The organism is Stenotrophomonas sp. STM01 (assembly GCF_014852135.1).
Classification (GTDB): Bacteria; Pseudomonadota; Gammaproteobacteria; order Xanthomonadales; family Xanthomonadaceae; genus Stenotrophomonas; species Stenotrophomonas capsici.
Map to the genome: position 1 here is coordinate 230,687 of NZ_JACVBA010000001.1, position 114,898 is coordinate 345,584.

The following is a 114,898-nucleotide window of genomic DNA, read 5'->3' on the forward strand; positions in this document are numbered from 1 at the left end:
GTCCGGCGGCATCACCTGGCGCACGTCGTGCACCAGCCGCTGCGGGGTGAAGCGGTCTTCCTCGGCGCGGTCGGTGATATGCGACAGGATCTGCTCGCGCAGCGGCAGCAGCGCGTCGGCGTTGGCCACCTTGCCTTCGATGCGGTCGGCCAGCAGGGTCAGCGATCGGCCGATGTCGCCGATCACCTCCACCTGCGGGAAGTACACCTGCTCCACCTCCGCCGGCAGGTAGCCGACGTGGATGACGGTCGGGCCACCCGGGCGCATCACGAACGGCGGCTTCTCGGTGACTTCATGGCCGATGGTGACGATCACGTCGGCCTGGTCGATGGCCATGTGCACGTAGTCGCGCTCGGTCAGCGCGGCGGTGCCCATGTACAGCCCCGAGCCGCCGGCCACCGAGCCCTTGCCCATCTGGGTGGTGAAGAACGGGATGCCCGCGCGCAGCACGAACGCCGACAACGCCTCGCTGGAGCGCGGCCGTGACGCGCCGGCCCCCATCATCAGCAACGGCCGCTTGGCGGCGCGGATGATCCCGGCGGCCCGATCCAGCGCTTCCGGGCTGGCGATGGGAAGCTCCAGCGGATGCGGCGGGATCAGCGCGACCTCGTCCCCTTCCATCGCCGCGATGTCTTCCGGCAGCTCCAGCAGCACCGGACCGGGGCGGTCCTGCTGCGCGGTGCGGAATGCTTCGCGGACGATGGTCGGGATGGTGCGCGCCGAGACGATCTGCCGCGCCGACTTGGTGAGCGGCTTCATCGTGCTGACGATGTCCACGATCTGGAAGCGCGCCTGCTTGCTGGCCACGATGCCCTTCTGCCCGGTGATCATGATCACCGGCCACGCGCCCAGCAGTGCATAGGCCGCACCGGTGGTGAAGTTCAGCGCCCCCGGGCCCAGCGTGGCCAGGCACACGCCCGGCTTGCCGGTCAGGCGGCCGTAGGTGGCGGCCATGAACACCGCCGCCTGTTCGTGGCGGGTGATGACCAGTTCGATGCGCGAGTGCCGCAGCGACTCGACCACATCGAGGTTCTCCTCGCCGGGAATGCCAAAAATACGCTCGACGCCTTCGTTCTCGAGTGCGGCGACGAGCAGATCAGAACCCTTGGACATGATGGAACGTCCTTCTCACTGGACTGGTAATGGGATGAAGCGCGGTGCGCGGGCATGCGGCTCAGGCGCGGTCGAACCACACCGTCTGCGCGTTGACGAATTCACGGATGCCGAAGTGCGACAGCTCGCGGCCGAAGCCGCTGTTCTTGATGCCGCCGATGGGCACGCGCGGGTCGGAAACCGAGAATCCGTTGATGAACACGCCACCGGTCTGCAGCCGGCGCGCAAGCTGCGCAGCACGCGCATGGTCACCACTCCACAGGTTGCCGCTCAGGCCAAACTGGCTCTGGTTGGCCAGCTCCACGGCATGATCGGCGTCACGCGCACGGATGATGGGCGCCACCGGCCCGAAGGTCTCCTCGTCGAACGCCTGCATGCCCGGCGCGACGCCAGCCAGCACGGTCGGCGCGTAGAAGCTGCCCGGGCGATCAAGCTGGTGGCCGCCGAGCAGCAACTGCGCACCGGCCTTCACCGAGGCCTGCACCTGCGCATGCAACTGGTCGAGCAGGTCCTGGCGGGCGATCGGCCCAAGCCGGTTGGCCGGGTCGCGTCCGTCACCCACGGTCAATGCCTTGACCTGTTCGCTGAACAACACCACGAAGCGGTCATGGATGGCATCCTCGACGATGATGCGCTTGCCGGCGATGCACACCTGCCCGGCGTTCTGGAAGCGCGAGGTCACCGCCGCGGCAACCGCCTTCTCCAGGTCGGCGTCGGCCAGCACGATGAACGGGTCCGAGCCCCCCAGTTCCAGCACTACCTTCTTCAACACCTGCCCGGCCTGGGCAGCGATGCTGCGCCCGGCCGCGACGCTGCCGGTCAATGTCACCGCGGCGATGCGGTCATCGGCGATGGCCTTGCTGGTCTGCTCCCGGTTGAGGTTGGCGCCGATGAAGGTGCCGTCCGGCAGCCCCGCCTCGCGCCAGGCGGCATCGAGCAGCTTGGCGGTACCGACGATGTTCTCGGCGGGCTTGAGCAGGAAGCCATTGCCCGCCAGCAGGATCGGCACGGCGGCGCGCATCACCTGCCAGTACGGGAAGTTCCATGGCATCACGCCCAGCACCACGCCCAGCGGCAGGAACGACACGTATGCCTCACCGCTCAGCACCTCGGCCGGCTCGTCCCGCAGCCATTGTGGGCCGTGGTCGGCGTACCACTCGCATTGCAGCGCGCATTTCTCAATCTCGGCCAGCGATTCGGCCAGGACCTTGCCCATCTCCGCGGTAGCCAACGCCGCCAACGGCTCGCGGTCACGGCGCAGGATCGCCGCCATGCGGCGCAGGGCCTCGGCCCGCTGCGCCGGTGTCTGCGCGCTCCAGGCCGCAAAGCCGGCGCGGCTGCGGTCCAACAGCACGTCCAGTTGGGCATCGCTGATGAAGGGATGGCTGGCGATCAGTTCGCCGGTGGCGGGGTCGCGGGAAATCGCGGCGGCGCTGCTTGGTACGGGGACGGCGGACATCAGGTTCTCCTGTCGTGTCGACAACGGACCAGCGGTCCGTTTCCTGGAACGCAATCTGGACCCTACCACCCACCGACAACAAGGCGTGTGACCATCCTAGGAGTGGCACTCCCCCCTTTGTTGCTGCGCGGGTTCGTTCCGTTGTCGAAGGCCTGGGATTGCCAGGTGGCTGCTTCTTTCGCGCACGGAGGTGTTGCCGGCTTCGCGGCTGAAGCCGCTCCCATCGGGGCGCATCCAACGCCCCGCGCAACAGCCCCTCCCTTTGGCGCAGCCAAGGGGAGGATTGGGGACGGGTCGCGCTTCGCACGGGACGGAAACACCGCCGGCTTCGCGGCCGGAGCCGCGCCTACCGGGCGCTTCCAGCGCGCCGCGCAACGGCCCCCTCCATTTGGCGAAGCCAAGGGGGGGGTTGGGGAGGGGTCGCGCTTCACCTGGCACAGAAACGTCACCGGCTTCGCGGCCGGAGCCGCGCCTGCATCCGGTACTCAGGTCCGCGGCAGGTAGGTCACCAATGACAGGTCGTGCCGGCTTTCCGGAATCAACGCCACGTACTGCAGGTCCAGCAGGCCGCGGGTGGGATGGTTCAGGCGCTTGGCGCCCTCATCGAAACGCCGCACATCGTGCTCGGGCCACCACGCCCGGAACTCGGCGCTGTGCGCGGCGATGTCCTCGGCCAGCGCCAGGAACGGCGCCTTGTCCTGCGCCTGCGCCATGGCTGCGCGGAAGCTGGCCAGCAGCCCGCGCGTCATCTCTTCCCAGTTCAGGATCAACTGCCGGTACGGCGGGTACAGGAACATCAACCGCAGCGTATTGCGCTCGTGTGGCGCCAGTTGCGCATAGTCCACGAACAGCTCTGCGATGGCCGGGTTCCACGCCAGGATGTCGAAGCGGGTATTGCGCACATAGGCCGGGATCGGCTGCATCGCCAAGACCAGCTGGCGGAGCCCTTCGGTGACCGTTTCATCGGGCGATTCCAGCGGCACGCCGTAACCGGACAGTGCGAACGCATAGGCACGCTCGTCGTCACTGAGCTGCAGCACCCGCGCCAGCCGCTCCAGCACCTCGGGCGAGGCCCGCACGTCGCGCCCCTGCTCGATCCAGGTGTACCAACTGACGCTGACACCCACCGCGAGCGCCACTTCCTCGCGCTTGAGCCCGGGCGTGCGCCGGCGCCCCACCGGCAGCCCCAGCGTGCCGGGATCCACGCGTGCCCGGCAGGCCTTCAGGAAGCCGCCAAGTTCCCTGCGTTCTTCTTCGCTGCGCATCATCGCCCTGCCCCACGGCCGGCGACGGCAAGGCGGGCCCCACGACGGGACCCGCCCACGGTCCGGACGGCGGCCCAGGCCGCCGCGGGAGCCGGATCAGGCATCGCTGCGCTTGGCACCGGCCTGCAGGCCGGACTTGAGGCTGGCCTCGATGAATTCATCCAGGTCGCCATCGAGCACCTTCTGGGTGTCGGTGCGCTCGATGCCGGTACGCAGGTCCTTGATACGACTCTGGTCGAGCACGTAGTTGCGGATCTGGCTGCCCCAGCCGATGTCCGACTTGGTGGCTTCCACCGCATCGCGCTCGGCGTTGCGCTTCTGCACTTCCAGCTCGTACAGGCGAGCGGCCAGCATCTTCATCGCGCGGTCGCGGTTGGCATGCTGGCTGCGTTCGGTCTGGCAGGCCACCACCACGCCAGTCGGGACGTGGGTGATACGCACCGCCGACTCGGTCTTGTTGACGTGCTGGCCACCGGCACCGGAGGAACGGTACACGTCGGTCTTCAGGTCGGCCGGGTTGATGTTCACTTCGATGCTGTCGTCCACTTCCGGAGACACGAACACCGAGGTGAAGCTGGTGTGGCGGCGGTTGTCCGAGTCGAACGGCGACTTGCGCACCAGGCGATGCACGCCGGTCTCGGTCTTCAGCCAGCCGTAGGCGAAGTCGCCTTCCACGCGGAACGTGGCCGACTTGATGCCCGCCACTTCACCGCCGGACACTTCCAGCAGCTCGGCCTTCCAGCCGCGCGATTCGCACCAGCGCAGGTACATGCGCAGCATCATTTCGGCCCAGTCCTGGGCTTCGGTGCCGCCGGCACCGGCCTGGATGTCGACGAACGCGTTGCAGGCGTCCATCTCGCCGGAGAACATGCGCTGGAATTCCAGCTTCTCGATGTGGACCTGGTGCTTGTCCAGGTCGGCGACCACCGCCAGCGCGGTGTCCTCGTCCTGCTCGCTCTCGGCCAGCTCCAGCAGCTCGTTGGCCTCGGTCATGCCGTCCAGCACCACGGCGATGCCGCCGACGGTCTTGTCCAGCATCGAACGCTCCCGGCCCAGCGACTGGGCGTACTCGGGGTTGTTCCAGATGTCGGGGTTTTCGAGTTCGCGGGTTACTTCTTCAAGACGCTCTTTCTTGGCGTCGTAGTCAAAGATACCCCCTGAGCGAGACCACGCGATCGGTCAGATCGGCGATTCGCTGGCGGATGGGATTCAATTCGATCATGGTCGGTCGATGAAAAAGGCAGACAAGCCGGGAATTCTAGCATCCAAGCGGCCCGCCAGCCCTCCCCCGGCCCGTGTGAAGGATTCTCGCTGAATACACAACGCCGGACCCGTTAGAATCCCGTCCGACCCGCCCCCGCGGGGAACGGAAACCACACTTACTTGAAGGACCCACGCTTGAACACACGTCATGCCCGCCTGTTCGCAGCGATCTCTATGACAGTTGCGCTTGCCGCCTGTCAAAAGCTGGGGGGCGTCGCCGGCGGCGACAGCAACCCCAAGCTGACCGTCGGCGAGAGCGTCGCCGGTGAGATCACCTCCCGCAGCACCCTGAACTACAACGACGGCAGCCGCCACCAGGCCTACACCGTCACCCTGAAGAACGGCGAGGCGGTGTCGCTGGAGCTGGGCGGTTCGCTCAACGGCCAGTTGGCCGTGTTCGACGGCCAGACCATGCTCGCCAACGCCAGCAGCAATTCGGACATGGAAGAAGGCGACTCCGGTAGCTCGGTCAGCCTGGCCTTCCGCGCACCGAAGGACGGCACCTACCTGGTCGCGGTCAACAGTGCCGGCTCCAACAGCTTCGGCCCGTTCAAGCTCAAGAGCAGCAAGATCGTCCCCTACGACGGCAAGCCGCTGGGCGCGGACAGCCAGGCCATCGACTGGCTGATGGGCGACAAGCAGGAGTACAAGCTGCAGGTCGACAAGGCCGGCCTGTACTCGATCACCCTGGAATCGAGTGCCTTCGACGCCTACCTGCGCCTGAACGGTCGCAACGTCGAGCTGGAGGACGACGACAACGGCGGCCGCCTGAACGCCCGTATCCGCACCTTCCTGGAGCCCGGGGAGTACACCATCGACGCCTCCTCGGTGAACGACAAGACCGGCTCGTTCAAGCTGAGCGTGGCCATGACCGCGACCGACGGCAACCTGGTCACCCGTGACGGCACCGCCCTGACCATCGGCCAGACCGCGCAGTCGATGATGGATTCGCGTGCCCGCCGCACCTTCGTGCTGACCGTGGACAAACCGCGCCAGGTGCAGTTCGATGCCATCGCCGATGGCTTCGACTCGGTGCTGCACATCACCGGCCCCGGCGTGGACGAAGAGAACGATGACGGCGGCAACGGCACCAACGCGCGCCTGACCCTGAACCTGCGTCCGGGCCGTTACATCGTCGCGGTCACCAGCCTGGGCAGCCAGCAGGGCGTGTTCGAGCTGGAAACCACCGACCTGAGCGGTGACGCCATCGACGTGGCCGGCCCGAGCAACCGCAAGGATGCCGCCGAAGAGGCCGCCAGCGCCGCAGCCGATGCTGCCGCCGTCGCCGAGCCGGTCATCCAGTAACGCGCCGTGCCGCCGGGGTCCCTGCCCCGGCGGTCCCGCCCCATGGCCGCTGCCGGCGGCCATGGGCTGGAGGCCAGCCATTCCCCTGTTCCACCCCTGTACCAATCCATAAGGAAATCGAAGTGAAGCGACTCACAGCAGGACTGCTGTCCCTCGCCATCGCGGCCGCCGTGAATTCCCCCGTTCAGGCCGCCGGTCCCGCCCGTTCCCTCACCCTCAACGGTGAAGCCGACGGCGAAATCACCTCCTCGACCCCGGTCAACTACAGCGACGGCACCCGCAGCCAGCTGTACACGCTGCAGCTGGCCGCCGGCCAGGCCGTCTCGCTGAAGCTGGATGGCCCGCTGAACGGCTCGCTGGCGGTGTTCCTGCGTGACAGCCTGATCAGCCGCACCGAAGCCGGCGAGAACGGCGGCACCACGCTGAGCATGCGCGCCGACAAGGCCGGCCAGTACCTGGTCGCCGTCAGCGGCTCGGACGCCCGTGCGTTCGGCCCGTACCAGCTGTCGGCCGAGCCGATCGCCACCTACGACGGCAAGCCGTTGACCGCCGGCCGCCGCATCACCGACTGGCTGCGCGGCGGCGACAAGACCTTCACCCTGGAAGTCGAACAGGCTGGCCTGTACACCATCGACCTGGAGTCGGACGAGTTCGACGCACGCCTGACCCTGAGCGGCAACGGCGTGAGCATGGAAGACGACGACGGCGGCAACCAGCTCAACTCGCGCCTGCTGGCGCCGTTGAAGCCCGGCACCTACACCCTGACCGCCGCCGGCTTCAGCGAAGCCTCCGGCGCGTTCTACCTGGGCGTGCAGCGCGCCGACATGCCCGAAGGCCTGGTCTTCGAGGACGGCAGCGCGTTGCCGGTGGACGGCTCGACCAGCAGTTTCGTCACCGGCGATGTCACCCGCAGCTTCGTGATGACCCTGCCGGAAACCCGCCGCGTCCAGTTCGATGCCACCAGCCGTGACTTCGACACCCTGCTGACCGTGCAGGGCGGCGACCTGGTGCTGAGCGACGACGACGGTGCCGGCAATGGCACCAACTCGCGCCTGACCCAGGTGCTCGATGCCGGCCAGTACAACGTCTCGGTGCGTTCGGTGAACGGCCGTGGCGGCGTGTTCCAGCTCGCCACCACCACCACCGCCGCACCGGAAGGCTCCGCCCGCCCGGAACTCAAGCTCGGCCGCGAAGTGCAGGGCCAGCTGCGCCCGGGCAACCGCGACCTGTACACACTGGAGATCCCGCGCAAGGGTACCTACGTGATCAGCATGACCGGCATTGGCGGCCTGGACGGCATGCTCACGCTGATGCGCAACGGCGAGGAAGTCGCCCAGCAGGACGACAGCGACAGCAGCCTGGACCCGTCGCTGGAAGTGGAGCTGGATGCCGGCCGTTACGTGCTGCTCGCGCACAGCTACGACTCCAACGCCACCGGCGGTTACCGCCTGCTGGCGCGCCGCAAGTAACCACCGCGGCAGGATACGAACGGGGCCGGCATTGCCGGCCCCGTTCTTTTGTCGCCATCGACGGTGCTCAGCGCACCTCGAACTCGCCCACCAGCACCGTGGATTCGGTTTCGCTCAACCGCATCGTCACCGCCTTGTCCTGTTGCCCCGGCGTGCCCCAATGCGTGCTCAGGCGCAGCATCAACGTCGCCCAACCGGTCACCAGCTGTTCGCGGCTGCCGAAGTAGTTGGCTTCCACCTTGTAGATGCCGGGCTTGGCATCGCGCAACGAGAACTGCTCGGGCCCGTAGCCCCCGGTGAAGTCCTGCGACATCTGCCCGCCCTGGCGGGTCAGGCGATTGCCGTAGTACGCGCGCTCGCCATTGGGGTCGGTCACCCACAGGTCCATGTCGCTGTTGTCGCTGTCCCAGGCCAGCACCACGCGCAGGTCCAGCGGCATCGCCTTGCGCAGGCGTGGGTCGATCATCTGCACGTCCAGCGGGGTGCGGCTGCGGGCGACCAGGTTGGTCAGCTCATCCAGCGCGATCAACGCCACGCCGTCGAAACGCGAGTCCCATTCGCGCTGCACCACCTCGTACAGCGGCTGCAATGCCGCCTGTGCCTGCCCACTGGCCTCCAGCGCCAGGCCGAGGTCACGGAAGCTCTGCGGCTCGTCCTCGGCCATCACCCGCACCTGTTCAAACACCGGCACCGCCAATGCCGGTTCGCCGGCCTGCATCAGGCGGTAGCCCAGCACGCGCAGCAGGTGGCGGTTGTCCAGGTCCATCTCCGCCAGGTTGGACAGCACCCGCAGCGCCAGCGGCTTCTGCCCGGCGGCGAGCAGCAGGTCGGTCACGTCGAGGAAGAACGCACTGCTGTCGGCATTGGCGGCGCGTTCGGCCAGGTAGCGCGCGTACAGCGTGCTGGACGGCCCGTTGCGCAAGCGTTTGGCCGCTTCCGAATCCGGCACCCAGGCGGCCAGCCGGATCTCCAGCGCGCCGTCGTTGGCAGCGGCCGCCGGTGCCGCGTTGGCCGAGGCAGCACTCACCACGACCCTGTCCAGGCTGGCGCCATCGGCGACTTCGGCGGCCAGGTCCGTCGGCGGTGAAGGCGGAGGCGGAGGCAGCATTGATGGCCTCGCGGGCGCCATGGCCGCTACTGGCGCAGGGGCTTCGGCATACGCCGCCCGCTGGCGCGCATCCGGCCTAGCCGCCTTCGGCGGTGCATCCTTCGGCCAACGCCGGTTCCACCATTGCTCGCGCTCCTTCCACTGCGCGGCGACCGCATCCAGGTGCGAGCTACGCGCAGCATCGCGGTCGGCCACCTGCCGGGCGAAACGTTGGTCGTACTCCGCCCGCATCGGTGCCGGGGGCCGGATCGCAAAGCGCAGGTAGTCTTCCAGGGAATCCAGCACGATCAGCGAGGTCCCCTCGCTCACCAACGAGAAAGCCTGGGACAAACGCTGCATCGCCTCACGGTTGCGGCGAGGGTCCGTCCCCAGCTGCTGCAACCGCGCCTGCGCCCACAACCCGGCCAACAACGCTCCATCGGCCTTGTCCGTTGCCAGTGGCACGTTCTGCCAATCACCTTCACCCACCCGCAGCTTCAATGCCGGGGTGTCGTCATCGCTGCGCGCCAGGATCCACAACCACCCCTGGCCGATGCTGCGACGGTCCAGCACCACTTCGCGCAGGCCCACCGGATCGGCCAGCGCCACGTCCACCGGCATGGACAACAGCTCAGCGGCAACCGCGGCGACATCACCGCCCTCCAGCAACAGCAGGCGACCACGATTGCCTTCGGCCCAGCCGCGCAGGCGAGCACTGTCGGTACGCGCGCCCGCGCTGCTGATCGCAAACAGGCGCTGGTTCGCGGACAGGCTGGGCTGGGCATCGCCGCCCCAATTCAACAACCCGTCACTGAACAACAGGTACTCCCCCACGCCCGGATCGGCGCGCCACCCCGCCAGCCCGCTGGCACCGTCCTGCGGCTCCTGTTCCAGCGTCTTGCGCAGCGCGCTCCAATCACCACCGCGAACCACGAAGCGGCGCGCGGGAGCGGCGGTATCACGCAGCACGGTCAACTGCACCTCGCCCTCACCCATGGCGGCGAAATAGCGATCAAGCAGCGCGAACTCCCGCGCCCGGTCGCGATGCACCGCAGAGCCAGAGGCATCCCACAGCAGCCCGACTTGGCCGGGCAGGCGACGCGCACCCGGGCGCGCCACCGGCACCTGCGCCAGCAGGTACTGCTGGCCGTCGTACGCGGCCACCTGCATGCGTGCCGTCGCCTGCATCGGCAGCTGCCACTGCAGTTCGGCGGGCAGTTGCCGGCCGCTGCCCTGCCAGGCCAGTTCACGGCCGTTGAAACGGAACCCATCGGCGCCGCCCTGCGGCACGGACGATGCCTGCAGGTGCAGGCGTACCTGCCCTGCCCCCGCCGCGAACTGCAATGGCAGGCGCCATTGCCAGGCCTCACCACGTACCGGCATCGCATCCCGGAGCGTCAACTGCACGCGCCGGGTACCGCCGGCGGGCAGCGGATAGACCCGCAGCCGGAACTGGTTGCCGGCCGTCTGTTCCAGCAGGGCGGGGTCCACCTTCTGGCGGATCACCTGCTCGAACACCTGCCGGCCGCGTTCCTTCGGCACCGGCACCGCCGCCCGCAGCTCCCCGTCGATGTCCAGCGCAAAGCCGGTGACCTGCTGACCATCGGCCAGCGGGAACTGCAACTCCCCTTCCATCACCCGCCGGTTGGGGTTGCGGAACTCAAGCTCGATGCGGGTCTGCGCCACCCCGGCCTGCACTTCCCCCTCGATGCTCGCGCGCAGCAGCTGGATCGGCTGCTCGGCCTTGGCCACGCTGATCAGCGGCGGGGCACGCCACGCCTGCTGTGCATCTGCAGGCCCAGCCAGCACGCCCAGCCACGCCACCCAACCCAAACACCATTGCCAAGATTTCGGGACCATCTCGATGCTCCATCCAGGGACCGGGAGATTGAACGTGCAGACACCAGCTTCGGGGTTACCCGCAGAAGGTAACCGTACGCGGGGATGAAATCCCAGCCCGGCGGCACTGCGGACGCGGACCGGCCAGTTGCCCTGCGCCTCGGAATCATGGGCGATGCAGGGACAGGCAAAAAAAAGGGCACCCGGGCGATTCCAACGCCCGGAAGCCCCTTCCACGAAGTCACCGCTCAGCGATGCAGCGCGTCGATGATCAGCCCCGTCGCGATCTCCACCAGCAGGTACTCGGTATCGGACTGACGCACCCAACGTTCCCCGCGGCCCGGATCACGCAGGTGGTAATGGTCGTAATCCTCCACCCAGTAGCGGCGGTCGACTTCCGCCCAGGCCAGGCGATCGCCACGACGCCATGCCTTCTTCTGCCAGCCCGGCGGCGGTGCATCACGGTTGTGCGGCCCGCCCGCATGGGGGGGCGGGCCGTTGCCGCGCGCATGATGGGGCGGATCCGCCCAGGCAGGGGCAACAGCCAACACCCCCGCAGCGGTCAATGCCATGCCCAGCAAACGTCCAGCTTTCATGAGGAAACCTCCTGTCCAGGCCGCGCCACGCGGCGTCACGGCGCGGACTATAGATCAGCCCATGTGAACGATTCCCGGTGCTTGCCGGGGTGGATTTCGCCGGCCAAACCCAGGCACGACGGAGGGTGATCCGTGTCAGCATCCAGGCCCGTCCGCCTTCGTCCTACTGGATAACATCCGTGCAGCAATCAGCCCGGATGGAACAGGTGCAGCGCGTAGAGGAAGAAGCCGGCACCCAGAACGCCATGCAGGGAAAGACCCCAGCGGCCTTGCATGAGCGTTGCCGGGTTCCTGTCCCGTACCAGGCATGCCAGCAAGGCGGAGTGCGCCAGCAGTAGAGCAACGGGCCAAAGTGACAGGTAGAGCAGAATGACGACGCCGTCGGGCCCGGAACCATCGCTTTGATGGACAGGCACATGCGTCACCGCAACGATCAACCAGGCCGCCACCGCCAGCATGCTGAGGACGAGACTGATGCCGTAGTAAAGAAACATGATGCGGAGGTCCTGTTTTCCGTGGAGATGATTCAGCGTCCTGCCGAATTGCCGCAGGGAACCCATCGCGATCCGCAGCCCTTTGGCATGCACCACGATGCCAGCCCGCTCAACACCCAACGCGCGGAAGTCAGCGGTGCCGTGCTGATGGGCGTATGACGCATGGACCGGGCCTCATCCCTTGCCTGGGGGGCTCTGGATATCCTCGGCATCGATGAAAGCCCAAGCCGCCTCAACCTTCCTGAAGCGCAGCGCCTTCTTCACTACGAACGTTCTGGGCTCTGCGGAGGTCGCGCTTCCGTTCAGGCTGAGAACTCCCTGAAAGCTGCCGGTAACCACGCACTCCACCAGGTCATCCAATCTCGCGGAGCAGTCGTAGTCCAGCGCCCTTGCATCAACCACCTCCACCCATGCGGACAACACCGGCAGCGCATTCTCCGTTCGCCTGGAGAGGTCGAATCCCACTGCCTTCGCGATATCCCCCCGGAGCGGACCGTTGACCGCGTCCTGTGCAGTGGCCGACAGGGAGAAACAACAGAAGAAGATCGTTGCAGCGACGGAGATTCTCATTGCACATCCAGTGAAGCGGCTTTTACCGGATTCTAGACGCAATCGCCCAGCCCCCAGCGATTCACCCGCTATGCGTGCCTTGGCAACCGATCACCCGATACCCGCTGCATCAGCTGCGCGGCTTCTCGAAACCACCGAGGGCCGTTGCTTCAAAGAAGGCGCTTCCAGCTTCCGCTGGCAAAAAAGTCAGGGCGTTTCCCGGTTCACACGCACCTCAGGACGAGACCACGATGCTGGCATCCGCTCGCATGGCTGCCGCCGAGGCCTTCCCCCGTGTTTTCCACTGTCATCGGTTCACTCTGCGCCCTCGCGGTTGCCTTGGCGTATCCCCCCATGCCTCCTCCCACGGATTCACTGAAGCTGGACATCTGGTATCGCTGCATAACACCGGATGGCTTTGCCCGCATCATCAGAAAGCCTGCTCCCGGCTGCCATACTGCAAAACCCTTCATCAGATCACCCAAAGAACGCGAAGCACCTCAGCCTCCCGACGCCCATGAAGGCCAAGCAGGCTCGAGCCCAACAGGTAGTTGAATCGCCTAGGCTTTCATGGCCGTTGGTTGGCCGCTGCTGATATCTGCTTCCCACCGAAGCCAACCATTCAGATGCCTATCAGAATCAGGACGGCTCATATCGAGATCCAAACGAGGCATTACTCCTTAAAGGGCTCTGTCTCGCATCCCCGTGGCTTTCACTCACTCCTGACCAGGATATCCAGCCACGGAAAATCAGCGAGCAAGCTGGAGATCAAGCTAGACCTTATGGATCATGATGTTCGCGATGAGTAGATTCTTTTTCCAGCTATCGCTAACGGATCTGCGAAGTCAGCAGCCTCTGGCGATTTGCGATCCCGGCACCGACGTAATGCCAGCCCCGATAGACTGAGCCGAGGCGCGGTCAGGCTAGATGCCATCGGCAGTCGAGAGGACACGCAGAGGGCGGTATGATCCGGGAACGACGAAACAGCGCCAATTCATACATACCCGCAATAAATTGCAATTATCAGGTGCCCGAATGAGTATTGGACAAGTTTCGACGATTTGCCTAAGCCTATTCCTACTTTCAGGATGCGGTGTGACGCAAGATTTCGACGCTTGCAAATATCGAGGAAACTCCCGCACTGAGCGAGTATGCGTCATTCCCTATATTTACTTGATGGCACACCCGGAGAAGTTTGATGGTCGAGATGTGGCGTTCTCTGCATGGGCTCGCACCGCTGGCGACGTCACCCTCGTTTTTCCAACAAGAGAAGCAATGGAAGATGGTGAATCCGTCTCGTCCATCGTCATATACGGGAACGAAACAGCATCCGATCTCAATCAAAGGAATCTTGATTCGAGGGTCGTGGTGAAGGGGAAGTTCTACCTCGCTGAGGGGAAGGTGGATCCTCTAGACGTTGAGCGACTTGGAGTTCTTCGAAATGCAGAAGTCCTTCCTTAGGCCTGGCACTGGCAATTTCAGTAGATGCCGAAACAGTGCCACCTCAGTTCGCGCCCTTGTTAGCGAAGCAGGAAGACGCAATTCGACCTTTTTCTATTCTGCGATGAAGTAGGGGGCTTACGGGCCAAGACTGTGCGTCTCGCATGGAAGCGGACCGGTAGCGACCAAGAGCGGACGTCCAATGCCTGAGTTAAGCCGACTGGCGAAGCCGGTTCGGCTTGAATGAATTGTTAGGGCACATCCCGGCCCCAGGGTGTCGCCCGTCCGATGTTGCAGATGGCACCTGGCCACTGATTCAAGTGGCCGGTCTCAGTTGTGGTGAAAATCCCCTCGATGCGGGCGTAGCGGTCGTTCAATGCTTCAGGAATAGTAGCGCCGCTAACCCACAGCCCATTGGGCGTAATGGCCTGCACGTAGTCCTCGCGATGGAGATAGATCGCGGAGTGCTCCAAGGACCGATGCAAGAAGCCAATAACCGCAACGGATCGACCTTCATAGCGCTCCGGATCAGCAAGTAGCGCCACCAAGGAAACATTGATTGGCTCGACTACCTCAGTGGAGCAAGGGTCAGAGCTACGAGCGGCAGGTATGGAAGATGGCGGTGACTCTGCCGAGCAACCGGCGATCAATAGCGCCAAGGTTGGGAATATCTTCCACATGGGCCCAAACTACCTAATGGACGGACCCGCGAGTCCGGTTATGCGACTTATCCCCAAAGCACCGTATGACGGGCTTTCCCCTTGATACGGCTCGATCTTAGGGCCGCCGGGTCCGGCTATCAAGTCAGCCTACAATCAGACCCAGAGGAGGGCTCATTGACCACCGCAAGCTCGCACCTGTAGAAGGTCTGATGCCGGCTATGGGTCGAAATTTTCCACTCTGAACCATCCACCCTTCACCCGAAACATTCATTTCGAAGCACCACGACGCTGCACTGGCAGGCGTAAATCGTCATGGTCGGCCGCCAGCATGCAACTCATCGAACAGGGCGAAGGGGCAGCCCTCCTTTCAGCGCCCCAAGCACGGCCAGTATCAGCTCCTCTGCATTCGTCGAGATTCAAACCGTCTGTCCCACGCCGCCAGCGTGGAACACCTCGTTACCGACGCTGCGAACCGGCAACGGAACGCGCCGCCTTGATCACACGCCCGCGATCATCGGATGAAGGGACCCTTACACCATCACAGCGCCACGGGCTGCTGCTGGGTAACGCAATGCACCATGCCACCATTGCGGTACAGGTTACGCACGTCGATGCCCACGACAGTACGGTCCGGATACAGGCGCTGGAGGATGCTTCTGGCGACTGCGTCATTGAGGTCCTTGTACTCCGGAACCAATACCACGGTGTTGCCGACGTAGTAGTTCACGTAGGACCCCTTGTAGCCGAGCTTGTAGCCATAGCCGGTGACCACGTCGCGGAGGGTCAGCGGCAGTTGCACGAAGCGGTAAGGTGCCTCGTCGATATCGGTGGCGCGGTACAAGGTGGCAACGTCAGCGTCCGACAACCCCCATTCGCGCAGATCGGCGGGACTCATGGTGACGATGGTATCGCGCGTCCCGAAGCGGGCGAAACCGTCGACGTGCATGTCGGTGATGTCCTCCTTTCCACCTGGAGCGCCTTCCAGCCAGATGAACTTGGCCACGCCCAGCTGGTCGCGCAGCACCTGCTCGAACTCGGACTGGCTCAGCGCTGCGTTACGGTTGGGCTCGCGCGTGGAACTACGCGTGGCCAGCAACACCCCGCGCCCGTCCACCTCAATCGCACCGCCCTCCAACACCACATCGTTCAGGTCCACGCTGGGAAGTCCATACGTGCGCGCCACTGCGCCGGGCACGCGGTCGTCCTTCCGGTACGGCGCGTCGTAGCCCCAGCCGTTGAAGCCCCAGTCAGTGACGGTGAGCTTGTCGTCGCGGTCGTAGACGAAAATGGGGCCGTTGTCGCGCACCCATACGTCGTCGGTGGGGCGAACCAGGAAGTCGACCCTGGCCAACGACACGCCCGCGGCCTGGAGCGCATTGCGCACGCGGGCCTTCTCGGCATTGTCGTAGACGACGATGTGCACGTTCTCGCTGGTCACCAATGCCCGCGTCATCGCCACCCAGGTGGGTTCGATCCGGTCGCGGTAGGCACGGCCATAGGTGTAATCATGCGGCCACTGCAACCAGGTCCCTTCGTGGGGGGATGTTTCGTCAGGCATGTAACCGGACTGGGCACGGACGGTGCCCGGGAGTGTGCAGGCAGCGGCGAGGAGGAGGCTGGTCATCAGCGAGAACCATGGGGTACGGGTCGTGGCGGAAGTGGACATGCGGAGCACTCGGTGGTGGGCTGCGAACGGCGGAGTGCCGTTGGACGGGGCCTACCTTAAAGAGCCAACCTGATATCCAGCTGACGGTCCCGATCCCGGCTACTACAGGCGCAGTTCGACGCGGGCCCCGCCGCCATCCCGGTTCTCGAGGCGTAGTTCACCGCCATGCAGTTGCGCGATGTGTCGCACGATGGACAGCCCGAGGCCACTGCCGGGACTGTTGGGACCCGACATGAAGGGCTCGCCGACGCGTTCGAGCAGTGCCTCGGGAAAACCCGGGCCGCGGTCCTCGACAACGACGGAGCTGCCCGCCACGGTCACGCGAACACCCTCATTCGTCCCGGCTTTCGCCGCATGCACCAGCGCGTTTTCGATCAGGTTGCGGACTGCGATCTGGACCAGATTGACGTCAGCGTTCACTACGGACTCGGTCGCGTGGAGGTCCACCTGCGCATCCTCCGGAAGTACGGATTCAACCAGCAGGTCCAGACGCACCGGCTCCTTCGACACCGGCGTATCAACGGCATCCAGGCGGGCCAGCACCAGCAGCTTGTCCACCAGCCGGGTCGTCTGGCCAGCCACCCGTTCGACTTTCTCGAGTACCTGCGTGGGCGTTTCCCGCCCATCCCTGGCGGTCCCGCACAATGCCTGCAATCGCGCAACCGGCGTACGTAGTTCGTGTGCCGCGGCCGAAAGGAAGCGTTCCTGCTGCTCGAAGGACGCGATCGCCGGACGCATCGAACGCCGCGAAAGGAAGTAGCCAACCAGTATCCCGAACGCGGCAAAACCGATCGCGATCAACAGTGTCGAGCGCACAAAGGCGGACTGCGCGGCATCACGCGCGGCAGGGTCACCCAACGCCAGGATGATGGCCGCAGGGCGATCACGCTCATCGTAGGTTTCCTTGGCATACAACAGAAATGGGCGACCACGTTGATCCCGGCCTTCGTGAACCGTATCGGTACCGTCGCGCGTCGCCATATCGGCAATGGCCGTGACGTCGGCCAGTTCGAACCGAGGGCGATCCGGACGCAGCAGCACCATCGCAGGTGCACCCTGGCTCACCACCCAGACGTCTGCGCCACCATCAAGCACACCCGCCTCCTTGCGCAGCACCTCGTCATGGAACCTGCCATTGGCATCGAACCAGGTCAGCCCATACACGGCGGTCGCGCGGAGCCGCAGCGTGGAGGTGATATCGAGCTCGGTCAGCCGGGCATGCGTCAGGATCGCGACCACGCACAAGGCGATCACACAGAACAACCAGGCCAGGCTCCAGATCGCCGTCAGACGCAGATGCAACCGACGCAACAGCCGCTCACGCGCGCGCGACATCGGGAGTTTCCAGCACGTAGCCCGTTCCACGCACGGTGCGCAGCAACGGGGGATTGCCGAGCTTGCGGCGCAGGGCCGCGATCAGCACCTCCTCGGCATTGGATGCCGGTTGCTGGTCTTCGCCCCAGCAGGCCGCGAGAAGGTCCTGCCGCGATACCACCTGCCCTGCCCGCTCGGCCAGCACCTGCAGCAACGCGAATTCCTTGGGTCGTAACGGCAAAGCGATGCCGCCCCGCCGCATCACGCGCCGGGCCAGATCAATTTCAAGATCGCCGATATGGATCGTGCTGGGGCGGATCATGCCGCCACGACGGCCGATTGCACTGACGCGCGCGACCAGTTCGTCCATCGCAAATGGCTTGACCAGGTAATCGTCGGCACCGCCGGCGAAGCCCTCCACCCGGTCCTTGATCGAGTCACGTGCAGTGAGGAACAGCACAGGCGCAACAATACCGCTCTGGCGCCAGCGCAGCAGCGCGCCCAAGGCGTCACCGTCTGGCACGCTGCGATCAAGAAGCAGAACATCGTAGGCATAGGACTGCACGAAAGATTCCGCCTCTGCCAGGTCGCCTGCTTCGTCCACCGCATGGCCCTGCGCGCGCAGCCTGCCCGCCACGGACTCGCGCAAATCGGATTGATCTTCCAGGACGAGCAGGCGCATGCAGGCAGGATACTGCCACCGATACGCGAATCCCAGCGCGGCTTCGGCGTTGGGATACAGGCATCTCAACGGGACATGCTGCTCCGCTGAAACATCCTGAATGAGCCTGCAGCGTGGGCCGCAAGACCGGAGTCAGGGCAACCGGCAACGCTACTCCAGCGCGCCGCTAGCGGGCACGCCAACGGCAACGCGTTGACGCGCTTATCGGCCCGCGGACCGCTCGCGCTTGCCGTCGTCGTGCGGCGCCGTTGCACGGCTTTGCGCGAACTCCGGGAAGGTTTCGGCCAGCGATGCCTTGTCCGGCAGGATGTAGAACACCCCGCCCCGCTCGAACGTCGTGCGGACGATCTGTTCGTAGAATTCGGGCGAGAGGTTGATGCAGCCGTGGGTGACCCGATTGTCGTCCGGGGAAGGCGAAGCCAGACGCTCGGCGCGCCGTTCGGCCGGCACACCGGTGGCCGTGGGATGGATGGAAACCGCGGAGTCGTAGTCCACCCACAGGACTCGCCCGGCGTCGATCGAGGGGCCGAAGCCACCCACAAAGCGACCGGCGGGCGTGGTGCGATCCCGGCCCGGGATCTCACGAAGCGCGAGGCCGGCGACGCCGGGCGCGGTGTGATCGCCGGTCGCCGAACCGAACAGGGCTGGTGCTGCACCACGAAGACGGCCATCGCCGCCGAACACGAGGACCTGTGCAGCGGCCTTGTCCATGATCGCGAACGGATAGCCCTGGTTGTCCTTGCTGGCGACAACCCAGCCTGCGAGTTCAATCACCGTGTCGGACACGTTCTGGCCCGGCGGCAGCTGGTCGACCGCGGCAACCGGCGGTGCCACGTCATCCTTGGCGCTGGCCACGCCGATGCTCACGAACGCCAGCGCCATTGCCACGGAAATGGCTCGGATTGCAGGGTATGCGTGCGTACGGATGGGACGATTCCTTGGAATGGGGATTGCGCGATGGAAAGGAAACCAGTGGCCAGCAACGGCCACCGGATCCTGGATTCAGATGTTCGCCATCAATCGCGTGCGGAAAAGGGATCAGCCCCGCGGCGTACGGCGCGGGGCCCTTTCGAGCTGCTGGACGCGGCCTTCGATTTGATCCAGCCGTTGGTTTGCCTGCTGCGCGGACTGATTGGCCGATTCGGCACTCTGCGCAGCGCCCTGCACCTTCGCATCAAGTTGGTCCAGGCGCGAGTTGATCCCTGCAAACTCCTCTTTGTAGGTTGCACAGGACGCAAGACTCCCGGCTACGAGAATCGCCACACCAAGCCTGCGTGCCATCACCAGCTGTTGTTTGGTCAGAAACATTCCACTCCCTCCTTCGTCTGGGGAGTCTGGAATATAGCGGCGTTTTTTGCGCAGCCCGCAACCTGCTTTCAGCTGACGTTGGCGTACATCGATGCGTCGTGAAAGTGCGTGAATCGGCAGCGTTCCTGCTTGAAACCCTCATTCATCACGATAGATCGCTGCCGTTGAACGCGTATCGTCCGTCTGAAGGTGACTCGCGCATCCACCGAAAGTGAACCGGGCGCATGAATATTGATGCCGCTGTGCATCGACTGGCCCTCGTGACTTCGTCGATTCATCCCCATTCATCACAACGGACCGCCACGCCTTGCGCGTGAGCGCCGTCGGCAGCACCGATGGTGTTGCCCCGCACAATGCCCCCTGCGGACGTTCGCAACGTCCGAGGTGAACCCGCCTTGGGGGAATGAACCGCCACGTCTAGTAGAACTGGCACGCCCAGCGCCAATCGCCGGACGGAGTGCGGAAGAAGTAGCCACGGCCGTTGTCGGCCCACATCCAGCCGACCTTCTCTTCCGAAGCGACCTGGAACACGTAATCCTGCAGACCTACGCCATGCTGGATTTCCGTGGGATAGCCACCGAACTTGGTGCCCCCGTACCGCGAGAAGGCGTTGAAGAAGGCGTTGCTCGCCGCTTCGTCGTCATTCACCGGCCCCAGGTCGACCAACTCCCACGCATCTTCCCAGCCCGGCGCGTCATCGTCGACGCGATTCCAGGCAATGGGAAAAGGACGGAACGGCCCGGTATCGGCCTGGAGGGGGACCAGCCCCTCCAGGCGGGTGTACTCGCGGATGAGCCAGCCCTCCCCGTGCGGACGGTCAAACGGGTACTCGTGCCGATTCAGGAACAGCACCAGAAGTGCGATGCCCGCAAGCGCCTCGGGGACCACCGGGAGCTCGGATACCCGTACCTGCAGGAGGGGGAACATCGGCTCGCCCTGCCATTGCGGAACCGTCTCGCCGGGCAGGCCGACCGCCCGGCAGAACCAGGAGGTGGTCGGATCTTCCGGGGGCCTGAAGCCGCCGACCCGTGCGACTGCCGCAGGACGGAGCCTGGACCGAAGGTCTTTGAGAACGTGTGCTGCGTGGGGCGTCATGGGCACGGCCAACCGTGTTGATCTGGCCCCGGGAGGCCGGTGATGTGACGAGCCTCTGGCGCACCCGGAGTGCGCCTGCTCACGTGATGGGGCCTGATCCCAGGGACGCCTCCTGGCCTGGCCAACAAGCCCGTGCACGCATCCATCGAGTGGCCCCGTTCCGGCGTCAGGACTGGCGCACCGTCACGGGTTCACCGGCCCGGCAACCCTGCGACCGGCGCTTTCGCGCCCTCGCCCACTGTTTGCCGCACCGACGGCAGGTAACGACGGCTGCAGGGCACTACCTGCCCGTCGTCCATCTGCAGTTCCGCTTCGCCGCCGTCGAGTGATCTGATCGACACCAGGTGCTTGATCTGCACCATCCAGCTGCGGTGCACCCGGATGAAGCGTCCGCCGGCCAGGCGCTCCTCCAGGCCGGCCATGGTGATGCGCAGCGGATAGTCATGCCCCTTCACCCGCAGGTTGACGTAGTTGCCGGCGGCCTGTGCCCACTCGATGTCCTCGGTGGCGATCAGGAAGTCGCGGCCGAGCTTGCGTACCAGCAGCCGTTCCGGCCGCTCGATGGGCTCCACCGGTGGACCTTCGTCCGGCTCGGCCAGCAGTTGTGCCTCGCCCTGCAGCCGGCGCAGCAGGAAGCGATAGCCTTCGATGAAACCGACGATCACCACCAGCGTGCGGATGTCCTTGAGGTATTCATAGAGCAGTTCCTGGCCCCAGCTGTGGACCCGGTACTGCTCGCCCATCAGCCGGTAGACCAGCATGCGCAGGCCGAACATCGCCAGCACGTGCAGCAGCGACGCCGGCACGCTGGCCAACAGGTACCCCGGCAATCGTTGCCGCCAGTTGTCCCGATGCAGCGGGAAGCGCGAGGTCAACCAGACGATGGCCGGCACCAGCACGAACAGCCAGACCACGCCGCTGGAAAACTCCCAGACCCACGGTTCCCACGCCGCCATCGGCGGCCGGCCAGAGCGATTGGCATCCATCCATGTCGTGATCGCATTGCCGCTGCAGTTGAGCAGGACCACCAGCAACCAGAACACCACTTCCACCCGGCGTCGCCATGGACGGAAGCGGGTGAAGGCATCGAGAGCAGGTCGTTGTTCCATCCGCGCATTCTAGGGGAGCTGGCGCGACACGCTGCCGCGGCTCGTCCCCTCGTTGCCACCACCCGTCCCAAATCCCCTTCCATCAATCACTTGGCCTGCGCCGACGGACGCAGGCAGTGCTCTGATACACGCCACTTCCAACGGGACTGGACCATGCAACGCCGCCACGATCTGGATTGGCTCAGGGTAATCGCCTTTGGACTGCTGGTGCTCTACCACGTGGGCATGTACTACGTGAGCTGGGGGTGGCACGTCAAAAGTCCGTTCGCCAATGAAGGCCCCGAGCCGTTCATGCTGCTGAGCAGTCCCTGGCGCATGTCGCTGCTGTTCCTGATCTCTGGTGTGGCCACCGCCTACATGCTGCGCGGCCCGGCCAGCGGGTTCTTCCGCCGCCGCTCGCGCCAACTGCTGCTGCCCCTGCTGTTCGGGATGCTGGTGATCGTTCCACCGCAGGCCTATCTACAAGTGGTCGAACAGCTGCCAGGCGGCTACGGCGAGTCGTACCTGGCCTTCTACGGCAAGTACCTGAGCGGGTACCACGGGTTCTGCGGGACCGACGGGGACTGCCTGCGGCTGCCCACCTGGAACCACCTGTGGTTCCTGCCCTATCTGTGGAGCTATACGGTGCTGGCGTGGCTGGCGTGGCGACTGCTGCCGGCGACGGCGCTGCAGCGCCTGCGTGCGGCGCTGGGCCGGGCAATGTCGGGGTGGGGGGCGCTGTTGCTGCCGGTTGCCGTGCTCGCGGCGGCCCGCCTGCTGATGGTCGAGCGCTTCGAGCAGACCCACGCGCTGATCGATGACTGGTACAGCCACGCACAGTACTTCAGCGTGTTCCTGATCGGATTCCTGGCCGCGTTCGACAGCCGCTTCTGGGAAGCGCTGCAGCGCCTGCGGTGGGTGTCGTTGCTGGTGGCCGCCGCCTGCTATGCCGCCTTCGTCCATGCGTGGTACTTCGCCGGATATGACGATGCGCACCCCATTCCCGAAGCGCTGCGACTGTGGTTGCGACTGGCCTGGGCGGCCGATCAATGGTGCGCGATCGCCGCCCTGCTCGGCTTCGCCTACCGTTGGCGCCATGCCGACAGCCGCGCCCTGCGCTACCTCACCATGGCGGTGTTCCCGGTCTACATCCTGCACCAGACCGTGATCGTGGTACTGGCCCATGCACTGAAGCCACTGAAGATTGCCCCCGCGCTTGAGGCCATGCTGCTGGTTGGAGCCACCTTCGCCCTGTGCTTCGCCGGCTATGCCTTGATACGCCGCGGCCGCATCCTGCGCCCGCTGTTCGGCCTGCACCCGCTCAATGGCAGCGCGGCATCAGCGGCGGCGGTACCCGACCGCCCGTAGAAGCCGAACGTCGCAGGAGCGGCCTTGGCGGCGAAGCTGAGACGCCTGCAGTAGCAAAGGCTCCGTATGACCGGAATTGCCCGGCTTCGCGCCTGAAGGCGTGCCTACGGGGACGGCGCTTCTGCCGGGGTGCAATGCTCGATGATCAACTGGATTGCCTGACCACCACGGTAGTCGTCACCGACCAACCGGTAGGCGATATGCACACGGCTACCGGGGTCAGCGCCCTTCCAGCCGCTGAAATGGATCGCACTGATCTTCGCGTTGCCCCCTGGCGCGCGCAGCACCAGCTTCAGGTGCCGCTCTTTCAGCACGCGCCACTCCAGCACGTCGAACGCGCCATCGAACAGCGGCTCGGCGAAACCCTGGCCCCACGGCCCGGCCAGACGCAACGCTTCGGCATGGGTGAAGTCCAGCTCCGATGCCGACAGCTCGCCGTCGCTGAGCAGCTGTTGCTGCAGGGCGGCGGGGTCAATCGTGGCCAGCACCTGCTGTTCGAACGCGGCCTTGAAGGCATCCAGCCGCTCGCGCGGCAGGCTCAGGCCAGCGGCCATCGCATGGCCGCCGAACTTCTCCATCAAGCCCGGATGAGTGGCGTTGATCGCCGCCAGTGCATCGCGGATATGGAAACCGGGAATCGAGCGCGCGGAGCCACGCAATGCTGCACTGCCCGGTTCGGACGGTGCGAATGCGATCACCGGCCGGTGCAGCCGATCCTTCATCTTCGAGGCCACCAGCCCAACCACGCCCGGATGCCATTCGGCATCGAACAGGCAGGCGGCAACCGGGCGTTGCCCGTCGTCGGCCAGCAGGGCGCGCGAGACGGCCAACTCGGCGTCGTCGGTCATCAGCTGCTGCACGGCGCGGCGTTCGGCGTTGATCTCTTCCAGCAACGCCGCGATCTCACGGGCCTGCGCCGGGTCTTCGGTCAACAGCAGCTCGATGCCCAGCGCCATGTCTTCCAGGCGCCCGGCCGCATTGAGGCGCGGCCCCAGTGCAAAACCGATGTCACTGCCGGTCAGTCGACGCGCATCGCGACCACTGGCCTCGATCAGCGCACGCAGGCCCACGCAGCCCTTGCCGGCGCGCAGCCGGCGCAGGCCCGCGCCCACCAGCGCACGGTTGTTCTCGTCCAGCGCGACCAGGTCGGCCACGGTGCCGACGGCGACCAGGTCCAGCAGCGTCAGCAGGTCCGGCTCGGGCTGCCCGGCAAAGGCCCCTTGCCCGCGCAGATGGCGACGCAACGCCATCAGCACGTAGAAGATCACCCCGACACCGGCCAGTGATTTGCTCGGGAACGCATCGCCATCCACGTTCGGATCGACGATGGCATCGGCCGGCGGCAGCTTCTCGCCCGGCAGATGGTGGTCGGTGACCAGCACCTGCCAGCCCAGCGCCTTGGCGGCGTTGACGCCGGCATGGCAGGCAATGCCATGGTCCACCGTGACCAGCAGATCCGGCTGCAACGCGGCCAGCTCCTCGACCAACGACGGTGACAGGCCGTAGCCATGCACCATGCGGTTGGGCACGGCGTGCACCACGTCGCACGCACCCAGCAGGCGCAGGCCACGCACGCCCACCGCACACGCGGTGGCGCCATCGCAATCGAAATCACCGACGACCAGGATGCGCTTGTTGCCGGCGATCGCCGCGGCCAGCAGTTCCACTGCCGCCTGCATCCCGCCCAGCAACTCCGGTGCGTGCAGCTGGCCCAGCTTCGGCTGCGCCTGCTCCGCCGAACGGGCACCACGCGCCGCGTAGATCCGCTGCAGCAGGGGCAGCGTCTGTGCATCCCATTGCCCGGCGTCGAGCACGTCGCGCCGGACGATCTTCACGGCATCACTCATCGGCCAACGTCGCCACCGGCTTCTTCCAGAAGCGCCACCGTTGCCCGCGATGGATGCGGTAATGCGTGCCGTCCTCGAAATCCAGGCGCAGCTCCTGCAGCTCACCGCGGTTGATCGCCTCCAGCAACGGCGTGATCGCATCACGCGTGAGCTGCTCCAGCGAACGCAACTGGCGCAGGTCGACCAACGCATCGACGGTCTGTTCCCCGCCCACGCGCACGCCGGCCATCTTGGCCAGGCCCTGCAACAGCGCGTCGCGGCTGCGCACCTGCGCATGCGCGGTCTGTACCGACGCCGGCAGCCGGCCGGCACCCCAGAACCACAATGAGTTCACCGCGCGCTTGCCCTGCGCGATGCGCTGCTCATTCCAGGAATGCTGGTGCAGCACCACCTGCGCTTCGGTCAGCAGGGCCCGCCATTGGCGGCCGGCCTCGCCCTCGGGCAGGTGCAGGAACAGGTCATCGCCCAGCGCGACGTCCGGGTCGACGAAGTCCGGCAGCGGCGTGTCCTCGGGCAGGCGCAGGTACCAGCGCGACGGCGTGGGGGCGTCCAGCTGGAAGCCGAACCCGGCGAACAACGGCTGCAGCGCGGGCAACAGTATGTCCGCATCGGGCTGCTCCAGGCGCAGCGTCTCGGCCGATGCCATCAGCCGTGCGCCCTGCATGTCCGGCGCCACGTTGGCCGGGTCGGCGCGCAGCCACAACGCACCGGCGGCATCGCCGGCATCGGCGTGGCGGCTCAATGCCGCCGCCGACCAGGTGTCGGCGGCGATGTCGAAATGCCGGCGCAGCTGCGCCGACTCTCCTGCATCGGCGAGCCCATGTTCGGCCCGCCCGAGCGCGGCGGCCACCGGTGCCGGCAATGCGCCGGCCGGGAAACGGCTGCGCGCAGGCAGCAGCAGCGTGGCCTTGGCCATCGTCAGTCGAGGTACTCGACGCTGACGATCTCGTACTCGCGCTGGCCGGCCGGCGCATCGATGGCGATGCTGTCGCCTTCGTTCTTGCCGATCAGCGCACGCGCCACCGGCGAGGAAATGGCGATCAGGCCCAGCTTGATATCCGCTTCCAGGTCACCCACGATCTGGTAACGCTTTTCCTCGTCGGACTCCACGTCGGCCAGCGTCACCGTGGCACCGAACACCACCTTGCTGCCGGCGTTGAGCTTGGTGATGTCGATGATCTCGGCATGCGACAGCTCGCCCTCCAGCTGCTTGATGCGGCCTTCGATGAAGCCCTGCTCCTCGCGCGCGGCGTGGTACTCGGCGTTCTCCTTCAGGTCACCGTGCTCGCGCGCCTCGGCGATGGCCGCAATGACCTTCGGGCGCTTGTCCGACTTCAGGTGATCCAGTTCCTCGCGCAGGCGCTGTGCGCCTTTCAGGGTAATCGGGGCTCTCATGCATTCAACTCCTTGTGCAGTTCCTGCAGCGACCAGACCGGGCCGGTGCCGCGGAATTCCAACGATTGCACCAATGCCTTGGCACCTGCAACCGTCGTCGAATAGGTGATGCGGTTCTGCAGCGCCTCGCGACGGATCGAGAACGAGTCGTTGATCGCGGCACGGCCTTCGGTCGTGTTGACGATGTAGACGATCTCGCCGTTCTTGATGCTGTCCACGATGTGCGGACGACCTTCCACCACCTTGTTGACCACCTCGCAGGTGTAGCCCTGCTGCTGCAGCCACGCCGCGGTGCCACGGGTGGCAACCAGCGAGTAGCCACGCTCGACCAGGCCCTGCACCGCCGGCATCACGCGCTGCTTGTCGGCATCGCGCACCGAGATGAAGGCCTTGCCCAGCGGCGGGGTCTTGATGCCACCGGCTTCCTGCGCACGCGCGAAGGCGGCGCTGAAGCTGCGGCCCACGCCCATCACTTCGCCGGTGGAACGCATCTCCGGCCCGAGGATCGGATCCACGCCCTGGAACTTGGCGAACGGGAAGATGGCTTCCTTCACCGAGTAGTAGTCCGGCACCACTTCCTCGGTCGCGCCCTGCTCGGCCAGCGTCTTGCCGGCCATGCAGCGGGCGGCGATCTTGGCCAGCGCCATGCCGGTGGCCTTGGACACGAACGGCACGGTGCGCGAGGCACGCGGGTTCACTTCCAGCAGGAACACCACGTCGTTGCCGTCGGCGTCGGTCTGGATCGCGAACTGGGTGTTCATCAGGCCGACCACCTTCAGCGCCTTGGCCAGCTCGGTGACCTGGCGACGCAGTTCGGCCTGGGTCTGGGCCGACAGCGAGTACGGCGGCAGCGAGCAGGACGAGTCACCGGAGTGCACGCCGGCTTCCTCGATGTGCTCCATCACGCCGCCGATCAGGACGTTGCCGTCCTTGTCGCAGATGATGTCCACGTCGGCCTCGACGGCCGCGTCCAGGAAGTGGTCCAGCAGCACCGGCGAGTCGTTGGAGACCTTGACCGCGTCGCGCATGTAGCGCGCCAGGTCGGATTCGCCGTACACGATTTCCATCGCGCGGCCGCCCAGCACGTAGCTCGGGCGCACCACCAGCGGGAAGCCGATCTCGCGGGCCAGCGCCAGCGCCTCGTCGGCGGTGCGCGCGGTGCGGTTCGGCGGCTGCTTCAGGCCCAGGTCCTGGACCAGCTTCTGGAAGCGCTCGCGGTCCTCGGCCAGGTCGATGGAGTCCGGCGAAGTACCGATCACCGGCACGCCGTTGGCTTCCAGCGCTCGTGCCAGCTTCAGCGGGGTCTGGCCGCCGTACTGCACGATCACGCCCTTGGGCTGCTCCAGTTCGACGATCTCCAGCACGTCTTCCAGCGTCAGCGGCTCGAAGTACAGGCGGTCGGAGGTGTCGTAGTCGGTGGAGACGGTTTCCGGGTTGCAGTTGACCATGATGGTTTCATAGCCGTCCTCGCGCAGGGCGAGCGCGGCGTGCACGCAGCAGTAGTCGAACTCGATGCCCTGGCCGATGCGGTTCGGGCCACCGCCCAGGATCATGATCTTGTCGCGGTTGGTCGGCGCGGCCTCGCACTCGTCCTCGTAGGTCGAGTACAGGTAGGCGGTGCTGGTGGCGAACTCGGCCGCGCACGAGTCCACGCGCTTGTACACCGGGCGCACCTTGTGCGCGCGGCGCAGTGCACGGATGGCGGCTTCGTTGGTGCCGGTCAGCTGGGCCAGGCGGGCGTCGGAGAAGCCGGCACGCTTGAGCACGCGCAGGCGCGCGGCGTCGAGCGCGTCGATGCCCTCGGCCTGCACCTGCTTCTCGTCGGCGATGATTTCCTCGATCTGGTCCAGGAACCACGGATCGATGTGCGACAAGCCGTAGACGTCCTCCACGCTCATGCCGGTGCGCAGTGCATCACCGACGTAGAACAGGCGCTCCGGTCCCGGGGCCTTGAGCTCGCGCTTGAGCGTTGCGATGTCGTCTTCGCTGGCCAGGTCCAGGCCGGTCGGGTCCAGCCCGATCTTGCCGGTTTCCAGGCCACGCAGCGCCTTCTGCAGCGACTCCTTGAAGGTGCGGCCCATCGCCATCACCTCGCCCACCGACTTCATCTGGGTGGTCAGGCGCGCGTCGGCCGCCGGGAACTTCTCGAAGGCAAAACGCGGGATCTTGGTGACCACGTAGTCGATGGACGGTTCGAACGAGGCCGGGGTCAGGCCACCGGTGATCTCGTTCTTCAGTTCGTCCAGCGTGTAGCCCACGGCAAGCTTGGCGGCGACCTTGGCGATCGGGAATCCGGTGGCCTTGGAAGCCAGCGCCGAGGAACGCGACACGCGCGGGTTCATCTCGATCACGACCACGCGGCCGGTGGTCGGGCTGATGCCGAACTGCACGTTCGAGCCGCCGGTGTCCACGCCGATCTTGCGCAGCACGGCGATGGAGGCATCGCGCAGGCGCTGGTATTCCTTGTCGGTCAGGGTCTGCGCCGGGGCCACGGTGATCGAGTCACCGGTGTGCACGCCCATCGGGTCCAGGTTCTCGATCGAGCAGACGATGATGCAGTTGTCCGCGGTGTCGCGGACCACTTCCATCTCGAACTCCTTCCAGCCCAGCACCGATTCTTCCACCAGCACTTCGGTGGTCGGCGACAGCTCCAGGCCGCGGTTGACGATCTCGATCAGCTCTTCGCGGTTGTAGGCGATGCCGCCGCCGCTGCCACCCAGGGTGAAGGACGGGCGGATGATGGTCGGGTAGCCGACGCGGGTCTGGATCTCCAGCGCCTCTTCCAGCGTGTGGGCGACGGCGGCCTTCGGGCACTCCAGGCCGATCTCCTGCATGGCCACGCGGAACAGCTCGCGGTCCTCGGCCATGCGGATGGCATCGCGCTTGGCGCCGATCAGCTCGACGTTGTACTTCTCCAGCACGCCGTGGTCGGCCAGGTCCAGCGCGCAGTTCAGCGCGGTCTGGCCGCCCATGGTCGGCAACAGCGCGTCCGGGCGCTCCTTCTCGATGATCTTCTCGACGGTCTGCCAGTTGATCGGCTCGATGTAGACGGCGTCGGCCATCTCCGGGTCGGTCATGATCGTGGCCGGGTTCGAGTTGACCAGCACCACGCGGTAACCCTCGTCACGCAGCGCCTTGCAGGCCTGTGCGCCGGAGTAGTCGAACTCGCAAGCCTGGCCGATGACGATCGGGCCGGCGCCGATGATGAGGATGGTCTTGAGGTCGGAACGCTTTGGCATTGTCTTCTCTAAGTCAGTACAGCGTGTCTGGGGGAAGTGATCGCACGCTGTCGATCAGGAAATCTGTTCCGGGTCCAGCGCGATCTTGCACTCGCGCTGCAGGGCATCGACGATCCGCTGGCTGAAGTCAGCGGGCGGCTCGTTGTCGTTGAAGGCCTGCATGAAACGCTGGAAGGCCGGCTTGCCCATGAAATCGGCAATCTTGCGCTTGGTGGCCTCGTCCACGCCCGGGTCGGCCGGTTCCTTGCCGGCGGCGGCCGCGGCGGCGGTGGCGCGGAACGTCCGCGCCATGTCGGTGCCGGCCGGCGTGGCCAGGAACTGCTTCCACTCGGCCACCAGCTGCGCACCGTCGTCGCCGAAGGCGTCGGCGATGCCCTGCTGGAACTGTTCGCCCATCAGCCGGGACACCTGGGTGGAGGCGCAGGCCATGCCGGCCGCATCCTGGTCCTGCATGCCCGGCAGCTGTGCCAGCAACGGGCCGATGGCACTGCCTGCGAGGTTGCTCATGCCCAGCGCCTGCATGATCTCGCCCACGTCCTTGCGCTCAGCAGGTGCCGCCACCGCGGAGGTGGCCAGCAGCAGGCCGGCGATCAGCGCGATGGCGCGCATCAGGCCTTGGCCTCTTCCATCAGGGTGATGAAGCGGTCGAACAGCGGCGCCACGTCGTGCGGGCCCGGCGAGGCTTCCGGGTGGCCCTGGAAGGAGAACGCCGGCGCATCGGTCAGGGCGATGCCCTGGATGGTCTGGTCGAACAGCGAGCGGTGGGTGACCCGCACGTTGGCCGGCAGCACGCTCTCATCGATGGCGAAGCCGTGGTTCTGCGAGGTGATCATCACCCGGCCGCTGTCGATGTCCTGCACCGGGTGATTGGCACCGTGGTGGCCGTGGCCCATCTTCATGGTCTTGGCACCGGAGGCCAGGCCCAGCAGCTGGTGGCCCAGGCAGATGCCGAAGGTCGGCACCTTCGCGGCGACGAACGTCTTGATCGCGGCGATGGCGTAGTCGCACGGTTCCGGGTCGCCCGGGCCGTTGGACAGGAACACGCCATCGGGATTCATCGCCAGCACCTCGGCGGCCGGGGTCTGCGCCGGCACCACGGTGAGCTCGCAGCCGCGCTCGGCCAGCATGCGCAGGATGTTGGTCTTCACGCCGAAGTCGTACGCCACCACCTTGAACTTCGGCGCGGCGCGCACGAACTCATTGCGGTCCAGGTCCAGCTGGCCGTCGGCCCAGCCATAGGGCTTGTCGGTGCTGACCACCTTGGCCAGGTCCATGCCCTTCAGGCCCGGGAACTTGCGGGCGGCTTCCAGCGCCTTCTCCACATCGATGTCGCCGGCCATCAGCGCTCCGTTCTGGGCGCCGCGCTCGCGCAGGATGCGGGTCAACTTGCGGGTATCGATGCCGGCGATGGCCACCACGCCGCGCTGGATCAGCCAGTCCTGCAGCGACACCTGGTTGCGCCAGCTGCTCGGGCGGCGCGGCACGTCGCGGACGATCAGGCCGGCGGCCCACACCTTGCTGGCCTCGTCGTCCTGGTCGTTCATACCGGTGTTGCCGATATGCGGATACGTCAGGGTGATCATCTGCCGGGCGTAGGACGGATCGGTCAGCATCTCCTGATAACCGGTCATGGCGGTGTTGAACACCACCTCACCCACGGACAGGCCGGGCGCGCCTACGGATTCGCCCTCGAATACGGTGCCGTCTTCGAGCACGAGGATTGCGGCTTGGGTCACGGGAATCTCACTTTGGCTACCGGGGGACTCCGAAGCCACGCCTGCGTCGCCGGCAAAAACCGGTTGCAAAAAAGCGCGGACGGCGGTCTGTAACCGGTCCGGCTGACGTGTTTCGGCGAGCGGGAATTGTAAGGCCAAGGGGGCGCCAGCGCCAGCGCCCCGTGATGCCATTCCCAAGGGTTTCAGCCGTAACAGAAAGCCAACGAACGCACGTACTGCGGCGTATTCAGCTTGCCCCCCCCGCCCCGCCGGCTCAGCCCAGCAGGTCGCGGACCCGGTACCGGCCGGCCGCGCGGCCGGCCAGCTGCCGGGCGGCATGCAGCGCGCCACGGGCGAAGATGTCGCGGTTGGTGGCCCGGTGCACCAGCTCCACCCGCTCGCCGAGCCCGGTGAACTGGACGAAATGCTCGCCGATGATGTCCCCGGCGCGCAGGCTGGTGTAGCGCGGCTCGGCCCCGCCCTGCACGGCCGACTCGCCCAGCGTCAGCGCGGTGCCGGACGGAGCGTCCTTCTTGTGCACGTGGTGCGACTCGACGATGTCGCAGTCCCAGCCGGGCAGCGCCTGCGCGGCCCGCTCGACCAGCTCGGCCAGCACTGCCACGCCCAGGCTGAAGTTGGTTGCCCATACCAGCGCGATGCGCCCTGCCGCGCTGTTCAGCGCTGCCTGCTGCGCGTCGCTGATGCCGGTGGTGCCGGACACCAGGCCGACGCCACGTTCGGCGCACAACGCCAGTACCGGGTCAAAGCCTTCCGGCAGGCTGAAGTCGATGGCCACGTCGAACGCCGGCACGCCGGCCAGCTCACTGGCCGCGAAGTACGGGATGCCCTCGACCACGCGCTGGGTCGGCGGCTTGCGCACCACGGCGGCGACAACCTGCAGGGATGCATCCTCGGCAGCCAGACGCAGCAGGGCCTGGCCCATGCGCCCGGAGGCGCCGTGTATCAACAGACGGATCGGAGTGTTGTTCATGGCGGGGAAACTAACGCCTGCGACCGACCTGCGACAAGCCGCACGCCTGCATCAATGATTCGCACCGGCGTGCACCACCGCCACGCTGCGCGTCACCAGCACCTTCCAGCGGTTGCGTTCGATCGTGTCGCGCCCACGGCTGACCATCCGCATGCCGGGGATCTCCAGCACCGAGGACAACTCGACCTTGGCCGTGCTGCCGTCCTCGGAGAGCGTGATGCTCTTGATGGTCTGCTGGTGGCGCAGCGGGATGCGCCCCAGCTGCGCCTGCAACTGGCGCATCATGTCCATCGTCCGGGCCAGCTCGGCGCAGTATTCCTTCTTGCCGAGCGAACGCTCGGACTGCGCGTTCTCGGTCTTCATGACCACTGACTGCTGGTAGTCCTCGGCCAGCAGTTCGCACAGCGCTTTGTCGTCTGCGATTGCCATGGCCTCGTCGGCGCGCTCGTAGAACGCCCGCACCTGCCTTTCACTGAGCGAATTACCGCCCCACTGGTAAATCCCCACCACCGCCGCGATCACCACGGCCAGCGATACCAGAAACTTCATCCAAGCCCCCTTGGTCTGCATCCTGCAAGACCGCTGATTGTATAGCGCCTGCTACCCTGCGCGCACTTCGAACCAACGGTCTGCAACACCCATGAACATCTCCGAGCAACGGGTCCTGATCACCGGCGCCGGCCGCGGCCTGGGGGCCGCGCTGGCGCGCGCGTTCGCGGCCGAAGGGGCAAGCGTCGTCCTCAACTATTGCCACAGCCAGGCCGCCGCCGGGGCACTGGCCGGGGAGCTGGGCCCACGCGCGCTGGCCCTGCGCGCCGATGTCCGCGATCGCGCCCAGGTGGATGCCATGGTCGCCACCGCCGCCGCCCATTTCGGCCAGCCCATCGATGTCGTGGTCAACAACGCGCTGGTCGATTTCGCGTTCAATGGTGATGCCCGTGCCAAGGCGGACACGATCCGCTGGCAGGATTTCCACCGCCAGTTCGAAGGCAGCGTGCAGGGCGCGCTGAACACCGCGCAGGCCACCCTGCCCGGCATGCGGGCACGGGGCTTCGGACGCATCATCAACGTCGGCACCAACCTGTTCCAGAACCCGGTCGTGCCCTATCACGACTACACCGCCGCCAAGGCCGCCCTGCTCTCGCTGACCCGCACCCTGGCAGGCGACCTCGGGCCGGACGGCATCACCGTCAACATGGTGTCCGGCGGCCTGCTGCGCACCACCGACGCCAGCGCGGCCACCCCAGAGGCGGTGTTCGACTACATCGCCGCGAACACCCCGCTGCGCGAGGTGACCACGCCGGAACAGTTCGCCGACGCCGCGCTGTTCTTCGCCTCACCGTGGGCACGCGCGGTGACCGGGCAGAACCTGGTCGTCGATGGCGGATTGGTCCGCGATTGACCTGGAACCACGAACGCCGGGCAGGCCCGGCGTTCGGTTCAATGCTGCTTGGGCGCCTTGGTGTCGCAGCTGCTGCAACCACCGCAGGCACCGCCGCCATTGGCGGGCGGGGGCGCAAGCCGCCGCCCCCACTCCTGCAGCCGCTGCGAACGCGCCGGCTTCACCAGCCACAGCGCCAGTGCACCGCGCAGGCGCCGCACCACACCGGGGAACTGCTTCTTCAGCACGACCCAGGCGCTGACCAGCACGGCCAGCGCGATGATCAGGTACTGCAGCAGCATGCCCTTGTCCATCAGCCTGCCCCCAGCGCCTTGGCCACCTGGTAGGTCACCAGCGCGGCCAGGTACGCCGCCGCGAACAGGTACACCGTGGCAAACGCCATCTGCTTCCAGGAATTGGTCTCGCGGCGGATGGTGGCCAGCGTCGAGATGCACATCGGCGCGTAGATGAACCACACCATCAGCGACAGGCCGGTCGCCAGCGTCCAGCCGTCGCTGATCACCGGGGTCAGCGCCTGGATGGCGGCATCGTCATCGGCCGCGGACAGCGCATAGATGGTGGCCAGCGAGGACACCGCCACTTCGCGCGCGCCCATGCCCGGGATCAGCGCGATGCAGATCTGCCAGTTGAAGCCCAGCGGCGCGAAGATCACCGCCATCGCATGGCCGATCTGGCCGGCGAAGCTGTAGTCGATGGCCGGCATGGTCGCGTTCTCCGGCGCGCCGGGGAAGGACAGCAGGAACCACAGCAGGATGGTCAGCGCCAGGATGATGCCGCCCACGCGCTTGAGGAAGATCATCGCGCGCTCGTACAGGCCCACCGCCAGGTCACGCGGGTTGGGCAGACGGTAGGACGGCAGCTCCAGCATCAGCGGGTGCTCGCTCTTGTCGCGGCGGAACTTCTTCATCGTCCAGGACATCATCAGCGCACTGAGGATGCCCGCCACGTACAGGGCAAACAGCACCAGCCCCTGCTGGTTGAACACGCCCCACACCGTCTTGGCCGGGATGAACGCGCCGATCAGCAGCGCATACACCGGCAGGCGCGCCGAACAGGTCATCAACGGCGCGACCAGGATGGTGGCCAGGCGGTCACGCGGGTCCTGGATCGAGCGGGTCGACATGATGCCCGGCACCGCGCAGGCGAAGCTGGACAGCAACGGGATGAACGAGCGCCCGGACAGGCCGGCCGACGCCATCATCCGGTCCAGCAGGAAGGCAGCGCGCGGCAGGTAGCCGGACTCCTCCAGCGCCAGGATGAAGAAGAACAGGATCAGGATCTGCGGCAGGAACACGATCACTCCGCCCACGCCGGCGATGATGCCGTCCACCAGCAGGCTGCTCAGCGGCCCTTCCGGCAGATTGGCCGCGGCGAACTCACCCAGCCAGCCGAAGCCGGCCTCGATGCCGTCCATCAGCGGGGTCGCCCAGGCGTACACCGCCTGGAAGATCAGGAACATCACCACCGCCAGCGTCAGCAGCCCGTACACCGGGTGCAGCAGCCAGCGGTCGAGCGTGTCGTCGACCTTGCCGGTGCGGCTGGGCATGCGCACCGCCGCTTCCAGGATGGCGCGCACCTGGGCGTGGTGCTCGCCGGCTTCCACTGGTTGCTGCAGGGGCTGCGAAGCCAGCTGCGGCACCAGCCCGTCGATGCGCTCGACCAGGGCCTTGGCCCCGTTGCGCTGCACCGCGACGGTTTCCACCACCGGCACGCCCAGTGCCTTTTCCAGCGCCGGCACGTCGATCTCGATGCCGCGACGGCGCGCCGCATCCACCATGTTCAGGGCCACGATCATCGGCTTGCCCAGCTCACGCACCTCCAGCGCGAAGCGCAGGTGCAGGCGCAGGTTGGTCGCGTCGATCACGCAGATCAGCGCGTCCGGCGCGGCCTCGCCGGGGTAGAAACCACGGCACAGGTCACGGGTGATCGCCTCGTCCAGGCTGGCCGGATGCAGGCTGTAGGCGCCGGGCAGGTCCAGCACCGCGTACTCGCGGCCGGACGGGCCGCGCATGCGGCCTTCCTTGCGTTCGACGGTGACGCCGGTGTAATTGGCCACCTTCTGGCGGCTACCGGTCAGCTGGTTGAACAAGGCGGTCTTGCCGCTGTTCGGGTTGCCGACCAGCGCCAGCCGTGCCACTGCCCCACTCATGCCGATACTCCTTCAGTACGCACGCGCACCCGGGCCGCTTCGCTGCGGCGCAGGGCAAAACGGGTGAAACCCACCTGGAACAGCAGCGGCTCGCCGCCGACCGGGCCCCGCGCCACCAGGCGCACCTCCTCGCCGTTCACGAAGCCCAGCTCACGCAGGCGGCGCGCAATGGCGTCATTGGGATGCAGGTCCTGTACGTCTTCAACCTTGGCGGAGGCATGCAGCGGCAACTCGGACAACGTCACTGAATGGGCCCTTCTAAGGAGTTGATAAGAATGGTTATCAATTCTAGCATCGCCGCGTCGCGTCATGGCGTCCCAGTCCTGCACCGCTATGATTCGCGCACTTACCGTTCAACTCAGGCTTTCCCGATGAGCGATGCATTGCTCGTACACCGCCAGGGCGCCGTCGCGACCCTGCAACTGAACCGCCCGGAACTGCACAACGCATTCGACGCCGCGCTGATCCAGACCCTGACCACCGCATTGGAAGCCGTCGGCAATGACCCGACGGTGCGCACCGTGGTCCTTTCGGGGGCCGGCGCCTCCTTCTCGGCCGGCGCCAACCTGCAATGGATGCGCGCGATGGCCAGCGCCAGCCAGGACGAGAACCGCCAGGACTCGCTGGCCCTGGCCCGGCTGATGCGCACCCTGGACGAGCTGCCCAAGCCGACCATCGCCCGCGTCCACGGTGCCGCGTTCGGTGGTGGCGTCGGCCTGGTGGCCTGCTGTGACATCGCCATCGCTGCCGAAGGTGCCCGTTTCGGCCTGACCGAAAGCCGCCTGGGGCTGCTGCCGGCGGTGATCTCGCCCTATGTGATCGCGGCCATCGGCCCGCGCCAGGCGCGCCGCTGGTTCGCCACCGGCGAGCACTTCGATGCGGCCACCGCCGCGCAGATCGGCCTGGTCCACCAGGTGGTCGCGGCCGAGGCCCTGGACGCGGCCGTGGACGCCCAGCTGTCGCTGCTGGCCAAGGCCGGCCCGGTCGCCGCGGCCTCGGCCAAGGTCCTGGTCCGTGAAGTAGCCGCCGCCGGCGGTGACCGCGATGCCCTGGACCGTGCCAACGCCGGCCTGATCGCCGCGCTGCGCGCCTCCGATGAAGGCCGCGAAGGCCTGACCGCCTTCCTCGAGAAGCGCCCGCCCGCCTGGGCCTCCCCGTGACCGCAGGTATCGCAACGCCATGAACGATTTCGTCCGCATCGTGGAAGTAGGCCCGCGCGATGGCCTGCAGAATGAAAAGCAGCAGGTCGCCACCGCCGACAAGATCGCGCTGATCGACCGGCTCTCGGCCACCGGCCTGCGCAGCATCGAGGCCACCAGCTTCGTCAGCCCCAAATGGGTGCCGCAGCTGGCTGACGCCGCCGAGGTGTTTGCCGGCATCCAGCGCCGCCCCGGCGTGAACTACCCGGTACTGGTACCCAACGAACAAGGCTACGAGCGCGCGCTGGCGGTCGGGGTCCAGGAAGTGGCGGTGTTCACCGCCGCCTCCGAGCAATTCAACCTGAAGAACACCAATGCCGGCATCGACGAATCGCTGCGTCGCTTCGAGCCGGTGCTGGCCCGCGCCAAGGCCGATGGCATCAAGGTCCGCGGCTATGTCTCCACCGTGCTCGGCTGCCCCTACCAGGGCGAGGTGCCGCTGGCCGACGTGGTGCGCGTGGCGCGCAGCCTGCATGCGATGGGCTGCTACGAGATCTCGCTGGGCGACACCATCGGCGTGGGCACCCCGCTGAAGGCGCGGGCGATGCTGCAGGCGGTTGCCGCCGAACTGCCGGTCGACGCCCTGGCCATCCATTTTCACGACACCTATGGGCAGGCGCTGGCTAATATCGCCACATGCTTGGACGTGGGGGTCCGGGTGGTGGATTCGGCGGTCGCGGGCACCGGGGGGTGCCCCTATGCGCGTGGCGCCAGTGGTAATGTCGCCAGCGAGGACGTCGTCTACATGTTGCACGGTATGGGGATGAGCACCGGCGTCGATCTGCCGGCGCTTGCCGCCACGGGGAACTGGCTCGCCGAACGGCTGGGCCGGCAGACAGGCAGCAAGACAGGAAAGGCTTTGACAGTGTCATGACCGGAACCGGCCAGCGCATAGTCCACGCGGAGGGGGAACACCCCGCCGCCCACGTCGATGCGCTCGCCGGGCTGGACCAGGCCCTGCACCAGCCGCTGCCGCTTGCCCTGCAACAGGTACTGGTCGCCGCCCGCGCCGCACTCAGCGAGGCAATGACCGAGCGGCACGCCGCCCAGCGCCGCTACGAGGCGCTGTTCGATGCAGTGCCTGACCCGGTCAGCATCCTCAGCGCCACCGGAGTCGTACTGGACCTCAACAAGGCCGGCATCGAGGCCTACGGCCGGACCCGCGAGGAAATCGTCGGCCAGCCCATCGAACTGCTCAACCCCGACCTGCCCGCCGACCACCTGGAGCCGGTCTGGGAAACCCTCCACCGCGGCGAGACCTACGTGGTGGAAGTCACCAACATGCGCGGCGACGGCAGCCGCTTCCCGGTGGAAGTGCATTCGGCGGTGTTCGAGCATGACGGCCAGCAGTGCATCGTCGCCGTCGCCCGCGACCTGAGCCGGCGCTGGCAGGCCGAAACGCGCTACCGCCTGCTGCTGGAGTCCATCGACAAGGGAGTGATGCTGTTCGACCGCAGCTTCAACATCCTCTCGGCCAACCCCGCCGCGCACCGCATCCTGCAACTGACCAACCACCTGCCGGCCCGCGCACCGGTGGATGCCGATGAGTGGATCACCGTCGACGAGCGCGGCCGCCGCCTGGGCATGGAGCAATGGCCGGTCGCACGCGCGTTCCGCGACGGACGCATCATCCCCAGCACCATCGTCGGCCTGTACCACCGGCCGCACGGCCGCATGATCTGGATCTCGATGACCACCGTGCCGGTGTTCTCGTCCAACTGCGACCTGCCCGACCATGTGTTCTCGCTGTTCAGCGACATCACCGAACTCAAGCGCGACCATGCCTTGTTCGATCGCGCCCAGGCCCTGGCCCACATCGGCGGCTGGGAATGGGACCGCGGCCAGAAGCGCCTGTACCTGACCGGCGAAGCCCAGCGCATCCTCGGCCAGGCCCAGCCGCCGGAGGACCTGGATACCCTGCTCGGCTGCCTGAACCTGGGGTCGCGCCAGTTGCTGCGCGAGGCCATGGACCGGGTGGTCGAGCAGCGTGCCGGCTTCGAGCTGGAGCTGCAGGGGCAGCGCGCGAACGGGCACAGCTTCTGGATCCGCATGATCGGCGAGGTCGAGCCCGGCGACCTGGCCTCCAGCCGCATCGCCGGCACCCTGCAGGACATCACCGAATCCAAGCAGGCCGAGGAAACGCTCAAGAACCAGGCCCGCACCGATCCACTGACCGGCATCATGAACCGCGATGCCGCGCTCACCGACCTGGAAGCGCGCCTGAGCAACCCCTCCCACGCCGGCGTGGCGGTGCTGTACATCGACCTGGACCGCTTCAAGACCGTCAACGACGTGCTGGGCCACAATGCCGGGGACCAGTTGCTGATCGAGGCGACCCGCCGCATCAGCCAGGCCATCGGCACCGAGGGCCTGCTGGCCCGCTTCGGTGGCGACGAATTCGTGGTCACCTGCGATGCCCGCGACCAGCCACAGCGCCCCGAGCAACTGGCCCAGGCCATCACCGACGCCTTCGTGCCGCCCTTCCAGTTCGGCAAGGATGAGTTCGCGGTCACCACCAGCATCGGCATCGCCCGCGCGCCGCAGCATGGGCAACGCCCGCAGCAGCTGATCCAGAACGCGGACCTGGCCATGTATGAGTGCAAGCGCCGCGACCGCAATGGCTGGCAGGCGTTCTCGCCGGAGCTGGCCCGGCGCCAGCGCGACCGCCTGCAGATCGAACGGCGCCTGCGCAAGGCCTTGGAACGCGACGAGTTCCGGCTGGTGTACCAGCCACAGGTGGACCTGCGCAGCGGCGAACTGGTCGCCTGCGAAGCGCTGATCCGCTGGCACGACCGGCAACTGGGCGAGCTGCGCCCGGATATCTTCATCAGCCATGCCGAGAACACCGGCGACATCGTCCGGATCGGCGACTGGGTGTTGCACCAGGCCTGCCAGCAGATCCGCGAATGGCGCGACCAGGGGCTGGGGTTGGTGCGGGTGGCGATCAACGTCTCCTACCGCCAGTTCAGCGGCGACCGGCTGGCGCACCAGGTCCAGTCCGCACTGCAGGCGTTCGACCTGCCCGGCAGCGCGCTGGAGCTGGAGTTCACCGAACGGGTCCTGATCGAGGACGCCCCGGCCACCCTGCGCACCTTCGCCGAGCTGCGCGGGATGGGGGTGATCCTGACCATCGACGACTTCGGCGAGGGCTACAGCGCCCTGAACTACCTGCGCAACCTGCCCATCCATGGCCTCAAGCTCAGCCAGCTGTTCATCGGTGGGGTGCCACGCAACCGTTCCGACGTGGCGGTCTGCGAGGCGGTCTGCGGCATTGCCCGCAGCCTGGGCCTGGGCCTGGTGGCCGAGGGCATCGAGTCCGAGGCCCAGCGCCAGTTCCTGCTGGAGCTGGGCGTGCCGGTCGGCCAGGGCTTCCTGTTCTCCCCGGGGCTGTCCCCCGGGGAACTGGCCCTGCGCCTGCGCTGAAGCGGCGAGCCGGCCTGCCCCTCTGGGCGGAGCAGGCGCATCCGCTAGAATCGGTGGTCCATTTTTCCGCAGGATCGTTCCAATGCAGCTGTCCTCCGTGCGTGCTGTCATCACCGGTGGTGTTTCCGGCCTCGGCCTCGGCGTCGCCCAGTTCCTGGTCGCCAACGGCAGCAAGGTCGCCCTGTTCGACCTCAATGACGAGAAGGGTGCGGCCGCCGTCGCCGAGCTGGGCGCCGACAACGCCCGTTACTTCACCACCAACGTCACCGACGAGGCCGGCGTGGCCGCCAACCTGGCTGCCGCCAGGGACTTCCTGGGCGGGCTGAACGTGGTGATGAACTGCGCCGGCATCCTTGGCGCCGGCCGCGTGCTGGGCCGCGAGGCCCCGATGCCGCTGGCCAATTTCCAGACCACGGTGATGGTCAACCTGGTCGGCAGCTTCAACGTGGCCAAGGCCGCGGCCGACCTGATGCAGCACAACGAGGCCTCGGCCGATGGCGAGCGCGGGGTGATCATCAACACCGCCTCGGTGGCCGCCTATGAAGGCCAGATCGGCCAGGCCGCGTACTCCGCCTCCAAGGGCGGCGTGGTCGGCATGACCCTGCCGATGGCCCGCGAGCTGTCGCGCTTCGGCATCCGCGTGCTGACCATCGCCCCGGGCGTGTTCTGGACCCCGATGGTCGATGGCATGCCGCCGAACGTGCAGGAATCGCTGGCCGCCTCCATCCCGTTCCCGTCGCGGCTGGGCCAGCCGGCCGACTTTGCCAGCCTGGTCGGCCACATCATTGGCAATACCTACCTCAACGGTGAGACTATTCGCCTTGACGGTGCCGTGCGTCTGGCACCGAAGTGATCCCCCCGCGGGCGCCCCCAGGGCGCCCGCCTCCGTTTACCCCAACCGACTTTCCAAGCATGAAAGCCAGCGATATCAAGAAAGGCAACGTCGTCGAATACAACAACGGCGTCTATCAGATCCGCGACATCGAGCGCAGCTCGCCGCAGGGCCGCGGCGGCAACGTCCGCTTCCGTTTCATCATGTACAGCGTGCCGGGCGGCAACAAGCTCGATGCCAGCTTCGACGCCGATGACAACCTGAGCGAAGTCGAGCTGCTGCGCCGCCAATCCACCTATTCCTACATGGACGGCGACGCCTTCGTGTTCCTGGATGACGAGGACTACACCCCGTACACGCTGGATGCGGACGTGATCGGCGACGACGCCGGTTACATCACCGAAGGCCTGACCGGCATCTACGTGCAGGTGATCGACGACCAGCCGGTGGCGATCCAGATGCCGCAGCACGTGACCCTGGAAGTGGTCGAGACCCCGCCGGAGCTGAAGGGTGGCACCGCGACCAAGCGTCCGAAGCCGGCCAAGCTGAGCACCGGCATCGAGATCATGGTCCCGGAATACATCACCAACGGTGAGCGCATCCTGGTCAACACCACCACCGGTGAGTTCGGCGGCCGCGCAGACTGATCCGCAGCCGGGTGCACCCAGCTTCGCGCCGGAAGGCACTCCTGCCCCGGCAGGAGCGGCCTCGGCCGCGAAGCTGATGCCGGCCTCGACCTGCATCAGGGCCCGTCATCCGGACATCACCGGATGACAGGGCATTCCGGGATCAGCGCACCACCGGGAAGTACAGCGATACCGCCGCACCCCCCAACGCCGACCGGCCGATCGTCGCGGTGCCCCCGGACTGCGAAGCAAACCCGTACACCTGGCTCAGCCCCAGCCCGCTGCCGTCACCCACGCTCTTGGTGGTGAAGAACGGCTCGAACACGCTGCCCTGGATCTCGGCCTGGATGCCCGGCCCGCTGTCGCCGACGGTGATGCAGACGAAATCCTCTTCCTCGCCCTTGCCCCCGGGCAGCACGGCGGTTTCCTGGCGGGCTTCCAGCACCACCCGGCCCACCCCGTGCATCGCGTCACGGCTGTTGCTCAACAGGTTGAGCAGCGCGGCCTCCAGTTGGCCGGTATCCACCGCGATCGGCGGCAGGCCCTGCGCCACCTGGATGTTCAGCTGGATGGTCTCCCCGCACACGCGGCGATACAGCTCCAGCGACGACTGCAGCAGGTGGCCGACGTCACTGACCTCCGGCACCAGCGTCTGCCCGCGGCCAAAGGCCAGCATCTGCCGGGTCAGCTGCGTGCCCCGCTCCACCGCACGGTGGGCGATGTCCAGGATGCGGCGCGCACTCTCGTCACCGGTACGGCGAGCGGCGAGCATGTCCAGGCTGTTGGCGATCACCGACAACAGGTTGTTGAAGTCATGCGACAGCCCCAGGGTCAGCTTGCCGACCGCGTCCAGCCGCTGTGCGCGCAGCGCGATCTCCTGCGCCTCGTTGACCCGCTTCTGGGTCTGGAAGAAATCGCTCAGGTCGCGCACCACCATCAGCACGCGCGGCGTCGTGTCCCCGCTGCCTTCCACCCGCTCCAGCAGCAAGCCGGCACGGAAGCGCGTGGCGTCCTTGCGCATCATCGCCAGGCCCTGGTTCTCGAAGCTGTGCAGCAATGCCTTGGTCAGGGCCGCGCGGTCCGAGCCACGGTCCACTTCGGCGCTGCTGAACAGACAGGCAAAGTTACGCCCAACCAGTTCATCGGAACGGTAGCCGAAGACCCCCAGCACACCGGCATTGCAATCCAGGATCCGCCCGTGGTGGTCCATCTGCAGGACCGCGCATGAGCGCAGTCGCATCACATCCTCGGCCAGCTGCGTCGCCCCATCGGGCAGCTGCACATCATTCATTGCCATGCTCAACCGCACCCTCCACAAGTCGTCCTCTCCCCCGCTCCCCGGTCAGTACGACTGGCAAGGAGGACGACGTACCGTACCGCAAACGCAAGCGTTGGCGCAGGTAGTCCAGATTCGATTCAATGCCGGCCATCTGCGCCTGTTGCCCGGCAGGCAGCAACGCCAAGGCTTCCGCGCGCAGCGCCGACCATTGCGCGATGGCTTCCGGTGCGCCCGCCGCCACCGCCCCACGGGCAAGATCGCGCTCGGCGGGGGTCGGGATGCCATATCCACCCAGCGGCAGCCCGCCCGGTGCCACCAGCAGGCCAGCGCGCTGCATCAGGGCCAGGAACTCGGCATGCTGCCGCGCCGCGTCCTTCCCCCCCAGCAATTCACGCTTGAGGCGGTCACGGGCCAGCAGCTCCTGGCGCCGCCATCCGGCCTGTTCCAGCAGGAGCAACGCCGCCAGCGATTGCCCGTCGGCCCGCTCCATCCACGGCCGCCGCTGCCCGGCCGGCAACGCCAGCCAGTGCGCGACATCGGCCACCGGCAACCCCAAGGCCTCCCGCGCCAAGGCGAACACCAGCGCGTAGTGACCGGCGGCCGATTCGAAGTAATAGCCCCCGCGCACCGCTTCGGCGGTGTCCTGCGGGGCGGCCGCCAACAGGTGCTGGCGCTGCAGCTTCGCGCGCAGGCCGGTCGGGGTGATGGATTGCAGGTCGGCCTGGCCCAGCCGCGGGGCACCGTCGCGCAGCAGCTTCCAGGTTTCCACCGCGCAGTTGTTGCTGATGAAGAAGTAGCGGCCGTCATAGCTCCAGTGCAACTGCGCGGCCTGCTGCAGCAGCCCGGTGATTTCCTGCCGGTCCAGCGCCAGTGGCACCGACGAGACGCCACGCAGCTCGACCTTGGTGTATTCGTCGATCACCCGGTTCAGTGGCAGCACGAACAGGCGCGACGGGTAGGAACCGGTCAAGCCGCGCCAGTTGGAGATCTGGACATCACCGACGAAGGCACGGAAGGACAGCACCAGGTGATGTTGCAGGTCCATCCGGCAGGCAGGGCCAGGTGGCCGCCCCGGCGCGCACACCACCAATCGCAACATGCTGTGGCCCCAGCGGCTCATCAGCACGTCGTTGCCCTCGGCCAGCAGGTAGTCCACCTGGTAGACACGCGCAGGATCCAGTTCGACCAGCTCGGCGGACCCCTCCTGTTCGCCGGCCTTCATCAGCGGAACGGCTGGGGCGCAGGTTGCGGCGGCTTCCGCCGGGAGATCGCCCAGTTGCGCGGCATACCAGGCCGCCAGCGCCGGGCGGCGGCAGCCGAACTGCGGGTCAAGCAGGTAGTGCTCGAAGTTGACCGCGAAGAACTCGACCGGGTTGTCCCGCTCGTAGGCATCCGGGCTGCGTAGCGTGAAGCGGTTGCGTCCCCGGCCCGGCCAGAGCGGGCGCTCCTGCCACCCCGCCAGGTCGCGGAAGCGGGCCTGCTTCGACCAGCCACCGTCGGGTGCGCGATCCAACGCATGTGCCAGCTCGTGGACCAGCGCGGCGCGCACCACGGCCCAATCAGGCTCATGACCACCGTCCAGCGCATCAAGCAGACGCCGGTCCAGGCCGAGCACATCGCCGTGGGCGCGCCCTTGCACGTGTTCAGGCAGATCCTCGCGCCAGCGCAACCGCAACGGGCGGGTTGCACGTGCACGCAGCGCAGGCGGCGCGCGCTGCAGGACATCCTCGACCAGTTGTTGGCTGTCGCGCCGTTCGGACGGCGACAAGCCCGGGCCGTCCACGCTGATGCGCAGTGCGGCCTGGCCCTGGCCGGCGGCCAACAGGCCGGCCAGCAGGACTACCAGCCACCGCGCACGCGGCAGCCGGCCGGTGCCGGTCACAGCGCCAGGATCTTCCGCGCCAGTTCCATGTCGCTGGCTTCACGGGCGGCGGCATCACGCTCGCGCAGGTGGATCAGGGCCGCTTCCAGCCATGCCCCACGGATGGCGCCATTGCTGGCGACAAAGCCGGCGGCGTCTTCGCGCGCATCCAGCACCACCTTGTCGTCGCCGGACGAGCTGCCCGACGAGTTGGAGGACGCGCCCGAGGCCGATCCGGCCGATGTTCCGGCAAAGCTGGAGGCGAACACCGACAGCGGCAGGGCAAGCAGGGCGCAGAACAGGATCGGGCGGATCATCGTCAGGTCGGTCTTGGCGATTGGAGGGCGCACAGAGTAACTGGCAAACCCTTACTGGTCGAACAACTTGCCCGGGTTCATCAGGCCGTTCGGGTCGAACGCCCGCTTGACCCCACGCATCAGCGCGATCTCGGCCGCGCCACGGGTGCTGCCCAGGTAGGCCTTCTTGACCAGCCCGATCCCGTGTTCAGCCGAAATGCTGCCGTCGAAACGGTGCAGCACCTCGGCCAGCAGCTTGGTGACATGCTCGCACTGGATCAGGAACTCGGCATCGCTGGTGTCGTCGGGCTTGAGCACATTGATGTGCAGGTTGCCATCGCCGATATGGCCGAACCAGACCACGTCGAAATGCGGGTAGGCACCGTTGATCAGCGCCTGCGACTCGGCCAGGAACGCCGGCATCGCCGAGATCCGCACCGATACGTCGTTCTTGTACGGCTTGTAGCGCGCGACCGCCTCGGTGATGCCTTCGCGCAAGCGCCACAGCTGCTGGGCCTGGGCTTCGCTGGCGCTGATCACGCCATCCAGCACCCAACCCTGCTCCATGCAGTGCTCGAACGCCGCCATCGCCGCCGCTTCGCCGGCCTCGTCGGCCGAGGCGTACTCGGTGACCACGTAGTACGGGTGGATCTCCCCGAACGGGTACTGCGCCCCGTGCGCGGTGACGTGCTGCACGGCGCGGTCGGTGAAGAACTCAAAGGCCTCCAGCTGCAGGCGCTCACGGAACGCCGAGAACACCTGCATCAGCACGTCGAACGACGGCAGCGCCAGCAGCATCACGTTGGTGGCCGGCGGCGGGTCGGTCAGCTTGACCGTGGCCTCGACCACGATGCCCAGCGTGCCTTCCGAGCCGATCACCAGCTGGCGGAAGTCGTAGCCGCTGGAGTTCTTGATCAGGCCCTTGTTGAGCTCCAGCAGTTCGCCGTTGCCGGCCACCACCTTGAGCCCGGCGATCCATTCGCGGGTGTTGCCGTAGCGGATCACGCGGATGCCGCCGGCATTGGTGGCGATGTTGCCGCCGATCGAGCAGGAGCCGCGCGCGGCGAAATCCACCGGGTAGATCAGCCCGTGCTCCCTGGCCGCGTTGTGCAACGCCTCCAGCGGCATGCCGGCCTGCACGGTCAGGGTGCGGTCCACGGCATTGAAGTCCAGCGCCTTGTTCATGCGTTCCAGGCTGAGCACCAGCTCGCCGTTGGCCGCCACCGCGCCACCGGACAAGCCGGTGCGGCCGCCGGACGGCACCACCGCCACGCCGTGCTGGTTGGCCCAGCGCACCACCGCCTGCACTTCCTCGACCGTCCCCGGCAAGGCGATGGCCAGCGGGTTCGGGGTCCAGCGGCGGGTCCAGTCACGCCCGTAATGCTCCAGGTCGGCCGGATCGGTCTTCAGACGCAGGCTCGGGCAGGACTGCTGGAGGCTTTGCAGGCGTGGATCGGTCATGGCGGTGTTTCGGCGACGTGAAAGCCGCCAAGCGTGACAGTCCGGCCGCGCCTCGTCCAGTCACCTTGGCAGCCCGCTGCCAAGCGCAGGTAAATTCATCTGAAACCTTTTCTCCATCAATGCCTTGCCGCGTTGCGCAGCGCACCAAAGCGGCTTCGGATCTGGCATAGTTGGCGGCCCTTCCCCCTGTGCCGTCGTACCCGACATGTCGCCCAAGAAGACCTCGTTCCCGAAGCAGGACATCCGCGTTTTGTTGCTCGAGGGGGTCAGCCAGACCGCCGTGGACACGTTCAAGGCGGCCGGGTACTCGCAGATCGAATTCCATACCAAGTCGCTGCCGGACGAGGAGCTGAAGGCCCGCATCGCCGAGGCCCACATCGTCGGCATCCGCTCGCGCACCCATCTCTCGGCCGAGGTGCTGTCCCACGCCAAGCGCCTGATCGCGGTGGGCTGCTTCTGCATCGGCACCAACCAGGTGGACCTGGAAGCGGCCGAGCTGGCCGGCATCCCGGTGTTCAACGCGCCCTACTCCAACACCCGCTCGGTCGCCGAGCTGGTCATCGCCGAAGCCATCCTGCTGACCCGTGGCATCCCGCAGAAGAACGCCGAATGCCACCGCGGCGGCTGGTCCAAGTCGGCCGACGGCAGCCATGAGGTACGCGGCAAGACCCTGGGCATCATCGGCTACGGCCACATCGGCACCCAGGTCGGCGTGCTGGCCGAGGCGTTCGGCATGAACGTGATCTTCCACGACATCGAGACCAAGCTGTCGCTGGGCAACGCGCACCCGGCCATCAGCCTGGACAGCCTGCTGGAGCGTTCGGACATCGTCACCCTGCACGTGCCGGAGAACGGCTCCACCCAGTGGATGATCGGTGCCCCGCAGCTGGCGAAGATGAAGAAGGGCGCGCACCTGATCAATGCCGCGCGCGGCACCGTGGTCGACATCGACGCGCTGGACGCGGCGCTGCGCTCGGGCCACCTGGGTGGCGCGGCGGTAGATGTGTTCCCGGTCGAGCCCAAGGGCAACGGCGACCGCTTCGAGTCGCCGCTCACCGCGCATGACAACGTGATCCTGACCCCGCACGTGGGCGGCTCGACGCTGGAGGCACAGGAGAACATCGGCATCGAGGTCGCCGCCAAGCTGGTGCGCTACAGCGACAACGGCTCCACCCTGTCGGCGGTCAACTTCCCCGAGGTGACCCTGCCCGAACACGACGAGAGCCTGCGCCTGCTGCACATCCACCGCAACGTGCCGGGTGTGCTGTCCAAGATCAACGAGATCTTCTCGCGCCACAACCTCAACATCGACGGCCAGTTCCTGCGCACCGACCCCAAGGTCGGCTACGTGGTGATCGACATCGGCGCGACCGAGGAGCAGGCCACCGTGATCCGCGACGAGCTGGCTGGCATCCCCGGCACCCTGCGTACGCGCATCCTCTACTGACCGCGGCAGTTGCACCTGTTTCGCGCCTGAAGGCACTTCTGCCGCTTCGTCCAGGAGCGACAGGAGTACCGCGAAGCTGGCAATCAACCCGCGCGCCATCGGATCTCATTCCGGCTTCGCGCCTGAAGACGCTCCTACCGGGGCGTTGGCTGCGTCAACCAGCGCTGCGCCATGCGCCGCAGGGACGCATCGTCCTGCCCGGCGACCTCATGCACCGTGCACCAAGCCAGGTCCAGCGACTCCTCGCTGACCGCGAAGCGCTCGTCCGCCCCCGCCTGCACCACGTAGCGGACGTCGTAATGCCAATGCCCGGAGACCTCGCCCCGCGCCGGGATCCAGTGCCTGTCCAGGTCATAGATCGCCGTTGACCCCAAGCTCAGGCCGGGCAGGCCCGATTCTTCCTGCGCCTCGCGCAGCGCCACGGCCGCCAGGTCGTGGTCGCCATCGGCGTGCCCGCCCAGTTGCAGCCACCGTGCAAGCTTGCGGTGATGAGTCAGCAGCACCCGTTAGCCGTCGGCGCTGACCAGCCAGGCACTGCCGGTGAAGTGCCCGGCCAGCCGCTCCCGGCAGAAAGGATCCGGCTCCTGGTCGGCCAACAGCGCCAGGAACGATTGCACCACCTCCGCCTGCTGCGGGACGGTCCGCGCATATTCCTGCAGCGCCTGGCGCAGCGCCTGATCCTGTTCATGCATGACTGTAAGCACATTCGTCGGGTTGATGCCGGCGGCCATTATCGCTGTCGATGTTGCACCTGCGCTTGTCGAGTTTCATCGCCTTTGGCAAGGTAGGCGCGTTGCCGAATGTTCAGCTTTCGGCGCACTCTACCGGACCCGCCCTTCCAGTCGGCGGGCCAGCACTCAGTACGGGAACCAGCGGAATGCTCAAAACACTGTTGAGGGTCAAACCGGTCGAACCGGCCGCACATGTCGATGCGGGCGAGCCGATCGAGGGCAGCCTCCAAGGCGAAGCCACGCTCAAGCGCACCCTCACAGCCAAGCACCTGATCATGCTCGGCATCGGAGCGGTCATCGGCGCGGGCATCTTCGTGTTGACCGGCCAGGCGGCCGCCAACCACGCCGGCCCGGCGATCATGCTGTCCTTCGTCATCGCCGGCCTGGCCTGTGCCCTGGCCGGCCTGTGCTACGCCGAGTTCGCGGCGATGATGCCGGTCTCCGGCAGCGCCTACTCCTACTCCTATGCCACCCTTGGCGAGGGCATGGCCTGGTTCATCGGCTGGTGCCTGGTGCTGGAGTACCTGTTCGCCTCGGCCTCGGTCGCGGTCGGCTGGTCGGCCTACCTGATCAGCTTCATCACCACCACCCTGCACATGCCGTTCCCCGACGCGCTCAGTGCCGCGCCGCTGGCCTGGACGGGCAGCGAGTTCGTCAGCTCCGGCAAGCTGTTCAACCTGCCGGCCGTGCTGATCGTGGCGGCCGTGACCGGCCTGCTTTACGTCGGCGTGACCCAGTCCACCTTCGTCAACGCCATCATCGTGGCGATCAAGATCACCGTGATCTGCCTGTTCATCGGCTTCGGCATCCAATACATCGATCCCGCCAACTGGCAGCCCTTCATCCCGCAGAACACCGGCACCTTCGGCGAGTTCGGCTGGAGCGGCGTGTTCCGCGCGGCCACCATCGTGTTCTTCGCCTACATCGGCTTCGACGCGGTCTCCACCGCCGCCGGCGAGACCAAGGACCCGCAGAAGAACATGCCGATCGGCCTGCTCGGCTCGCTGGCGGTCTGCACCATCGTCTACATCGTGGTCTGCGCCGTGCTGACCGGCATGTTGAACTACACCCTGCTGGGGACCGACAAGCCGGTGGCCACCGCGCTGGAGGCCTATCCCAAGCTGATGTGGCTGAAGACCTTCGTCGAGATCGGCGCCATCGCCGGCCTGTCCTCGGTGGTGCTGGTGATGATGATGGGCCAGTCCCGCATCGCCTACACCATTTCCCGCGACGGCCTGCTGCCCAAGGCGTTCGGCCGGGTCCACCCGCGTTTCCGTACGCCCTATGTCAGCACCGTGGTGGTCGGCGTGCTGGCTTCGGCGCTGGCCGGCCTGATCCCGCTCAACGTGCTGGGCGAGCTGGTGTCGATGGGCACCCTGCTGGCCTTCGCCACGGTCTGCATCGGCGTGCTGGTCCTGCGCTACACCAAGCCGGACATCACCCGTCCGTTCAAGGTGCCGGTGCCGTGGCTGATCTGCCCGCTCGGCGCCATCGCCTGCGTCGCCCTGTTCCTGCAGGCATTCGTGGTGCATTGGCACCTGTTCGTCGGTTGGACCGTGCTGGGCCTGCTGATCTACTTCGGCTACGGCATGCGCCACAGCAAACTCAACGACAACGCCTGATTCCCTTCATGCCGGCGCCTTGTGCGCCGGCGTTTCCCTGCGCTTCCCCGCTGCGCAACGACGAGCGAAGACCCGAAACATGTTCAAGCAACTCTGGGCGACCAAACACCCGCACGCCGCGCACGAAGAGGCCAATGGCCTGAGCCTGAAGCGCACCCTCGGCCCGTGGGGCCTCACCGCGCTGGGCATCGGCGCGGTGATCGGCGGCGGCATCTTCGTCATCACCGGCCAGGCCGCGGCCAACCACGCCGGCCCGGCGATCATGCTGTCCTTCGTGCTGGCGGCGGTGTGCTGCGCGTTCTGCGCCATGGCCTACGCCGAGTTCGCCTCGATGGTGCCGGTCTCCGGCAGCGCCTACACCTATACCTACGCCACCTTCGGCGAGCTCTCGGCCTGGTTCATCGGCTGGATGCTGGTGCTCGAATACGGCGTGTCCGCCTCGGCGGTGGCGGTGAGCTGGACCGGCTACTTCCTCAGCCTGCTCAGCCATTTCGACATCTACCTGCCGTCCGCGCTGGTCAGCGCGCCACTGGACGCCCAGCTGCGCCCGACCGGCGCCATCGCCAACATCCCCGCCGCCGTGCTGGTGCTGCTGCTGACCTGGCTGTGCTACGTGGGCATCAGCAAGTCCTCGGCGATGAACATGGCCATGGTCATCCTCAAGACCGGCCTGATCCTGCTGGTCATCTTCGCCGGCTGGAAGTACGTGGACCCGTCCAACTGGACCCCGTTCATCCCCGCCAACGAGGGCCCGGGCAAGTACGGCTTCGACGGCGTGCTGCGCGGCGCGGCGATGGTGTTCTTTGCCTACATCGGCTTCGAGGCGGTCTCGGTGGCCGCCCAGGAATCGCACCGCCCGCAGCGCGACCTGCCGATCGGCATGCTGCTGTCGCTGGTGATCTGCACCGTGCTGTACATCGCCATGGCGGCGGTGATGACCGGCCTGGTCCCGTACAAGCTGCTGGGCACCGCCGAGCCGGTGGTGACCGCGGTGGCCGCGCATCCGCAACTGGACTGGCTGCGCATCATCGTTGAGGTCGGTGCCTTGATCGGCCTGTCCTCGGTGGTGCTGGTGATGGTGATCGGCCAGCCGCGCATCTTCATGATCATGGGCCGCGACGGCCTGCTGCCGCCGGTGTTCACCAAGATCCACCCGAAGTACCGCACCCCGCACATCAACACGGTGATCACCGGCATCGGCATCGCCCTGCTCGCCGCGCTGTTCCCGCTGGACATCCTCGGCGAGCTGACCTCGATGGGCACCCTGATCGCCTTCGCCGCGGTCTGCGCCGGGGTGCTGGTCCTGCGCCGCACCCAGCCAGACCTGCCGCGCCCGTTCCGCATCCCGATGGCCTGGCTGATCTGCAGCCTCGGCGTGCTCAGCTGCATCGCCCTGTTGACCGCGATGACCCTGCACAACTGGATGTTGATGGGCTTGTGGACCGCCACCGGCTTCATCATCTACTTCGCCTACGGCATGCGCCACAGCAAGCTGCGCGGCCGCAACGGCTGACCCGGCGGCGGCGCCGACGGCCCTCGAAGCCCGGGTGGAAACACCCGGGCTTTTCCTTGCCCGACACCACGCGCCGCCCGGGCACGCCAAACACACCCGGGATCAGCCGGAACGCAGTCGCGCCGGCGTACGGGATCGTGGGCACAGGGCACCTGCCAGGCCACGGGCCCATCGCGCCGCAGCCCCTAAGAGCGCCCCCGGCTTAGTAGAATGCGCTCCATGAACGCGCCTTCCGTCCCCTACGACAGCGAGCGGCTGAGCCAACTGGCCCAGTTGCTGATCGACAACATCCGCGAACTGGCCCAGGCCGGCTGGACGCCTGCCACCAGCAGCAACTTCTCGCACCGGCTGGACGACCAGCACGCCGCCATCACCGTGTCCGGCAAGGACAAGGGGCGGCTGATCGAAAGCGACATCATGGTCGTGGACCTGGCCGGCAAGGCAGTGGGCCGCCCATTGCGTCCGTCCGCCGAAACCCTGCTGCATACCCAGCTCTATGCCCGCTTCCCGGACGTCGGTTGCGTGCTGCACACCCACTCCCCGACCCAGACCATCGCCTCGCGCCTGTTCGGCGGCCAGGGCCACATCCGCCTGGAAGGCTATGAGCTGCTCAAGGCGCTGCATGGCAACTCCACCCATGAGACCGCCGTCGACCTGAAGGTGTTCCCCAACACCCAGGACATGGACGTGCTGGCCGCCCAGGTCGAGGCTGAACTGGACAAGGGCCCGATGTGGGGCTACCTGATCGATGGCCACGGCCTGTATGCCTGGGGCCGCGACATGGCCGAAGCCCGTCGCCACCTGGAAGCCTTCGAGTTCCTGCTGCATTGCGAACTTGAACTGCGCAAGCTGCGCGCCATTTCCTGATTACCCCTCCGCATGGGCCCGCGCCGGCCCGTGCGGGTATGCTCCCCTCCCCCACCCGAGGAGTCCCTGGCCATGAGCCGACTGCGCATCTTCAACGACACCGCCCCGGACACCCCGCTGCTGGACAGCCGCGACGGCGCGGTCATTGCCGCCGAACTGAAGCACATCGGCGTCACCTTCGAGCGCTGGCAGGCCAAGCACCCGGTTGCCCCGGGCGCGAGCCAGGACGAGGTCTTCGCCGCTTACCGCGAGGACATCGACCGCCTCGTCGCCGCGCATGGCTTCAAGAGCGTGGACGTGGCCTCGATCGCCCCGGACAACCCCAACCGCGCCGAGATCCGCAGGAAGTTCCTGGACGAGCACTACCACAAGGAAGACGAAGTCCGTTTCTTCGTCGCCGGCTCGGGCCTGTTCACCCTGCACGTGGGCGACAAGGTCTACGAAGTGGAATGCGTGAAGGACGACCTGATCTCGGTCCCGGACGGCGTCACCCACTGGTTCGACATGGGCGAGGAACCCAGCTTCGCCGCCATCCGCTTCTTCACCGAGCCGGACGGCTGGGTCGGCCACTTCACCGGCACCGACATCGCCCAGCGCTTCCCGCGCTATGAGCCCAGCGCGGCCTGATCTGCTCTCCCCCTCTTCCGCCTGCGGGAGAGGAGTCGGGATGAGGCAGCCCCTGGCAGGCCAGCCCTCCCCGACAACCCGACCGTAAACCCGCCAGCACCCGGCCAGCCCGGCGCAGGAACACCCCGTCCATGACCATCAAAGCCATCCTCACCGACATCGAGGGAACCACCTCCAGCATCTCCTTCGTCAAGGAAGTGCTGTTCCCGTACGCACGCAACGCCCTGCCGGAATTCGTCCGCAGCCACGGCAACGAACCGCAGGTGCGCCAGTGGCTGGATGCGGTGGCCACCGAGATCGCCGCCGGCGCCTGCCAGGACGCGGTGATCGCGGAAACCCTGCAGGGCTGGATCGACCAGGACCGCAAGCACACCGCGCTCAAGGCACTGCAGGGCATGATCTGGGACGCGGGCTACCGCAACGGTGACTACACCGCCCACCTGTACCCGGAAGTGGCGGCCGTCCTGCGCGGGTGGCACGCAAGCGGCCTGCCGCTGTACGTGTATTCCTCCGGCTCGGTACCGGCGCAGAAGCTGTTCTTCGGCTTCAGCGATGCCGGCGACCTCAATGGTCTGTTCTCCGGCAACTTCGATACCGAGGTCGGCGGCAAGCGCGAGGCCCCGAGCTATGCGCACATCGCCAAGGCCATCGGCATCGCGCCGCAGGACATCCTGTTCCTGTCCGACGTGGTCGAAGAACTCGACGCCGCGCGCGAGGCCGGGCTGCGGACCGTACTGGTCGACCGGCTCAGCGACTATCCGCTGCCACGCACCGGCGAAGCGACGCACGGCCATGCGCGGGTCGAGAACTTCGAGCAGATCACGCTCTGATACCGCGTTGCCGCTGGACAGGAAAACGGCCCCGGTGGGGCCGTTTTCGCATGTGTCGCCGGGCGCCATGGCCTCACGCCGGCGCACGCGCGGGGCTGCTAGGGTGCCGATGACGCGGAGGCCCCGTCTGCCGGTCGCTCCTGGAGGCATCGACGCATGATCATTCCATTCGCGGTCAGCCAGACCCTGGCCAATGAGTTTGCACTGCCCGACGCCGAAACCCTCACCGTGATCGGCGCCCGCCTGTTGACGGCCATCGCGCTCGGCGGCGCGCTGGGACTGGAGCGCGAGAGCAAGGGACGTGCCGCCGGGTTGAAGACACACATCCTGGTTTCGGTGGGTTCGGCGCTGTTCGTCCTGGCGCCGCTGCAGATGGGCGTTGCGCCCGGGGACGTCACCCGGGTCATGCAGGGCATCGTCTCCGGGATCGGCTTCCTGGGCGCCGGTGCCATCCTCAAGCTGGACAACGAAGAACGCATCCAGGGGCTGACCACGGCCGCGGGCATCTGGATGACCTCGGCCATCGGCATGGCCGCGGGCATGGGCATGTACCTGGCAGCCGGTTTCACCACCTTGGCCGCGCTGGCCGTGGTCAGCGCCCTGCCCCACCTCATGCCCGAGAAGAAAAACGACTGATCCATCCACGGAACGACTGATCCATCCACGGCAGGCCGCCACGCCAGGCTGCTATCGCGTGCGCAGCACCAGCACGTCGATGCTGGAGGACACCCCCAGCCGCGCGGTGAAACCGTCCCATTGCCCGGCGCCGGCGCTGACGAACAGGGTCATGTCGCGCACCTTGTACTCGCCCCGCACATAGCCGTCATTGAACGGTGCCACCACAAGACGGTCGAAGCCCAGCAGATGGCCGCCGTGCGTATGGCCGGAGATCTGCAGGTCCACCGCCCCGCTCCTGGACGCATTGCGCGCCTGCTTGGGCTGGTGGGCGAGCAGGATGTGCACGTCGCTGCCCTGCGCGCCCGCGATCACCTTCGACAGGTCCGGCGCCATGCCGCCGCGCACATAGGGACGAGGCTTCAACGCGGCCAGATCGCCAATGCCGGAGATCGCCAGGGTGCGGCCGTGGATGGACAGCTTCGCGGTCTGGTTCTCCAGCACGCCCAGCCCCATCCGCCGGAAGTGGGTCATCCATGCGGTGTAGTCGTAGTAGTACTCGTGGTTGCCCGGGGCCAGCCACACCCCATACGGCGCCTTCAACTGCGCCAATGGCGCGGCGAACCGCCCCGACGCCTCCAGGCCGCCGTCGGCCATGTCGCCCGGCAGCACGATCAGGTCGGGCTTGGCGGCCAGCACCTCGTCGACGATGCGCTGGGTCCGCCAGGTGCGCTTCACCGGACTGATATGCAGGTCCGCCAGCACCGCCACCCGCACCCCGTCCAGCTCCGCGGGCAGGTTCGGCACGACCAGGTCGCGTTCCTGCACCTTGGGCGGACGCAGGCCGTTGACGATGCCCCAACTGGCCAGCAGGACGATGGCGACCGCGGCAACGTCGTTCAACCGGGCCCCGTGCCAGACCGTGGCCAACGTCGACGTGCGCGCGAGCAGGCGACTGGCCAGCCAGCCCAGCGTACGCAGCAGCAGGAAGGCCAACAGCAACACGAACATCACCAGCACCCAGCCGAACACCAGCTGGACCCAGGCCACCACCTCGTACTCGAGCCAGTCCAGCCGCCACAGCGTGGCGAAGCCAAGCCCGACGAAGGCCAGCCCCATGGTCAGGGAAATGCGCCAACGGCGCTGCCGCCTGCTGAGCGCGTTGACCGGCAGCCACAACCACAGCGCCAGCAACGGCAGGATCAGGGAAACAAGGAGCGTCATCATTGATTGCGACAACCGCGATGCAGGCTTCGCCCGCCGTCAGGCCGCCAGGAAGGACTCAAGGGGATGCCACGTACTTTGACACAGCCTGATTGCCGGGAAGATAGCGGCGACTGAACTGCTGTGTTTGGTTTTCAGGGGCCACCTTCGCCCCTCTCCCGCGGCCGGGAGAGGGGGAGCGCCGGCTTACTTCGCCTTTGCCGCGATCCAATCGTTGATCTTGGCATCCAGCACGTCCAGCGGCACCGAGCCGTCCTTCAGGACTTCGGCATGGAACTCGCGGATGTCGAACTTGTCACCCAACTGCTCCTGCGCACGCTTGCGCAGCTCCTGGATCTTCAGCTCGCCGGTCTTGTAGGCCAATGCCTGGCCCGGCCATGCGATGTAACGCTCGGCCTCGGCGATGGCATCGGGCTCGCTCACCGAGGAGTTGGTGAACATGTAGTCCAGCACCTGCTGGCGGGTCCAGCCCTTGGAATGCAGGCCGGTGTCCACCACCAGGCGCACCGCGCGCCACAACTCGCCTTGCAGGCGGCCGAAGTAGCTGTACGGGTCGGTGTACACGCCCAGGTCCTTGCCCAGGCTCTCGGCATACAGGCCCCAGCCCTCGATGAAGGCGGTCTCGCCACCGAAGCGGCGGAATGCCGGCACGTCCTTCAGTTCCTGCTGCAACGCCAGCTGGAAGTGATGGCCCGGAATGGCCTCATGCAGGAACAGGTCCTCCGCGTCCCAGGTCTTGCGGGTCGGCAGGTCGTAGGTGTTCACGTAGAAGATGCCCGGGCGCGTGCCGTCCTCGCTCGGCTGCATGTACTCGCCACCGGCGGCCGACTTGGCACGGAAGGCCTCGATCGGGCGGATCTCGAAGCCCGCCTTCGGGGTCAGCGAGAACAGCTTGGGCACGTTGGCGTTGATCTTCGCCTCCAGGCCACGGTAGTGCTCCAGCAGCGCCGGCTCGGATTTGAACTCGAACTGCTTGTCGTTCTGCATGAACTTGAAGAAGTCCTGCAGCGAGCCCTTGAAGCCGACCTCCTCCATCACCTTGCGCATCTCGCCGTGGATGCGCTCCACTTCCTTCAGGCCGATCTCGTGGATCTGCTCCGGGGTCTGCGCGGTGGTGGTGCTTTCCTTGGCATTGAACGCGTACCACGCCTTGCCGTCCGGCAGGGAATCCAGGCCCACCGTTTCGCGGGTCGCCGGCAGGTACTCGTTGGCGATGAAGTCACGCTGCTTCTTGATCGCCGGCATCAGCTGGTCGGCGATCAGGGTGCGGAACGCGGCGGTCAGGCGTTCCTTGTCCGCCTGCGGGAAGTCCGCCGGCAGCGACTTGATCGGCCCCCAGAACTGGCTGTCCTCCGGCTTGGCGGTGATGATCTCGTCGAACTGCGGCACCACCTTCTCCATCAGCACGCGCGGCTGCACCACGCCGGCCTTCATGCCTTCGCGCATGTTGGCGATCTCGGTATCCAGCAGCACCGGCACACGCGCCGCGCGCGCCAGCCAGTTGTCGTAGTCCTTCACCGTCTTGAACGGCTGGGCGACCTGGCCCGAGCCCAGCATCACCGCATAGCTCACGGTCGAGCCCATCTGGTTGACCGGCATCATCCAGGACGGGAACTTCTCCCCTTCCAGCGACTGCTTCTGTTCTTCCACGAAGATGCGGTAGCTCAGCAGGTCCTGACCGCTCAGGCCGGCCTCACCCACGGCCTCCACCTTGCCCAGCCACTCGGTGGTGAAGTCATGGCTCTGCGTGCGGAACTGCGCCGAGCCGAAGTCCGGCAGCTGGTCGTTGTAACGGTTGTCGCCCTGGAAGGTGGCCTGCAGCGGGTTCTGCTTGAGCACACCTTCCCAGTAGTCGGCGTACAACTGGTTCAGCTGCGCGGCCTTGTCGGCCTGCGGTGCCTGGCTGGCGGTCTCGCCGGCCTTGGGCTCGGAGGACGGCGAACAGGCGGCCAGCACGGTGGCCAGGGACAACGAGACGGCAAACGCCAGGGGACGCAGCTTCATGGAAGGTTTCCAAGGTAAGTACAAGACCGGCAGCGTCGGTGCTGCCGAAGCACCCGGAAAGGGCCAAAGGTCACTGGTAGCGGCCGGAATTCGCGCTCCGGTCGGCAAACCGTCATAATTCACCGCCACGCCGCCCGTCCGGGCCGGCCACACCCCTTGCTTCCTGCCCCGCCCACCGCCTTCCGGCACGTGGCCAGGGCCCTTGCCGTTGCTGTAGTCATGACGAATTCGCGCCGCCCGCTGGGCTTCTGGTCCGCCACTGCCCTGGTCGTGGGCAGCATGATCGGCTCGGGAACCTTCCTGTTGCCGGCCACCCTCGCCCCGTACGGCGCCGCCACCCTGGTCGGTTGGGGCATCACCCTGTGCGGCGCCCTGCTGCTGGCCGTCACCTTCGCCCGGTTGGCCCGGCGCTGGCCGCAGACCGGTGGCCCGTACGTGTTTGCGCGCAACGCCTTCGGCGAACTGCCGGGCTTCGTGGTGGCGTGGAGCTACTGGATCTCGATGTGGTGCGCCATTGCCGCCATCGCGGTGGCCTTCGCCGGCAGCATCGGGGCGATCTTCCCGCAACTCACCGCGACCCCGGTACGCGCCGCCAGCTGTGGCCTGGTCGCGCTGTGGCTGTGTGCGGGCGTGAACCTGCTCGGTGTACGCGAAGCCGGGCGCCTGCAGCTGCTGACCACGGTGCTGAAGGTGGTCCCGCTGTTGCTGTTCGGCCTGGTCGCGCTGTGGTTCGTCGATACCAGCCACTACGTTCCGTTCAACCCGACGGCCGAGTCGCTGGGCAGCGTGGCTGCCAGCACCGTGGCCCTCACGTTGTGGGCCATGATCGGGCTGGAAGCGGCGACCGTGCCGGCCGAATCGGTCGATGACGCGCCCCGTACCGTCGCCCGCGCCACCGTGGCCGGCACCGCCATTGCCGGCATCGCCACCGTGCTGGCCTGCACCACCGTGCTCGGCCTGCTGCCGGCCGACGTGCTCGCCAACTCCGGCGCGCCCATGGCCGACGCCGCCGCCGCGTTGTGGGGGCCGACCGCCGGCATGCTGCTGGCCGTGGTGATGGCAGTGTCCTGCGTGGGCGCACTCAATGGCTGGACGTTGCTGTCGGCGCAGCTGCCGATGGCCGCCGCGCGCGATGGCGTGCTGCCGCGTGCCTTTGCCCATGAAACCCGGCGTGGCGCGCCGGCATTCGGGGTGATCGTCAGCTGCCTGCTGGCCACCGTGCTGGTCATCTGCAACTACAACCGATCGCTGGTGGACCTGTTCAAGTTCTCGGTACTGCTCTCCACCGCTGCGACGTTGCTGCCCTATCTGGCCGGCGCGGCGGCCTGGTTGTGGCGCGGCACCGGCACGGTGTCGCGCGTCGCAGCCGCGGGCGCATTGGCCTTCAGTCTGTATGCGGTCATCGGCATCGGTACCGAGGCCCTGCTCTGGGGCGTCGGCCTGATCATCGCCGGCCTGCCGATCTACTTCGTGCTGCGCCGCCAACGGTAGCCACGGCCGCCGCCGCGAAGCCGGCAACGCATGTACATCGGGTACGCCGCGCCTATGTGGCAAGGCGTTCGAACTCTGGTCCAACTAGCGCCTTCTGACTTCACCCTGCAGGCGTGAAGGCAGAAGGTCGCATAGCTGGTGACGCAAGCCTATCGTCGCGACGATTAAGACATCGTTACATCGCGCGGATATCTGCGCCGCGGTAGATGACACATCGTTCTACCCATCTGCCCGACCCTCATCAGGGGAGAGGCAATGCCCACAGATGTTACGTGCATGTCCAGATCCCCGGCGTGCACTGCTGACCTCACTGACTGAGCGCGCGTTGGAAACAGGCATACCCTGCTTTCATCTGCTGTGACGGCGACATGCCAGGACTGCACGATGGAAACAATGCTGACCCGTGACGATATCGACCATTGGCTGCAGGGCATCGCACTGCGTGCGCGCGACAGGCTGGCCAACGCCCGCTCCGGCGACATCGCGGTATTTGTCGCGCACGAAGTCGATAGCGTCCGGTCACATATCCCCGCGCCTGACCGCGCGTACTTTCATGACCAGTTGCGTGCGCTGCTCGATGAGATCAGCGGCATCACCGCCGGCAAGCCACGTGATGATGCCCAGCATTGACAGTGCACAGCTCCAACCCCGCATGTTCATGCACAAGGATCGGACAAACATGAATCATTGCCCCCGAAAGACCATGCCGATGGCACAAAGTGTGAAGCCCTGACTTGTTCAGCCGGCGGGTGCCCTCTAGATATGAACCAGCGGGGGGTCCGAACCACACTGACGGAGTCAGCCTCATGGGATCGGTATCCATGTACCTTGAAGGCCCAGGCCGGGAGCGCCGGCCAGTCACACTGCTCGCCAGCGAGCCCACCCAGGTTCGCCCGGGTTCAAGCGACGGCATTCGCATCGCGCATCGACGCTCTTCGGAGATCCAGATGCGGACCTTGGTCGATAACCACGGCAACATCGCACGCCAGGTCGATTACGACGGCTACCGCTACAAGTTCCAGGGCTCGGAGATGCACTGGGACCTGATCGTTGGATGAGCGGAAAGCCCCCTCCCGGGGGCTTTCCTTTTTCTTCAAGTAATCACCGCACCACGCTCAGCCGCGCGGCCCCCCCATCACCGGCAGGATCACGCCATTGATGTAGCTCGCGGTCACCGGGGACGCCAGGAACACATAGGCCGGCGACAGCTCCTCCGGCTGCGCGGGCCGGCCCATGTCGCTGTCCTTGCCGAACGCAGCTACATCGTCCGCCGCCTTGTCCGCGGGATTGAGTGGCGTCCACACCGGCCCTGGCGCCACGCAGTTGACGCGGATGCCGCGTTCCAGCAACTGCGCCGCCAATGATCGGGTGAAGGCATGGATGGCTCCCTTGGTGGCGGAATAATCGATAAGGGATGGGCTGCCGAAGATGCCGGTTTCCGAGCCGGTGTTGAGGATGCAGGCGCCCTCCTTCATGTGCGGCAGCACCGCCCTGGCCATGTGGATGTAACCGGCGATATTGGTCTGCAGCGTTTCCTGCAGTTGGGCATCGCCAAGATCTTCCAGCCGGTGACAGTGCAACTGGAAGGCAGCGTTGTTGACAAGGATCTCGACCCCGCCGTACGCCGCGACCACCTGGCGGACCGCCGCGCTGCAGAAGCCGGGGTCACGCACGTCACCGCTGATCACCAGGCAGCTCGCGCCCTCCCGCTCCACCTGCGTGCGGGTCGTTTCGGCGTCCTGATGCTCGTCCAGATACAGCAGCGCCACGTCGGCGCCTTCGCGCGCGAACAACACCGCTACCGCACGACCAATGCCGGAGTCGCCCCCAGTGATGATCGCGCGCATGCCGCGCAGCTTGCCGCTGCCGTGATACGCCGAGGCCAAATAGCGCGGGGCCAACTCCAGCTCCGCCTCCACGCCGGGCTTGGGCAGATGCTGGGCCGGCATGCGCACGGGTTGGTGGCGCACCCCGGCCTGGACACCGGCGCGTGGCTTCGGCTTCTTGTCGGCACGGGCCTCGGCCTTGTCGGTGCGCGCCTGCAACTGGCGCTGGCGCGCGGCCGTGGTCGCGGCAGCGTTCTTGCCGACGGCCTTCTTCGCCGGATTGCGCGCGGTCTTCTTTGCGGGGCTCATGTGTGAATGCTCCGGGTATGGCGCAGGATCGGGGGGACGCTCACGCCGAGGCGGGCTGGCCATGACCTGCGCAGTGCTCGCAGCAGAAGACGGAGCCCGCTGCCTCCACGCCGTGTCCGATGACCGCGCATCCGCAATGCGCGCACCGAGGTGCCATCGCATGGATGGCACATTCGAACGAATCGAAGGTGCCGGTTGCTTCACCCTGGGTCACGGTGAAGCTGTGTGCATAGTTGTTGCCACAAACATCGCAGGTAGCCATCTGCAGTTCCTCGCGTGATCAAGCGGGAAGGAATTCTCCGCGTGCGCACCGGCCGCCAAGGTGAAAACAGGTAAACGCACCGTGTAGGCGATGCCTGGAGCAGCTAGCTCCCTGCTCGCGCCTGCGATCAGCGCGTTCGCCCCGCGCCCTTCGCGTTCCGGTGATGCGCGCGCAGGATGCGCAGCACGGCGCTTTCGCGGGCACGCGCTCCCCGCAATGTACGCAGGGGTTCCAATGCCCCCGCATGCCAGGCGTCGAACACGCAGGGGTCCACATAGGCCCTGCGACAGACCGCCGTGGTATTGCCCAGCACGGCCGCCACCGCATCCATCACCTGCCGTTCCACCGTGGCCGCTGCAGCGGGGTCGGCGGCGTATCGCGCCAGTTCGAATGCGGCGGCGGCGGTGCCGCCCCAGGTTCGGAAGTCTTTCGCGCTGAACGCGCCTCCCATGGCCTGCCGCAGGTAGTGATTGATGTCCCCCGAATCGATCGGCACGGCTGTTCCCTGCGCGTCCACGTACTGGAACAACGATTGACCGGGAAGTTCCTGGCAGCGGCGGAGCAGGCGCACCAGTTGTGGGTCATCGATTGCGTGGCGCTGCCTGCGCCCGGACTTCCCGGTGAACTCCAGCAACAGACCACCTCCGGCGCATCGGCCCAGATGTCGGTTGCGTAGCGTCGTCAACCCATACGAGCCATTGCCACGGGCGTAGGTGTCATTGCCCACCCGGGCCAACGTGCGCCCCATCACCGCGATCACCAGCGCCAGCACTTTCTCGCGCGGCAAGCCGGGCAGCCGCAGGTCGGCACGCACCTGGCGGCGCAAGCGTGGCAACGCCGTGCCGAACTCCACCAGGTGCGCGAACTTGTCGGCGCTGCGCCGCCCGGTCCAGTCGGGGTGGTAACGGTACTGTTTGCGTCCGCGGGCATCACGACCGGTCGCCTGCAGATGGCCATCAGGAGCCGCGCAGATCCACACGTCGCGGTAGGCCGGCGGTATGGCCAGTGAACGTATGCGTTCGAGCGTGGCCGCCTGCACCACGGGTTTGCCGTTGGCGTGTACGTAGCGAAACCCACGCCCGCAACGCAGCCTTCGTATTCCCGGCGCGTCGTCATTGACATATCGAAGGCCTGCGCCCATCGCCATGCGCTCCTTCCCTGCCCTTTGCGGGCAGCGGCCCATCACCGCTGCCCGCCATCATCGTCAGCGGGCCGGCGCCCCCATGACCCGGATGCCGGTCGCATCCACCTGCTTCACACCCTGGATGCCGCGCGCAACCGCGACGGCACGTTCCTTCTCGGATTGGCTGCTTACCGTGCCACTCAGGTTCACCGTGCCATTGACGGTCTCTACCTTGATCTCAAGGCCAGGAACGTTCGAGGTCGTCAACAGGTCCGCCTTCACCTTGGTCGTGATCCAGGCATCGCTGCCCGGCTGTTCCGAGTCCGCCTTGGCCTCTTCGCGCTCGGTCGGCGGGTTCTCGGCGCTGACGATGGCGGCCGAGGCACACAGTGGCAATGCAGCCAGCAGGGCCCAACGGCTGAGTAGTGCTCGTTTCATGGATTTCTCCTTTGACGGAGCAGGTCAGCTCCGGGTCCAGCATCCGCCTGCGCGGGTTAACCAGCCGCATCAGCGGCACAGCGGTTGCTCATGCGCCGATGACAATCATGTACATCGCCACTACCACGGCGGGATGCTGATGATCAGCGCAAGGATGATGACGATCGCGCCGATGATGGCTATGTTCCTCTTCGATAGAAGGCGACGACGTTTCATGGCTACCTGCTCCGGTGCGGGATTCAGGCCGACGTCGGCGGATAGACCGCACCGGATTGCTCCGGCCAGATCAGGTCGGACAGGTCATAACCCTGCATGCGCGCCACATTCAACCATTCCTCGGCGACGCTGCGCTCCATGTGGCCCTGCCGGTGCAGCAGCCACAGGTAGTTCCGTGACGGCTCACCGACCAGCGCGGTCTGGTAGTCCGCGTCGATCTTCAGTACCCAGTAGTCGCCCTTGGTGAACGGCACCCATTGCAATGCCTCGGGCAGGAAGCTCACCTCCAGCCGCGCATTGCTCTCGTCCACCGCGCGTGCCGTGCCCACCGACTGCTCCAGCTCGCGCTTGTCGTTGATGCAGGAATTGACCACGCGAATCGAGCGGTCCTCGTCCAGCGAGTAGTCTGCGGTGATGTCGCGCGCGCCCACATCCTCGTGGCGCATCGGCTTGCGCGCGATCTCGAACCAGAGGCCGAGGTAGCGCTCGATATCCAGGTGCGGAACGCTCAGTACGTCAGTGTCCATTACGGTCTCCCATGTGCATGAAGTCATGAGAACAAGCGCGCCTTTAGCGGCCCGTGAAAGGAACCGGCCGCAGCCCTCACCGGATACTCATCCGGCTTGACGGGGGTGCAACCACAACGCTTCAGAGCGGCTGGATCTCCACGCTTGCGCGCAGGATCGGCCCCACCAGTATCTGGTAGCCGTCCAGGTCGAACGCGACTTCGGGGCGGCTCAGCGCCGCGGCCCGCGCGAGGGTGTCCACGCTCCCCAGATAGGCCCAGTTGCGGATGACGTGGATCTGCCGAAGCCCTTCGCACTGCTCCACGACCCCGATGCCGCCGGCATAGGGCCACACGCGCCGGTGGTGCGCGCAAAGCGCCTCGTGCAGCCGTCGGCGGTGTTCTTGCATCGGAAGCTGGCCGCAGCATGCGCCCGCGCAGCGCCCAAGCCGGTACCGGAAACAGGGCTGCCCCGCCGTCGACGGCTCCAGCCCCAGCACCGAACAGCAGAGCCCATGCGCATCGGCCAACGTGCGTAGCAGTGCCTGCGCGGCGAACCTGCTGGCGAAGACCCCGTAGGCGGTGGCATCGCCGAGCGCATGGACATTGCGGATCTCGGGCGTGTCCCCGGGCAGGGTGATGCCCAGCAGGCGCCGGTGCCGCCGCAGGCGGATGTTGAAGACCGGGAGCTGCTGCTTCACCAGCCGGGCCTCCAGCAACTGTGCGCCGATGTCGCCGGCCGTGCGTACATGGCGGACGCGTCGCGCCCGCTCCAGCATGCGACGCGAGCCCGGTGCCCGCAGGTGATCGGCCACGCGACGGCGCAGGTTGATGCTCTTGCCGATGTAGAGCACTTCATCGTCCTGTCCCAGGAAGATGTACACGCCGGGTGCGGGCGGCAGCGCCTGCAGGCCTTGCAATTCCATCGGTGGTTTCATCGGCGCAGGGTACGTCGCCATTGCTTAACGGCCGGGGCATCCACCGTGGTCATCATTGTCAGCGTACCGGCAACGCGACAGCCACGGCGCACCAACTGCCCTGCGCGCAGGGTACTGGCACGGCAATGCCTGCCGTGCCGACGGAGCAACGCCATGGCCCTCCTGCAAGCCGGTCACCGGCTCGGGATCTCAGCGCGGAACGACGCCAAGCCCGTTCCTTCCGACAACCTCCCGCATCCGGCGCCTCGCCGCGAGCCGAACCCCGGTACACCGCCCGAACCCAAGAAGCGCCGCGAGCACGACGACGAGGAAGAATGAACGGGGCGTCGGCCTCGCCTTCAAGCACAAGCCCCGCATGGCGGGGCTTGTGCAGAACCGGACGATGGGCAGCGGACGTCAGGCCGGCATCGGCTCCGCGTCCTCCGCGGCGGCCTGCGCCGTTGGATTCAGCACCGGCGCACCGATCCGGGTCAGCGTGTTGCGATCGGTGTGATTGAACGGCTCGGCCTGGCCCGGGATGACCAGCACCGTCGTCTGCTCATACGACCAGGTGCCATCGTCATGGATGGTGACCTCGATGTCGTAACTCTCGGTCCGGAACGCATGTTCCAGGAACGGATTGGAGAGGATGCCGTTGGTGGTGGAGCCGCGCACCGCACGCAGATGGAAGCGCTTGGCGTCCGGCGCGGCCGTGCCGACGGCCATCGCCGTCTGTCCACGTGGGATGGACAGCGTCAGGATGATCGTCCCGGTCGCCGGCTCCCACAGCCAGTGGCCCACCTGGTCGTGAAACGTCTCCACGTCGTCGGGCTTCACGATGCGCGTGTGGTAGCGCAGGCCGTAGAACAGCTGCGGGCCATTGGTCTGCGCGTCGATGGGATGGAGTTCGTAGTGCTCGATGAACGCCTGGTGCTCCGGACCGTCCGCCTTGGGATTCACATCCATGCCACGCTCGCCGCGCCAGACGCCGGCCATGGGTGCCAGCGGGCCCAGGTTGCCCAGCGTGTTGGGATCGGGGGTCGGCTCGGTGTAGATGTCTTCAGGGAATGTGGTCATGGCGCGCAGGGTGTACCGCAGCAGTGAATTGGCGCATTTTACCCGCTGCAACCCCGAATATCCCTGCCGGTGCCGCGCCCGCCCGATCCGCGGGCACGGTGCGCCCACCGCCCTGATACAGCCGATGCCCATGGACTTCCCTGCCTATCTCACTGAACTCGCGGCCTTGTATGCGGCCAACGATCAGGCCCTGCAACTGGCCCCCGGCGTCAGCGAGGATGCGCTCGCTGACGCCGAACGGGAGCTTGGCTTCACGATCTGCCCGCTGCTGAAGAGCGCCTGGCGTCGTGCCAATGGCAGCGAGGATGCCCAGACCGTGTTCGCGCGCCCGGGCTATCTCACCGGCTACCGCTTCCTGTCGTTGCAACAGGCGATGCAGCAATGGCGCGGCATGCACCGGCGCGCGCCCCAGTACGACGGCTACGAGGATCCCCGCCCCCGGGACGTGCGGCTCCAATCCGGTTGGGCGCAGCAGGGCTGGCTGCCCTTCGCCGGCTTCCATGCCCCGATCCTGATGCTGATCCTCGACCACAGCCCTTCCGCGCACGGCCGTCCCGGCCAGATCATCAGCTTCACCCACGACCCGGATGCGATGGACCATGTCTGCGACGGGTTCGCCGCGCTGTTGCCGCTCTCGCTCACGCAGATTGCCGACGCACCCGAGGATCTCCTCCTCGAATGAGTAACCGCGACATGCCCGCCCATCCGCTTAGGCTCCGGGACGCCAGGCCATCGTCCGCGAGCGCCTGGACTTCGGCCGTTCTCGGCGCCTCCTGCCTGCGCTTTCGGCGCCGCAGGCCCGCTCGATCTACGGGTGTTTGATCGAGGCACTTTCGCCGAGCCTGCCCGAACGCTCTCCCCATGCGGCATACCGACACCGCACATCGCTCACAGCCCGACAGCCCCCTGCCGGCCTGTGTGAAGCACCGTGATTGAATGGCAGGCGTAGCGGATGAAATCGGCAACCGCATCTGGCTGACCGGAAAGTGTGTCCGGTGCATGTCCGAGATACGCCGCCCGCGCAGCGGCCAGGACGTGTTGATACCGCTCGTCCAGCAGCGGAAGCAGCCAATCGGCGGCATCATCCTTGGCGGCGATCCGACCGGTGATCGTCGTGTACCAGATGCGCGCCAGCGCCAGAACGATGTTGCGCTCGTCCCCTGCCCAATCTTCCGGCACCTGCCACTGCGCGACGGTGTCCTGCAATGCGCGGCTAATATCGGCATCGGGAACCGGCTCGAACAGCGCATCCGGCGAGGGCCCGAACAGCGCGACGCCGTGCGCCTGCACCTGCCTGAGCAGAATGGCCAGGTCGTGATCGAGCACGGGCGCCTCGAAGCGGCCCGCGACGATGTCCGACCGCAACCATTCCCCGAACTGCAGCTCCCGGCGCGCGGGATGCCGCCATGGCACCACACCGTCATACGCGACCACCGTCAACTCCAGCGGACGCAACACCGCATCGACAGATGGCGGCGCCGATACCGTCAGCAGATCCACCAGCAATGCATTCCGCACCCGCTCATCCGGTGCCACGGCCACGGTGACGAGCAGGTCGACGTCACTCGACGGTTTGAGCCCGCCCAACAGGGCCGAGCCAAACAAATGGACCGCCATGATCGTGTCACCGAGATGGTGTTCAACCACGCGGTGAACAGCGGCCAGCTGTGGATTGATCGAAGGAATCGGAGAGTCATGCATGCCGGGAGTGTAGCGTCGCCGCTCCTTCGATGTAGGCGATACACGGTCGTGCATCTGCGGCGGCACAGAGATCCGCAGGTCAACGGACCAGGCGGCCCATGCCGCGCCTGGCCCAGCTGCACGTTTGCCGGCCTCGCCACCCAGGCGACGATCATCGCACCCTGATGGCTCGAGCCACACCGCAAACCGGTCGATTCCACATGGGTGACCGGACTCATCGACCCGTGATCTGCCACCGGCCACTGGATACACTGGGCGTTCGGCCGGCGGTCACGCCTGCGAAGCACACGCCATTGCATCCGATGCTCCCTCAATCGAAGAAGAATCCGGCGTGCTGCCCTTCAATTACCTTGTGCATCAGCGCATCGACGTTCTCCGTCAAGCGCGTGACACTCTCGAATTCCGGTTCAACACCGTGCACGACCAAGCCGGACAGCCTGCTTACGGCGATGAACTCGTAGTCGCCACCGACCGACAGGACAACGGGCAGATACTCCCGCCAGAAGACGCGCACCGATTCGGCATCCTGGCCGTCCATCGCTGCATCAAGACTCATCCTCTCAAACTCATCCCAGGAAAAAGCACCGGCCGTCGCACCTGCATAATCCTCCAGCGTCAGGAACCAGGTTGCCTCGTCCTCGCTCGAAAGCGACTGGAAACCCGACAGGAATTCGATATACGACGGAGGAACTGCAGCTATCGAAGCCGCATCCGCCACCAGGGATTCCGTATGCAGCAAGCTGTCGCTCCTGGGTTGGCGCATCCACCCCTTCGACAGCAGATGGTCGACAAACCTTTCATGTAATCCTGTCACGGCGGGTCTTCTACGTGATTGGCCTCTTTGATGGCTTCCCGGCCGAAACGCCGCGACTGATAACTGCCCCCCACCTTCTCGATGGTACAGCTCCATGTCGCGCCGATGGCGGCCCGCGTCACGCACTTTGGCACCCATGATCAGCCCCAAGCGCGACCAAGGTCAGTAGCCAGCGCAACCCGCGCGTGCCGACCGATCCATGCGTTGAACACGATGCATCTCGGCCGGGAAGATACAACGCCGGAACCGCTTGCACTTTCTACCCATCACCAAAGGGTGCCGGGCGAATGACACCTCGCATCCACCACGAGTGTCCATCCTGGACCAATCGGCGATAGCCGAGACTCGATAACAAGCCACGGCGAGATGTTCAGGATGCCGCAGGCAAGTCACAACCCCATCCGTGATAAGCCGTCGAGCTTCTCCATCGGCACATCACCGACACATCCGCTCCTCGCTACCGACTCTGTTAGATTCAACACCGGCGAAATCACACCCATCCAGTACGCAGCCCACAAACCAACAGAAAGTCGCAAGAAGTATGGATGCATCTTAAAACTGCGTGAATCCCGCGACCACCTCCTCCACCTTGCCGCCAGCATCGAACTTCGCGTAAATGTACAGCCCTCCGTAGTTCAACGGATAATCCTCAAGCACAAATCCATCCGGAAATCCATTCTCATCAACCTGGAAATAGAACTCATACCCAGCACCAGTCACTGCGCTGAAGTAGTAATCTTCCCGCTGAATTAGAACTGGCTCCCCGCCAATCTTTACAAACCATGAATCCCCCTCTGTTGCTGGCACAAGGGAACCGTTAGCTATTGAATCAAGGATGGTAGAGGCGTCCAAACTCTCCGGACTCGGTGCATGCAGAAAGCATCGAATTCCAATTCTTGGATAGATCGTATCTTCGTCAGTGGGAAGGAATCCTTCATCAAGCATAATCGACAGATCCTTTCCATTCAATTCTGGAAAGTCAGCACCTGCAAGCAGCAGAAGAAAGCGAGAGCCCGGCCGAAATTCAGCCATACCGAGAACGGCTTCAGGCGCTCGGCCACCGACCCTCGATGACCCGTTGGAATGAAGCGACAAACCCAAAAACCTCTCTTTCAACATAATTATCCCCTGCAAGGCAATAACCCCTCATTTTTAGCGAACTCAATCGCCGCCCGCCTGAGCTCTCGCGTTCGCTCATGCGCAAACCGCCGCGCATTCCCGGGATCCCAACCTCTATCGATAAATTCCTGATACATCACATTCTTCATAATCACCGAATTCAAATTTATGTTCTCGAGCGCTGTCATCCCTTTCAGCACACTCGGCTTGAACAGCCCTGCATTCCGCTGCGCCGCGCTAATGGCCTTGTGCAACGGTCTCGCTTCCACTGCAATGGCGGGATTCGTTCTAGCTATCCCCGACGCCCGCCCGGTAACATGGTTATTGTTTCGCAGCCACGCATTCTGAAGCAACTCATGCGCATCCAGTCCATCATTGGCATGCATGTAATTCGCATACCCCCAGATACCGAACTCTTCATACAAACCTAGCGGGTCTATATACAAAAATTCGTTCTTCGGACCTGCATAGAGGCTCTCACTCGACAGAAGGCGTATTGGATCCTGCGACGCGAATTGCCCCACTTCAACCAAATAGTATCGATGCCTGTTGTATGCCAGGCCGGTTTCTACATCCAAGTAGCGCCCTTGCTTTTCGATGCAACAAGAGCCCTCTTCAATCGAAGATCCCTCATTGATGCAAGTGACACCATCAGGGGCGATTCGCCCCGTCACCTCACCATTAATATCGAACAAGAAGCAGGATATTCGGGATCCAGGGCTCGCGGCACGCTGCGTCACCACCGATGCCCCCCCACTCAGCGCACGATGCTGCGAATCCGCCGCCGTCTCATCCAATGAACCCTCTCGGCTCGCAGGTGCATGTGCTACCAATGAAGTGCCGGACGCTTGTTCCACCCACGCTGAACCGTCGTTTCTTGGAGCCAAAGAGCTACTCAGCCCCAGAACGCCAAATCCTGCCGAATTCTTCAGCTTTGAATCATCCGCGTGACGGAGCCCGCTCGCCCTTTCCGCAGAAGGACTGTGCAACGGCTGCTCACCTGTTATGCCTCGCCTGCCTGAATCGCTCGACAGCAACTCAGGTTGCACTATCGTCACGGCTTGGGTCTCCTCGGCGGGACTAAGCTCACTCACCGCAACCAACGGCACAAACGTCCCCGGGTAGTACACATACTCCCGCACCCGCTCATGCAACATCTCCAACCGCCGCTGCCTGCGCTTCACTTCCACCAGGCTGCCCACGTTCCCCACCCAGACCGGCGCTGCATCCTCGGCGTCATTGGCCTGCTGTACCTCGCCCAGCAGCGCATCGCCATCCCAGAAAAACCACGTCGTCTGCGTCGGATTGCGCTTGAACACCCGACGTCCCAGCGGGTCGTAGCCGTAGTACGTTGATTGCCCGTTGCGGCGGCTCTCCGCCAACCGATGGTTGGCATCCCAGATCAGGGTCAGGTCATCCGGCGCGTCGCCATGCGGTGCGCCCTTGTGCACCAGGTCGCCGGCGCGGTCGAACACGTAGTGCACGCCTTGGTAGGTGCCTTCACGCGTCCAGGTAGTCAGCTCGTCTTCGTCGCCGCCCACCACCTTGCGCGCCTGCACCTGCTTCACTTCGGTGCGCAGCCGGTCGCCCGCCGGGTCGTTGAAGTAGCGTTCCACTTTCTGCTTCGGATCAATATGCTCCAGCAGGCGACCAATGGCGTCGTAACGGTACTCATCCATGCCCTGCACGCTGTCGCTGCGCCGGGCCAGGTTGCCACTGCGGTCGTAGTCGTAGCGCGTCTCAAACAGCGGCGCGGCATCCTTCAGCACCGACTGCGAGGTCAACAGGTTTCGGCTGTCATAGGTGAACTCGCGCTGCAGGTGCGGGCTCAGCTGTTCGCGGATAGTGCGACCCAGTGCATCGCGCTCCATGGAGATCGGCGACTCGTCATTGATGGCCACTGATACGGTCTGGTCGCGCAGGTCATAGCCAAACGCTACACGGTTGCCGGCCGAGGTCTCGCGCAGGACGCGGTTGCCGACCGCATCGTAGGCATAGCCCACGCGGAAGCCATCCTGCAGCTCTTCCAGCAACTGTCCTACTTGGTCGTACTGCCGCCTGACCGTTCGCGCCGGATTGCGCAGCTCAACGAGCTGCCCCAGCTTGTCGTAGATGAAGTGCTCCTGCACCTGCTGGCCCGGATGACGGACATCAGGCAGCGTCTTGCGGATGATGCGTCCGAGCTTGTCGGTGGTGAAGGCGATCCGCTGGCCCAGCGGGTCCACCGTGGCGGTCAGTCGTCCCGCTGCGTCATAGGTGTACCGGCGGGCCTGTCCCCAGTAGTCGACCTCCTCCACAATGCGGCCCAAGGCGTCGCGCACCAACTGGTAGGTTTCACCGCGCTGGTTGATGACCGCGACGAGCTGTTCCTCGGAGTCATACCGATACTCCACGCTGTGGCCGTCGGCCTGCAGCCGCTTGCCGATCTGCCCGATACCGACGTATTGCAGGCGCGTTTGACCGCCAGCTTCATCGGTGTAGCGCACCAGCTGGTCCTCGGCGTCGTACTCGCAGCGCACGCCATTGCCGTCTGGTCCGACCGTGCCCAGCAGGCGCCCCTTGATGTCGTACTCGTAACGACTGACCTGGCCGAGTGGATCCGTCTGCTCCTGCAGGTGGCCCATAGGGTCATGCCCGTAGCGGCTCTCGTGGCCCAGTGCATCGATCACCGCGGCCACCAGCCCGTGACGGTCATAGCGCAGTCGCGTCACCGCCTGCCGGGCATTGGTCTGCGCGAGCAATTGGCCCTGTCGGTCGTAGTCGAAGCAGGTGGTGGCGCCCAGTGGATCCACCTGCGCGACCAACCGGCCCTGCAGGTCGTACGTCTGGCGCCAATCGGCACCATCGGGTGTACGCAACGACACCATATGGTCGTCCTGGTCGTACTCCATCTGGACCGAGGTGCCGTCGGCTCGTGTCAGGCAGGTCAGGTTTCCGTGGGCGTCATAGGCAAAGCCGGTGCGCAGTCCCTCCGGGTCGGTCACCGCTACCGTGCGGCCGAAGTCGTCGTACTCGAACAGCGTGACGCCATCGAGCGGGTCGATCTCGCACAGTGGCAACTGGTTTTCATCGAACTTCACCACCGTCAGGTGGCCAAAGGAATCGGTGACGCGCGTCTCCCGCAGCAACGCGTCGTATTCGAAGCGATAGTCGTACAGGCCGCCATCACCCCAGGAGTGCACCACCCTGCCCTGTGCGTCGAACGCATAGTGGAAGGACAGGCCGACGCGATCGGTATGGCGCACCATCCGCTGCTGTTCGTAGCCGAACGTGCGCGGCGCACCCAGTGCATCGACGGCGGCGAGCAGGTCGCCGGCATCGCCATGCCGGTAGCTCACCAGCGGGTGAAGCCGGCCGGTGGCCGGATCGTGCAGGGCCATCCGCTCGATGCGGCCATGGCGCGCATCCACCTCGATGAAGCGCCCCTGCAGGTCATCCACCCCGCTTTCGACGATGCGGACGAGATGGCCATCGCGTCGCTCGAACCGCCAATGATTGCCATGCGCGTCCTCGATGCGCTCGATGACCAACGCGCCCCTCGCCGGCAACGTGCTCACCCCGCCGGGTTGCAGCACGCCGAATACATACTGCAACCCACCCTTGAAGCGCACCCGCCACTGCCCCTGACCGCGCAGCAACCGGGCACCGTCGACAAAGTCCAGGATCGCACCCACCTCGTCGTCCACCGCCGGCAGCTCGGGGAAAAACGCCACCTGGTCCGGCGCGGACAGCCAGGCGCTGCCATCGTCCAGGAGTTCCAGGCGGATATCGGCCGGCGTCAGCCAGCCGTTGCCGCACAGGCCCGGCTCTGACCCACGGCGCGAGCCATAGCTACGCGTCCACGCCAATGGCAGGCGGCCGGGAACATGGAAGTCCTGATGGTTGACCACCACGCTGCCGTCACGGATATCCACCGGTTCGGCACGCAGCACCTTGCACTTGAGGAATCCCGGCGGCAGGTTGCCCCACCGCGCTCGCCGCCAGTTCGCGAATGCGTCCATCTTCTTGCGGAAGAACGCACTCTTGCGCAGCTTGCCCAGCCCCGCGAACGCCGCACGGAATGCCAGTGCCGTCCACGACACCGTCGGCGGACCGCCCACGGTGACGCTGGTGGGAATGGCCACGTTCAACCCGGTGGGCAACGACATCGCGCGCAGCGGCTTCTTGGGCTTCTTCACCCGGAACGGGTTGATCATGCCGGCCAGGTTGCAGTCCAGCACCGGCATGGCGAGCCGCGAGAACGGCTCCCCGTCGGCAGACACGGTGCGGCTGCCCATGAAGATCTCTTCACCGTCGAACTGCGGCCCCATCGGCGCTGACAACGGCGGCGCCCACACCCCCATCGGGATGTGGATGTCCAGGCCCCCGGTACCGGCAGTGGCGCGATGCACGCCGTTGACCTTGATGGTCGAGCCGATGAACGGGATGTAGTCGAACGGATCCAGCACCAGGCCGATGTGCGGCGTCGGCAGCGGGCTCGGCGGCACCGCGTACATATGGATGTCGATGCCCAACTGGGGGTCGAAATGCTTGGCGGCGATGCTCATGGCAACACTCCCTGTCCGCTATAGCGCGCGCGCCAGGGCGCGCAGGAAAGCCTTTACCTCGTCCCGGTAATCGGCACTGATCCACGCCACGACGGCGATGCCGACGACGATGGCCACGCTCATCCAGAGGATCTTGTTCGACTTCATGCCAGGGCCACTCCCGTGGTCGTTGCGGGCGTGGCCGGGATGGCAGGTGCCGGCTGCAGCAGCGCGGCCGGGTCCGGCAGCGGCTGCATGGCCGGCGGCTCGCTCCACACCGGAATGTCGTGGTCCAGCGGGTGCTCGATGGCCGGCAGGCCATTCCAGCCCGGGTCAAGGAAGTCGCGGCCCACCGCCACGATCTTGCGGAAGAATTCGTCGCCCCCCTGGATCACCCGCTCGCGCTCCTGCTGGGCACGGTGGAAGCTCTGCTCCAACGCGCCATCCAACTGCGCGTCGATCCGGTCCAGCTCCGCCCGTGGCGGCAGCGGCCCCAACGCTCGTGCCTGCGCATCGGCTTTTTCCAGCAGGAGCGTACTTGCCTGCAGGTAGTGGGCCGACACCTCCTGGAGCTTTTCGCAACGGCGCGTGTCCTGCAGCAACAGCAGGTCCCACAGCGCCTGCGGCAAGGTGGTGGCCTTGCGGTCGGCCGGTGACAGGGGCTTGGCGGTCCGCACCGCCTCCAGCAGGTGCGTGCGCGCTGCCTCGCGCTGGCCGGCCTGGAGTTGGCACCAGCCGGCCATGCGTTGCCCCTCCAGCGTGAACATCGGGTGCGGGATGCTGGCGGCCGAGGTGGAGGCCTGAAGGTAAGTCTGGGCGGCACGCTCGGGCTGTTTGGCCGCCAACCAGCAGCCGGCCTCGCCGAACCAGCTCTGCATCACCAGTTCCGGTGCGGCGGCATTGCCGGCCACGCGCGCCCCTTCGGCCGCGCTACGTGCCTGTCGATAGGCGTTGATGGCCTGCGCGTGGTCACCGTGCTTGAGCCATGAACCGGCGAGCATCATCTGCACCACCGACTGTTGCTCCTGCCAGCCTTGGCGCAACGCCAGGCCCTGGGCTCGCTCGGCGCGGGCGGCGACCTGCGCCGGCGTGCCACGCTCGATCAGCAACATCATGTCGGCCATCAGTTGCCGATACAGCACTTCCGGGCCGCGCCCGCCCGATTGCGCGGCGGTGTCGCGTGCGATGGAGAACAGGTCCACCTCCGCCGTGATCAAGCCGGCCTTGTCGCCCAGGCGATCCAGCAGGCCCTGCCAACGCGGCTGCTCCTGGCTGTCGATCAGCATCAGCCGCAGCCGCGGCCCCGGGCCGGCCGCCAGAGCGGCCTCCACCCAGCATTCGAAACCCTCGCCCGGCACGCAGCGCTCCGGCTCCAGCACGGCCGCGAGCAACCGCATCTGTTCGCGGTGGTGTTCGACGAAGCTCTCCAGCACGTCCACCACGCCCTTGGCGCTGTCCGCGTGCGCCTCGTGCGGGCCGCGCCAACCCAGCGGCACCTGCTGCTCGCGCAGCTCGTCCTGGCTGGCCAGGTAGCGCTCCAGCAGGTCGCGCTTGATCTGCCGGCTGTAGCGGAAGCCCAGCTCATAGGCGGTGTCGATGCGCAGGAAGTAGTCCGGCGTATCGCGTCCCTCGTCGTGCCGCTGCATTTCGAAGAACGCAGCCAACAGGCGGCTGGCGTTGGCCGGCAGGCGCCACACCAGCAACCGGTGGGCCGGCTCCGCACTGGCCTGCAGCCAGGCATCTCGCAACGCGCTCAAGCCGCGCAGCATCGGGTTGTCCTGCATGCATTGCCTCCCGGGCCGGCTCAGCAGTTGAGCTTGATTTCGCTGCCATTGACCGAGACACCACTGGCATCGATCACCACCACCGAACCCCCGGCGCTGATCGTGATCGTACTGTCGGTGATCTCGATGGATGAACCACCCACCTTCGCGGTGAGCTTGGTCGCCGACTCCAGGCTCATGTCGCCATCGGCCCCCTGGCTGAAGGTGCCGGAGGCGTCCTGCGAGTAGTTGCCGGTCACATCGACCACGCGCGCCCCGACATTGCTGTCGTCCACCTTGCCCTGCACCGCGCGCTTGTCCTCGCCGGTGATGGTGGTCTTGCGCCCCGCATCGAACGTCTCGGTGACCAGGCCGACCACGTTGCGCGTGGACGTCGATGTCACCGTCTCCAGCCAGGTGCCGGTGCGCTGGCTGGTGTAGTCGCCGGTCAGGGTGGTCTTGAACGGGCCGGTGATGGTCTCGGTGTAGCCGGCAGCGGTGATGGTCTTGGTTTCGCCGGCTTCGTACTTCTCGGTGACCGCGCCGGTGACGTTCGTGGTGCGCGTGTCCTTTGCCGTCAACGTGTCCGCGCCGGTCACGGTGATGCCGCGGGTGCCGCCCACGCTGATGTCCTGGTTGGCGCCCACGTCCATGCTGTGGTTCACCGTCACCGACGTGGACTTGTTGTTCTTGACCGTGGCGTTCTGGTCATTGAGCACGGTGGTGACCATGTCACGCTGGGCGCGCATGTTCAGCAGCTCGCCGCCGGCGCTGTCATGCATGGTGATCTCGTTCCAGCCCGCGCCCTTGACGGTCTTGGACTTCAGGCCGCTGACCTCCATGCCGAAGGGTGGCATGTTCTGCTCGTTGTATACGCGGCCGGTGATGATCGGCCGGTCCGGGTCGCCATCGAGGAAGTCGACGATGACCTCCTGCCCCACGCGCGGCGGCGAGACACCGCCCATGTCCGCACCGGCCCAAGGGCTGGCGCTGCGGATCCAGCACGAGGCGTTCTCGCGGCGATCCAGCTGGCGGTCCCAATGGAACTGCACCTTCACCCGCCCATAGGCATCGGCATGCAACTCTTCGCCCGGCGGCCCGACCACCGTCGCGGTCTGCGGCCCGGGCATGCGCGGCCACGGCGTGGTGCGCAACGGGCGGAACGGGATGCGACGGCGCAGGACTTCAGCGCGCATCTCCACGCTCGGCGCTTCGGCGCTGCCGAAGTCACTGGCGAAGTTGTTCCGCCCTTCCCGCTGCAACGCCACCACGAAGAACTCGCGGTCAGCACCGTCACGCCCATGGAAGTCCGGGTGACGCTCCAGGCTGAAGCAACCGCCCGCGTCCAGCTCGCCGGCATTGCCGGCACATTCGAACAACTTGGTCGGCCATACCACTTCTTCGTTGCGCACCGCCGCCAATGCCTGTCCGACACGGCTGTTGGAGAACCGTGCCGCACCGTCGTAGCGGTACTGCTCCAGCGGCGGCAGCAGGCCCAGCGGCACCTCGTTGCCCCGATCACCATCGAGCTGCTGGCTGGGCTGCTTGAAATCAAAGCTGCGCAACGTCTGCATGCTGGGGCCGACACGACGACGTGCGCCCCAATGATGCAGGCCGGTCCGTGCCAACGTGCCCTGGTCCGAGACGAAGGAGACCGCCAGCGGGTCACCGTGCACGGTGCTGAGCGTGGAGTCATCGCTGATCACCAGCGTATGCCCGTCCTCGTCATGCACGAAGCTGTAGTAAAGGCCGGCGTCTTCGAGCAGGCGACTGACAAAGGCAAAGTCCGACTCGTTGTACTGCACGCAGTAGGAGAGCGTCGGCAGCTTGCCGGCATTGAGGTCGTAGCGGTACCGCGCCAGCTCGGAATACCCGTCGAACACCTCCTCGATGATCTGCAGGGCGTTCCTGTCCTGGAAGATGCGGCAGTTGCAGGTGTAGTCCAGGAAAGCGAACCAGGGAGCCACCTCCGCGCGATAGCTGCTGAACTGTGCCTGCTGGCCGGTGCTGGCGAACTCACGCACGTAGCCGTGCACGCTGCGGTTCCCGAACTCATCGCCAAGCTGCAGGCGCAGCGGCTGGCCCACCAGTTGCTTGAGCTCCAGCCGGGGCTGGGTGGAAAGCAACTCGATGCGGTAACTGAAGGGCCGCGACGCGCCTTCGGAACCATCGAACTGCTTGACCAGGAATGTCTCCGGCTCCAGTGCCGTCTCCACGCGGATCAGGCGTCGGTCCTGATGCAGGCGTTGCACATCCAGGGCGGTTAGCAATGATGCAGCGGACATTGGGCGCTCCGTCGTCCCATGTAGGTCGAGCCCGACTTTGCCATCAGCACCGGGAAAGCGCCATCATTTTGACGCCTCAAAATTCAATCACAAAGCTAAACAAGACGGTTCTGCAGCCCCGCTTAGGAATGCTCCCAATTCAGGCCCTGCATGCACCCAACGTCGACGCACCACCAACCGTGATGCAGGCATGAAAACGGAGTCGGGCCCGCCAAAACGAAGGGCGGCCATTGGCCGCCCTTCGCTTCATTCCCGCTTGCCTTGCGCTCAGTACCCGGACCGGTACACCGGAACGACGGGCACCAGCGGTACGTACTGCACTTCGCGGCACCCGTCATAGCGGCTGCAGCTGCCGAAGTACCCCGGGCCCCAGTAGCGCTGGCGCGCATCGCGGTTGTACGGACTGTTGTAGAAATCCGGCCGGTACATGCCCGAGCCGTGGTAGGTGTAGGGCGTGCTGCCGAGCGAGCTGGTCTGGCGCGCCGTGTAGGCTTCCGACGGCGCACCGTCATTGGCGACATAACCGAACTCGTTGTCGTAACGCACGAGCCGGTAGTAGACGGTCTCCCCACCCTGCTTGCGGCTGTGCAGGCGCTCGAGCTGGCCACCGCCGGCGTCGGCATAGGCCTGCCCATTCTCGAACACCACCTCGCTGGGGTTGACCTGTTCTTCCTCCATCGGCGGCGCGGCGCTCGCGCCACATGCAGCGGCAACCAACACCAGTGCCGCGCTCATCCTGATCAATGCCGTGTGACTACGCATGACTATCCTCCGTGATACCGCCCCGGTGCCTGCCGGAGCCGATGATTGAGCCTTCGCCGATCCCCTTGGTTGACCCGAGGGAGCGCGTCCATCACGGGCGTCCCGGCCTTCCCCACGCTCGGCACAGGGGCCGAGTATATGCCAGCCTCCACTGGCAGATCGTGAAGCCGCGCACGCGCGGCTCAGCGAGCGGGCGAGGTCTGCCCGAATCGCTGCATCGCGGCGCGGATCAGCTGCCGCGCCTCCCCGGCATCGCCCCAGCCATGCAACTCGATCCGGGCACCGGCCGGGAGCTGCTTGTAGACGCGGAAGAATGCCTCGATGCGCTCGCGCTCCATCGCCGGCAGGTCCTGCAGGGTGCGCAGCGCGCTGTAGCTCGGGTCAACCGCATCGCTGGGCACACCGACGATCTTCTCATCGGCCTGGCCGCGGTCGACCATGCGCAGCACGCCCAAGGGACGGAACCGGACCACGGCCCCTGGCTGGATCGGGAAGCGGGTCAGTACCAGGGCGTCCAAGGGGTCGCCATCGCCGGCCAGCGTGCGCGGCATCGAGCCGTAGTTCGCCGGATAGGCCACGGGCATCGACAGGAACCGATCCACCCGCAACTCACCGTCCTCGCCAAGCTCGTACTTGATCGCGCCACCGGCGGGGATCTCGACCACCAGCAGCACGTCGTCGGGGGCCGTCTCCGGCTGTGCCAACCGGATCGGGTGCAGCACGGCATCGCCCGCCCAGGCGCCCGGCGGCGTCAACGCCAGCAACAGGACCATTGATCGCAGCACTCGCATCCTTTACTCCCAGCAGCGGTCGTCGCGCCCCTTGGGCGAATGCGGGCGCGGGCAATCACGTTGCGCAATGCGCCCCTTGGTCACTTCGGTGAACCGCCGTGCCTCGCCCCTGCCACGACGAATCTCGAAGGCGTCGTACAGGCGCCCGGTCGCGGTCCGCGCCTCGTAGCGCAGGGTACGTCCTTCGATCCGCAGCACCTGGAACAACTGGGTGTCCTCGGCCACCGGTCGCATCGTCGCGCGCGCCTGTTCGGACAGGCGGTACTGCTTGGGCCCCGCCACCGAGGAGATGTACTGCGGCAGGTCGCCCGCCTCGTCGGCACGGCGTCCGTAGGTGTGGTCATGCCCCTGCAACACCAGGTCGACGCGGTGGCGGCGCAGCACCGGGCGCAGCTGCTCGGCCAGCACCGTGTTGTCACGCTCGGCCCGCAGTGGATACAGCGGCTGATGTACGACGACGATGGTCCAGTGCGGTCGCTCACCGGTGAGCACGCCGTCCAGCCATTGCGCCTGCTGCGCGGCCGTGCCCAGGTCCAGCGCCGAGGTACCGTCGAGCACCACCACGCGCAGGTCCTGGTAGTCAAACCAGTACGTGGTGCTGCGGGCCGCGCCCGCACCATTGTCCGGCAACGCGAAGCTCACCGGCCAATGCCGGCCCAGTACGCGTCGTTCCTGCGGGGTGTCCTCGAACTCCTCGAAGTACTCATGGTTGCCCGCCGCCGGTGCCACGGCCATTCCCGGCAGCAGCCAGCCGCCCGCGGCGAACCATTCGCCCCATTCGCTGTCGTCCTGCCCGTCGCCGCCGCTGACCAGGTCACCGGCGAACACGGCCAGCCGCGCGTCCGGTGCCGTCTGCCATCCCTGCCGGATCACCCGGCTGACGTGGCTGAGGTTCTTGTTCTGGGTGTCGCCGAAGTACAGCACTGTCAACGGCTGGTCGGCTGTACCTGCGGTGCGGAAGTGGTTCCACGCACTCCAGCTGCCCTGCCCCTGCACGCGGTAGGCATACAGCGTGTCCGGCTGCAGGCCACCGACATCGGCGTGGTGGAACTGGGCCGCGCCGTTCTCTGTCTGCAGCGCCTGGCTGCGGGCGGTGATGCGCCGCACCTGCCCCATGTCCGGCGAGTCACCGGCCAGGGTCACCTCCAGTACCGCCGCCGCATCCAGCGGCACGCTGCGCCAGGACACCGCAAAACCGGCGGCGGCATCCTGCGCCGGGGAAGCGACGATTCGGTCAGGCACGGCGGTCGCCGCGTAGTGCCGGCTCCCCACCGGCACCTGCGTGTTCGGCTCTGCGGCCGGAGCGGCCCCCACCGCCCCGGCCGCGACCCACAGGGCTGCCAGCAGCAGCCACTGCCTCCCGCCCCCGGAACTCACAGCGCGCAGTCCTGCGGCAGCGACAAGGCCTTGGCGATGTCACGCCAATCGAACGCGACCACCCCCTGATCGTCATGCACGGCGTACAGCGCTCCCTGCGGGAAGCGTGCCGATGCCTGCTGGCTGTTCCAGATGCCGTCGGTATTGGCCACCACGTCGCCGTGGAATGCCCCCACCGGTGCCAGGGTCCGGCGATCGAACAGGTGGAACACGCTGCGGTCCTTGCCCTGCTCGGTGGTGATCCACCAGCCACCGTCGCCGCAGGTACGCAGCATCACGCCCTCCGCCTGCGCCTTGAACTGCCCGTTGCCGAACGTGTTGCCGGTGAAGTCACCGGCCAACGTGTAGACCTTGAACTCGCTGGCATAGGTTTCGTCTTCCTCGGCCACCAGCAGGCGGTCATTGGCCGGGTCACCCCAGATCGACTCGACCACGCGCAACGCGCCCTTCGCCGAGGTGTCGCCGATGCTGCGGACCAACCGCGCCTGCACCGTGCCGTCCCCGACTTCGACGTGGTAGCGGCGCACGCGTTCGTTCAATCGCTCCAGCGCCGGCAGGATGTCATTGCCGGCCGCGTCCTCGCCGTCGTCGTAGGAATCGGTGACGTACACGTCGTAGCCGCCCTGCGCCGGGTTCACCCAGAGCCCGTAGGGCTTGCGCAGGTCACCTGCGGCGAACACGCCCAACGGCTTGAAATCAGGCAACTGCAGGACCTGCACGCGATGGTTGTCGCGCTCGACGATGAACACCAGGTCGCCGCTGACGGCGATGCCGTTGGGGCGATCAAACTGCCCCGGGGCGGTACCGGTGCCACCCACGTCGCGCAGGTGCTCGCCGCTCTGGCCGTCGTAGACGACCAGCTTGTCGGTGGCCTTGGCGGTGGCGATCAGCCACAGCGCGCCGTCGGCGGCCCGCCAACTGGCGGGCGAGTCGATGTTGTCGGCCGGCGTCATCGGGGTCAGGAAGGCCTCGGTGACGCGGACCGATGGTGCCGCACCCTCGGCGAGGTCCTCGGCACTGGGCGGTTGCGTCGACTTGGCGGTCGGTTGGCAGGCACCCAGTGCCAGCACCAGCGCGGTGCCCAGCAGGGCGGCCCTCACAGTGCCACCTTCAGGCCGATGGCGTAGGTGCGGCCGTACTCTTCGTTCTGCAGGGTGCGCGAGCGCACGCCCTGGTAGAGCTCCAGCGGTTCGTCGAGCAGGTTGGAGGCCTCCAGGTACAGGCTCACGTTCTTGCTGAACTTGTAGTCCAGGCTGAAGTCTAGCTGCGTATGCGGCGCCACGTAGATATCGAACGCCCGGCTGTCGCCGATGCTGTCCAGGTACTCGCTGCGGTAGACACCGGCAAGGCGCGTGCTGAAACCGCCCCACTCATAGCCGACATGCGCGCTGTACACGTTCTTCGAGGCACGCGGCAGGGTGAAGTCGTCGCGCGCGCGGTCGGCCATGCCCGGGTCGAAGTCGGTATCCAGCCAGGTACCACTGGCGCCGACCAGCAGGCCCGACCATGCACCCGGCAGGAACGACAACTGCTGCTGCCAGTTGAACTCCGCGCCGAACACCTTGGCCTTGTCGCCGTTGAGCGAACGGGTGACATCCATGCCCGGGTATTCACTGTCGTTCTTGCTGGTCACTTCGACGATGTAGCCGTCGATGGACTTGTGGAACAGGCCCAGCGAGACGATGCCGCTGTCGCCCAGGTAGCGCTCGACCGAGAAATCCAGGTTGGTGGACTCATACGGATCCAGCTGCGGGTTGCCGACGCGCACTTCCTCGTCCTGCACGTTGACGGAAAGGCGCGGCGAGATGTCCCCGAACGACGGACGCGCCACCGTCTTGTTGACCGAACCGCGCAGCACCCAGTTGTTGTCGGTGTCATAGCGTAGGTGCAGGCCCGGCAGTACGTTGGTATAGCTGCTGCTGGCCAGTCGCGGCGACACCAGGAGATCACCATCCTTGTCGACATCGACCTGGTTGCCGGTCGCGTCGAACTGGGTGTTCTCCACGCGCACGCCGCCGATCACGCGCAGCGCGCCGATGTCCCAGGTGCCCATGGCGTAGGCAGCGAGGATGTCCTCGTTGGCGGTGTAGTCCTCTTCCAGCGACGCCATGGTGTTGCCCAGCGCTTCCTTGGAGCGCTCGCTGTACAGGCTGCCATTCTCGGCCCACCAGCGCCGCATCGCCGCCGAACGCATGCCCTGCCCCAGCGGACCGCCGCGGTGGTCGAGCGTCTCGCCGTTCCAGTCGCTCAGGTCGACCGCCGGCCCCTTGCGCAGGTCGGTCTCATCGACGTTGACCGCGCGCTCGCGCCAGCGGCCGAGCAGGCCGAACTTGTAGCTGGCGTGGTCACCGTCGAAGCGTATGTTGACCTGCGCGCTGCGCTCGCTGTCATCCACCTGCTTGGGCGAGAGCACCACGCGGTTGAACGCATAGTTGCTGCTGTCCATCCAGCCGGCATCGCTCAGCGACAGACCAGGGATGCCGCTGTTCTGGTCGATGACCGCGGACAGGTCGTCGCCGTCGTAGTCGAAGCGCGCCTCCATTTCATCGTTCACGCGCTCGCGGGTCTTGGTATAGCCCACGCGGTAGTCCAGCACTGCACCGCTCAGGCGGTTCTCGCCGCCGAGGCTGGCGGCAAAGGTGTTCTCTTCCTTGGTGCGGTAGCGCATGCGCTTGCTGATCGCATCGGCGGGCAGCTCATCCACCTGGTAGCGCCCATTGCCCAGCGCGCTGATCTGGCCGTCCTCCAGCGCGAAAACGGTACGCTGGCGGGTTTCGGCATCATCGAAGCGGCTGTACAGGGTCCGCAGGTAGTAACGGTTGTCCTCGTCCGGGCGCCAGTCGAAGTTGAGGTTGGCACCGGTGCGCTCACGCTCGATGGTGTACTTGCGGCGCTGCAGCTCGGTGGCGACCAGGTCGTCCTGCCGGTCGTCGTCATACGTGTCGTACGCCACTTCGGTGTTGTCCGATTCGAAGGTGCGCTTCTGGTAGTTCACGCCCAGCGCCACGCCGAAGGTGTCGTTGAACACTTCGCTGTAGTTGAACGCCGCCTTCGGGCTGGTCTCGCCGGACAGCTGCTGGTGGCTGGCCTCCACCTTGCCCTTGAGCGAACGGCCATCGCGGTCGAAGGCCGACGCCGATTCCACCACCACGCTGCCGCCGATGGCGTCACCGGGCATGTCCGGGGTGGCCGACTTGACCACGCGCAGGCGCTCGGTCGAATCGGTGGGAATCACGTCCAGCGGGGCCGCACGCGAGGAGTCTTCCGGCGTACCCACGGCAATGCCGTCGATGCTCACGCTGTTCAGCGCGGCGTCCAGGCCACGCACCACCACGAAGCGGCCCTCGCCCTGGTCGCGGGTGACGCTCACGCCGGGCAGGCGCTGCAACGACTCGGCCACGTTCATGTCCGGGTAGTCGCCCATCGAATCGGAGGCCACCGCGTCCTGGATGCCGTTGGCATCCCGCTTGAGCTCCACCGCGCGGGTCTGCGCCTCCAATTGCGGACGCACCTCGACCCGGTCCAGGTCGATTGCCGCCGCAGCGGCAGCCGCGGTCGCCGAGCCATCCGGCCCCACCTGCTGGGCCCTTGCCGGAGCCGATGCCATGCAGGCCACCGCCGTTGCGACCGCCACCACCAGAACACCCTTGCGCACTATTGCCCCCAAAACCATGTAAAGGATGGGTGGGCAAGGTATTTCCGAAAGTTTGCGTCGGGGTTACAGCCACGCGGCTGCAATGTTTCAGTCACACTGGCCGAGCCGGGACGCAGGCGTCAAACTGTGGCATCTCCCTACCGCGTAGTACCCCAATGAAAATTGTCGAAGTCCGTCATCCGTTGGTCCAGCACAAGATCGGCCTGCTCCGCGATCCGGCCATGAGCACCAAGGATTTCCGCGAGGTCGTCAATGAGCTGGGTACCCTGCTGGCCTACGAGGCCACCGCCGACCTGGAAACCGAGAACCATACCCGCGACGGCTGGGCCGGCCCGGTGCAGGTCCAGCGCATCGCCGGCGCCAAGATCACCGTGGTGCCGATCCTGCGCGCTGGCCTGGGCATGCTGACCGGCGTGCTGTCGCTGATCCCGGCCGCCCGCGTCAGCGTGGTCGGCCTGCAGCGCGACGAGGAAACCCTGCAACCGGTGCCCTACTTCGAGCGCCTGACCGGCCGCCTGGAAGAGCGCGATGCGCTGATCCTGGACCCGATGCTCGCCACCGGCGGCACCCTGATCGCCACCATCGACATGCTCAAGCGCGCCGGCGCCCGCCGCATCAAGGGCATTTTCCTGGTGGCCGCGCCGGAAGGCATCGAGGCGGTCAAGGCGGTCCACCCCGACGTGGAGATCTTCACCGCGGCCATCGATGAGCGCCTCAACGAGAAGGGCTACATCCTGCCGGGCCTGGGCGACGCCGGCGACCGCATCTTCGGTACCCGGGTCGGCTGATCCGGCTTCCTGCCCCCGGGACATCCGGGGGCAGCACTGTTCTCCCCTTCAGCGACGCAGCCACTGCTCTCCATCCGCAGCCGGCGCTGCCAACGCGGCCCGTGCCTGCGGATCATCCAGCAGCTCGGCCTGCAGGAATGCCGTCCCCAGCTGCCGGGCGCGATCAAACAACGCCTCCGGCTCGCCGCCGATCAGGTTGTGGTCGCCGCCGGCCAGCACTACGCCGGTCTTGTCCCCGGCCGGTGCCGTTTCCACCGCGTACAGGTGATCGGCGGGGTTGCTCACGAAACCCGGCACCACGTCCTTGTCACCGGTGACCTCCAGCAGCGGGACCGCGAGCGAGGCATAGCTGTCCGGCCCGATCAGGCCGGGAATCTTGCCCGGCGAGGAAAAGCCCAGCACCGCGACCACGGACGGATCACGCAGCGGCCCCAGCGTGGCCAGCGCACCGCCCAACGCGGTCGATATCAGCGTACCCAGGCTGTGCCCGGCAGCGGCCACCGGCTTGCCCGGCCAATGCGCGGCAGCGTAGGCGCTGGTGGCGCGCATGTCGCTGAAGCGCTCGCCCAGGCTCTGCTGCAGGGTGAACTTGTCGCGCTCCGGGTACTTCATCGAATCCACGTGGACTGGCGCCAGCACTGCGAAGCCGGCGTCCACCCACGTCTGGAACAGCCGCTCGTAACGCTCCGGCCACGCGCCATGGCCGGATGAGAACAGCACCACGCCACGCACCTGCGCCGGCTCCCATACCGCCATCGTGGTGGAACGCTGCGCGCTCACCTGCAGCGGCTCCACCCGGGATGGGGCCGCCAGCGCCACGACGGATGGCACCAGCAGCAGCGCGCAGAAGGCAGCACGACGGATCAGGCGGGAAATATTCATGGCATCGACTCCGCATCAAAGGATGGGGTCAATGTCCTCTCCGGCGCCCTCGCGATTCAGTGCCGGAAGTCAGTTTTTTTCGTGCCGTTGGTCAGCTCAGGCCGCCAGCGTGCGTGCCTTCAACTCGCCGACCTCGTGCGCGGTGGCGAAACGGCCCTTCTCGTCACGCACTACCTGTGCCATTGCGCACTGCGGGTCGTGGGTGAAGAACAGGTGCACGTTGCGGGCCAGCTTGTCCTCCAGGAAGGCGCGCTTCTCGTCGATCAGCAGCTCCGCATTGCGGTCGTAGCCCATGGTGATCGGGACATGTACCCAGGAGCGCCCGGGAATGAGGTCGGCGCAGAACACCACGCCGCCGCGCGGCTGGCCGTTGACCTGTTCCGGGCCGACGATCTCGGCCAGCATCAGCCCTGGCGTATGCCCGTCGCTGAAGCTGAAGCGCACCGATTCGCCCAGTGCCTTCGAGTGGGCACCCGACACCACTTCCAGCCGGCCACTGGCTTCCAGCAACCCCGGCAGTTCCGGGATGAAACTGGCCCGGTCGCGCGGATGCGGATGGCGGGCACGCTCCCAATGGGCCGCACCGACGACGAAGGTGGCATTGGGGAATAGCAGCTCCGGCTCACGCCCCTCCGACCACGGTGCCAGCAGGCCGCCGGCATGATCGAAATGCAGGTGGCTGAGCACCACCACATCGATGTCCTCGTGCTCGAAACCTGCCTCGCGCAGCGAATCGATCAGGATGTGGCGCGGCTCCATCACCCCGTAGCGCTCGCGCAGCTTGGGTTCGAAGAACGCGCCGATGCCGGTTTCGAACAGCACCGTCTTGCCGCCCAGCGGGCTGGCCAGCAGCGCCCGGCAAGCCAGTTCGATGCGATTGAGTTCATCCGACGGCGACCACTTTTCCCACAACGCCTTGGGCGCGTTGCCGAACATGGCACCACCATCGAGCTTCTGCGAATTACCGCGGATCGACCAAAGTTTCATGTGAAAAATTCTAACCGGCGCACGTTAAATATTCGCAAGTTGTGAGTGGCGAATTACTGACGCGATCGGCCACCGGCACGCCGTGTCCGCCACCCCGCCGGGACGTGTGGCCTCGCTGGCCCCAGCCTCCCGCGACAGGGCCGGCTCGGGCCCACGCCCTGCCCGGCTACCTGCCACGCAGCGGTCAGCCCCGGAAGCCCGTCAAAGAAAAACCCCGCTCGAAAGCGGGGTTCCCATCACCACGTCGGTAGCGCCGGATCAGTCGGCCTTGGCCGGCTTCTCGACCCGTGCACTGCCCACCGGGTTACGCGGATCGCTACCGCCGTACAGCGTATTGGTGCGACGGTCCCACTCCACCGTCTGCAGGTTGCCCCACACATGGCTGGAACCACGGCCGCCGGCGGCGCTGTCGCCGGGCAGGTCGATCTTGTGGCCCATCGCCTGCAACTGCTTCACGGTCTCCGCGTCGAAGGTACCGTCCTCGGCTTCGATCAGGTCCGGCAGCCACTGGTGGTGGTAGCGCGGCAGCGCGGCGACCTGCTGCGCGGTCAGGCCATCGTCGTAGCCCAGGATGCCCAGCAGCACCATGGTGATGATGCGGCTGCCACCCGGCGTGCCGATCACCACCACCTTGTCGTCCTTCTCCATGAAGGTGGGCGTCATCGAGCTGAGCATGCGCTTGCCCTTCTTCGGTGCATTGGCCTCGTAACCCATCACGCCAAAGGCGTTCGGGGTACCCGGCTTGAGCGCGAAGTCGTCCATCTCGTTGTTGAGCAGCACGCCGGTGCCGGCCGGGATCAACCCCGAGCCGTACAGCAGGTTCACCGTCTGGGTGCCGCCGACGCGGTTGCCTTCGGCATCGATGATGGAGAAGTGCGTGGTCTCGTCGTCTTCCAGCGGCGTCGGATTGCCCGACAGCAGGTCGCTCGGCGTGGCCTTCTCCGGATGGATGGTCGCGCGCAGGCCCTGCGCGTAGTCGCGGCTGGTCAACACCTTCTGCGGGATGTCGACGAAGTCCGGGTCGCCCAGGAAGAAGGTGCGGTCGCGATAGGCGCGGCGCATCGCTTCCACCACCAGGTGGGTACGGTGGGCGGCGTCCATCTTGTCCAGGTCCCAGCCTTCCAGGATCTGCAGCATCGATGCCAGCGCGATGCCACCGGAGGACGGCGGCGGCGCGGTGGTGATCTTCCAGTCGCCATAGTTGAAGACGATCGGCTCACGGGTCTTGACCGTGTAGCCGGCCAGTTCCTCGGCGGTCCAGCGACCACCGGCCTGCTTCACGCCGGCCAGCAGCCTGCGCCCCGTCTCGCCGCGGTAGAAGCCGTCAAAACCACGGTCGGCCAGCAGCTGCAGCGTATGCGCCAGCTCGGGCTGCTTGAACACGTCGCCTTCGGCGATCGGGCGACCATTGCGCAGGTACACCTCGCGCGTCCCGGGGTAGCGTTCCATCACCTCCGCACGCGAGGCATAGCCCCGTGCCATGCGTGCGTACACCGGGAAGCCGTCGGTGGCGACGCGGATGGCCGGCGCCAACGAATCCTTCAACGGCAGGCGGCCATGCTCGCGGGCAATCTGCACCAGGGCGGCCGGCAGGCCGGGGATGCCGGCCGACCACGCACCGTTGACCGAGCGGTCGCGGTCCAGGTCACCGTTCTTGTCCAGGAACTGCTCCGGCGTGGCGGATTCGGGCGCGGTCTCGCGCGCATCCAGCATCACGTCCTTGCCGGTCCTGGCGTCGTGCAACAGGAAGAAACCGCCGCCGCCCAGGCCCGAGCTGATCGGCTCGACCACGGCCAATGTCGAGGACACGGCCACCGCCGCGTCGAATGCGTTGCCGCCCTTGGCCAGGATCTCCATGCCGGCATCGGTGGCCAGCGAATGGCCGCTGGCGATCACCGCACCATCAGGATGGGCCGCGCGCGCCGGCGCGGCCTCCGACGCCCACACGCTCGGGCTCAACAACAACGCACACAACAACAGGGAACGGGCGATGGGTTTCATGCCTGCGGGTTCTCCGGTTCGTAAAGTTCGGGATGATCACGCTGCAGCCCGTGCAACTTGGCCAGCAACTGATCCTGTGTCTCGGGGATGTCCGGGTCCGGGTCGATGCATTCGACCGGGCAGACCACCACGCACTGTGGCTCGTCGAAATGGCCGACGCATTCGGTGCAACGGGCCGGATCGATCACGTAGATCGTCTCGCCCATTGAAATGGCCTGGTTCGGGCAGGCGGGCTCACAGACGTCGCAGTTGACGCAGAGCTCATTGATTTTCAGGGACATGCCACTTCCTGCCTTCCCGTTGCGACGGGACATTCAACCAACCACGCCGCTCCCGGTGCAGGAGCGGCTTCAGCCGCGAGGCTGACAAGGCTTCCACGAAGGAACGCCTGCAATCACATCATCGCCGGTGTTGCCTGCGTCGCCTCCAACGCCTGCCACCGGCGCCTTGAAGCAAGGCAGGGCCGCACATCGCGGCCCTGCCCCATCGCATTACTTGGCTTCGACGAAGATGTAGTCGGCGCCGGTCGGCTTGACGATGGTCTGCACGCGGGCGTTGTCGGCGGCATCGCCGATGAACACCACGCGCACGTTCTTCATCGAATCAGCCTGCACGCCCTTGAAGGCGGCTTCGATCATGTCGGCCATCTTGGCCGAGGCCGAGGAACCGAAGGCCAGCATGTTGCCCGGCTGGATGCCACGGCCGATGGCGGTGGTGGCGCTCTCGACCTGGCGGTCGTACTTGGCGGCGAATTCCGGGTCCGATTCCGGCGGGAGGTAGTACAGGAACGGGCTGGCGGTGATGTTGCCCATGTTCTGCACGGCCACGGCCTGCAGGTACTTCTTCCAGCCCGCATCGTCGTCCTTGGCCGGGGCAACCAGCGCCTGCTGGGCTTCCGCCACCGGAGCGGCCTCTTCCTTCTTGCAGGCGGTGAAGGCCAGCACCATCGAAGCGGCCAGCATCACGCGCATCGTGTTCTTCATGTTTCTTCTCCCTTTTGAGGTTCTGTACGGCTGTTCGGATGTTTCACTTGCCCGCGCGGGCTTCGCGGGCCTTACGCAACGCTTCCAGCACGGTGGCCGGCACGAAGCCGGACACATCGCCCCCCAGCCGGGCGATTTCGCGCACCAGCGAGGAGGAGATGAAGCTGTGCTGCTCCGACGGGGTCAGGAACAGGGTCTCGACCTCGGGGATCAGGTGGCGGTTCATGCTCGCCATCTGGAACTCGTATTCAAAATCGGACACCGCGCGCAGGCCACGCAGCAGCACGCCGCCATGGCAGGCGCGCACGAAATGGGCCAGCAGGGTGTCAAAGCCCACGACTTCCACGTTGTCGTGGTGCTGCAGGGCTTCCACCGCCAGCGACACACGCAGCTCCAGCGGCAGCGTGGGGCCCTTGGACGGGCTCTGCGCCACGCCGACCACGATCTTCTCGAACAGCGGCGCCGCGCGGTTCACCAGGTCGATGTGACCGTTGGTGATCGGGTCGAACGTACCCGGGTAAACGGCAATGCGGCGGTTGGGCGTGGTCATGCGGGTTCAGTCGCGTTCATGTCGCCGCGAAGTGTAACAGTGGCTTGCCGATACAGGGCATAGGCCACATCGCGGGTCCCCCCTTCGCGGTGCAGGCTCCAGCCTGCCGGCAGTGCCGGCATCGATCCGGCCGGGGCCTCCATGTACAACCAGGCATCGTCGGCCAGGTGCCGTGGCAGGCGCGCGATCACCTGTTCCCACAGACCTGCCGCGAACGGGGGGTCCAGGAACACGATGTCGGCCCGCGCCGGCGATGCACTTTCCAGCCAGCGCAGGGCGTCGCCGCTGACCACCTCCACCTGCGCGGCCGCATCCAGCCGGGACACCATGCCCCGCAATGCCGCCACCAGGCCCGGGTCGCGTTCGACCAGCTGCGCCGAGGCCGCGCCGCGCGACACCGCTTCCAGCCCCAGCGCACCGCTGCCGGCGAACAGGTCCAGGACCCGCGCACCGGGCAACTTGGGCATCAACCAATTGAACAGGGTCTCGCGGACCCGGTCGCTGGTGGGACGCAGCCCCTGGACCTGCGGCACCTGCAGGCGGGTATTGCGCCAGCGGCCACCGATGATGCGCACCTGCCCGGTACCCGTCGGCGGCGCACCGCCAGCGCGCCCACGGCTCATGCGGCCCCTCCCGGCAGGGCCAATGGCAACGGTCGGCGAAGGGAAGGCATCGGCAGGCACCCACAGGACAGCTGAATCAGGCCGCAGATGATAGACCAGCCCCCCGTCCCGGGTGCCGACCTTGAAAATCGCCCATTCACCCCTACCCCTGTGTCAGCCGCCGCGCCGGGCGCGGCACCTCAGCCACGGAGCATCCCCGACCGATGAACGCACAGAGCCACAAGGAAACCCGCGGGTTCCAGACCGAGGTGAAGCAGCTGCTGCACCTGATGATCCACTCGCTGTACTCGAACAAGGAGATCTTCCTGCGCGAGCTGGTGTCCAACGCCGCCGATGCCAGCGACAAGCTGCGCTTCGAGGCGCTGACCCGGCCGGAGCTGCTGGAAGGCAACGGCGAGCTGCGCATCCGCATCGAGGCCGATCCGGCCGCCCGCACCCTGACCATCGACGACAACGGCATCGGCCTGAGCCGCGATGAAGCCATCGCCCACCTGGGCACCATCGCCAAGTCCGGCACCGCCGAGTTCCTGAAGAACCTGTCCGGCGACCAGAAGAAGGACTCCAACCTGATCGGCCAGTTCGGCGTGGGCTTCTACTCGGCCTTCATCGTCGCCGACCAGGTCGACGTGTACAGCCGTCGCGCCGGCCTGCCGGCCAGCGAGGGCGTGCACTGGTCCTCGCGCGGCGAAGGCGAGTTCGAGGTGGAAACCATCGACAAGCCCGAGCGCGGCACCCGCATTGTGCTGCACCTGAAGGAAGGCGAGGAAGGCTTCACCGACGGCTGGCAGCTGCGCAGCCTGATCAAGAAGTACTCCGACCACATCGGCCTGCCGATCGAGCTGCAGAAGGAACACCACGGCGAGGAAGCCGACACGCCGGCCGCCCCGGAGTGGGAAACCGTCAACCGCGCCAACGCGCTGTGGACCCGTTCCAAGTCCGAGATCTCCGACGAGGAGTACAAGGAGTTCTACAAGCACATCGCGCATGACCCGGCCGACCCGCTGGCGTGGAGCCACAACAAGGTCGAGGGCAAGCTCGAGTACACCTCGCTGCTGTACACCCCGGGTCGCGCGCCGTTCGACCTGTACCACCGCGATGCGCCGAAGGGCTTGAAGCTCTACGTGCAGCGCGTTTTCATCATGGACCAGGCCGAGCAGTTCCTGCCGCTGTACCTGCGCTTCATCAAGGGCGTGGTCGATTCCAACGACCTGCCGCTGAACGTCTCGCGCGAGATCCTGCAGTCCGGCCCGGTGATCGACTCGATGAAGTCCGCGCTGACCAAGCGTTCGCTGGACATGCTGGAAAAGCTGGCCAAGGACCAGCCCGAAGCCTACGCCGGCTTCTGGAAGAACTTCGGCCAGGTGCTGAAGGAAGGCCCGGCCGAGGACTTCAACAACCGCGAGAAGGTCGCCGGCCTGCTGCGCTTTGCCTCCACCCATGATGGCAGCGGCGAGCAGAGCGTGGCGCTGGCCGACTACATCGGCCGCATGATCGAAGGCCAGGACAAGATCTATTACCTGACCGGCGAGAGCTTCCAGCAGGTCAAGGACAGCCCGCACCTGGAAGTGTTCCGCAAGAAGGGCATCGAAGTGCTGCTGATGACCGACCGCATCGACGAGTGGCTGATGAGCTACCTGCACGAGTTCGATGGCAAGTCGTTCGTGGACATCGCGCGTGGCGACCTGGACTTGGGCAAGCTGGAGACCGAGGAAGACAAGAAGGCACAGGAAGAAATCGCCAAGACCAAGGAAGCCCTGGTCACGCGCCTGAAGACCGCTCTGGGCGAAGACGTCGCTGAAGTGCGCGTCTCGCACCGCCTGACCGACTCCCCGGCCATCCTGGCCATCGGCGAGCAGGACCTGGGCCTGCAGATGCGCCAGATCCTGGAAGCCAGCGGCCAGAAGGTGCCGGACAGCAAGCCGGTGTTCGAGTTCAACCCGGCCCACCCGCTGATCGAGAAGCTGGATGCCGAGTCCGACACGGACCGCTTCAACGACCTGGCCCACGTGTTGTTCGACCAGGCCGCGCTGGCCGCGGGCGACAGCCTGAAGGACCCGGCCGGCTACGTCCGCCGCCTCAACAAGCTGCTGCTGGAGCTGTCGGTCTGATTGACCGGGAGCGGGCCCTTGGCCCCCTCCCTTTCGCGCAGCGAAGGGGAGGGTTGGGGAGGGGCAAGCATTTCATCCCACCCCATCAATACAGCCGCCGCCCCGCGCGCCGGCCGTTGCGCTGACGCAAGGGGCGTTCATCGGGGCGCGAACCCGTGGTTCGCAAGCGAACCTCTTCACCCCGTAAACGGGAGAGGGGCTTGAGCCCCCTCCCTTTCGCGCAGCGAAGGGGTGGGTTGGCGAGGGGCAAGCTTTTCACCCCACCCCGGCGACACAACCGCCGGTGGTAGCATATGCATCTGATTTCAGGCCTTTTTCCTCCATGTTCAGCTTTTTCCGCCGCAAGAAGACCGACGACGCCCAACCGCCTGCAAAGCCGTCCACGCTGAGCGCGGAAGACCTGGCCGCCGCGTTCCCGAAGGTACCGGCCGAAGCCTCGGCAGAAGCCGACCTCGCCGAGGCGTTCGTCCAGCCTCCGGTTGAAGCGCCTGCCGCAGAAGCCGTCATCGCCGAAACCCCGGTCCAGGCCGAGCCGGCCACCGAAGCCGCGCCGGAGCCCATCGTCGTTGCCGAACCCGCGCCGGTCGCAAGCGCACCTGCGCCCCAGGCGGAGGTGGTACCCGCTGCCGCCCCCCTCGCCATTGAAGACGTCGCCGCATCGAGCGCGACCGAAACCGATGACGCCCTGATCCCCGCCAACGCCGCCCCCGCCGCACCGGCCGGCAAGGTCGGCTGGCGCGACCGCCTGCGCAACAGCGTGTTCGCCCGCAGCTTCGGCGGCCTGTTCTCGCGCAACCCCAAGCTCGACGACGACCTGCTGGACGAGATCGAGACCGCGCTGATCACCGCCGACGTCGGCGTACCGGCCACCACCGCGCTGGTGGAAAGCCTGCGCAAGCGCATGAAGTCGCGTGAGTTCGCCGATGCCAACGCCCTGCTGGCTGCACTGCGCGCCGACCTGATCGCGCTGCTGCAGCCGGTGTCCCAGCCGTTGGTCATCGACACCCAGGCCAAGCCGTTCGTGATCCTCACCGTTGGCGTCAACGGCGTGGGCAAGACCACCACCATCGGCAAACTGGCCAAGCGCTTCAAGGACCAGGGCCACAGCCTGATGCTGGCCGCCGGTGACACCTTCCGCGCCGCTGCCGTGGCCCAGCTGCAGATCTGGGGCGAGCGCAATGGCGTGGCCGTGGTCGCACAGGGCCAGAATGCCGACGCCGCCTCGGTCGCCTTCGACGCTTTGCAGGCCGGCAAGGCCCGCGGCACCAGCGTGCTGATCGCCGACACCGCCGGCCGCCTGCACACGCAGACCGGCCTGATGAACGAGCTGAGCAAGATCCGCCGCGTGCTCGGCAAGATCGACGACACCGCACCGCACGAAGTGCTGATGGTCATTGACGGCACCACCGGCCAGAACGCGCTGTCACAGGTGCGTCAGTTTCATGCCGCCGCCGGCGTCACCGGCCTGGTGGTGACCAAGCTGGACGGCACCGCCAAGGGCGGCGTGGTATTCGCGCTGGCCCGCGAGTTCGGCATCCCGATCCGCTTCGCCGGCATCGGTGAGCGCCCGGAAGACCTGCGCGTGTTCGACCCGGAAGCCTTCGTCGACGCCCTGCTGCCGCAGGCGCTGGGCAGCAACTGACCTGAAGCCCCCTCCCGCGTGCGGGAGAGGGGTTGGGGTGAAGGCCCACGGGAGCGAAGCCCCCACGCAGCACCAGCGCCCCCCCTACCCTCATCCGCCCCTTCGGGGCACCTTCTCCCGCAGGGAGAAGGGCTTCACAGTCGCCATCGCCTGCGAGTCCATGTCCAGCTTCCCCAGCCAACTACTGACCTGGTTCGACCAGCACGGACGCCATGACCTGCCGTGGCAGCATCCGCGTTCGCCGTATCGGGTGTGGCTGTCGGAGATCATGCTGCAGCAGACCCAGGTGGCCACGGTCATCCCGTACTTCCACCGCTTCATGCAGGCATTCCCCTCCCTGCCTGATCTGGCCAGGGCCGACAACGACACGGTGATGGCCAACTGGGCTGGCCTGGGCTACTACGCCCGCGCCCGCAACCTGCATGCCGCGGCGAAGCAATGCCTCGAACGGCATGACGGTGACCTGCCACGTGACTTCGATGCCCTGCTCGCCCTGCCCGGCATCGGCCGCAGCACTGCCGGCGCCATCCTCAGCCAGGCCTGGAACGACCCGTTCCCGATCCTTGATGGCAACGTGAAGCGCGTGCTGACCCGTTACCACGGCATCGTCGGCTTCCCCGGCCAGCCGGCCATCGAGAAGCAGCTGTGGGGGCTGGCCGCAGCGCATGTCGCCCAGGTGCCCGCCGGCCGCATGGCTGACTACACCCAGGCCCAGATGGATTTCGGTGCCACGCTGTGCACCCGCGCCAAACCGGCCTGCATCCTGTGCCCGCTGCAAGGCAACTGCGTTGCCCATGCCGAAGGACTGGTCGACGCACTGCCCACGCCCAAGCCGAGCAAGACCCTGCCCGAGCGCGAGGCCACGGCCCTGCTGCTGGAGGATGCCCAGGGGCGGATCCTGCTGCTCAAGCGCCCGCCGACCGGCATCTGGGCCTCGCTATGGACGCTGCCGCAGGCCGATACCGACGCACTGATGCGCGAATGGTTCGCCACCCACATCCAGGGTGATTACGACAATGCCGAAGAACTGCCGTTGATCGTGCACACCTTCAGCCATTACCGGCTGCACCTGCAGCCCTTGAACGCCCGCAAGGTCGCCCTGCGTGCCCGGGTTGGCGACAATGCCGACCTGCGCTGGGTATCCCGCACCGAGCTGGCCAACCTCGGCCTGCCCGCTCCCATCCGCAAACTGCTTGAGCGCCATCGCGCGCACTGACATCACAGGACCACGCCATGCCCCGTTCCGTCTTCTGCCAGTACGAACAACGCGAAACCGAAGGTCTGGACTTCGTACCCTACCCCGGCGAACTGGGCCAGCGCATCTTCGCCAACATCGGCAAGCAGGCGTGGGCCAGCTGGCTGGCGCACCAGACCATGCTGATCAACGAAAACCGGCTGTCGCCACGCGACCCGAAGCACCGCGCTTTCCTGGAAGAAGAACTGGTGAAGTACCTGTTCTCCGGCGGTGCCGAGAAGCCTGCCGGCTACGTCGCCCCCGAGGCCTGACACCGGCCAGGACGAGAGGTGCCGGGCCATGCCCGGCACCTGACGCTGCCAGCAACACCCCGCGGCGCCTGGCGCCGCCCTACCGTGTTGGTTACTTGTCTTCGGCCGCCTGGTCGGCGGCACGCTCGGCGACCTTGGCCTCGCGCAGTTCCTTCTCCGACGCCCGCAGCGCCTTCACGTCCAGCGGCTGGATGCTCTCGATGCGGCATGGCACACGACCGACCGGCCCGCTGCCCAACACCACCACGCGGTCAAAGCGTGCCGACACCTGGCCCATCATGTTGGTGATGCTGATGGCCGGCGCGTAGGACAGGTCCATGCATGGCCCACTCAGGCTCAGCAGCCACGCCTCGCTCGGCTTGGTCCAGACCGCCAACGCACTGTCACCCAGTTCGGTCCAGCCGTTGAACGAACCGAAGTACCGGAAGCTGTTCACCGGCGCGCCGGCATGGGCGCGGTACAACTCCAGCCGCTCGCTGCTGCTCAGCTTCCCTGCCGTGGCACAGCCTGCCAAGGCTGCGGCAGCCATCAATGCGACAAGCACCTTCTTCATGGCACGACTCCTCTTACCGGGAAAGAAAACCACGCAACATCCAGGCAGGATCATCCTCCCGTCCGGGTGAATTGGCGAGAAACATCCCCGGCCTCAGACCTCGCTGCGCTCCAGCTGGTGCAGGCGGCCCTCGCGCAGCTCCAGCACCCGATCCAACTTGCGGGCCAGGCTGCGGTCATGGGTGACCAGCACCAGGCTGGTCTGGTACCTGCGGTTCAATGCCAGCATCAGCTCGAACACGGTGCCCGCGGTCTTGTCATCCAGGTTGCCGGTGGGTTCGTCACCCAGGATGCAGGCAGGATTGTTGACCAGCGCCCGCGCCACCGCAGCACGCTGGCGCTCGCCACCGGACAGCTCGCCCGGCTTGTGGTGCACGCGATGTCCCAGCCCCACGGCCTCCAGTATTTCGGTCGCCCGTTGACGGGCGGCGACAACCCTCTTCCGCCCACTCCAGTACGAGATGACACCCACCCCGAGCAGTCCTGCAAGCCACACCCCCAAGGCAAGCCACAGGAAGATCCAGTGCCCGGTCCTGACCGAGGCCAGCGTGGCGAAACAGACCGTCGCAATGCTCGTGGCCACCCAGCGGCGTCCGGGGACAGAGCTCTTCTCATCCAGCATCACCGGCATCATCACGTTTTCCAGCGCGGTGAACTCCGGCAGCAGGTGATGAAACTGGTAGACGAAGCCCAGCGAGCGGTTACGCAGGCGACCGCGCTCGGTGTCGGACAACGCCGACATCCGGTGCCCGGCCACGTAGACCTCGCCCGCGGTGGGAATATCCAGGCCACCCAGCAGGTGCAGCAACGTGCTCTTGCCGGCACCGGACGCACCGACGATGGCGACCGTCTCGCCGGGCTTCACGTCCAGGTCCAGCCCATCGAACACCGGCGTGTGCATCTTGCCCTCGGCGTAGGTCTTGCCCAGGCCCTCGGCGCGGATCACGGATTCCATCGGGTTCTTACTCATAACGCAGCGCCTCGGCCGGTTGGGTGCGGGCGGCGCGCCACGCGGGGTACAGGGTGGCGACGAAGCTCATCAGCAACGCCACGGCGGTGATGATGACGATGTCACTGGTCTGCATGTCGGTCGGCAGGCCGGTGATGTAGTACACGTCTTCCGGCAGCAGCTTGATGTTGAAGGCCGACTCGATCAGGCCGAGGATGCGCTCCAGGTTGAGCGTCAGGGTGATGCCACCGAGCACGCCGGCAATCGTGCCGAACACGCCGATCAGCGTGCCCTGCACCATGAACACCTGCATCACCCCGCCCGGGGTCAGGCCCAGCGTGCGCAGGATCGCGATGTCGGCCTGCTTGTCGGTGACCAGCATCACCTGCGAGGACACCAGGTTGAAGGCGCCCATGGCGATGATCAGCGACAGCAGGATGCCCATCACCGTCTTTTCCATGCGCAGCGAGTGGTACAGGTTGGCGTTCTCCTGGGTCCAGTCGCTGACCCGGTAGTAGCCGTTGAGGTTGATCGCCAGATCGCGGGCCACGGTGTAGGCCTGGTCCATGTCATGCATCTTCAGGCGTACGCCGGTGACGCCGTCCATGCGCAGCACGCGCTGCATGTCCTGCATGTTGACGAAGGCCAGGCCGCGGTCGACCTCGTTGGAACCGGCCTCGAAGATGCCGCTGACGGTGAAGCGCTTGACCCGCGGCATCGCACCCATCGGCGTGCCCTGCACCTCGGCCAGCGTGGCGACCACGTTGTCGCCCACGTCCACGCCCAGCCACAAGGCCAGTTCCTTGCCCAGCACGATGTTGAACTCGCCCGGCTTCAGATCATCCAGCGAGCCCTTCTGCATCTTGTCGGCCAGCACCGACACCTTGGGCTCCTGCGCGGGATCCACGCCCTGCACGATGGCACCCTGCACGCGCGGGCCGGCCAACATGCCCTGGATCTCGATGTAGGGTGCGGCACCGGCCACGCGCGGGTCCTTGATCGCCACATCGATGGCGTGCTGCCAGTTCGTCATCGGCTCGCCATCGGCGCTGACGGTGGCGTGCGCCGACATCTGCAGCAGGCGATCGCGGATTTCCTTCTGGAAGCCGCTCATGACCGCCAGTGTGGTGATCAGCACGGTCACGCCCAGCGCGATGCCGAGGATCGAGGCCATGGAGATGAAGGAGATGAAGCCGTTGCGGCGCTTGGCTCGCAGGTAACGCAATCCGATTGCGACGGGTAAGGGTTTGAACATGCGCGTGTGCCCGGGAAGTGCCGCTATGGTGCCATTGTCCCTGCTTGGCGGGAAACGGCATGGGCGCGCACGGCCAGACGCAGTTCACGTCGTCGTGCCTGCGGCAGGTTGTCCGGCCCGAACAGCAGGCAGCCCCGTCGCCCGTCGGATTGCCAGCGCAGCAGTACCAATGGCCCGCGTTCGAGCAGTTCCAGCCTATCCAGCGGCCGGTCGTCCAGCCGGGCCGGCTGCGCGCCGGCGGGGATCAGCAGTTGCACCACCGGCCGCTGCCATTCGCGGCGCACCAGCCGCCACGACCCTGCCAGCCCGAGCACGGCCAACGGCCAGGCCACGGGGGCCTGCAGGTCACACGTCAATACCGCCAATGCGGCCAGCCCTCCCAGCAGCGTCAGCGCGGCCAGCAGCCAGCGTGACGGCCGGCACTCACACCGGAAGGGAGCGGATATAGGAGAGCAGCTCTGCCTGCGGCGCATCCGGACAGGCCTCGTAGCCCATGGACCAACGCCACAACTTATCGTCTTCGGTTTCCAGCAACTGCAGGAAAACCGCGCGTTCTTCGGCAGGCGCCTGCAGCCAGCGACGGTCAAGGTACCGGCCGAACAACTGGTCGAGCTCGCGCATGCCGCGCCGGCAACGCCAACGCAGCTTCTTCAACAGGATTTCGTCTTCGGTCTGCATGGCTTCGGATACCTCGGATACCAAAGCCCCTCTCCCGCCGGGAGAGGGGTTGGGGTGAGGGTTGGAGCGAAGCTCCCGCGAAATCGATGGCAGCAGGCGTCGCCCCTACCCTCTTCCGCCCCTTCGGGGCACCTTCTCCCCAAGGGAGAAGGCATAACGCATCAGGCGCGGCGCGCCATCATCAGCTTCTTGATCTCGGCAATCGCCAGCGCCGGGTTCAGGCCCTTCGGGCAGGTGCGGGCGCAGTTCATGATCGTGTGGCAGCGGTACAGCTTGAACGGATCTTCCAGATCGTCCAGGCGCGAACCGGTGTCCTCGTCACGCGAGTCGATGATCCAGCGGTAGGCCTGCAGCAGGATCGCCGGGCCCAGGTAACGCTCGCCGTTCCACCAGTAGCTCGGGCAGCTGGTCGAGCAGCACGCACACAGGATGCACTCGTACAGGCCGTCCAGCTTCTCGCGGTCTTCCGGCGACTGCAGGCGCTCGCGGTCCGGCGGTGCCGGGGTCTGGGTGCGGATCCACGGCTTGATCGAGGCGTACTGCGCGTAGAAGTGGGTCAGGTCCGGAACCAGATCCTTGACCACGTCCATGTGCGGCAGCGGGTAGATCGGCACCTCTGCCTTGCCGCAATCGGCGATGGCGCGGGTGCAGGCCAGCGTGTTGGTGCCGTCGATGTTCATCGCGCACGAACCGCAGATACCTTCGCGGCAGGAGCGACGGAAGGTCAGGGTCGGGTCGATCTCGTTCTTGATCTTGATCAGCGCGTCCAAGACCATCGGGCCGCACGCATCGAGGTCGATCTCGTAGGTGTCGGTACGCGGATTCTGGTCGTCGTCAGGGCTCCAGCGATAGATCTTGAAGGTACGCGTGTTCTTCGCGCCGCCCTTGGCGGGGAAGTGCTTGCCCTTGGTGATCCGGGAGTTCTTCGGAAGTGCAAATTCAGCCATGTTCGTAGGTTCCCCGGATCAGTAGACGCGCGGCTTCGGCGGCACGACGGACACGTCATCGCTGAGCGTGTACATGTGCACCGGACGGTAGTCGAAGCTGCACTTGCCCTTGTCGTCGACGGTGACCAGCGTGTGCTTCTGCCAGTTGACGTCGTCGCGGTCCGGGAAGTCCTCGTGCGCATGGGCGCCGCGGCTTTCCTTGCGCTGTTCGGCCGAGTTGATGGTCGCAACGGCGTTGAGCAGCAGGTTGTTCAGTTCGTAGGTCTCGATCAGGTCCGAGTTCCAGACCAGCGAACGGTCGGAGACCTTGACGTCCTGGAACGAGTCGAACACCTCGGCCATCTTCTTGCAGCCTTCCTCCAGCGTCTTGCTGGTACGGAACACGGCAGCATCGTTCTGCATCGTGCGCTGCATGTTGTCGCGGATGACCGCGGTCGGCGTATCGCCATTGGCGTGGCGCAGCTTGTCCAGCAGGCCCAGCGCCTTGTCGCAGGCATCGGACGGCAGGGTCTTGTGCGAGGCACCCGGCTTGATCGTCTCGGCGCAGCGGTTGGCCACGGCGCGACCGAACACCACCAGGTCGAGCAGCGAGTTGGAGCCCAGGCGGTTGGCGCCGTGCACCGACACGCAGGCCGCTTCGCCGATGGCGTACAGGCCCGGCACCACGGCATCCGGGTTGTCGCCGACCTTGCGCACCACTTCGCCGTGGTAGTTGGTCGGGATGCCCCCCATGTTGTAGTGGACGGTCGGGATCACCGGGATCGGCTGCTTGTGCACGTCGACGCCGGCGAAGATGCGGGCGCTCTCGGCGATGCCCGGCAGCTTCTTGTCGATCACGCCCGGGCCCAGGTGGGTCAGGTCGAGCAGGATGTGATCCTTGTGCTCGCCGACGCCGCGGCCTTCGCGGATTTCGATGGTCATCGAACGCGACACCACGTCACGCGATGCCAGGTCCTTGTAATGCGGTGCATAGCGTTCCATGAAACGCTCGCCGCTGCTGTTGCGCAGGATGCCGCCCTCGCCTCGCACGCCTTCGGTGATCAGGCAGCCGGCGCCGTAGATGCCGGTCGGATGGAACTGCACGAATTCCATGTCCTGCAGCGGCAGGCCGGCACGGGCCACCAGGCCACCGCCGTCACCGGTACAGGTGTGCGCCGAGGTGGCGCTGAAGTAGGCACGGCCATAGCCGCCGGTGGCCAGCACCACGCCCTGCGAACGGAACAGGTGCAGGGTGCCTTCGGCCATGTCCAGGGCGAGCACGCCGCGGCAGACGCCTTCGTCGTCGAAGATCAGGTCGAGTGCGAAGTACTCGATCATGAACTGCGCGTTGTGCGCCAGCGACTGCTGGTACAGGGTATGCAGGATGGCGTGGCCGGTACGGTCGGCGGCGGCGCAGGTACGCTGCGCGGACGGGCCTTCACCGTACTTGGTGGTCATGCCACCGAAAGGACGCTGGTAGATCTTGCCTTCTTCGGTGCGCGAGAACGGAACGCCGTAGTGTTCCAGCTCGATGATGGCCGGGATGGCCTCGCGGCACATGTACTCGATGGCGTCCTGGTCACCCAGCCAATCCGAGCCCTTGATGGTGTCGTAGAAGTGGTAGCGCCAGTCGTCCTCGCCCATGTTGGCCAGCGCGGCGGAGATGCCACCCTGCGCTGCAACGGTGTGCGAGCGGGTTGGGAAGACCTTGGTGATGCAGACGGTTTGCAGGCCCTTCTGGGCCAGGCCGAAGGTCGCACGCAGGCCAGCGCCACCGGCGCCGACGACCACCATGTCGACCTTGTGTTCAGTGATGTTGTAAGCGGACATGTATCAGTTCCCAAGCGCGATGCGGGCGACCGCGAAGATGCTGACGATCGCGCCGAGCACGGCGACGAACTTGACCGTGGTCTGCAGGGCCAGGGCCATCAGCGAGTTGTGGATGTAATCCTCGAGCACCACCTGCAGGCCAAGCTGGGCGTGCCAGAACATGGCGACCAGGAAGCCGACCAGCAGGATTGCATTCCACGGCTTGGAAACAGTTTCCACGGCGGTGACGTAGTCGGCGCCGAGCAGGCTCAGCACCAGGCACAGGAACCAGATGGTCAGCGCGACCAGCGCGGTGGCGGTCAGGCGCTGGTGGATGAAGTGCTCGGTGCCGGACTTGGAGCTGCCCAGGCCGCGTGCATTCTTGAGCGGGGTACGGAACTTGCTCATGCGGCGGCTCCCATGCAGACGTAGGCCCAGATCGCGGCGGTGATGACCAGCGAGGCGATCACCGAGATCCAGCTGCTGCGGATGAAGGTGGGCTTGGCGTAGCCGATGGCGAAGTCCTGCACGATGTGGCGGATGCCATTGCACAGGTGGTAGGCGAAGCACCAGCTCCAGCCAAACAGGATCACCTTGCCGTACCAGGCGCTGGCGTGGGTGGTGAAGCAGCTCCAGGACTCAGGGCCCATCATCAGGGCGAGCAAGCCGCCTGCGATGATCAGGGCGCCGACAGCCAGAATGATGCCGGTGGCTCGATGCAGGATCGAGGTGGCCATCTGGATCTGCCAGCGATACACCTGCAGGTGCGGAGAAAGGGGGCGGGGTCTGTTCGCCATTCGCTGACTCGTTATCTCGGCTGGGCGGCACAATGCCGCGTTGGCTCAACGCTGCTCAGAAATCGATGCAGCGCCCGTTTTTTTCCCAATCGCCATATCGCACCGGATCAAGTCCGCCGCGACCACCGATTTCCTGCGGCACCGGCGTGGCCTCGGGAAGCGGCTGCTTCTCGGGGGTCGACGGGGCTTCAGCTTCGGTCTCTGGAGTGGGGGTTGTTTGGCCTATCATGGTCGGTCTCGCAACGCACAAATTTTAGTCCCCAGTCACGTGTCTGACAACCTCGCCCCCGCTTTCAACGGTTTCCGCACATTGGCCATGGCGCAGATCGTGCGCCTTTCCGGCCCGGATGCGGTCGCTTTCGCCCAGGCCCAGTTCGCCAACGACATCCCTTCGCTGGCCGATGGCCATTGGCAATGGAGCGCCTGGCTGACCGCCAAGGGCCGCGTGATCGCCATCTTCCAGCTGCTGCGGCTGGATGCGCAGGAGCTGCTGCTGGTCTGCCACGACGGCGGCGCGGCGGCCATCGCCGAGCAGCTGCGCCGCTTCGTGTTCCGTCGCAAGGTGGTGGTCAGCCATGCCGACACGCTGAGCGTGAATGCGGCGCTGCAGGCCCCGACCGAGGCCGATGGTGCGCGGATCGCGCGGCGCGACGGTGACGTGGTCGAGCTGGATGTCGGCAACCTGGCCCTGCCCCGCACCCTGCTGCTCGGGCCGGCAACCGCGGCCGCCACCCCCGGCGAGGAGCTGGCCTGGCGGCAGAGCGACCTGCGCTTCGGGCTGCCGCGATTGGTGGATGCCCAGCGCGAGCAATGGACGCCCCAGCAACTGGGGCTGGACCGGCTGGCCGCCTACAGCGTGAAGAAGGGCTGCTATCCCGGCCAGGAAATCGTGGCCCGCACCCATTTCCTGGGCAAGGCCAAGCGCTCGCTGGCCCTGTTGCACACCGTGGCCACGCCCGAAGCCGGTACCGCGGTCAGCCAGAACGGCGCCACCATCGGCAGCGTGGCCAGTAGCGCTGGCGTGCTGGCGCTGGCCGTCCTGCCGCTGGAGATGGCCGAGGGCCCGCTGCAGGTCCTCGACGCGGACGCCCACATCATGCCGCTGCTGGACGGCCTGGCGCGCTGAGCCGGGTGCCGGGGCTCAACCAGCCCCGGGCGCCTCGATGCGATTGCCGCTGGCGGCATCGAAGAAGTGCAGCGCCGACGGCCTCACCGCCACCTGCAGTTCCTGCCCGACCTGCGGAAGGGCCTGCGGCGCCACCCGGATGACCAGCGCCTGCGCGCCGAGGCGCAGATTCACGAACATCTCGTTGCCCACCGGCTCGATACCCTCGATCCGCGCGGCGAACGCCCCCTCCCCGGTGGCAGGCTGCAGGTGCTCCGGCCGCACGCCCAACGCCAGTTCGCGGCCCACCCATTCCGGCGCAACCACCGCCGCTCCCAGCGGCACCTCGGTGCCGTCGCCCAGCCGCAACCAGGCCGCTCCCTGCGCGTCCCGGTGCAGCACGCCGCGCAGCACGTTCATCGCCGGACTGCCGAGGAAGCCGGCCACGAACAGGTTGGCCGGGCGGTCGTAGAGCGCCATCGGCGTGTCGATCTGCTGGATCACGCCTTCGTTCAACACCACGATCCGCTGGCCGAGCGTCATCGCTTCGACCTGGTCGTGGGTGACGTAGATCATCGTGCTGCCCAGCTTGCGATGCAGCTGGGCGATCTCGGTGCGCACGGTATGGCGCAGCTTGGCATCCAGATTGGACAGCGGCTCGTCGAGCAGGAACACCTCCGGCTCGCGCACCAGCGCACGCCCCAGCGCCACGCGCTGGCGCTGGCCGCCGGACATCGCGCGCGGCAGCTTGTCCAGCATCGTCGTCAGGCCCAGCGCGTCGGCGGCGCCCTGCACGCGGCGCTGCACCTCGGCCTTGTCATGGCCGCGCAGCTTCAGGCCGAAGGCCAGGTTCTCGGCGACGGTCATGTGCGGGTACAGCGCGTAGTTCTGGAACACCATGGCGATGTCCCGATCCTTCGGAGCCACGTCGTTGACGACACGATCCCCGATACGCAGCGTGCCGGCGCTGATGTCCTCCAGCCCGGCCACCATCCGCAACAGTGTGGACTTGCCACAACCCGATGGCCCGACCAGCACCATCAACTCGCCGTCGGCGATCTCGAAACTGGCCCCGTGCACGGCCACCTGGCCGTTGTCGTAGACCTTGCGCACACCCTCGAAGCTCACCTTGGCCATCACCACCTCGTTGACATCGCCACATCCGGCACTGTGCCCGCAAACGGGCAAATCACTTCATGCCAATGCCCGCATTGACACAGTGCAATCGTATACATCCGAAACCGTGTGCACAGTAAGCATATTCATATGGCAACATCCCGGTTCCGTTTTTCCATTTGCCAGCCCAGATGAACATGCGGTTCCGCCCTGCGGACCGCGGCGTTCGCGGCACTGGCATTGACTGCAATGCCCCCTCCCCCGGCCCCGGCAGACGCAAGCAGCCCAAGGCTCCAGTTCCTTGAATACAAACAATTGACAACGATGTCATCCGCACACGAAACTCGAGAAATGCACGATACCCTCTTCCTGTTCGGTGCCACAGGCGATCTGGCCCAGCGCTACCTGTTCCCCTCCCTGTTGCGCCTGCTTGGCGATGGCCTGCTGCCGGAAGACTTCAAGGTTCGTGCCCTGGCGCTGTCGCCGCACGACACCGCCAAGTTCCACGACATCCTGCGCCCGCGCCTGGAGCAGGCCATGCCGCAGGCCCGCCAGGAAGACATCAACGACCTGCTGCGCCGCATCGACTACCGTTCGGTGGACCTGCGTAATGCCGAGTCGGTGGCCGAGGCCGTCAAGGACCTGGTCGACCGCAGGTGCGTGAGCTACCTGGCGATCCCGCCGGGCCTGTACATCTCCACCTGCGAAGGGCTGGCCCTGGGGGGCGCGCTGGCCGCACCGCACCGACTGATGCTGGAAAAGCCGATCGGCTCGGACAGCGCCAGCGCCGAGGAGATCCTGCAGACCATCGGCAAGTGGATCGACGAAGACCGCGTGTTCCGCCTGGACCACTACCTGGGCAAGGCCGCGGTGCAGAACCTGATGGCCCTGCGCTTCGGCAACACGCTGCTGGAGGCGGTATGGAACCGCAACTACATCGAGTCCGTGCACATCATGGTCGCCGAGAGCGACGGCGTGGATGGCCGTGACTCCTATTACTCGCGCTCCGGCGCGCTGCGCGACATGGTCCAGAGCCACATCCTGCAGCTGCTGTGCCTGGTGGCGATGGAGCCGCCGGCCTCGCTGGAAGCCGACCGCATCCGCGACGAGAAGGTGAAGGTACTGCGTGCCCTGCGCCCGTTCGACGCCCGCCATGCGGCCAAGGATTCGGTGCGTGGCCGCTATACCGCCGGCACCATCAATGACCAGCCGGTGCAGGCCTACCAGCCGCCGGAAGGCAGCGAAGCGGAAACCTTCGTCGGCGTCACCGCGCACATCGACAACTGGCGCTGGGCCGGCGTGCCGTTCCACATGGTCACCGGCAAGCGACTGCCCGAGCGCACCACCCGCATCGAGGTCAACCTCAAGCCGGTCACGCATTGGCTGTTCGAGCGCCCGACCCGCCACCACGCCAGCGCCAACCGCCTGACCTTCCAGCTGCAGCCCCAGGAAAACATCCAGCTCGGCCTGATGAGCTCGCTGGCCGGCCCGGAATGGGGCGCGCTGGAACTGCAACCGCTGGAACTGGAACTGTCGGTCCCGACCGGCCTGCATCGTCGCATCGCCTACGAGCGCCTGTTCCTGGACGCCTTCAACGGCAACCACGCCCTGTTCGTGCGCGACGACGAAGTGCGCGCGGCCTGGGCCTGGATCGACAGCATCAGCGATGCCTGGAAGGCTTCCGAACAGGCGATGGAACCGTACGCCGCCGGCAGTTGGGGCCCGCGTGACGCGGCCCACTTCCTGCCGGGCGACATCGTCGCCGAGGCCAGGGCCGAAGACGGGGACGCGCCGTGAGCGCGTCGACGACGGTCCTGGTCGCCGACATCGGCGGCACCAACGCCCGCTTCGCGCTGGCCGACCTCTCCCTCGCCGCCCCGTTGAACCAGGGCAGCATCGTCGAGTACCCGGTCGCACAGTTCGGCTCGCTCGCCGATGCCGCCGCCCATTATCTGCAAGAGCAGGGCGCCACTGCCAGCAGCGGCGTGTTCGCCGTGGCCGGGCGCGTGGATGGCGACGAAGCACGCATCACCAACCATCCGTGGGTGATCTCGCGCTCGCGTACCGCCGCCCAGCTGGGTTTCGAGCAGTTGCACCTGATCAACGACTTCGTCGCCCAGGCCATGTCGATCGCGCTGTTGGGGCCGGCCGACGTGGTGCAGATCGGCGGCGCCAGCTGGGAGCCGGCACCGGCCGGCGAACCCCGCAACTACTGCGTGATCGGCCCGGGCACCGGGCTGGGCGTGGGCGGCCTGGTGGTACGCGACGGGCGCAACTACCCGCTCGCCACCGAAGGCGGCCATACCAGCTTCGCACCGGCCAACCCGGAGCAGATCCGCATCCTGGAGCTCCTCTCGGCGCAGTTCGGCCGGGTTTCCAATGAACGGCTGGTCTGTGGCCCGGGCCTGGTCAACATCCACCGCGCCTTGAGCGAGATCACCGGCACCGACCCCGGCCAGCTGGCACCGTCGGACGTGACGGCCCGCGCCGCCGCAGGCGACGCGATCGCGACCCGTGCGGTGGAAGTGTTCCTGGAGATCTTCGGTGCCGTGGCTGGCGACGCCGTGCTGGTGCAGGGCGCCTGGGATGGCGTGTTCCTGACCGGCGGGCTGGTGCCGCGCTTGCTGCAGCAACTGCAGCTGTCCGGCTTCCGCCCCCGTTTCGAAAGCAAGGGCCGCTTCACTGCGACGATGTCGCAGATTCCCTCGATGGCCATCGTCCACCCCTGCCCCGGCCTGCTCGGCGCCACCGCCTACGCGCTGGACCTGCAGCACGCTACACGAGGAACCCCCGCATGAACGCCGCTGTTTCCGACCGCATCACGCTTGTCCGCCACGGCAACGACGAGGACTGGACCGAAAGCGTAGCCAAGGAAATGGCGGGCTTCCTGCAACAGGACATCAAGCAGCACGGCCGCGCCCGCATGCTCCTGTCCGGCGGTACCACGCCGGCACCGGTGTACGAGATGCTGTCCGAGCAGCCGCTGGAATGGGCGCGCGTGGACGTGGGCCTGGCCGACGAGCGCTGGCTCTCGCCGCAGGACCATGACAGCAATGCATGGCTGGTGCGCAACAGCTTCCTCAAGCTCGCCGAGGGCGCGCATTTCGACCCGCTGGTGCGGGTCGGCCGGCCGATCGCCGAGTGCGTGCACACCGCCAACCTGCTGGCCGAGCATGCGCTGCCGGCCACGCTGGTGGTGCTGGGCATGGGCAACGACGGGCATACCGCTTCGCTGTTCCCCGGCTCGAAGGACCTGGACCGCGCGCTGCAGAGCCGCCAGGCCTATGCCGCGCTGGACGCCACCGGCTGCCCGGTGGCCAAGGACTGGCACCTGCGCATCACCCTCACCCCGCAGGGCCTGGCCCCCATCCGCCATCGCCTGCTGCTGCTGCGCGGCAAGCAGAAGCTGGAGGTGCTGGAAGCCGCGCTGGCCTCGGGCGACGTGCACACCTACCCGATCCTGGCCGCGATCAACGCGCCGGGAAACAAACTGCGCGTCCACTGGGCACCGTAATCGCGGGCGCCGGCCTTGCCGGCATCCGTCCCCCTTCCTTCAAGGCCGGCACACCGTCCGACCTCAACTCATAGCCGGTAGCCAATGAGCCTGCACCCGACCATCCACGCCATCACCGAACGCATCCGCCAGCGCAGCGCCCCGTCGCGCGCGGCCTACCTGGCCGGCATCGACGCCGCCCTGCGCGAAGGCCCGTTCCGTTCGCGCCTGAGCTGCGGCAACCTGGCCCACGCCTTCGCCGCCTGTGGCCCGACCGACAAGGGCCGGCTGCGCGGCGACGTCACCCCGAACCTGGGCATCATCACTGCCTACAACGACATGCTCTCGGCGCACCAGCCGTTCGAGCACTACCCCGAGCTGATCCGCAGCGCCGCCCGTGAACTCGGCGCGACCGCGCAGGTGGCCGGCGGCGTGCCGGCGATGTGCGACGGCGTCACCCAGGGCCGCGGCGGCATGGAGCTGTCGCTGTTCTCGCGCGACGTGATCGCCCAGTCCACCGCCATCGGGCTGAGCCATGACATGTTCGACAGCACGATCTACCTGGGCGTGTGCGACAAGATCGTGCCCGGCCTGCTGATCGGCGCGCTGGCCTTCGGCCACCTGCCGGCGGTGTTCGTGCCGGCCGGCCCGATGACCCCGGGCATCCCGAACAAGAAGAAGGCCGAGGTCCGCGAGCGCTACGCCGCCGGCGAAGCCACCCGCGAGGAACTGCTGGAAGCCGAATCGGACTCCTACCATGCCCCGGGCACCTGCACCTTCTATGGCACCGCCAACTCCAACCAGGTATTGCTGGAAGCGATGGGCGTGCAGCTGCCGGGCGCCTCGTTCGTCAACCCGGAACTGCCGCTGCGCGATGCGCTGACCCGCGAAGCCACCGCGCGCGCGCTGCAGATCAGCGCGCTGGGCCAGGACTTCCGCCCGCTCGGCCACCTGATCGACGAGCGCGCCATCGTCAACGCCGTCGTCGCGCTGATGGCCACCGGCGGCTCGACCAACCACACCATCCACTGGATCGCGGTGGCCCGTGCCGCCGGCATCGTGCTGAGCTGGGACGACATGGACCAGCTCTCGCAGATCGTGCCGCTGCTGGCCCGCGTGTACCCCAACGGCGAAGCCGACGTGAACCGCTTCGCCGCGGCCGGCGGCCCGGCGTTCGTGTTCCGAGAACTGATGGACGCGGGCCTGATGCACGATGACCTGGCCACGGTCGCCGCTGGCGGCATGCGCGCCTTCGCGCAGGAACCACGCCTGATCGATGGCCAGGTCGTCTACGCGCCGACCGTAACCGAGAGCGCGGACCTGGAAGTGGTACGCCCGGCGGCCGATCCGTTCGAAGCACAGGGCGGCCTGCGCCTGCTCAAGGGCAATCTCGGCAAGTCGCTGATCAAGCTGTCGGCGGTGAAGCCGCAGTACCGCACCATCGAGGCCCCGGCCGTGGTCGTCGATGCACCGCAGGCATTGAACAAGCTGCACGCCGCCGGTGCGCTGCCGCACGATTTCGTCGCCGTGGTCCGCTTCCAGGGCCCGCGCGCCAACGGCATGCCGGAACTGCATTCGCTGGCACCGCTGCTGGGCCTGCTGCAGAACCAGGGACGCCGCGTTGCGCTGGTCACCGATGGCCGCCTGTCCGGTGCCTCGGGCAAGATCCCCGCCGCGATCCATGTCACCCCGGAAGCCGCGCGCGGTGGCCCGATCGCCCGCGTGCGCGAGGGCGACATCATCCGCCTGGACGGCGAGGCCGGCACGCTGGAAGTGCTGGTGGACGCCGCCGAATGGGCCGCGCGCGGCATCGCTGCCAACACCGCGCCGGCCGGCAATGACATGGGACGCAATCTGTTCGCGATGAACCGCCGCATCGTCGGCCCCGCCGACCAGGGCGCGGTGTCGATCTCCTGCGGCCCGGCCCACCCCGATGGCAGCACCTGGGACTACGACGCCGAATACGAGCTTGGCCACGACGCCGCGGCCGCCGCTGCGCCGCACGAAGCCAAGGACGCCTGATTCCGCGTGCCGCCCGCGGCACGCTTCCGCTGCATTAAGAGGAACACGATGAGCATTGCCCAGTACCAGGATCGCGCCGAGCAGCTGCTGAGCGCCGCCGGCATCCTGCCGGTGGTTACCGTCCATACCCTGGACCAGGCCCGCGCGGTCAGCACCGCGCTGCTGGAAGGTGGCCTGCCGGCCATCGAACTGACCCTGCGCACCCCGGTGGCGATGGACTCGCTGGCCATGCTCAAGCGCGAGCTGCCCGACGTGGTGGTGGGTGCCGGCACCGTGCTGACGGTCGAGCAGATGCGCCAGGCCATCGACGTCGGCGCCGACTTCCTGGTCACCCCGGGCACCCCGGCGCACATGGCCGATGCGCTGGCCACCGCACCGCTGCCGGTGGTGCCGGGCGCGGCGTCGCCGACCGAGCTGTTGGCCCTGCTTGCCCGTGGTTTCCGCATCTGCAAGCTGTTCCCGGCCACCGCCGTGGGCGGGCTGGCGATGATCAAGGGCGTGGCCGGCCCGATCCCCGAGCTGAAGCTGTGCCCGACCGGTGGCATCACCGAAGCCACCGCCGCCGATTACCTCGCGCAGAAGAACGTGGTGTGCATCGGTGGCTCGTGGATGGTGGCCGACAGCTGGATCCGCGCTGGCCAGTGGGACGAAGTGAAGCGGTCCGCCGCCGCTGCCGCGGCGATCGTCAGGCAGGCACGCGCAGGCTGAGTTTTCCAAGTACGACGGCAGATCTCCCTCTCCCTCCGTCTACTTCACTGCGCCCCGGTGTTCGGGGCGCAGTTTTTCTTTGTACAGGGCTGTGCGCGTATCGGCGTGCGCGGGCTGGCCGCTTCGCTGCCTCCTGCCTTTGGCTTCGTCCGGCGACGGGAAGGAGGCCTGCTTCGCGGCCGAGGACGCTCCTGCCGGAGGTTGGTCACCTGCGCCCTCCCGTTGGCGCCGCCAAGGGAGGGCTGCGCATGGAGATGCGCGTGATCGCGGCAATCCCTGCCCGTGGTTTCAGCGGCGCGCACGCTCGCCGCGACGCTGGTCGGCGGGCACGTCGATCTCCACCTTGGCCGGCAATTGGGTGATGCGCAGTTCGCGCCCTTCCCAGGCGGCCGGCTCCCCATTGATGCTGGCCTCGCCCGGCGCACCCTCATACGGCCACGGCAGCACCAGGCCGCCGGCCGGCAAGCGCAGCCCCTCCGGCACCTGCAGGGTCAGCTTGCGGTCACTGCGTGTGAGGGCGTACTTCACCGTGCCATGCGAGGTCCGCAGACCGTCGATGGCGATGCCCTTCCCCGCCAGCCAGTCCGCGGGCACGCCGGCCGCCAGCACGATCGCATCGTCCACCTCGCGGTTGTAGGCGAACATGTCCAACGCCGAGCGCACGAAATCCGAGGCCACCCAGGCGTGCGGCAGGTCACCAACGAAGAACGGCTTGCGGGGCGTCGAGGACACCACTTCGGCCCATTGGTTCCAGCCCTGCGGCGCGCGGTCCTTGAAGAAGAACTCAGTCGCCGCCCAGGCACGGGTACGCCAGCCCAGGCGCACGAAGGCCGCGACATTGCGCCACTCGTAGGGCGTGTAGTCCTTCCACTGCCGCTTGCCCTCACGACGCGCCTCGAACTCGCTCCAGTAGCGTTCGAAGGTGTTGTCCAGCGCGGGCTGCGGCAGGCGGCCCTGCTCGCCGCCCGGTGCCAGCGCGATGGTGGTCGAGGTGGCATCGAAGTCCCCCAGCTCCACCGACCCGGGCAGGAAGTCGATGCCATGTGCCTGCATGCTGGCCCGCAACGACTGGTCCAGGTCCTGGCGGAACGCGTCGCGGGAGGCCGCCATCATCGCCGCGTCCTCTTCCAGCCCCAGCGCAACGGCGATGTCCGCCGCATCCTTGTAGCCACGCAGCGCCCAGAAGTCGTCCCAGTACGAGTGCACCGGCTTGGCCGAATAGCCTTCGTGGCTGATCGAGGCCGGCATCATCCCGTAGAAGCCCGGATTGCGGGCCCGGTTGTCCTCGGTGCGCTCGCTCAGGCGCAACTGCTCCATGTACTTCCAGGCGCCCTGCACGTGCGGCCACATCCGCTGCAGGAACTGCAGGTCGCCGGTATGCCGCCAGTACTCGGCGATGGTGTAGATCAGTTCGCCGTGACTGTCGTTCTCCGGCACCGGATCACTGCCACGGGCATCCACGCAGCACGGCACCATGCCGCTCTCGAACTGGTACGGCGCGTACCAGTCCACGTACTGCCGCACCGCGTCGTCGCGGCCCATGCGCAGCAGGCCTTCGGAAATCATCGCGCCATCGCGGATCCAGCTGCGTGCATAGGAACGCGTGCCGGGCTGCAGGCTCGGCCCGACCCGCGAGATCAGCATGTGCGCCAGGGCGGTGCGCACGGTGTCGGCCAGCGGCTGGCCCGCCGCCGGCACCTGCAACCGCACCTGGTCCAGCTTCTGCCGCCACTGTGCAGCCACTTGCTGCTGCGCCTTGTCCACGTCGAACCCGGCCGGCGGCCGCCAGTCTCCGACCTGCGGCAACACCAGCGCCACCTCGCGGCTCTCGCCGGGCTCCAGCTTGAAGGTGTAGAGCAACGCGCCGGAGGCCAGCCCGGTGGCATCGCGCACCTCGGTATCGGCGGGCAGGGTCTTGTCTGCCAGATGCGTGACGTCCAGCTTGCCGTCGAAGGTACTGGCGAAGGCCTTGTCCGGGGCGGTCATCGCGAACACGCGCGGCACGCCGTTGACCTCGACCTGGTTGCCCTTGACCGCCAGGCGCTCGATCCGGCTCACCCCGCCCACCGTGTTGAGGAACTGCGTGGGCGGATTGACCTGGAACGGACGCACCGCCAACGCCAGGGTGTACTCGCGACCCGTCTTGCCCGGGTTGTGCAGCCGGTAGCGCGTGACCAGCTGCGCCTGCTCCGGCCGTCCCTGTA

102 protein-coding genes and 1 pseudogene (2 of these 103 cut by a window edge) are annotated in these 114,898 nt (G+C 66.6%); 31 read left to right on the top strand and 72 right to left on the bottom strand.

The annotated features are described in order from the left end of the window. From IB227_RS00995 to prfB, 4 genes are all read right to left on the bottom strand, one after another. Nucleotides 1–1,113 carry the 5' portion of an acetolactate synthase large subunit gene (locus tag IB227_RS00995; protein ID WP_192285900.1) on the bottom strand. The gene continues 531 nt to the left of window position 1, outside the view, so 1,113 of the gene's 1,644 nt are visible here — the first part of the coding sequence; the start codon lies at nt 1,111–1,113; its stop codon lies beyond the left edge, outside the window. Nucleotides 1,114–1,174: 61 nt separating this feature from the next. Further along, nucleotides 1,175–2,572, bottom strand: coding sequence for an NAD-dependent succinate-semialdehyde dehydrogenase (locus IB227_RS01000; RefSeq protein ID WP_192285902.1), 1,398 nt, complete (start codon nt 2,570–2,572; stop codon nt 1,175–1,177). Between the two features lie 485 nt (nt 2,573–3,057). Next, entirely contained in the window at nt 3,058–3,840 is a 783-nt protein-coding gene (locus tag IB227_RS01005; protein ID WP_192285904.1) for a helix-turn-helix transcriptional regulator, read from the bottom strand. 93 nt (nt 3,841–3,933) lie between these two features. Next, nucleotides 3,934–5,059 (bottom strand): peptide chain release factor 2 gene (gene prfB / locus IB227_RS01010; protein WP_132863131.1). Its coding sequence is split into 2 segments (ribosomal slippage): nt 3,934–4,983 and nt 4,985–5,059, totalling 1,125 coding nucleotides; the frame shifts between segments, so codons are not numbered across the junction. A 215-nt stretch (nt 5,060–5,274) separates the two neighbouring features. Here prfB and IB227_RS01015 point away from each other — a divergent pair. Both IB227_RS01015 and IB227_RS01020 read left to right on the top strand, forming a co-directional pair. Further along, the gene (locus IB227_RS01015; protein ID WP_192285906.1) at nt 5,275–6,405 is read left to right on the top strand and encodes a PPC domain-containing protein; all 1,131 of its coding nucleotides are present in this window, start codon (nt 5,275–5,277) and stop codon (nt 6,403–6,405) included. A gap of 170 nt (nt 6,406–6,575) precedes the next feature. Next, the gene (locus IB227_RS01020; protein ID WP_192285908.1) at nt 6,576–7,874 is read left to right on the top strand and encodes an ABC transporter substrate-binding protein; all 1,299 of its coding nucleotides are present in this window, start codon (nt 6,576–6,578) and stop codon (nt 7,872–7,874) included. Between the two features lie 67 nt (nt 7,875–7,941). Here IB227_RS01020 and IB227_RS01025 read toward each other — a convergent pair whose 3' ends face one another. From IB227_RS01025 to IB227_RS01080, 12 genes are all read right to left on the bottom strand, one after another. Then, nucleotides 7,942–10,821 (bottom strand): VIT domain-containing protein, encoded by a 2,880-nt coding sequence (locus tag IB227_RS01025; RefSeq protein WP_192285910.1) that lies wholly within the window; start codon nt 10,819–10,821, stop codon nt 7,942–7,944. Between the two features lie 227 nt (nt 10,822–11,048). Beyond that, nucleotides 11,049–11,396, bottom strand: coding sequence for an RcnB family protein (locus IB227_RS01030; RefSeq protein ID WP_132863127.1), 348 nt, complete (start codon nt 11,394–11,396; stop codon nt 11,049–11,051). 188 nt (nt 11,397–11,584) lie between these two features. Next, entirely contained in the window at nt 11,585–11,986 is a 402-nt protein-coding gene (locus IB227_RS01035; protein WP_225591551.1) for a hypothetical protein, read from the bottom strand. A gap of 78 nt (nt 11,987–12,064) precedes the next feature. Beyond that, nucleotides 12,065–12,460 (bottom strand): hypothetical protein, encoded by a 396-nt coding sequence (locus IB227_RS01040; RefSeq protein ID WP_192285912.1) that lies wholly within the window; start codon nt 12,458–12,460, stop codon nt 12,065–12,067. Nucleotides 12,461–14,130: 1,670 nt separating this feature from the next. Further along, the gene (locus tag IB227_RS01045; RefSeq protein ID WP_192285914.1) at nt 14,131–14,559 is read right to left on the bottom strand and encodes a hypothetical protein; all 429 of its coding nucleotides are present in this window, start codon (nt 14,557–14,559) and stop codon (nt 14,131–14,133) included. A gap of 520 nt (nt 14,560–15,079) precedes the next feature. Then, nucleotides 15,080–16,207, bottom strand: a complete 1,128-nt coding sequence (locus IB227_RS01050; protein ID WP_225591552.1) for an agmatine deiminase family protein — start codon at nt 16,205–16,207, stop codon at nt 15,080–15,082. 102 nt (nt 16,208–16,309) lie between these two features. Continuing rightward, nucleotides 16,310–17,542, bottom strand: coding sequence for a HAMP domain-containing sensor histidine kinase (locus IB227_RS01055; RefSeq protein ID WP_192285916.1), 1,233 nt, complete (start codon nt 17,540–17,542; stop codon nt 16,310–16,312). After that, a complete protein-coding gene (locus IB227_RS01060; RefSeq protein ID WP_192285918.1) occupies nt 17,526–18,203 on the bottom strand; it encodes a response regulator transcription factor in 678 nt (225 codons plus the stop codon). Before IB227_RS01060 ends, IB227_RS01055 begins: the two co-directional genes overlap by 17 nt. Nucleotides 18,204–18,404: 201 nt before the next feature. Continuing rightward, nucleotides 18,405–19,085: a L,D-transpeptidase gene (locus IB227_RS01065; RefSeq protein ID WP_192287233.1), complete on the bottom strand. Its 681-nt coding sequence runs from the start codon at nt 19,083–19,085 to the stop codon at nt 18,405–18,407. A 156-nt stretch (nt 19,086–19,241) separates the two neighbouring features. Beyond that, complete coding sequence (locus tag IB227_RS01070; protein WP_132863125.1) at nt 19,242–19,511, bottom strand: hypothetical protein; 270 nt, start codon at nt 19,509–19,511, stop codon at nt 19,242–19,244. Nucleotides 19,512–19,928: 417 nt separating this feature from the next. Continuing rightward, a complete protein-coding gene (locus tag IB227_RS01075; protein WP_192285920.1) occupies nt 19,929–20,606 on the bottom strand; it encodes a DUF1963 domain-containing protein in 678 nt (225 codons plus the stop codon). Nucleotides 20,607–20,797: 191 nt separating this feature from the next. After that, the gene (locus IB227_RS01080) at nt 20,798–21,715 is read right to left on the bottom strand and encodes a LytTR family DNA-binding domain-containing protein (protein ID WP_192285922.1); all 918 of its coding nucleotides are present in this window, start codon (nt 21,713–21,715) and stop codon (nt 20,798–20,800) included. 153 nt (nt 21,716–21,868) lie between these two features. Between IB227_RS01080 and IB227_RS01085 the strand changes: the two genes are divergently transcribed. Then, nucleotides 21,869–23,062 (top strand): acyltransferase, encoded by a 1,194-nt coding sequence (locus IB227_RS01085; RefSeq protein ID WP_192285924.1) that lies wholly within the window; start codon nt 21,869–21,871, stop codon nt 23,060–23,062. A gap of 104 nt (nt 23,063–23,166) precedes the next feature. On the opposite strand, the gene recJ is transcribed toward IB227_RS01085, so the two are convergent. The 8 genes from recJ to IB227_RS01125 form a co-directional block, all read right to left on the bottom strand. Continuing rightward, nucleotides 23,167–24,909, bottom strand: a complete 1,743-nt coding sequence (gene recJ, locus IB227_RS01090; protein ID WP_192285926.1) for a single-stranded-DNA-specific exonuclease RecJ — start codon at nt 24,907–24,909, stop codon at nt 23,167–23,169. Next, nucleotides 24,902–25,825, bottom strand: a complete 924-nt coding sequence (locus IB227_RS01095) for a phosphoglycerate mutase (protein ID WP_132863120.1) — start codon at nt 25,823–25,825, stop codon at nt 24,902–24,904. Before IB227_RS01095 ends, recJ begins: the two co-directional genes overlap by 8 nt. A gap of 2 nt (nt 25,826–25,827) precedes the next feature. After that, nucleotides 25,828–26,292, bottom strand: a complete 465-nt coding sequence (greA, locus tag IB227_RS01100; RefSeq protein WP_192287234.1) for a transcription elongation factor GreA — start codon at nt 26,290–26,292, stop codon at nt 25,828–25,830. Between the two features lie 8 nt (nt 26,293–26,300). Further along, nucleotides 26,301–29,543 (bottom strand): carbamoyl-phosphate synthase large subunit, encoded by a 3,243-nt coding sequence (carB, locus tag IB227_RS01105; protein WP_192285933.1) that lies wholly within the window; start codon nt 29,541–29,543, stop codon nt 26,301–26,303. Between the two features lie 54 nt (nt 29,544–29,597). Beyond that, nucleotides 29,598–30,152 (bottom strand): hypothetical protein, encoded by a 555-nt coding sequence (locus tag IB227_RS01110; RefSeq protein WP_192285935.1) that lies wholly within the window; start codon nt 30,150–30,152, stop codon nt 29,598–29,600. Then, entirely contained in the window at nt 30,152–31,279 is a 1,128-nt protein-coding gene (carA, locus tag IB227_RS01115; protein WP_192285943.1) for a glutamine-hydrolyzing carbamoyl-phosphate synthase small subunit, read from the bottom strand. The genes IB227_RS01110 and carA overlap by 1 nt, the downstream gene beginning before the upstream one ends. 253 nt (nt 31,280–31,532) lie before the next feature. Beyond that, on the bottom strand, nt 31,533–32,249 hold the full coding sequence (dapB, locus tag IB227_RS01120) for a 4-hydroxy-tetrahydrodipicolinate reductase (RefSeq protein ID WP_192285945.1): 717 nt from the start codon (nt 32,247–32,249) through the stop codon (nt 31,533–31,535). A 51-nt stretch (nt 32,250–32,300) separates the two neighbouring features. After that, nucleotides 32,301–32,798 (bottom strand): hypothetical protein, encoded by a 498-nt coding sequence (locus tag IB227_RS01125; protein WP_132863114.1) that lies wholly within the window; start codon nt 32,796–32,798, stop codon nt 32,301–32,303. A gap of 91 nt (nt 32,799–32,889) precedes the next feature. Here IB227_RS01125 and IB227_RS01130 point away from each other — a divergent pair, with 91 nt between their 5' ends. Next, nucleotides 32,890–33,651: a 3-oxoacyl-ACP reductase gene (locus IB227_RS01130; RefSeq protein ID WP_192285948.1), complete on the top strand. Its 762-nt coding sequence runs from the start codon at nt 32,890–32,892 to the stop codon at nt 33,649–33,651. A 38-nt stretch (nt 33,652–33,689) separates the two neighbouring features. On the opposite strand, the gene IB227_RS01135 is transcribed toward IB227_RS01130, so the two are convergent. Genes IB227_RS01135 through IB227_RS01145 form a run of 3 tightly spaced genes read right to left on the bottom strand, consistent with a single transcriptional unit; the run spans nt 33,690 to nt 36,045 of the window. Further along, on the bottom strand, nt 33,690–33,944 hold the full coding sequence (locus IB227_RS01135; RefSeq protein ID WP_192285950.1) for a DUF6587 family protein: 255 nt from the start codon (nt 33,942–33,944) through the stop codon (nt 33,690–33,692). Then, nucleotides 33,944–35,800 carry a ferrous iron transport protein B gene (gene feoB / locus IB227_RS01140; RefSeq protein ID WP_192285952.1) on the bottom strand — a complete coding sequence of 619 codons (1,857 nt, stop codon included), beginning with the start codon at nt 35,798–35,800 and terminating at the stop codon, nt 33,944–33,946. The genes IB227_RS01135 and feoB overlap by 1 nt, the downstream gene beginning before the upstream one ends. Further along, nucleotides 35,797–36,045: a FeoA family protein gene (locus IB227_RS01145; RefSeq protein ID WP_132863111.1), complete on the bottom strand. Its 249-nt coding sequence runs from the start codon at nt 36,043–36,045 to the stop codon at nt 35,797–35,799. The genes feoB and IB227_RS01145 overlap by 4 nt, the downstream gene beginning before the upstream one ends. A gap of 126 nt (nt 36,046–36,171) precedes the next feature. Here IB227_RS01145 and IB227_RS01150 point away from each other — a divergent pair, with 126 nt between their 5' ends. From IB227_RS01150 to yeiP, 5 genes are all read left to right on the top strand, one after another. Next, nucleotides 36,172–36,960, top strand: a complete 789-nt coding sequence (locus IB227_RS01150) for an enoyl-CoA hydratase-related protein (RefSeq protein ID WP_192285954.1) — start codon at nt 36,172–36,174, stop codon at nt 36,958–36,960. A 19-nt stretch (nt 36,961–36,979) separates the two neighbouring features. Then, nucleotides 36,980–37,873 carry a hydroxymethylglutaryl-CoA lyase gene (locus IB227_RS01155; protein WP_132863109.1) on the top strand — a complete coding sequence of 298 codons (894 nt, stop codon included), beginning with the start codon at nt 36,980–36,982 and terminating at the stop codon, nt 37,871–37,873. Beyond that, the gene (locus IB227_RS01160; RefSeq protein WP_192285957.1) at nt 37,870–40,422 is read left to right on the top strand and encodes an EAL domain-containing protein; all 2,553 of its coding nucleotides are present in this window, start codon (nt 37,870–37,872) and stop codon (nt 40,420–40,422) included. Before IB227_RS01155 ends, IB227_RS01160 begins: the two co-directional genes overlap by 4 nt. Nucleotides 40,423–40,504: 82 nt before the next feature. Further along, a complete protein-coding gene (locus IB227_RS01165) occupies nt 40,505–41,275 on the top strand; it encodes an SDR family NAD(P)-dependent oxidoreductase (protein ID WP_192285959.1) in 771 nt (256 codons plus the stop codon). 59 nt (nt 41,276–41,334) lie between these two features. Then, on the top strand, nt 41,335–41,901 hold the full coding sequence (gene yeiP / locus IB227_RS01170; RefSeq protein ID WP_132863106.1) for an elongation factor P-like protein YeiP: 567 nt from the start codon (nt 41,335–41,337) through the stop codon (nt 41,899–41,901). A gap of 142 nt (nt 41,902–42,043) precedes the next feature. On the opposite strand, the gene IB227_RS01175 is transcribed toward yeiP, so the two are convergent. Genes IB227_RS01175 through IB227_RS01190 form a run of 4 tightly spaced genes read right to left on the bottom strand, consistent with a single transcriptional unit; the run spans nt 42,044 to nt 46,777 of the window. Continuing rightward, nucleotides 42,044–43,177, bottom strand: a complete 1,134-nt coding sequence (locus IB227_RS01175) for an ATP-binding protein (protein WP_192285961.1) — start codon at nt 43,175–43,177, stop codon at nt 42,044–42,046. Further along, complete coding sequence (locus tag IB227_RS01180) at nt 43,164–45,041, bottom strand: DUF4105 domain-containing protein (RefSeq protein WP_192285963.1); 1,878 nt, start codon at nt 45,039–45,041, stop codon at nt 43,164–43,166. Before IB227_RS01180 ends, IB227_RS01175 begins: the two co-directional genes overlap by 14 nt. After that, nucleotides 45,038–45,337, bottom strand: a complete 300-nt coding sequence (locus IB227_RS01185; protein WP_132866073.1) for a DUF2388 domain-containing protein — start codon at nt 45,335–45,337, stop codon at nt 45,038–45,040. The genes IB227_RS01180 and IB227_RS01185 overlap by 4 nt, the downstream gene beginning before the upstream one ends. Before the next feature lie 51 nt (nt 45,338–45,388). Continuing rightward, a complete protein-coding gene (locus tag IB227_RS01190; protein ID WP_192285965.1) occupies nt 45,389–46,777 on the bottom strand; it encodes an FAD-binding oxidoreductase in 1,389 nt (462 codons plus the stop codon). A gap of 205 nt (nt 46,778–46,982) precedes the next feature. Here IB227_RS01190 and serA point away from each other — a divergent pair, with 205 nt between their 5' ends. Continuing rightward, the gene (serA, locus tag IB227_RS01195) at nt 46,983–48,224 is read left to right on the top strand and encodes a phosphoglycerate dehydrogenase (RefSeq protein ID WP_192285967.1); all 1,242 of its coding nucleotides are present in this window, start codon (nt 46,983–46,985) and stop codon (nt 48,222–48,224) included. A gap of 134 nt (nt 48,225–48,358) precedes the next feature. Here serA and IB227_RS01200 read toward each other — a convergent pair. After that, a pseudogene (locus IB227_RS01200) lies at nt 48,359–48,916 on the bottom strand (NUDIX hydrolase). A 185-nt stretch (nt 48,917–49,101) separates the two neighbouring features. Here IB227_RS01200 and IB227_RS01205 point away from each other — a divergent pair. The 6 genes from IB227_RS01205 to IB227_RS01230 all read left to right on the top strand — a co-directional run bounded on the left by IB227_RS01205 (nt 49,102) and on the right by IB227_RS01230 (nt 55,050). Then, a complete protein-coding gene (locus IB227_RS01205) occupies nt 49,102–50,577 on the top strand; it encodes an amino acid permease (protein ID WP_192285969.1) in 1,476 nt (491 codons plus the stop codon). Between the two features lie 79 nt (nt 50,578–50,656). After that, nucleotides 50,657–52,090, top strand: coding sequence for an amino acid permease (locus IB227_RS01210; protein WP_192285971.1), 1,434 nt, complete (start codon nt 50,657–50,659; stop codon nt 52,088–52,090). A 219-nt stretch (nt 52,091–52,309) separates the two neighbouring features. Further along, nucleotides 52,310–52,957: a methylthioribulose 1-phosphate dehydratase gene (locus IB227_RS01215; protein WP_192285973.1), complete on the top strand. Its 648-nt coding sequence runs from the start codon at nt 52,310–52,312 to the stop codon at nt 52,955–52,957. 72 nt (nt 52,958–53,029) lie between these two features. Continuing rightward, the gene (locus IB227_RS01220) at nt 53,030–53,584 is read left to right on the top strand and encodes an acireductone dioxygenase (protein WP_192285976.1); all 555 of its coding nucleotides are present in this window, start codon (nt 53,030–53,032) and stop codon (nt 53,582–53,584) included. Nucleotides 53,585–53,715: 131 nt separating this feature from the next. Next, entirely contained in the window at nt 53,716–54,414 is a 699-nt protein-coding gene (mtnC, locus tag IB227_RS01225; RefSeq protein WP_192285978.1) for an acireductone synthase, read from the top strand. 156 nt (nt 54,415–54,570) lie between these two features. Then, nucleotides 54,571–55,050: an MgtC/SapB family protein gene (locus IB227_RS01230; RefSeq protein WP_192285980.1), complete on the top strand. Its 480-nt coding sequence runs from the start codon at nt 54,571–54,573 to the stop codon at nt 55,048–55,050. Between the two features lie 51 nt (nt 55,051–55,101). On the opposite strand, the gene IB227_RS01235 is transcribed toward IB227_RS01230, so the two are convergent. Further along, nucleotides 55,102–56,253, bottom strand: coding sequence for a metallophosphoesterase (locus tag IB227_RS01235; RefSeq protein WP_192285982.1), 1,152 nt, complete (start codon nt 56,251–56,253; stop codon nt 55,102–55,104). A gap of 186 nt (nt 56,254–56,439) precedes the next feature. Continuing rightward, complete coding sequence (locus IB227_RS01240) at nt 56,440–58,257, bottom strand: DUF885 family protein (RefSeq protein ID WP_192285984.1); 1,818 nt, start codon at nt 58,255–58,257, stop codon at nt 56,440–56,442. Between the two features lie 219 nt (nt 58,258–58,476). Here IB227_RS01240 and IB227_RS01245 point away from each other — a divergent pair, with 219 nt between their 5' ends. Both IB227_RS01245 and IB227_RS01250 read left to right on the top strand, forming a co-directional pair. Then, nucleotides 58,477–59,748, top strand: a complete 1,272-nt coding sequence (locus tag IB227_RS01245; RefSeq protein WP_225591553.1) for an amino acid permease — start codon at nt 58,477–58,479, stop codon at nt 59,746–59,748. A 384-nt stretch (nt 59,749–60,132) separates the two neighbouring features. Continuing rightward, complete coding sequence (locus tag IB227_RS01250) at nt 60,133–60,378, top strand: hypothetical protein (protein WP_192285986.1); 246 nt, start codon at nt 60,133–60,135, stop codon at nt 60,376–60,378. A 485-nt stretch (nt 60,379–60,863) separates the two neighbouring features. Here IB227_RS01250 and IB227_RS01255 read toward each other — a convergent pair whose 3' ends face one another. The 6 genes from IB227_RS01255 to IB227_RS01275 all read right to left on the bottom strand — a co-directional run bounded on the left by IB227_RS01255 (nt 60,864) and on the right by IB227_RS01275 (nt 65,353). Then, the gene (locus tag IB227_RS01255; RefSeq protein WP_225591554.1) at nt 60,864–61,883 is read right to left on the bottom strand and encodes an SDR family oxidoreductase; all 1,020 of its coding nucleotides are present in this window, start codon (nt 61,881–61,883) and stop codon (nt 60,864–60,866) included. A gap of 40 nt (nt 61,884–61,923) precedes the next feature. Further along, nucleotides 61,924–62,145, bottom strand: coding sequence for a hypothetical protein (locus tag IB227_RS18670; RefSeq protein WP_343237552.1), 222 nt, complete (start codon nt 62,143–62,145; stop codon nt 61,924–61,926). 127 nt (nt 62,146–62,272) lie between these two features. Then, on the bottom strand, nt 62,273–63,292 hold the full coding sequence (locus IB227_RS01260; RefSeq protein WP_225591555.1) for a DNA topoisomerase IB: 1,020 nt from the start codon (nt 63,290–63,292) through the stop codon (nt 62,273–62,275). Nucleotides 63,293–63,349: 57 nt separating this feature from the next. Continuing rightward, nucleotides 63,350–63,706: a BON domain-containing protein gene (locus IB227_RS01265; RefSeq protein WP_192285990.1), complete on the bottom strand. Its 357-nt coding sequence runs from the start codon at nt 63,704–63,706 to the stop codon at nt 63,350–63,352. A 239-nt stretch (nt 63,707–63,945) separates the two neighbouring features. Further along, nucleotides 63,946–64,449 (bottom strand): lipocalin family protein, encoded by a 504-nt coding sequence (locus tag IB227_RS01270; RefSeq protein WP_192285992.1) that lies wholly within the window; start codon nt 64,447–64,449, stop codon nt 63,946–63,948. A gap of 121 nt (nt 64,450–64,570) precedes the next feature. Then, nucleotides 64,571–65,353 (bottom strand): GIY-YIG nuclease family protein, encoded by a 783-nt coding sequence (locus IB227_RS01275; RefSeq protein ID WP_192285994.1) that lies wholly within the window; start codon nt 65,351–65,353, stop codon nt 64,571–64,573. 165 nt (nt 65,354–65,518) lie between these two features. Between IB227_RS01275 and IB227_RS01280 the strand changes: the two genes are divergently transcribed. Continuing rightward, nucleotides 65,519–65,683: a hypothetical protein gene (locus IB227_RS01280; protein ID WP_192285996.1), complete on the top strand. Its 165-nt coding sequence runs from the start codon at nt 65,519–65,521 to the stop codon at nt 65,681–65,683. A gap of 78 nt (nt 65,684–65,761) precedes the next feature. On the opposite strand, the gene IB227_RS01285 is transcribed toward IB227_RS01280, so the two are convergent. After that, entirely contained in the window at nt 65,762–66,421 is a 660-nt protein-coding gene (locus IB227_RS01285) for a heme-binding beta-barrel domain-containing protein (RefSeq protein WP_192285998.1), read from the bottom strand. Here IB227_RS01285 and IB227_RS01290 point away from each other — a divergent pair. Beyond that, a complete protein-coding gene (locus IB227_RS01290; RefSeq protein ID WP_192286000.1) occupies nt 66,420–67,103 on the top strand; it encodes an SMI1/KNR4 family protein in 684 nt (227 codons plus the stop codon). The genes IB227_RS01285 and IB227_RS01290 overlap by 2 nt on opposite strands. Nucleotides 67,104–67,309: 206 nt before the next feature. On the opposite strand, the gene IB227_RS01295 is transcribed toward IB227_RS01290, so the two are convergent. From IB227_RS01295 to IB227_RS01345, 12 genes are all read right to left on the bottom strand, one after another. Next, on the bottom strand, nt 67,310–68,122 hold the full coding sequence (locus tag IB227_RS01295) for an aminoglycoside adenylyltransferase family protein (RefSeq protein WP_192286002.1): 813 nt from the start codon (nt 68,120–68,122) through the stop codon (nt 67,310–67,312). A 310-nt stretch (nt 68,123–68,432) separates the two neighbouring features. After that, complete coding sequence (locus IB227_RS01300; RefSeq protein WP_192286004.1) at nt 68,433–68,861, bottom strand: hypothetical protein; 429 nt, start codon at nt 68,859–68,861, stop codon at nt 68,433–68,435. Nucleotides 68,862–69,488: 627 nt separating this feature from the next. Further along, a complete protein-coding gene (locus tag IB227_RS01305; RefSeq protein WP_192286006.1) occupies nt 69,489–70,055 on the bottom strand; it encodes a hypothetical protein in 567 nt (188 codons plus the stop codon). 2 nt (nt 70,056–70,057) lie between these two features. Further along, the gene (locus IB227_RS01310) at nt 70,058–74,602 is read right to left on the bottom strand and encodes a DUF6531 domain-containing protein (RefSeq protein ID WP_225591556.1); all 4,545 of its coding nucleotides are present in this window, start codon (nt 74,600–74,602) and stop codon (nt 70,058–70,060) included. Nucleotides 74,603–74,620: 18 nt separating this feature from the next. Then, a complete protein-coding gene (locus IB227_RS18545; protein ID WP_263863683.1) occupies nt 74,621–74,749 on the bottom strand; it encodes a hypothetical protein in 129 nt (42 codons plus the stop codon). Then, nucleotides 74,746–76,365, bottom strand: coding sequence for a hypothetical protein (locus tag IB227_RS01315; RefSeq protein WP_192286008.1), 1,620 nt, complete (start codon nt 76,363–76,365; stop codon nt 74,746–74,748). The genes IB227_RS18545 and IB227_RS01315 overlap by 4 nt, the downstream gene beginning before the upstream one ends. 20 nt (nt 76,366–76,385) lie before the next feature. Then, entirely contained in the window at nt 76,386–78,629 is a 2,244-nt protein-coding gene (gene tssI / locus IB227_RS01320; protein WP_192286010.1) for a type VI secretion system tip protein TssI/VgrG, read from the bottom strand. Nucleotides 78,630–78,896: 267 nt separating this feature from the next. Next, entirely contained in the window at nt 78,897–79,391 is a 495-nt protein-coding gene (locus tag IB227_RS01325; RefSeq protein ID WP_225591557.1) for a hypothetical protein, read from the bottom strand. Between the two features lie 182 nt (nt 79,392–79,573). Then, complete coding sequence (locus IB227_RS01330; protein WP_225591558.1) at nt 79,574–80,164, bottom strand: inorganic diphosphatase; 591 nt, start codon at nt 80,162–80,164, stop codon at nt 79,574–79,576. 21 nt (nt 80,165–80,185) lie between these two features. Further along, complete coding sequence (locus IB227_RS01335) at nt 80,186–81,532, bottom strand: metallophosphoesterase (RefSeq protein ID WP_225591660.1); 1,347 nt, start codon at nt 81,530–81,532, stop codon at nt 80,186–80,188. Between the two features lie 23 nt (nt 81,533–81,555). Next, the gene (locus IB227_RS01340; RefSeq protein ID WP_318639517.1) at nt 81,556–82,659 is read right to left on the bottom strand and encodes a phytase; all 1,104 of its coding nucleotides are present in this window, start codon (nt 82,657–82,659) and stop codon (nt 81,556–81,558) included. Beyond that, entirely contained in the window at nt 82,656–85,166 is a 2,511-nt protein-coding gene (locus IB227_RS01345; protein WP_192287238.1) for a TonB-dependent receptor, read from the bottom strand. Before IB227_RS01345 ends, IB227_RS01340 begins: the two co-directional genes overlap by 4 nt. A gap of 203 nt (nt 85,167–85,369) precedes the next feature. On the opposite strand from IB227_RS01345, the gene upp reads away from it, so the two are divergent. Then, nucleotides 85,370–86,002 carry a uracil phosphoribosyltransferase gene (gene upp, locus IB227_RS01350; RefSeq protein WP_132863075.1) on the top strand — a complete coding sequence of 211 codons (633 nt, stop codon included), beginning with the start codon at nt 85,370–85,372 and terminating at the stop codon, nt 86,000–86,002. Between the two features lie 48 nt (nt 86,003–86,050). Here upp and IB227_RS01355 read toward each other — a convergent pair whose 3' ends face one another. From IB227_RS01355 to rsmD, 7 genes are all read right to left on the bottom strand, one after another. Beyond that, nucleotides 86,051–86,884: an alpha/beta hydrolase gene (locus IB227_RS01355; RefSeq protein ID WP_192286014.1), complete on the bottom strand. Its 834-nt coding sequence runs from the start codon at nt 86,882–86,884 to the stop codon at nt 86,051–86,053. A gap of 96 nt (nt 86,885–86,980) precedes the next feature. Then, the gene (locus tag IB227_RS01360; RefSeq protein ID WP_132863073.1) at nt 86,981–87,871 is read right to left on the bottom strand and encodes an MBL fold metallo-hydrolase; all 891 of its coding nucleotides are present in this window, start codon (nt 87,869–87,871) and stop codon (nt 86,981–86,983) included. Between the two features lie 258 nt (nt 87,872–88,129). Further along, entirely contained in the window at nt 88,130–89,872 is a 1,743-nt protein-coding gene (ggt, locus tag IB227_RS01365; protein ID WP_192286015.1) for a gamma-glutamyltransferase, read from the bottom strand. Continuing rightward, nucleotides 89,869–90,153 carry a YfhL family 4Fe-4S dicluster ferredoxin gene (locus IB227_RS01370; protein WP_132863071.1) on the bottom strand — a complete coding sequence of 95 codons (285 nt, stop codon included), beginning with the start codon at nt 90,151–90,153 and terminating at the stop codon, nt 89,869–89,871. Before IB227_RS01370 ends, ggt begins: the two co-directional genes overlap by 4 nt. Before the next feature lie 210 nt (nt 90,154–90,363). Continuing rightward, on the bottom strand, nt 90,364–90,855 hold the full coding sequence (locus IB227_RS01375; protein WP_132863070.1) for a hypothetical protein: 492 nt from the start codon (nt 90,853–90,855) through the stop codon (nt 90,364–90,366). A gap of 43 nt (nt 90,856–90,898) precedes the next feature. Further along, the gene (coaD, locus tag IB227_RS01380; RefSeq protein ID WP_192286016.1) at nt 90,899–91,405 is read right to left on the bottom strand and encodes a pantetheine-phosphate adenylyltransferase; all 507 of its coding nucleotides are present in this window, start codon (nt 91,403–91,405) and stop codon (nt 90,899–90,901) included. Beyond that, on the bottom strand, nt 91,402–92,028 hold the full coding sequence (gene rsmD, locus IB227_RS01385; protein WP_192286017.1) for a 16S rRNA (guanine(966)-N(2))-methyltransferase RsmD: 627 nt from the start codon (nt 92,026–92,028) through the stop codon (nt 91,402–91,404). The genes coaD and rsmD overlap by 4 nt, the downstream gene beginning before the upstream one ends. Before the next feature lie 203 nt (nt 92,029–92,231). On the opposite strand from rsmD, the gene htpG reads away from it, so the two are divergent. The 4 genes from htpG (at nt 92,232) to IB227_RS01405 (ending at nt 97,284) form a co-directional block, all read left to right on the top strand. Continuing rightward, the gene (gene htpG / locus IB227_RS01390) at nt 92,232–94,136 is read left to right on the top strand and encodes a molecular chaperone HtpG (RefSeq protein ID WP_192286018.1); all 1,905 of its coding nucleotides are present in this window, start codon (nt 92,232–92,234) and stop codon (nt 94,134–94,136) included. Between the two features lie 322 nt (nt 94,137–94,458). Then, entirely contained in the window at nt 94,459–95,778 is a 1,320-nt protein-coding gene (ftsY, locus tag IB227_RS01395) for a signal recognition particle-docking protein FtsY (protein ID WP_192286019.1), read from the top strand. 160 nt (nt 95,779–95,938) lie between these two features. Continuing rightward, nucleotides 95,939–96,994 carry an A/G-specific adenine glycosylase gene (mutY, locus tag IB227_RS01400; RefSeq protein WP_192286020.1) on the top strand — a complete coding sequence of 352 codons (1,056 nt, stop codon included), beginning with the start codon at nt 95,939–95,941 and terminating at the stop codon, nt 96,992–96,994. A gap of 17 nt (nt 96,995–97,011) precedes the next feature. Beyond that, nucleotides 97,012–97,284: an oxidative damage protection protein gene (locus IB227_RS01405; RefSeq protein ID WP_192286021.1), complete on the top strand. Its 273-nt coding sequence runs from the start codon at nt 97,012–97,014 to the stop codon at nt 97,282–97,284. Between the two features lie 91 nt (nt 97,285–97,375). Here IB227_RS01405 and IB227_RS01410 read toward each other — a convergent pair whose 3' ends face one another. The 10 genes from IB227_RS01410 to IB227_RS01455 form a co-directional block, all read right to left on the bottom strand. Continuing rightward, entirely contained in the window at nt 97,376–97,837 is a 462-nt protein-coding gene (locus IB227_RS01410; RefSeq protein WP_192286022.1) for a DUF6491 family protein, read from the bottom strand. A 93-nt stretch (nt 97,838–97,930) separates the two neighbouring features. After that, complete coding sequence (locus IB227_RS01415; protein WP_318639518.1) at nt 97,931–98,791, bottom strand: ATP-binding cassette domain-containing protein; 861 nt, start codon at nt 98,789–98,791, stop codon at nt 97,931–97,933. Between the two features lie 7 nt (nt 98,792–98,798). Further along, nucleotides 98,799–100,040: a lipoprotein-releasing ABC transporter permease subunit gene (locus tag IB227_RS01420; RefSeq protein WP_132863062.1), complete on the bottom strand. Its 1,242-nt coding sequence runs from the start codon at nt 100,038–100,040 to the stop codon at nt 98,799–98,801. 23 nt (nt 100,041–100,063) lie between these two features. Then, entirely contained in the window at nt 100,064–100,372 is a 309-nt protein-coding gene (locus IB227_RS01425) for a hypothetical protein (protein ID WP_225591559.1), read from the bottom strand. 91 nt (nt 100,373–100,463) lie between these two features. Next, entirely contained in the window at nt 100,464–100,718 is a 255-nt protein-coding gene (locus IB227_RS01430) for a succinate dehydrogenase assembly factor 2 (protein WP_132863060.1), read from the bottom strand. Nucleotides 100,719–100,879: 161 nt separating this feature from the next. Then, a complete protein-coding gene (locus IB227_RS01435; RefSeq protein ID WP_132863059.1) occupies nt 100,880–101,665 on the bottom strand; it encodes a succinate dehydrogenase iron-sulfur subunit in 786 nt (261 codons plus the stop codon). A gap of 18 nt (nt 101,666–101,683) precedes the next feature. Beyond that, the gene (gene sdhA, locus IB227_RS01440) at nt 101,684–103,474 is read right to left on the bottom strand and encodes a succinate dehydrogenase flavoprotein subunit (protein WP_192286025.1); all 1,791 of its coding nucleotides are present in this window, start codon (nt 103,472–103,474) and stop codon (nt 101,684–101,686) included. Between the two features lie 3 nt (nt 103,475–103,477). After that, entirely contained in the window at nt 103,478–103,861 is a 384-nt protein-coding gene (gene sdhD / locus IB227_RS01445) for a succinate dehydrogenase, hydrophobic membrane anchor protein (RefSeq protein WP_132863057.1), read from the bottom strand. Next, a complete protein-coding gene (gene sdhC, locus IB227_RS01450) occupies nt 103,858–104,250 on the bottom strand; it encodes a succinate dehydrogenase, cytochrome b556 subunit (protein ID WP_132863056.1) in 393 nt (130 codons plus the stop codon). The genes sdhD and sdhC overlap by 4 nt, the downstream gene beginning before the upstream one ends. Before the next feature lie 55 nt (nt 104,251–104,305). Next, nucleotides 104,306–104,479: a DUF1674 domain-containing protein gene (locus IB227_RS01455; RefSeq protein ID WP_132863055.1), complete on the bottom strand. Its 174-nt coding sequence runs from the start codon at nt 104,477–104,479 to the stop codon at nt 104,306–104,308. Nucleotides 104,480–104,518: 39 nt separating this feature from the next. On the opposite strand from IB227_RS01455, the gene IB227_RS01460 reads away from it, so the two are divergent. After that, nucleotides 104,519–105,376 carry a folate-binding protein YgfZ gene (locus tag IB227_RS01460; RefSeq protein ID WP_192286026.1) on the top strand — a complete coding sequence of 286 codons (858 nt, stop codon included), beginning with the start codon at nt 104,519–104,521 and terminating at the stop codon, nt 105,374–105,376. A 15-nt stretch (nt 105,377–105,391) separates the two neighbouring features. Here the strand turns inward: IB227_RS01460 and ugpC are convergent, their stop codons facing one another. Next, entirely contained in the window at nt 105,392–106,492 is a 1,101-nt protein-coding gene (gene ugpC, locus IB227_RS01465) for a sn-glycerol-3-phosphate ABC transporter ATP-binding protein UgpC (protein ID WP_192286027.1), read from the bottom strand. Between the two features lie 303 nt (nt 106,493–106,795). Between ugpC and zwf the strand changes: the two genes are divergently transcribed. From zwf to eda, 5 genes are all read left to right on the top strand, one after another. Next, nucleotides 106,796–108,268: a glucose-6-phosphate dehydrogenase gene (gene zwf, locus IB227_RS01470; RefSeq protein ID WP_225591560.1), complete on the top strand. Its 1,473-nt coding sequence runs from the start codon at nt 106,796–106,798 to the stop codon at nt 108,266–108,268. After that, nucleotides 108,265–109,269: a glucokinase gene (gene glk, locus IB227_RS01475; RefSeq protein ID WP_192286029.1), complete on the top strand. Its 1,005-nt coding sequence runs from the start codon at nt 108,265–108,267 to the stop codon at nt 109,267–109,269. The genes zwf and glk overlap by 4 nt, the downstream gene beginning before the upstream one ends. Further along, nucleotides 109,266–109,985, top strand: a complete 720-nt coding sequence (pgl, locus tag IB227_RS01480) for a 6-phosphogluconolactonase (RefSeq protein ID WP_132863050.1) — start codon at nt 109,266–109,268, stop codon at nt 109,983–109,985. Before glk ends, pgl begins: the two co-directional genes overlap by 4 nt. Nucleotides 109,986–110,069: 84 nt before the next feature. Continuing rightward, nucleotides 110,070–111,986, top strand: a complete 1,917-nt coding sequence (gene edd, locus IB227_RS01485) for a phosphogluconate dehydratase (protein WP_192286030.1) — start codon at nt 110,070–110,072, stop codon at nt 111,984–111,986. A 48-nt stretch (nt 111,987–112,034) separates the two neighbouring features. Then, nucleotides 112,035–112,694: a bifunctional 4-hydroxy-2-oxoglutarate aldolase/2-dehydro-3-deoxy-phosphogluconate aldolase gene (gene eda, locus IB227_RS01490; protein WP_192286031.1), complete on the top strand. Its 660-nt coding sequence runs from the start codon at nt 112,035–112,037 to the stop codon at nt 112,692–112,694. 288 nt (nt 112,695–112,982) lie between these two features. Here the strand turns inward: eda and IB227_RS01495 are convergent, their stop codons facing one another. Then, nucleotides 112,983–114,898 carry the 3' portion of a discoidin domain-containing protein gene (locus tag IB227_RS01495; RefSeq protein ID WP_192286032.1) on the bottom strand. It continues 1,243 nt past the right edge of the window, so 1,916 of the gene's 3,159 nt are visible here — the last part of the coding sequence; its start codon lies off the right edge, out of view; it ends in the stop codon at nt 112,983–112,985.

What these genes read in the sequence shown, in the direction of transcription:
- IB227_RS01000 (WP_192285902.1), bottom strand. Translation starts at nt 2,572, where the DNA reads ATGTCCGCCGTCCCCGTACCAAGCAGCGCCGCCGCGATTTCCCGCGAC.
- IB227_RS01005 (WP_192285904.1), bottom strand. Translation starts at nt 3,840, where the DNA reads ATGATGCGCAGCGAAGAAGAACGCAGGGAACTTGGCGGCTTCCTGAAG.
- IB227_RS01015 (WP_192285906.1), top strand. Translation starts at nt 5,275, where the DNA reads ATGACAGTTGCGCTTGCCGCCTGTCAAAAGCTGGGGGGCGTCGCCGGC.
- IB227_RS01025 (WP_192285910.1), bottom strand. Translation starts at nt 10,821, where the DNA reads ATGGTCCCGAAATCTTGGCAATGGTGTTTGGGTTGGGTGGCGTGGCTG.
- IB227_RS01030 (WP_132863127.1), bottom strand. Translation starts at nt 11,396, where the DNA reads ATGAAAGCTGGACGTTTGCTGGGCATGGCATTGACCGCTGCGGGGGTG.
- IB227_RS01040 (WP_192285912.1), bottom strand. Translation starts at nt 12,460, where the DNA reads ATGAGAATCTCCGTCGCTGCAACGATCTTCTTCTGTTGTTTCTCCCTG.
- IB227_RS01045 (WP_192285914.1), bottom strand. Translation starts at nt 14,559, where the DNA reads ATGTGGAAGATATTCCCAACCTTGGCGCTATTGATCGCCGGTTGCTCG.
- IB227_RS01050 (WP_225591552.1), bottom strand. Translation starts at nt 16,207, where the DNA reads ATGTCCACTTCCGCCACGACCCGTACCCCATGGTTCTCGCTGATGACC.
- IB227_RS01055 (WP_192285916.1), bottom strand. Translation starts at nt 17,542, where the DNA reads ATGTCGCGCGCGCGTGAGCGGCTGTTGCGTCGGTTGCATCTGCGTCTG.
- IB227_RS01060 (WP_192285918.1), bottom strand. Translation starts at nt 18,203, where the DNA reads ATGCGCCTGCTCGTCCTGGAAGATCAATCCGATTTGCGCGAGTCCGTG.
- IB227_RS01065 (WP_192287233.1), bottom strand. Translation starts at nt 19,085, where the DNA reads ATGGCGCTGGCGTTCGTGAGCATCGGCGTGGCCAGCGCCAAGGATGAC.
- IB227_RS01070 (WP_132863125.1), bottom strand. Translation starts at nt 19,511, where the DNA reads ATGTTTCTGACCAAACAACAGCTGGTGATGGCACGCAGGCTTGGTGTG.
- IB227_RS01075 (WP_192285920.1), bottom strand. Translation starts at nt 20,606, where the DNA reads ATGACGCCCCACGCAGCACACGTTCTCAAAGACCTTCGGTCCAGGCTC.
- IB227_RS01080 (WP_192285922.1), bottom strand. Translation starts at nt 21,715, where the DNA reads ATGGAACAACGACCTGCTCTCGATGCCTTCACCCGCTTCCGTCCATGG.
- IB227_RS01085 (WP_192285924.1), top strand. Translation starts at nt 21,869, where the DNA reads ATGCAACGCCGCCACGATCTGGATTGGCTCAGGGTAATCGCCTTTGGA.
- recJ (WP_192285926.1), bottom strand. Translation starts at nt 24,909, where the DNA reads ATGAGTGATGCCGTGAAGATCGTCCGGCGCGACGTGCTCGACGCCGGG.
- IB227_RS01095 (WP_132863120.1), bottom strand. Translation starts at nt 25,825, where the DNA reads ATGGCCAAGGCCACGCTGCTGCTGCCTGCGCGCAGCCGTTTCCCGGCC.
- carB (WP_192285933.1), bottom strand. Translation starts at nt 29,543, where the DNA reads ATGCCAAAGCGTTCCGACCTCAAGACCATCCTCATCATCGGCGCCGGC.
- IB227_RS01110 (WP_192285935.1), bottom strand. Translation starts at nt 30,152, where the DNA reads ATGCGCGCCATCGCGCTGATCGCCGGCCTGCTGCTGGCCACCTCCGCG.
- dapB (WP_192285945.1), bottom strand. Translation starts at nt 32,249, where the DNA reads ATGAACAACACTCCGATCCGTCTGTTGATACACGGCGCCTCCGGGCGC.
- IB227_RS01125 (WP_132863114.1), bottom strand. Translation starts at nt 32,798, where the DNA reads ATGAAGTTTCTGGTATCGCTGGCCGTGGTGATCGCGGCGGTGGTGGGG.
- IB227_RS01130 (WP_192285948.1), top strand. Translation starts at nt 32,890, where the DNA reads ATGAACATCTCCGAGCAACGGGTCCTGATCACCGGCGCCGGCCGCGGC.
- IB227_RS01135 (WP_192285950.1), bottom strand. Translation starts at nt 33,944, where the DNA reads ATGGACAAGGGCATGCTGCTGCAGTACCTGATCATCGCGCTGGCCGTG.
- feoB (WP_192285952.1), bottom strand. Translation starts at nt 35,800, where the DNA reads ATGAGTGGGGCAGTGGCACGGCTGGCGCTGGTCGGCAACCCGAACAGC.
- IB227_RS01150 (WP_192285954.1), top strand. Translation starts at nt 36,172, where the DNA reads ATGAGCGATGCATTGCTCGTACACCGCCAGGGCGCCGTCGCGACCCTG.
- IB227_RS01155 (WP_132863109.1), top strand. Translation starts at nt 36,980, where the DNA reads ATGAACGATTTCGTCCGCATCGTGGAAGTAGGCCCGCGCGATGGCCTG.
- IB227_RS01160 (WP_192285957.1), top strand. Translation starts at nt 37,870, where the DNA reads ATGACCGGAACCGGCCAGCGCATAGTCCACGCGGAGGGGGAACACCCC.
- IB227_RS01165 (WP_192285959.1), top strand. Translation starts at nt 40,505, where the DNA reads ATGCAGCTGTCCTCCGTGCGTGCTGTCATCACCGGTGGTGTTTCCGGC.
- yeiP (WP_132863106.1), top strand. Translation starts at nt 41,335, where the DNA reads ATGAAAGCCAGCGATATCAAGAAAGGCAACGTCGTCGAATACAACAAC.
- IB227_RS01175 (WP_192285961.1), bottom strand. Translation starts at nt 43,177, where the DNA reads ATGGCAATGAATGATGTGCAGCTGCCCGATGGGGCGACGCAGCTGGCC.
- IB227_RS01185 (WP_132866073.1), bottom strand. Translation starts at nt 45,337, where the DNA reads ATGATCCGCCCGATCCTGTTCTGCGCCCTGCTTGCCCTGCCGCTGTCG.
- IB227_RS01190 (WP_192285965.1), bottom strand. Translation starts at nt 46,777, where the DNA reads ATGACCGATCCACGCCTGCAAAGCCTCCAGCAGTCCTGCCCGAGCCTG.
- serA (WP_192285967.1), top strand. Translation starts at nt 46,983, where the DNA reads ATGTCGCCCAAGAAGACCTCGTTCCCGAAGCAGGACATCCGCGTTTTG.
- IB227_RS01205 (WP_192285969.1), top strand. Translation starts at nt 49,102, where the DNA reads ATGCTCAAAACACTGTTGAGGGTCAAACCGGTCGAACCGGCCGCACAT.
- IB227_RS01210 (WP_192285971.1), top strand. Translation starts at nt 50,657, where the DNA reads ATGTTCAAGCAACTCTGGGCGACCAAACACCCGCACGCCGCGCACGAA.
- IB227_RS01215 (WP_192285973.1), top strand. Translation starts at nt 52,310, where the DNA reads ATGAACGCGCCTTCCGTCCCCTACGACAGCGAGCGGCTGAGCCAACTG.
- IB227_RS01220 (WP_192285976.1), top strand. Translation starts at nt 53,030, where the DNA reads ATGAGCCGACTGCGCATCTTCAACGACACCGCCCCGGACACCCCGCTG.
- mtnC (WP_192285978.1), top strand. Translation starts at nt 53,716, where the DNA reads ATGACCATCAAAGCCATCCTCACCGACATCGAGGGAACCACCTCCAGC.
- IB227_RS01230 (WP_192285980.1), top strand. Translation starts at nt 54,571, where the DNA reads ATGATCATTCCATTCGCGGTCAGCCAGACCCTGGCCAATGAGTTTGCA.
- IB227_RS01235 (WP_192285982.1), bottom strand. Translation starts at nt 56,253, where the DNA reads ATGACGCTCCTTGTTTCCCTGATCCTGCCGTTGCTGGCGCTGTGGTTG.
- IB227_RS01240 (WP_192285984.1), bottom strand. Translation starts at nt 58,257, where the DNA reads ATGAAGCTGCGTCCCCTGGCGTTTGCCGTCTCGTTGTCCCTGGCCACC.
- IB227_RS01245 (WP_225591553.1), top strand. Translation starts at nt 58,477, where the DNA reads ATGACGAATTCGCGCCGCCCGCTGGGCTTCTGGTCCGCCACTGCCCTG.
- IB227_RS01250 (WP_192285986.1), top strand. Translation starts at nt 60,133, where the DNA reads ATGGAAACAATGCTGACCCGTGACGATATCGACCATTGGCTGCAGGGC.
- IB227_RS01255 (WP_225591554.1), bottom strand. Translation starts at nt 61,883, where the DNA reads ATGAGCCCCGCAAAGAAGACCGCGCGCAATCCGGCGAAGAAGGCCGTC.
- IB227_RS18670 (WP_343237552.1), bottom strand. Translation starts at nt 62,145, where the DNA reads ATGGCTACCTGCGATGTTTGTGGCAACAACTATGCACACAGCTTCACC.
- IB227_RS01260 (WP_225591555.1), bottom strand. Translation starts at nt 63,292, where the DNA reads ATGGCGATGGGCGCAGGCCTTCGATATGTCAATGACGACGCGCCGGGA.
- IB227_RS01265 (WP_192285990.1), bottom strand. Translation starts at nt 63,706, where the DNA reads ATGAAACGAGCACTACTCAGCCGTTGGGCCCTGCTGGCTGCATTGCCA.
- IB227_RS01270 (WP_192285992.1), bottom strand. Translation starts at nt 64,449, where the DNA reads ATGGACACTGACGTACTGAGCGTTCCGCACCTGGATATCGAGCGCTAC.
- IB227_RS01275 (WP_192285994.1), bottom strand. Translation starts at nt 65,353, where the DNA reads ATGGAATTGCAAGGCCTGCAGGCGCTGCCGCCCGCACCCGGCGTGTAC.
- IB227_RS01280 (WP_192285996.1), top strand. Translation starts at nt 65,519, where the DNA reads ATGGCCCTCCTGCAAGCCGGTCACCGGCTCGGGATCTCAGCGCGGAAC.
- IB227_RS01290 (WP_192286000.1), top strand. Translation starts at nt 66,420, where the DNA reads ATGGCGCGCAGGGTGTACCGCAGCAGTGAATTGGCGCATTTTACCCGC.
- IB227_RS01285 (WP_192285998.1), bottom strand. Translation starts at nt 66,421, where the DNA reads ATGACCACATTCCCTGAAGACATCTACACCGAGCCGACCCCCGATCCC.
- IB227_RS01295 (WP_192286002.1), bottom strand. Translation starts at nt 68,122, where the DNA reads ATGCATGACTCTCCGATTCCTTCGATCAATCCACAGCTGGCCGCTGTT.
- IB227_RS01305 (WP_192286006.1), bottom strand. Translation starts at nt 70,055, where the DNA reads ATGTTGAAAGAGAGGTTTTTGGGTTTGTCGCTTCATTCCAACGGGTCA.
- IB227_RS01310 (WP_225591556.1), bottom strand. Translation starts at nt 74,602, where the DNA reads ATGAGCATCGCCGCCAAGCATTTCGACCCCCAGTTGGGCATCGACATC.
- IB227_RS18545 (WP_263863683.1), bottom strand. Translation starts at nt 74,749, where the DNA reads ATGAAGTCGAACAAGATCCTCTGGATGAGCGTGGCCATCGTCGTCGGC.
- IB227_RS01315 (WP_192286008.1), bottom strand. Translation starts at nt 76,365, where the DNA reads ATGCAGGACAACCCGATGCTGCGCGGCTTGAGCGCGTTGCGAGATGCC.
- tssI (WP_192286010.1), bottom strand. Translation starts at nt 78,629, where the DNA reads ATGTCCGCTGCATCATTGCTAACCGCCCTGGATGTGCAACGCCTGCAT.
- IB227_RS01325 (WP_225591557.1), bottom strand. Translation starts at nt 79,391, where the DNA reads ATGCGTAGTCACACGGCATTGATCAGGATGAGCGCGGCACTGGTGTTG.
- IB227_RS01330 (WP_225591558.1), bottom strand. Translation starts at nt 80,164, where the DNA reads ATGGTCCTGTTGCTGGCGTTGACGCCGCCGGGCGCCTGGGCGGGCGAT.
- IB227_RS01345 (WP_192287238.1), bottom strand. Translation starts at nt 85,166, where the DNA reads ATGGCATCGGCTCCGGCAAGGGCCCAGCAGGTGGGGCCGGATGGCTCG.
- upp (WP_132863075.1), top strand. Translation starts at nt 85,370, where the DNA reads ATGAAAATTGTCGAAGTCCGTCATCCGTTGGTCCAGCACAAGATCGGC.
- IB227_RS01355 (WP_192286014.1), bottom strand. Translation starts at nt 86,884, where the DNA reads ATGAATATTTCCCGCCTGATCCGTCGTGCTGCCTTCTGCGCGCTGCTG.
- IB227_RS01360 (WP_132863073.1), bottom strand. Translation starts at nt 87,871, where the DNA reads ATGAAACTTTGGTCGATCCGCGGTAATTCGCAGAAGCTCGATGGTGGT.
- ggt (WP_192286015.1), bottom strand. Translation starts at nt 89,872, where the DNA reads ATGAAACCCATCGCCCGTTCCCTGTTGTTGTGTGCGTTGTTGTTGAGC.
- IB227_RS01370 (WP_132863071.1), bottom strand. Translation starts at nt 90,153, where the DNA reads ATGTCCCTGAAAATCAATGAGCTCTGCGTCAACTGCGACGTCTGTGAG.
- IB227_RS01375 (WP_132863070.1), bottom strand. Translation starts at nt 90,855, where the DNA reads ATGAAGAACACGATGCGCGTGATGCTGGCCGCTTCGATGGTGCTGGCC.
- coaD (WP_192286016.1), bottom strand. Translation starts at nt 91,405, where the DNA reads ATGACCACGCCCAACCGCCGCATTGCCGTTTACCCGGGTACGTTCGAC.
- rsmD (WP_192286017.1), bottom strand. Translation starts at nt 92,028, where the DNA reads ATGAGCCGTGGGCGCGCTGGCGGTGCGCCGCCGACGGGTACCGGGCAG.
- htpG (WP_192286018.1), top strand. Translation starts at nt 92,232, where the DNA reads ATGAACGCACAGAGCCACAAGGAAACCCGCGGGTTCCAGACCGAGGTG.
- ftsY (WP_192286019.1), top strand. Translation starts at nt 94,459, where the DNA reads ATGTTCAGCTTTTTCCGCCGCAAGAAGACCGACGACGCCCAACCGCCT.
- mutY (WP_192286020.1), top strand. Translation starts at nt 95,939, where the DNA reads ATGTCCAGCTTCCCCAGCCAACTACTGACCTGGTTCGACCAGCACGGA.
- IB227_RS01405 (WP_192286021.1), top strand. Translation starts at nt 97,012, where the DNA reads ATGCCCCGTTCCGTCTTCTGCCAGTACGAACAACGCGAAACCGAAGGT.
- IB227_RS01410 (WP_192286022.1), bottom strand. Translation starts at nt 97,837, where the DNA reads ATGAAGAAGGTGCTTGTCGCATTGATGGCTGCCGCAGCCTTGGCAGGC.
- IB227_RS01415 (WP_318639518.1), bottom strand. Translation starts at nt 98,791, where the DNA reads ATGGAATCCGTGATCCGCGCCGAGGGCCTGGGCAAGACCTACGCCGAG.
- IB227_RS01420 (WP_132863062.1), bottom strand. Translation starts at nt 100,040, where the DNA reads ATGTTCAAACCCTTACCCGTCGCAATCGGATTGCGTTACCTGCGAGCC.
- IB227_RS01430 (WP_132863060.1), bottom strand. Translation starts at nt 100,718, where the DNA reads ATGCAGACCGAAGACGAAATCCTGTTGAAGAAGCTGCGTTGGCGTTGC.
- IB227_RS01435 (WP_132863059.1), bottom strand. Translation starts at nt 101,665, where the DNA reads ATGGCTGAATTTGCACTTCCGAAGAACTCCCGGATCACCAAGGGCAAG.
- sdhA (WP_192286025.1), bottom strand. Translation starts at nt 103,474, where the DNA reads ATGTCCGCTTACAACATCACTGAACACAAGGTCGACATGGTGGTCGTC.
- sdhD (WP_132863057.1), bottom strand. Translation starts at nt 103,861, where the DNA reads ATGAGCAAGTTCCGTACCCCGCTCAAGAATGCACGCGGCCTGGGCAGC.
- sdhC (WP_132863056.1), bottom strand. Translation starts at nt 104,250, where the DNA reads ATGGCGAACAGACCCCGCCCCCTTTCTCCGCACCTGCAGGTGTATCGC.
- IB227_RS01455 (WP_132863055.1), bottom strand. Translation starts at nt 104,479, where the DNA reads ATGATAGGCCAAACAACCCCCACTCCAGAGACCGAAGCTGAAGCCCCG.
- ugpC (WP_192286027.1), bottom strand. Translation starts at nt 106,492, where the DNA reads ATGGCCAAGGTGAGCTTCGAGGGTGTGCGCAAGGTCTACGACAACGGC.
- zwf (WP_225591560.1), top strand. Translation starts at nt 106,796, where the DNA reads ATGTCATCCGCACACGAAACTCGAGAAATGCACGATACCCTCTTCCTG.
- pgl (WP_132863050.1), top strand. Translation starts at nt 109,266, where the DNA reads ATGAACGCCGCTGTTTCCGACCGCATCACGCTTGTCCGCCACGGCAAC.
- edd (WP_192286030.1), top strand. Translation starts at nt 110,070, where the DNA reads ATGAGCCTGCACCCGACCATCCACGCCATCACCGAACGCATCCGCCAG.
- eda (WP_192286031.1), top strand. Translation starts at nt 112,035, where the DNA reads ATGAGCATTGCCCAGTACCAGGATCGCGCCGAGCAGCTGCTGAGCGCC.